Origin of the sequence: Micromonospora sp. DT233 (assembly GCF_049841815.1) — a bacterium.
GTDB lineage: Bacteria > Actinomycetota > Actinomycetes > Mycobacteriales > Micromonosporaceae > Micromonospora.
The window spans coordinates 723,051-834,914 of record NZ_JBNCLB010000002.1; the positions used below are offsets into that span (position 1 = coordinate 723,051).

Here is a 111,864-nt window from a genome sequence, read left to right on the forward strand (position 1 = left end):
CCCGCTGAGGCCCCCGGCCGGCCGGGACAGGGCCGGCCCGCCGCTCACGCCGGCCAGGTGCCGGTGGCGAGGAAGCGGTCGATCGTGGCCAGGTGCGGGGCGAGGTCGAGGCCCTGCCGGGCGACCCACTCGTCGGCGTAGTAGGTGTCCGCGTAGCGGTCCCCCGGGTCGCAGATCAGGGTGACCACCGAGCCCGTGCGGCCCTCGGCGAGCATCTCGGCGATCAGCGAGAACGCGCCCCACAGGTTGGTGCCGGTGGAGCCGCCCACCCGGCGGCCCAGCAGCGCCGAGCCGGCCCGCATGGCGGCCAGGGAGGCCGCGTCGGGCACCTGCACCATGCGGTCCACCACGGCGGGCAGGAACGACGCCTCCACGCTGGGCCGACCGATGCCCTCGATCCGGGAGCCCTGGCCGGTGCGCACCGACCAGTCACCGGCCTGCCAGGCCGGGTAGAAGGCCGAGTTCTCCGGGTCGACGACGCAGAGCTTGGTGGGCAGTCGGCGGTACCGGGTGTAGCGGCCGATGGTCGCGCTGGTGCCTCCGGTGCCGGCCCCGACGACGATCCAGGCCGGCACGGGGTGCCGTTCCAACGCGAGCTGCGCGTAGATCGACTCGGCGATGTTGTTGTTGCCCCGCCAGTCGGTGGCGCGCTCGGCGTAGGTGAACTGGTCCATGAAGTGCCCGCCGGAGCGCCCGGCGAGCCGGCGGGCCTCGACGACCACCTCGGCCGGGTCGGCGACCAGGTGGCAGCGCCCGCCCTGGAACTCGATCTGGGTGATCTTCTCGGGCGAGGTGGACGCCGGCATCACCGCGATGAACGGCAGCCCCAGCATCCGGGCGAAGTACGCCTCGGAGACCGCCGTCGACCCCGACGACGCCTCGACCACCGTGGTCCCGGGGCCGATCCAGCCGTTGCAGAGCCCGTACAGGAACAGCGAGCGGGCCAGTCGGTGCTTGAGCGAGCCGGTGGGGTGCACCGACTCGTCCTTGAGGTAGAGGCCGATCTGCCACTGCCGGGGCAGCGGGAACGGCAGCAGGTGGGTGTCGGCGGACCGGTTGGCGTCCGCCTCGACGGCGGCGATCGCCTCGGTCACCCACCTCCGGCTGGCCTCGTCGCGCCCGTCGAGATGAGTCATGCTCGCAAACGTAGCAAGCGAATCCGCCCAGCTCACCGCCGGTTCGCCGGGCGTCAGGCAGTGGGCGCGTGAGGCGGTGGGCGCGTCAGGCGGTGGGCGGGGTGATCGGCTGCGGGCGGTTCTCCCACTTGGTCGACAGCGCGATCCCGGTGCGGGTGGAGGCCACGCCCGGGGTCCGGTTCAGCCGGACGATGAGGTGTTCCAGCTCCGCGATGGTGCCCACCCTGGCCTTGAGCAGGAACGACTCGCGTCCGGCCATGAAGTAGCAGGACTCGATCTCGGGCATCGACCGGAACGTCTCCAGCACGTCGTCGGTGTCCCCGCCGGAGTCCTCGACGATCCCGATCAGCGCGGTCACCCCACGGCCGACGGCCTCGGCATCCACCTCCGCCCGATAGGCCCGGATCACCCCGCTGTTCTCCAGCTTGCCCACCCGCTCGTGCACGGCTGGAGCGGAGAGGCCGACCTGGCGGGCCAGCTCCGCGTACGACAGTCGGGCGTTGCCCTGCAACAGCTCGACGAGGCTTCGGTCGATGGCGTCCACGGACTGTGACCCTAGTGGTCCGGGCGTAACGTCCGACGCGCGGCACACGTTGCACATGACAGCAGGTGAGTGTCCACGGACCACGCGTCAGAGAGGCCCGTCGCCGGTAACATTTACTAACTTCCCACTCAGTGCTTTTTTCGCGTTTGGCGGACAGGCCAGGTCGCTGGTGCTGTAATTGCCATACGTCCCTCATGACGGCTCTGGGCTCGCACCGGCCGGGGGCAGTGTGTTCAGCCGGGGGCTTCGTCGACGCGAGGAGGGGGCTGTGGACACTGGAGATCGCCTGCTGACACCGGGTGAGGTCGCTGCGCTGTTTCGGGTGGACCCGAAGACTGTCACGCGGTGGGCAGCGGCCGGCCGGATCGGCAGCATCCGGACTCCAGGCGGGCATCGCCGGTTTCGGGAATCCGAGGTGCGGGCCCTGCTGGAAGGGGAGGGCATGCTGGACGAGGCGGACGACATCGGGAAGACCCGTAACGCCGGCCCCGCAGCGCCCACCGGCCCCGGCCCGACCAACGCCGGGATGTACTGACCAGGTGCACTGACGGGCACGCGGGCCGGTCCGCCCGGTCCGCGTCCCGACACACGCGCCGGTGCGCTCAGCGGCGGCCGGCGCCCAGCTCGCCGGCCCACCGGCGGAACAGGGTGTGCGGCACGCCGAGGGCGTCGAGCACCTTGCCCGCCACGAAGTCGACGAGCTGCTCGGCGGAGGCGGCCGCCCCGGCGCCGTAGAAGCCCGGGCTGGCCGGCAGCACCACCGCCCCCGCGTCGAGCAGGGCGATCAGGTGCTCCAGGTGGCTGCGGGTCACCGGCGTCTCGCGGGGCACCACCACCACCGGCCGGCGCTCCTTGAGGTTGACCTCCGCAGCCCGCTGCAACAGGTCCTTGGAGAGCCCGATCGCGATGCCGGCGCAGGCCGCGGTGCTGGCCGGGACGACCGCCATCCCGCGTACCCGGTAGGAGCCGCTGCTGGGGCCGGCGGCGAGGTCACCGGGGGGCCAGTGCCGCAGGTCGTCGTCGGCCAGGTCGCGGCCGAGCCAGGCCGCCAGGTCGTCGGCCCAGTGCGCGTCGCGGAAGGCCCGCCCGGTCTCGTCGAGGATGGTCAGTCGGGCGGCCCGGGAGACCACCAGGTCCACCGCCTCGCCGGCGTCGAGCAGCGCCCGCACGACGGCCGCCGCGTACGGCGTGCCGGACGCCCCGGAGACTCCCACCACCCATGGTTCACGCATGCCTCCAGCCTGCCTGGTCCGCGCCCGCGCCGCGCCGTGGCCCCACCTGCCGCCCGGTCCGGGGAACGTGCCGGAAACCGATCTCTGCCATGCTCGGAGTGGTGGATCACCGCTGAGCAGCGACCGGAGGAGGCGGTAGGACCGATGACGGCGGCGGCAGCCCGTGCACTACGCGCCGAATGTCCCCTTCCCTCCCGGCGGTCCCCGCACACCCAGGCGGCCCAGGAGTGGCTGGCCGGCTGGGTCCGCCGCTTCGACCTGCCGCTGGACGACGTCGCGCTGCGCCGGTTGGACGCCGGTCGCATCGCCTGGTACGCCGGCCGGCTCTATCCCGACGCGAGCGCCGTCGACCTGCGTACGGTCTCGGCCCTCTGGACCTGGTTCTTCCTGCTCGACGACGCCTGCGACGGGCCGCACCGGGCCAGCGGCCCGGAGGTCGCCGCGTTGCGGGCCGGGGTGCTCCGGGTGCTGCGCGACGGGCCCCGCTCCCGCCCGGCGGGGTTCCGGGGGCCGCTGCGCCGGATGCTCGTGGACGCCTGGCGGGTGCCGCGGACCCGGATGCCGCCGGCCTGGCAGCAGCGCTTCGTCGACGCCGTCGCGGAGCACCTGGCGGGCAACCGGGTGGAGGCGGAGAACAAGGCCCGGGGTCACGCCCCCGGCGTCGCCGAGTACGTCGCGCTGCGCCGGGCCACCTCGGCGGCGTACGTGTCGTACACGATGATCGAGTTCGTGACCGGTCACGCGCTGCCGGACGCGGTCTACCACCACCCGGCGCTGCGGGCGCTGGCGGCCACCGGCAACGACCTGCTCTCCTGGTTCAACGACCTGGTGTCGCTGGAGACCGACCGGGTCACCTCGGGCGGGCACAACCTGGTGCTGGCCATCGCCCGCGAGCAGGGGCTGCCGGAGGATCAGGCCGTGGCGGCGGCGGTGGAGCGCTGGCGCGCGACGATGGGGCGGTTCATGCAGCTCCGGGCCGCGATCCCGGCCTTCGGCCCGGAGCTGGACCCGGCGGTCGCCGCGCACGTTGTGGGGATCGCCGACTCGGTGCGCGCGACGATCGACTGGTCGCTGGAGAGCGACCGGTACTCGGCCTCCGGGACCTGACCGGGGAGACCGGCCGGTCGGGTCCCGGGGTCCGGCGACGCCGGTCGGGTCACGGCGTCCGGCGACGCCGGTCGGCGAGGCTGTTGAGCAGGGCGGCGGCGGTGCCGGCGCCAGCGACCGTGACGACGACCGAGCGTCCGCCGGTCCGCTCGACCAGCAGGCCCTCGCCCGCACGCAGGACGATGCCGAGCCGGCCGCCGCGCCCGACCCGCCAGCCCCAGCCACCGAACTCGCGCACCGGGCGGACCTGGACGACACTGGCGCGGAGCACCTCGTCGAGGGGGACGCGGGTGCGCGGCCAGCCGGTCGACGATCGGACCAGCAGGCCGGTCTCGTCGACCCGGACGGTGAAGGCGAACATCACCACGAAGAGCCCGACCAGCAGCGCCGCGACGATCAGCAGCCCCCACATGCCGCTGACGACGGCGAGGCCGACCAGCACGACGACGGACAGGGCACCCACGACCACGACAGCCGGACCCGCGTCGGTGTGCCCGATCCATACCGCCCGTTCGCTCGTCGCCAGGGGGACGCGGGCCGCCTCGGCCGCGACGGGTGCGCCGGTCGGCTGGGGCGGATCACCGGGCAGGAGCAGGCCGACGAGCACGGCCGGAGCGAGGGAGCCGACGAGCGCCAGGGTGAGCGTCCCGCCGATGCCGCCGGCGTCGCGCGCATCGGCCAGCCCGAGCTGCGCGTGCAGGGTGCCGAGTTGGAGCAGCGCCATGAAGAGCGCCGCCCAGATGGCGGTGGCCGCGCCGACGCGGCGGTTCACCGCCGACTGCCCCCACAGCGTCGTGACCGCTCCGAAGCCGAGCACCAGGAGTGCGCCGAGGCCGAAGCCGCCCCAGAGAGAAGCGTCGAGGGACGTGAAGCCGTCGGGCTCGCCCCGGACTCCCCAGTGCGTGGCGACCGGGTCGGGCAGCTCGGCACGCCAGGAGAGGGCCACGGCGGCGGCCACGGCCAGGATCGAGAGCCCGGCGGCGGTGACCGCCAGGCCGACGCGGCGCGTCCGCCGGTGCGGGACGCGGGATTGCTCGGTGCCGGTGGTCATGATGCGAACGCCTCCTTGAGGAGGGTGGCCGTGGCTTCCGGGGAGAAGCGCAGGGCCCGGGCCTCGCGCACCACCTCGTCGATGGCGGCCAGCAGCTTGGCGTGGTCGGCCGCGGGCCGGGCGGTGACGATGGCGCCGCGACCGCGCCGCAGCTCGATCAGCCCGTCCTCCCGGAGCAGTTGGTAGGCGCGGAGCACGGTGTGCACGTTGAGGTCGAGCGAGGCGGCGAGTTCCCGGGCGGCGGGCAACCGCTCGCCGGGTTGGAGCACGCCTTGGGCAACAGCGAGGCGCACCTGCGAAACAAGCTGGGCGAAGAGCGTCTCGTTCAGCGAGGGGTCGACGCGGAAGAGCATGTCCAAAGACTACTTGTTCTAGTGCTAACAGAACAAGCAGTCATGCTGATACGCGAACGGCGGCGGTGCCCGATCGCACCGCCGCCGCTGCCGCCACCCCTGCGGCGGTCAGGCCCGCAGGCCCAGCCGGATCACCAGGTCGAGCAGGGCGAAGACGAAGAGCGCGATGCCGACGAAGCCGTTCGCGGTGAAGAACGCCCGGTTGACCTTGCTCAGGTCGGTCGGGGTGACCACCACGTGCTGGTAGCCGAACGCGACCGCCGTCAGGGCCAGGCCGATCCACCAGAGCCACCCGAACCCGATCAGCGCCCCGAACCAGATGAACGCCGCGAAGGTCACCAGGTGCGCCACGGTGGAGGCGTGCAGGGCGAACCGCAGCCCGTACCGGGCGGGCACGCTGTGCACGCCGATCTCCCGGTCGACCTCGGCGTCCTGGCAGGCGTAGATCAGGTCGAAGCCGCCGATCCAGAGGCCGACGGCCAGCCCGAGCAGCCACGCCGGCCAGGAGCCGTCGAGGGTGCCGGTGACGGCGAGCCACGCCCCGACCGGCCCGACCGCCTGGGCGATCGCCAGGATCGCGTGCGGCCAGTTGGTGAACCGCTTGCCGTACGGGTAGACCACCAGCGGGATCACCGCGAGCGGCGCGAGCACCAGGCAGAGCGGGTTGAGCAGGGCGGCGGCGGCGAGGAAGACCACCAGCGCGACGGCCGCGCCGGTCCACGCCGTCCGCACGCTCACCGCCCCGGTGACCAGTTCCCGGGCGGCCGTACGCGGGTTCCGCGCGTCGATGCGGCGGTCGAGGATCCGGTTGGCGGCCATGGCGAACGTCCGCGCCCCGACCATCGCCACGGTGATCAGCAGCAGGTCCAGCCAGCGCACCCGCCCGCCGTGCACCTGCATGGCGGTCAGCGCCGACAGGTACGCGAAGGGCAGGGCGAAGACGGAGTGCTCGATCGCGACGAGCTTGAGGAAGGACTTGACCCGGCCGGGGCGTGCGGCGGGCTCGGCGACGGTGGCGCTCATCAGATCCCGTACTCCTTCCAGCGCTTGTCGACCAGGGAGACCACCTCGGGCGTCATGGTCATCGACTCCGGCCAGTCGCGGGTGTAGCCCTCCGTGGGGAGCTTGCGGGTCGCGTCGATGCCCGCCTTGCCGCCCCAGAACTGCTGGTAGGAGGCGTGGTCGAGGTGGTCGACGGGGCCCTCGGTGAGCAGCAGGTCGCGGGCGTAGTCGACGTTGCCGAAGGCGCGGAACGCGACCTCGTGGTAGTCGTGCACGTCGCAGTCCTCGTCGACGATCACGATCAGCTTGGTCAGCGACATCATGTGCGCGCCCCAGATCGCGTTCATCACCTTCTGCGCGTGCTTCGGGTAGCGCTTGCGGATCGACACGATCGCGCAGTTGTGGAAGACCCCGGCGGCCGGCAGGTCGTAGTCGACGATGTCGGGGATCAGGAAGCGCAGCAGCGGCGCGAAGATCCGCTCGGTGGCCTTGCCGAGGCCGTGGTCCTCCTGCGGCGGCTGGGAGGTGACGATCGAGTGGTAGACGGGCTCGCGCTGCATGGTCATGCACTCGACGTGCAGCACCGGGAACGGCTCCACCGGCGTGTAGAAGCCGGTGTGGTCGCCGAACGGCCCCTCGGGGAGCCGCTCGCCCGGCTCCAGGTACCCCTCCAGCACGATCTGCGCGTGCGCCGGCACCTGCAGCGGGACGGTCAGGCAGTCGACCATCTCGACCCGCTCGCCGCGCAGGTAGCCCGCGAACAGGTACTCGTCGATGTCGGCCGGGAGCGGCGCGCTGGCCGCGTACGCGACGGCGGGGTCGGTGCCGATGGCGATGGCGACCGGCAGCCGCTGGCCGAGCCGCTCGGCGACCGCGTGGTGGGCCGTCGAGTTCTTGTGGATCTGCCAGTGCATGCCGATGGTGTTGCGCGAGTGCTGCTGGAGCCGGTAGAGCCCCAGGTTGCGCTTGCCGGTCTCCGGGTGCTTCGTGTGGGTCAGCCCGAAGTTGTGGAAGATCCCGCCGTCGCCCGGCCAGATCTGCAACCCCGGCAGCCGGCCCAGGTCGACGTCGTCGCCCCGGTAGACCACCTGCTGGCAGGGGGCGGTCTTGACCTTCTTCGGCGGCATCGACTTGAGCTGCATGACCTTGCCGAGGCCGTCCATCATCCCGGAGAAACCCATCGGCAGCTCCGGCTTGAGCATGTTGCCGATCCGCTCGCCGACCTCGTCGAGGCGCTCCACCCCGAGCGCCATCGCCATCCGCTTCTCGGTGCCGAAGAGGTTGATCACCACCGGCATCTCGCCCCGCGTGGGCCGCTCGAAGAGCAGCGCCGGCCCGCCGGCCCGTACCGTCCGGGTGACGATCTCGCTGATCTCCAGCGTCGGGTCGACCGGGACGCTGACGCGCCGCAGCTCCCCCGCCCGCTCCAGGGCCGCGAGGAAGTCCTTCAGGTCGCTGTACGGGAAGCCACGTGCCGCCATGACAGCCAGTCTCCCGCACCACGGCAGGCACCGCCCACGCCGGGTGGGGCCCGGACGTGTGCGTCTCCCCACCCGACCGCCGCTCGTTGGTCCGGGTGGCGGCGGCCGGGTGGTCGGCCGGCGGCATCGAGACGGGGGCGGCGATGGGCGACGGACGGGTTCCGGCGGGGTTCACCGAGCAGCGGGCCCGAGTCGGCGACGTGGCGATCAACTACGTCCGGGGCGGTCGGGGGCCGACCCTCGTGCTGCTGCACGGCTATCCGCAGTGCTGGCGGATGTGGCGCGGGCTGCTGCCGGAGCTCGCCGAGTCGTACCAGGTGATCGCCCCCGACCTACGCGGCTTCGGCGACAGCGACGCCCCACCCGGCGGGTACGACAAGTTGACCCTCGCCGCCGACCTGCACGGGCTGCTGACCGGCCTGGGCCTGACCGGCGACCTGCGGCTGGTCGGCCACGACGTCGGGACCATGGTCGCGTACGCCTACGCCGCCGCCCACCCCGACGACGTGTCGCGGCTGGTGCTGACCGAGGCGCCGATCCCCGACGAGAGCATCTACGCCTTCCCGGCGCTCACCGCCGCCGGGCCGGGGGTGTGGAACTTCGGCTTCTTCAACCTCGCCAACGGCCTGCCGGAGGAGCTGGTGGCCGGCCGGGAGTCGCTCTGGGTGGACCGCTTCACCGACTCACTCATGATCCAAAAGGGCAGCATCGGCGCGGACGACATCGAGGAGTACGCCCGGCACCTGCGCGACCCGGCGCACCTGCGGGCCAGCTTCGCCTACTTCCGGGCCTTCGGGCAGGACGTCGCGGACAACGCGGCGTACCGGGAGCGACCGTTGCCGATGCCGGTGCTGGCCGTCGGCGCGGCGGCCAGCCTCGGCGGGCAGATCGCCGACCAGGTGCGCCGGTACGCCCGCACGGTCGACGGCCACGTGGTCGAGGAGTGCGGCCACTGGCTCTTCGAGGAGCGCCCGACCGAGCTGACCGCCCTGCTGCTGCCCTTCCTACGCGGCTAGGGCCGGGGTCAGCGGGTGCGGGCCATGGTCACGAAGGCTCGCCAGGCGGCCGGGGCGAAGGTCAGCACGGCACCGGCGCGGTCCTTGCTGTCGCGGACGGCGACCACGCCGGGAAGGTTGTCGGCCACCTCGACGCAGTCGCCGCCGTTGGTGCTGCTCCGGGTGCTGGTGCGCCACCGCGCGCCGGTCAACTCCATGACTTCGCCACCTCCGCCAAGAGATCGATGGACTGCCGGGGCGGGAGCGCCTCGCCCTGGATCGACTCCCAGGCCGACCGGACCGCCAGCACGTCTTCGACGTGGTCGATCACCTGGCCCTTGAGCTGATCATCCAGATAGCCGACGTCCTCCCCGCTGGGCAGCGTAGCCAGCACGAAGGCCCCCGCGACACCCGGATACGCGCCGACTTCGGCGGGGACGACGTGCAGCCGCACCCGGGGGTGCTCGGTGGCCACCTTCACCAGGCGCAGCAGTTGCTCCCGCATCACCAGCGGGCCGCCGACCGGGCGGCGCAGCACGTGCTCGTCGAGGACCGCGACGAGCTGCGGCGGGCGCTCCCCGGCGAGCACCGCCTGCCGCTCCAGCCGCCCCTCGACCCGTCGCTCCACCTCCGGCTCGTCGAAGAGGCCGACGCTGCGGAAGAGGGCGCGGGCGTAGGCCGCCGTCTGGAGCAGCCCCGGCACCACCGTGTTCTGGAACGAGCGGAGCACGGTGGCCTGCCGCTCGTTGGCCTCCCACTCCCGCATCCACTGCGGCGACCCGAACCGGGCCAGCATCCGGGCGAACGCGCCCCCGGTGTCGAGCGCCACGTCGACCAGGCCCCAGAAGTCCGGCGGCGGCTTACGCGCCCCGGTCTCGACCATCGCCACGGTCGACGGCGAATAGCTGATCGCCTTCGCCAGGTCCTCCTGGGTCATCTTCCGGGCGGCCCGCATCTCCCGCAGCTCCTCGATCAACACCCGTAGGCGCTCGTCCATCCGCACGTCTCCTCACCATCGCGTCCCGCGTTCCTCACGGCCCTCACCGGCGACCCCGCCCGGCACACAGGGCGACCGATCGCCTTCTCACCGTAGCGGCGTCCTGGCCAGACTGTGCACAACGGAACCGCCCGGATCCGACCCGAAAGGACGGGCGCAACCGTGGCGGGGCCGTCCGGCACGTCGGCGACGGACGGCCCTGCCATCCAGGTCAGTCAACTGCCGAGCAGAGGAGAGCGCGATGACCGGCTCCGCGCAGCCCACGCGACTCCACATCCCCCTTCGCCCGCTCTGGCTCTGCCGGGTCTGCGGTGGGCCGTGGCCCTGCGGCACGGCCCGGCTGACCCTCCTGGCCGACTACCGCAACAGCCGGATCGCCCTGGCGATCTACCTCGCGGGGATGCTGTACGACGCCGTCGAGGACCTGCACCGGATCGACGCGCACGACGCGCCTAAGCCCGGAGCGCTGCACGCACGCTTCCTCGGCTGGGCAACGCTCCGCACACCCCGCACCCCGACCGACTGACAGACCCGATCACCGGGACTACTCACCGACAATTGCCCTTCAACCGATTGGGCTGGGGTCCCTCCGAACTGGGCCGTCACCCTTCCTGGGCGGCGCGGGCCTGTCGCCAGTGCCGGCGCACGATCTCACCAGCCGCATCGGCCGAGGTGACCACGAGGCCGATCTCTGCGGCCATCGGCGCGTACCGCGCGGTCCACGCCGAAGGTGGAGGCGGAAGATCCTCTGGCACGGAATGCGTTTGTCGGACCGCGAAGACGTGGCGCACTCGCCGGACGAGCGCGGCATCCGCCGGCACACCGTCCTCCACCAGCAAGACCAGGTCGATCAGGTCTCTGACTCGACTCGATTCCCCGCTTTCGTACAGCCGGGTCAAGGCGTGGAGCTTCTCGGCGTACTGCTGGCGCAGGTCGGCAACCCAGACCGAGCGGGTCGGGATCTGCGCGAAGGCCAGGTCGTCCGGCAGGATATGCCGCTCCACCCCGCCGATCTCCTCCGGACGTGCCACCACGTCGAGCTTGAGCTTCGCGAAGAGTTGACCGGCGAGACGGCAGTCGACCGGGAACCGCCACGCCGGTCGTCCGTAGGCGTCGTCGCGGAGCCGGACCGGCTGCGCGACCGAGTACACGAAGGCATCGCCGTCCGGGTCGGCGAGCAGCGCGTCGACGAGAACCTCGTGCAGTTCCACGCCGTCGGCCGGATCACTCACGAGTCCGGGACGCAGCACCAAGTCGAGGTCGCGCGTCGACCTGGCAAGCCCCGGACGGCGCAGCTCGACCGCCATCCCTCCCTTGAGCACCCAGGCGTCGGCGTTCTCGTTGACGAGCCGGACGAGGAGCCGGGCGAAGGCCAACCGACGACGAAGCCAGTTCGGGTCGCGGCCCAGCGTCCGCGCGCGGGTCGAGGAGCCGGACGTCCAGGGCCGCGCGCAGGGCGGAGGCGCTTGAGTACTTGCCGCTCATCGGTCCGAGGCTGTCAGCGCAACATGGATGCCGAGCTCCGCTGTTGGGCCCAACTGAGCGGCGGCGTCGCGCAGTCGGCGCGGCGTGGTCAGGCCGCGTTCCAGCGCATCGCCGACGGCACTGTCCAGCCATTGCTGCTCGATCCTTGCCTCAGCGCACTCGGCAAGAGCCCTGCTTGGTGTCGTCACGCGGTATCCATCTCGATCTTCGATGTGCTCCTCGGGAGGAAGCGGCCGGTGCAGGACTGTCCCCGCCGTCGTGCGCCGAAATCGCGTCGGCACGGACAGGTGCACCCGCCCCGGATCGACCTCCCCCAGGTCATGTGCGGAGAGCGCGCTGGCATGGCTCACCACGCCAACCCCGCCGCTCCACAGCGTCAAACGGACGAGGTGGTCGAACTGTTGCGCCGGCCACTCTGAGATCCGGAACACTCCCCTGCCCACCCGCAGCCAGTTCCCCGAGTCGACGTGGTGCTTCTGCGCCTGGTGCGAGTATCCGACTTCGACGGCCTGAGCGGCGGTGAAGAACCCATGCTGACGACCGGCGAGGCCGAAGAGCCTACGGCGGAGCGCCAGACGGTCCGAGAGCACGAACCGACGGTAACAAACTAAAGGAAATCTTTAGTTTCAGGACGCCACGTTAACGGAAACTAAAGTTCCGCTCGCTATACACCCTTTTGCCGGCTTCGACCGCTGCGCAGCCTCTCCGGCCCAGCATCAGAGTCACCGGCTCGCGCCGCCTGCGGATCAGTCGGAGCACAGCTGGACGGCGTCAACCAGGACGACCTCCGGCCCGTACAGCTCGCCGGTGAAGCCCTCGGCACCGGCCAGCGGCAGGCGGGTGCCGTCCGCGATCACCGCATTTCTTATAACTACAGTTCTTAGAAGTGTAGTTATACATTCTGCGGCACCGGGTCGGGGCTGACCGGACGAACGACCGGGCGGCACGATGGGGGCATGAGCGACGCGTACGTCTCCGGCGACCCCGACGGCCTCTCCCCCTGCTGGTCCGGATCCGCGACGCGGTGTCCCGGGAACTGCACGCCCAACTGGCCCTGCGCGCCGAGCGGATCGAGCTCGCCGACGTGCCGGAGGTGGCCTACCAGATCACCCGGCAGGTGGACGCGGTCCTGACGGCACCGAGCCGCCCCCGGCCATGATCACCGAGTGGGAGAACGCGGCTGGAACTGTCACCCCCGACCCCTAGGATCAGGGCACCGACTCGGCCGGCGGGCACGACCGCCGATCTCCCGGGCCGGTTCCCTGACGAAGGAGATCGATGGGATCTGTGCGCGTTCCACGCGGCTGGGCCGCCCGCCTCGCCGTGGCGGGGCTGGTCGCGGCGACCGCCGTGGCCGGCGTCGCCGCCCCGGCTGCGGCCGAGGACGACCCGGGCTGGGTCAGCGCCTGGCTCGATGACATCACCGTCGGCACGCCGGGCGCGCCCGGCCGGACGGCCGAGCTGCGCCTGAGCAGCACCGGGGCCACCGATCCCCGGGTCAGCTTCGACCTGACCGGCCTGGCCGGCGTCGCCGCCGCCACCTTCCCGAGCTGGTGTGTCACCTCGGCCAGCACGGTGACCTGCCCGATGCCCCCGACGGCGACGCCCGACGAGTGGGGCACCGTCGAGGGCACGGTGCCGGTGGTGCTGCGGGCCCTGGCCGGTGCCACCGCCGGCACGACCGGCACGCTGGGCTACACGGTCGCCGCCGACCGGGTCGAGCCGCAGGCGCAGCAGGCCGCCGTCACCGTGGCCGCCGGTCCCGTGCCGATCAGCCTCGTCGACGCGTACGTGCCGGGGCCGGCGGTGGGCGACACCGTCAACGTGCCGGTGTCGGTGGTCAACGGTGGCGGGGAGGCCGCCGAGGACCTGCGGCTGACCCTGCGCTTCTCCGTCGGGCTCGTCCCGGCGGCCTACCGCAACTGCCGCTACGGCACCGACCCGATGCTGCTCACCACGGTGATGGTCTGCACCGTGCGCGGCAGCTTCGTCCCGGGCCAGCGCTACAAGCTGCGGGGCGGCGTTGCGACCACGGTCACCCCGGCCGCGCTGGGCGACAAGCGGGCACTGCAGTTCGTCGAGCCGTTGGCCACCGCCGGGCCGCTGCCCGCCGGGGTCACGCTCACCCGCCGGGAGTCGGACCGCCAGCTGCGGTTGCGGGCGTTCGGCGACCCGGTGAGCGTCCTGACGGCCGGGCAGAACGACCCCTGGGGGCAGTACTACCTGCGCGACATCCGGGGCACATTCGACGTGGTCGCCCTCGGGGCCGCCGCCACCGGGGCGGTCGGCGACACCGTCCGGGTCCAGGTCGGCATCCGCAACGACGGCCCCGGCGTGCCCGACGACAGCGTCTCCGGCGGCGGGGCGGCCAGCTTCCGGTTCACCCCGCCGGCGGGGACCACCGTGACGAGCCAGCCGGGCGGGGGATGCGCGCCGGGCGGCAGCGAGGAGGAAGAGGGGCCGCCCCTCTACTGGTACTGCGGGAAGCCGGGGCTGCTCTTCGCCGCCGGCGAGACCTTCACCGTGGCGTTCGACCTGCGGATCGACGGCCCGGTCGGCGCGGCGGGCGAGGTGCGGGCCAACCCGTACCCGCGTGTCGACGACGCCCCGGCCAACGACGTGGCCGCAGTGACGGTGAGCTGACCGACCGAGTGAGCTGACGGAAGGGCCCCGGCTCCCGGCCGGGGCCCTTCCGAGACTGCGTCAGGTCAGAAGTTGCCGGCCGTGTTGCACTTGGCCTTCTGGACGATGCAGTCCTTGACCCGGTGGCCGAGCGCCGCGTTGTCCCAGGCGAAGAACGTGTCGCCGTGCATCGACGAGGCCATGCCCGAGGCCAGCGTGAAGCCGGCGGCGCTGCCCTTGGTGTCGTAGCCGAAGACGAACGAGATGCTCGGGATCGCGACCGGGAACGCGCCGCTGCACCTGCCGTTGACGGCGTTCCCGACGTGGGACTTGTGGTCGGGGCTGTCCAGGTGGATGCCGTCCCAGCAGTCCGGGAAGACGAGCTGATAGGTCAGGTTGGCGGTCGGCGCGCAGATCGGCCAGTTGCCGTCGGTACTACGCCCGATCGAGCCGCCGTCGCCGGCGCACCAGAACTGGTTGGGCGCTCCATCGGGGGTGGCCACCTGCCGCTTCGCGTCACCGGCGATCATCCGGAATCCCTGCGGGAACGGCACGGTCTTGGTCGGGTCGTCCAGGCGCGAGCCGTAGTACACGACGAGTTCGTTGCTCGGCTCGACGGCGACGCCGCGCTCGTACAGGGTGGGAATCCAGTAGGCGGAGAGGTCCTTGGCGGGCCCGCAGCTCGTCGCGGTGTTGCCGAGCAGGCTCTCGGTGGTGCTGTTCGCGTCGGTGCCACGGTTGCCGAAGAAGCTGTGCATGTGCGACGCGCCGGGCAGGCCCGGGAAGACGATCGGGTCGTCCTTCTTCGAGTGGCTGTAGGTGCAGGTGGCGTTGAACTCGGGAACCCGCACGGCATTGGCGGGGGCCGGGTTGATGCGCATGGCGTTGAACTCGGCGAGCTGGGCGCTCCACTTCGCCTGGTCCATCTTGATCCAGCCCGCGCCGATCGGGCCGCCCCCGGTGCCGAAGACCTGGAACTCGAAGAGCGACACGCCGTACTGGGTGCTGCGCTTGGTGGTGTGCACCCGCACGTACCGCCCGGTGCCGTTGACGGCGAGGGTCTGCACGCCGCCGGTGCCGTTGGTGACGGTCTTGACCGTCGTCCACGTCGAGCCGTTGGCGGAGGTCTGGACGGTGAAGTCGATCGCGTACGCGCGCTCCCAGTTGAGGACCACCTGGTTGACGGTGGCCGAGCCGCCCAGGTCGACCTGGAGCCACTGCGGGTCCCCGGCCGCGCTCGACCAGCGGGTGGCCGGGTTGCCGTCGACGGCGGCGGAGGCGGGCGTGCCGCTGTTCTCGGTCGACGACGCCGTCGCCGGCCGCCCCTGCGACAGCGGGGTCTCGGCGGCGCTGGCGCCGGGCAACACCTGGTTGGCCAGGAACGTGCCCGTCAGCGCGGCGAGGGCGAGACTCACCACCACGGTACGGAGTCGCCGGCGTCGGCCGGGGCGGGAAATGGACCGCTGCATGGCGGCTCCTTCGCGTCGGTACGGATAAGGCCCCATAAAGAGCGCTCTCTCAGGGACCCACTCTGTGCCGACCGTCGAAGTATGTCAATGCTGCCCAGCGCCGCCGGGGTGCGGAAACTGCCTCTCGGATCAGTCGATGCCGGCGTACGAGTGCAGGCCGGTGAAGAAGAAGTTCACCCCGAAGAGGTTCATCAGCATGGTGGCGAAGCCGAGGATGGCGATCCAGGTCGCCACGTTCCGCTTCACGCTCGGGGTGGCGCGGGCGTGCAGGTAGCCCGCGTAGACCACCCAGGAGATGAACGCCCAGGTCTCCTTCGGGTCCCAGCCCCACGCCCGGCCCCAGGCCGCTTCCGCCCAGATCGCCCCGGCGATCACCGCGAAGGTGAAGACCGGGAACGCGAAGGCGTGCAGGGTGAAGGTCAGCCGCTCCAGGCCCTCGGCCGCCGGCAGCCGCCGGGCCAGCGTGTACGGGAAGCTGCGCTTGCCCCGCTCGTAGCCGTTGCGCATCAGGAACGCGAGCGCCGGCACCGCGCCGAGCAGGAAGATGCCCGACGAGAAGCTGATCGTCGACACGTGCACGATGAACCAGTACGACCGCAGCGCCGGCATCAGCGGCACCACCTCGACGTAGAGCTTCAGCTCGGCGAAGGCGAGCAGCAGCACCATCACCAGGGTGAGGAAGAGCCCGAGGCGGCGCAGCGAGGGGCGCTTGGCGAGCACGGCCAGCCACGCCGCCGTGCCGATGAACGAGATCGTCAGCACGAACTCGTACATGTTGCCCCAGGGCATCCGGTCGGCGGCGATGCCGCGGGTGACCGTGGCCGCGAGGTGCAGCGCGGCGGCGAGCACCGTGAACCCGACCGCGATGAGCCCGGCCAACCGGGCCCGGTCGGCGAACCGGCCGCCCCGGGGCGGGGCGGCGGCCGGGGCGGCGGGCTCCACCGTCGTACCGCCGGGGGCGCCGACCCCCGCGCCGACCAGCTCGCGGGCGGGTGCCGCCGGTGCGACGGCGCGGGCGTTGCCCACCGCGTACTCGACGGCGTGGCAGATCATCGCGACCAGGTATCCCAGGATCGCGAATGTGACCAGCTGGTCGGAGAGTGCGGACATCACTGCGCTCCTTCTCGCGTCCCGACCGGGTCGCCCTCGTCGCGGCCCTCGCCGCCCGGAGCGCCCGGCCTTCCGTCGCCGCCGATGGCGGCGACGAGCTGGGCGAACTCGTCGGCGAAACCTGGATAGTCGGTGCGTGGCAGGCCACCGGCCTCCACCAAGCTACTACCGCTCGTCGGAGATCCACTCGCCGGGGCGGCGGGTGCCGGCGTCACCCGGAACCAGACCCGGCGGCGCTTGCCGAAGAGCGAGCCCATCAGGCCGACCAGCAGCACCGCCGAGCTGACCAGCAGCAGCGTCGAGCCGGGGTCGTGGCGCACCGACAGGGTGACGTACGGCTTCGTGCCGACGAACTCCAGCACGCTGCCGTCGTCCAGGGTCCACTTCTCGCCCACCGCCAGCTTCTTGTCGCCCACCTGCTTGAGCTTGCCGTTGGTGACCTGGCGCTGGTCGAGCTGGTACACCGAACCGGGGATGCCGGCGTCCAGGCCCAGGTTGCCCCGGTAGGCCACCAGGACCACCGCCGGGTTGCGCTCCGCCGGGAACTCGGAGCGGTTGAACGGCCCCTGCTGCGGGGCGGTCGGCAGGTAGAGCCCCTCGAAGGCGACCTGCAGGTTCGGGTCCCGCCTGCCGGTGACCGGGTCGACGTTGACGTCCGGGAACGACGCCAGGCCCTCGCTGGTCAGGGTGGCGTCCCCGCTGGTCAGGAACGGGAAGCTGCTGGTCTGGGTCTTGCCGTACCGGTCGGTGTAGCGCAGGACCGGCGCGTACCCGTGGCCGAGCAGGTAGACGTTGGCCCCGTCGAGGCGCAGCGGCGAGTTGACCGCGAAGGACTCGGTGCGGGTGGACCCGCCGATCTCCTCCACCTCGACCGTGGCGCGGTAGAACTCCGGCTGCGTCGACTCGAGGAACCGCGCGTCGAAGCCGGTCAGGCTCAGGCAGAACGGCGGCAGGTCGGCGTAGTCCACCTGCGGGCCGAGATCGGCCTCGGCGTACTGCTGACGGGTGTTGCAGAACTGGTTCTCCGCGCCCGCCACCAGCAGCTTGTTGCCGTGCCAGCCGTACCAGGAGCCGAGGGCCACGCCGAGCAGCACGGCGATCAGCGAGGTGTGGAAGAGCAGGTTGCCGGTCTCCTTGAGGTACCCCTTCTCGGCGGAGACCTCCGTGCCGCGCACCACCACCCGCCAGCGGCGGCGGCGCAGCTCGGCGGCGACGGCCTCGGCGTCGGTGTCGACGCCCGTCAGCTCGGCGTGCTGGGGCAGCCGCTCCAGGCGCTTCGGCGCGGCCGGCGGCCTGGTCCGCAGCGCCCGCACGTGGTCGCGCAGCCGGGGGATGATGCAGCCGATCAGCGAGGCGAAGAGCAGCAGGTAGATCGCGGAGAACCAGACCGACCCGAAGACCTCGAACGCGCCCAGCCGGTCCAGCTTCGGGGCCAGCTCCGGGTGCTCGACGAAGAACTCGTTGACCTTTTCGATGTTGACCCCGCGCTGCGGCAGCACCGAGCCGGGGATGGCCGCGACGGCGAGCAGGAAGAGCAGGATCAGCGCCGTACGCATGCTGGTGAGCTGCCGCCACGAGTTGCGCAGCAGCGCCAGCAGCCGGTTGGGCCGCCGCCGCTGCGGCGTCCCGGCCGGCGGCGTGGGCCGATCTTCCACGATCGTCATCAGATGCTCACCTCGCCCACGCCGACCGTCGTCTGCAACCAGATCACGAAGTTCGTCCACCCGCCGGTGACCAGCGCCAGGCCGATCAGCACCAGCAGCACCCCGCCGACCCGGGTCACCCAGCGGCTGTTGCGCCGCACCGCGCGAAACACCCCGAGCAGGCGGTGGAAGCCCAGCCCGAAGACGACGAACGGCAACCCCAACCCCAGGCAGTACGCCACGGCGAGCACCACGGCCCGGTCGGTCTGCCCGCCGGGGGTGGCCATCCCGAGCACCGCCGCCAGGGTGGGGCCGGTGCAGGGCATCCAGCTCAGCGCGAAGACCGCCCCGAAGACCGGCGCGCCGAGCAGGCCGGCGGCGGGCAGCCGCTGGATGCGGAACTCCCGTTGCAGGCCGGGGAGCACCCCCACGAAGGCCAGGCCGAGCAGGATGACCAGCGCGCCCGCGCCGATCTCCAGCGCCCGCTCGTACCGGATGAAGACCCGGCCGACGCTGGCGAAGAGGATCGCGGTCGCGGTGAAGACGGCGGTGAAGCCGGCGATGAAGAGCAGCGTCCCGGCCAGCACCCGGCCCTTGACCGCCGCCGCCGTCCGGCCCCGCTCCCCGACCCGCTCCCGCACCGCCACGCCCCCGCCGGCGGTCTCGGTGGCGCCGCGCGCCTTGGCTCCGCTGCGCCCCCTGCCTTCCCCTCGGCCCTCCAGGTCGGCGCCGGCCAGGCCGGTGACGTACGACAGGTAGCCGGGAACCAGCGGCAGCACGCACGGGGAGAGGAAGCTGACCAGCCCGGCGAGCGCCGCCGCGCCGATGGCCAGCAGCAGCGGACCGCTGCGGGCCAGCTCGTGGAAGGTCTCGCCCATCAGCGGGGGCCGCCGGGGGCGGGTCGCTCGGCGGCGATCCGCTCGACGACGGGTCGCAGGCGGTCCTGGGTGACCGCCGAGCGGATCACCACCGCGAGCTTGCCGTCGCGGTCCAGCACGACGGTCGCCGGGATGGTGGTGGGCGAGATGTCGAAGCCGAGCGCGAGCCGGCTCGGCGGGTCGAAGAGGCTCGGGTACGTGACCCGGCCCTCCTCGAAGGCCAGGGCCTTGTCCCGGTTGTCCTGCACGTTGATGCCGAGGAAGGTCACCCCGGAGGACTTGGTGGCCTGGTACGTGGCCTCCAGGTCGTCGGCCTCCGCCCGGCACGGGGCGCACCAGGAGCCCCAGAAGTTGACCACGACCACCTGGCCGCGATCGGTCGTCACGTCGTAGTTACCGCCGGTGAGCAGCTCGCCGGCCAGCTTCGGGGCGGCGGAACGCTGGTCGGGGGCGCACTCGATGATGCCCTCGGTGTTCGCGCAGCGTTCCTCGGAGCTGTCGGCGGAGCAGCCGGCCAGCGCCGCCGTCGTCACGGCCACGAGGAGCCCCGCGATCCACCTGCCGGCTGACATCAGGCCCCCTTGGCCGTCCGGGCTGTCGGCGAGATGGCGATCAGGTGGGCGGCCGGCTCGCTGTAGCCGATCCCGGCCACCTTGGCCCCGTCGAAGTGGAACGAGGTGAGGCTGGCCAGGCCGCACTGCCGCTTACGCGGGTCGTGCCAGAGCCGCTTGCGCTCGACGTGCCGGCGCAGCGTCCAGATGGGGAGCTGGTGGGAGACCAGCACGGCCTCGTGCCCCTCGGCGGCGAGCCGGGCGGCGTGCAGGGCGGCGAACATCCGCTCCGCGATCGCCCGGTACGCCTCACCCCAGGACGGGGTCACCGGGTCGCGCAGCACCCACCAGTTGCGCGGGTCGCTGAACGACCCGTCGCCCGGGGAGACCTTCTTGCCCTCGAACCAGTTGGCGCTCTCGATCAGCCGCTCGTCGACCCCGACCGGCAGGTTGAACTGCGCGGCGATCGGCTCGGCGGTCTGCTGGGCGCGCTCGAGCGGGCTGGCCACCACGTGCACCACGTCCCGGTCGGCGAGCCCCTCGGCCGCCGCCTTGGCCATCTGCACGCCCAGCTCAGACAGGCGGAAGCCGGGCAGCCGGCCGTAGAGGATCTGGTCGGGGTTGTAGACCTCGCCGTGCCGCAGCACGTGCACCACCGTCTTGCTCACCGCTGCACTCACCGCTACCTCCCGTGGCCTGCCGCTGCCGCCGCGTTCGCCGCCGAGGGCAGGGCGGCGGCGAGGTGTTCCAGGGCGGCGTCGTCGATCGCCGCCGAGACGAACCACGCCTCGAACGCGCTGGGCGGCAGGTAGACCCCGTCGGCCAGCATCGAGTGGAAGAACGCCTTGAACGCCGGGACGTGCTGGGTCCGCGCGCTGTCGTAGTCGACCACGTCGGCGTCCGTGAAGAAGATCGAGAACATGCTGCCCGCGTACGACAGGCGGTGCGGGACCCCGGCGGCGGCCAGCGCGTCGGAGGCGAGCCGGCCCACGACGGCGGCCGTGTCGTCGAGCTTGCGGTAGACCGCCTCGTCGGCGAGCCGCAGCGTGGCCAGGCCGGCGGCGCAGGCCAGGGGGTTACCGGAGAGGGTGCCGGCCTGGTAGACCGGGCCGGCCGGGGCGAGCCGCGCCATGACCTCCGCGCGCCCGCCGAACGCCGCGGCCGGCAACCCGCCGCCCATGACCTTCCCGTACGTCCAGAGGTCGGCGTCGCACGGGTCGAGGCCGTGCCACCCGGCGCGGGAGACCCGGAACCCGGTCATCACCTCGTCGACGATCAGCAGCGCGCCGTGGGCGTGGGCGATCCGGGCGAGCTCGGCGTTGAACCCGTCGCGGGGCGCGACCACGCCCATGTTGCCGGCCGCCGCCTCGGTGATGACCGCCGCGATGTGCGGCCCCTCGGCGGCGAAGGCCGCCTCCACGGCGGCGACGTCGTTGTACGGCAGCACGATCGTGTCCCCGGCCGCCGCGCCGGTCACGCCGGGCGAGTCCGGCAAACCCAGGGTGGCCACGCCGGAGCCGGCGGCGGCCAGCAGCCCGTCGGAGTGCCCGTGGTAGCAGCCGGAGAACTTGACGATCTTCGACCGGCCGGTGAAGCCCCGGGCCAGCCGGATCGCCGACATGGTGGCCTCGGTGCCCGAGTTGACCAGCCGGACCTGCTCGACCGGGGTGCGGTCGACGATCTCGGCGGCCAGCTCCACCTCGCCGGGCGTCGGGGTGCCGAAGCTGGTGCCCAGGGCGGCGGCGGCCTGGACGGCGGCGACGACCTCCGGGTGGGCGTGCCCGAGCAGCAGCGGGCCCCAGGAGCAGACCAGGTCGACGTAGCGCCGGTCGTCGGCGTCGTAGAGCCAGGGCCCCTCCCCCCGCACCATGAAACGCGGGGTGCCACCGACGGCCTGGAACGCGCGCACGGGTGAATTCACCCCGCCGGGAACGAGGGCGCGGGCGCGGGCGAACAGGGCCTCGGAGGCCGGCGCGTCGGCCGGGTAACGGCCGGATCCGGCGGGAAAGGTGTCGGTCACGATGCGGCCATTCTGTCAGCGCCGGGCGACGAATCGGCAGCCACCCCTGGCCGGCGTTACCGGGCTCACGCGAAAAAGGCCTGCCTGACCGGGTCACGCGCCTCGGCCGGGACCGCCACGGCTCGCCCCGCCTCGCCTCGACGGGCCGAGGTGCCTGGTTCACGCTAGGCTGGCCGGGTGGATCGTGCCGAACTGTCCATCACGCTACACCGGACGGGCGATGAGGTGGTGCTTCGCCTTGCTGGTGAGATCGACATGCTCACGGCCACCCAACTCTCGACGGTCGTCAACGAGGCGCTGGTCGATCCGCCGGCCCGGATCATCCTCGACCTGGGCGGGGTCACCTTCTGCGACTCGCAGGGCCTGGGCACCCTGGTCGTGCTCAGCCGCAAGACCCGCCACGCGCAGAGCCTGCTCGTCCTGACCAACGTCGGCGACTTCCTCCTCCGCGTCCTGGACATCACCGGCCTGCGCTCAGCCCTGATGATCCGCAACGACACCCCCACCCCCTAACCCCCACCCCCACCTGGCCCCCCCCCGGCCCGCCCGCACCCCCGGTGTTGATCAAGAGGTTTGTGTCAAGTTTGATCTTTAAGATGACACAAACCTCTTGATCAACACCGGGGGTGCGGGTGGGGGTGGGGTGGGGGTTAGGGGGTTAGGTCGCGGTGGGGGAAGGTTAGGAGGCCCGTTGCGGTGAGGGTGGCGGCCGTGGTCGTCAGCACCAGCAGGGGGGTGGGTGGGATGGGGCCGGCGGCCAGCACCGGTGGGGTGTGGGTGAACGGGGACACGTCCAGCAGCCACTGGCTCAGCTCCAGCACCGCGCCGAGTTGGCCGAGCAGCAGGCAGGCGGCGAGCGCCGCCCACGCCATCGGCACGCTGAACCGGGGCAGCAGACCGAACAACAGCACCGCCAGGCCGACCAGCACCCAGACCGCCGGCACGTGGGCCAGCGCCGCCCCGGTCAGCCGGGGCACCCGGCCGGCGACGTCGCCGACGCTCAGGCCGTAGGAAAGCCCGGTCGCCAGGCCGGTCGCGGCCAGCATCACCACCGGGCCGAGCAGGGCGAAGAACAGGTGGGCGAGCACCCAGCGGGGCCGGCTCACCCCGGTGGCGAGCACCGGTTCGGCCCACTGGGCCGTCTCCTCGGCCCGCATCCGCAGCGCGGCCTGGATGCCGTAGCCGGCGGCGGCGAGCGCGACGACGCTCAGGGTCGCCCCGAGGTACGCCTCGGCGATCCCCGTCGTGCCGCCGAGGCGCTCCATCATCCGGGCGACGGTGGCGTTGCCGTCCACCGCGTCCCCGGCCGATTCGGCGGCGCCGCCGAGCACCGCGCCGAGGGCCGCCGCGCCGACCGTCCAGCCCAGCAGCGCCACCCGGTTCAGCCGCCAGGCCAGCCCCCACGGGCCGGCCAGGGTGCGGCCGGCGACGGCCGGGCCGAGCCGCTGCGGCAGCACGCCGGCCCCGAGGTCCCGACGCGCGGAGAGCCGCAACGCCACCGCCCCGACCAGCGCGCTTCCCGCCGCGAGCAGCGCCAGCGGCCACCAACGCTCACCCGAGTACGGGTGGGTGCGCTGCGCCCAGCCCAGCGGCGAGAGCAGGCTCAGCCACTCCGTCCCGCCCGCGTCACCGGCGAGCCGGACCAGGTAGGCCACCCCGAGCGCGCCGAGGCCCAGCCCCCGTGCCCCGGCCGCGCTCTCGGTGAGCTGGGCGGCGAGGGCACCCACGGTGGCGAAGGCCACCCCGGCGAGGGCGACCGAGAGCCCGTACGCCAGGGACCCGGCGGCCGGCAGGTCGACGGCGACCAGACCACCGGCGACGAGCAGCCCGAGCAGCAGGTCGGCGGCGTACGTCACGCCCAGCGCGGCGGCCAGCCCGGCCCGCCGGCCCAGCACGGTCGCGCCGAGCAACTCCCGCCGGCCCGACTCCTCCTCGGCGCGGGTGTGCCGGACCACCACGAGCAGGCTGATCAGCCCGACGATCAGGTGCAGCAGCCCGGCCCGTTGGGCGGCGAGCGCGCCGACGCTGTCGCCGTACACGGGGCCGAGCAGCGCCACGATCGACGGGTTCCCGGCGGTGCCGGCCGCGTACTCGGCGCGCTGGGCGGCGGTCGGGTACAGCGCGGCGTACGTCGCGGCGTAGCTGGCGGGCAGGACCGCGAGCAGTAGCAGCCAGATCGGCAGCAGCACCCGGTCCCGGCGCAGGATCAGCCGGACCAGGTGCCATGTGCCGGTCACCGGGTCACCTCGGCGGACGACGACGCGGTGCCGGGCGAGCCGGTGGCCGGGCCCGGACCGTAGTGCCGCAGGAACAGCTCCTCCAGGGTGGGCGGCCGGCTGACCAGGCTGCGTACGCCGATCTCGGTGAGCCGGCGCAGCGCGGCGTCGAGCGCCTGGGTGTCCGCGTCGAAACGGACCCGCTGGCCCTCCGTCCGCAGGTTGTGCACGCCGGAGAGCTCCGCCAACCCGCGCGGCGGCCCGGCCAGCTCGGCGTCCACGGAGGTGCGCTGGAGGTGACGCAGCTCGGCGAGGGTGCCGGACTCCACGGCGCGGCCGTCGCGGATGATCGTCACCCGGTCGCAGAGCGCCTCGACCTCGCCGAGAATGTGGCTGGAGAGCAGCACGGTGCGACCTTCGTCGCGGGCCCGGACCACCCAGTGCTGGAAGACCTCCTCCATCAGCGGGTCGAGGCCGGAGGTCGGCTCGTCGAGGATCAGCAGCTCGGCGTCGGAGGCCAGGGCGGCGACCAGGGCGACCTTCTGCCGGTTGCCCTTCGAGTACGCCCGGCCCTTCTTACGCGGGTCCAGCTCGAAGGCGGCCAGCAGCTCGTGACGGCGGGCGCGGTCGATGCCGCCACGCATCCGGCCCAGCAGGTCGATCACCTCACCGCCGGTGAGCTGGGGCCAGAGGGTCACGTCACCCGGCACGTACGCCAGGCGGCGGTGCAGGGCGACGGCGTCCCGCCAGGGGTCGCCGCCGAAGAGGCGGGCGGCCCCCGTGTCCGCCCGCAGCAAACCGAGCAGCACCCGGATCGCGGTGGACTTGCCCGCGCCGTTGGGCCCCAGGAAGCCGTGCACCTCGCCCGCCTGGACGGTCAGGTCCAGCCCGTCGAGCGCCCGGGTCCGGCCGAAGGTCTTCACCAGACCGGAGACCGCTATCGGAGTTTGCATGATTCATAAGCTACAGTCGTTTCAGAAAGTTGTGAAGACTGTGGAGGGCGGGGCACGATCTGATACCCGACCCACGCCGAGGGAGAGCCCGATGACCCCCGCCGAGCCGCCCCGCCGCAACGAGGAGGCGGTCCACTTCTTCGTGGAGCGGATGGCCATGGCCTTCGCGGACGTCGGCTTTCCCCGGATGGCGGGCCGGGTGCTGTTCACGGTGATCAGCGCCGACGAGCCGCTGACCGCCGCCGAGATCGGCGAGCGGCTCGGGGTCAGCGCGGCGGCGGTCTCCGGCGCGGTCCGCTACCTGACCCAGCTCAAGGTCCTGGCCCGCGAGCCGGTGAAGGGGTCCCGGCGCGACCGCTACCGGATGCCGGACAACGCCTGGTACGAGGCCGCGATCACCAAGACCGGCCTCTACAAGAGCTTCATCGACATCGCCGACGACGGGCTCGATGCCCTACCCGGCCGGGACACCCCGGCCGGTGAACGGATCTCCGAGATGCGCGACTTCTTCGCCTTCGTCCAGGAGGAACTCGACTCGCTCGGCGAGCGTTGGCGGGCCCGCCGCGCCGCCACCGGCCACGGCGACCCGCCACCCACCCGATAGCCGAAGGCCCGGACGGGTAGGCGTTGCGCGACTCAGCGCGGCGTTCAGCGGGTGTTGCCCCAGCGGGCCTGTTCCAGCAGGTCGACGGCGCGGTCGCAGGCGTCCGGGCCGTCGGCCCGTAACAGGGCGGTGGCCTCGTCGACGGCGTCGGTGAGCGTGCGCCACTGCGTCTCGCGCTCCCGCACCACGTCCGACTGGGCGGCGAGCTGCCGGGTCTTGACCCACAGCTCGACGAAGACCGACACCTTGGCCCGCAGCACCCAGGGATCGAAGGGCTTGGTCAGGTAGTCGACCGCGCCCACCGCGTACCCCCGCAGGGCGAGTTGGGCGTCCTTGTCGGCGGCGGTGAGGAAGATGATCGGCACGTGCCGGGTGCGTTCCCGCCGCTTGATGTGGCTGGCGGTCTCGAAGCCGTCCATGTCCGGCATCTGGGCGTCGAGCAGGATGACCGCGAAGTCGTCCACCAGCAGCTGCTTGAGTGCCGCCTCACCGCTCTCCACGGCGACCGACTGCACCGGCAGCCCCTGGAGGATGGCCTCCAGGGCCATCAGGTTCTCCCGCCGGTCGTCGACCAACAGCGCCTTGGCCGTCTGGGTCACGCTCTCTCCTCGCCTCGGGTGCCGCCGCTCACCCAGGACGCCATCAGTTCGATGAGCTGGTCCAGGTCAACCGGCTTGGTGATGTAGTCGCTACCCCCGGCCGCGAGCGCGGACTCGCGGTCCCCCGGCATCGCCTTCGCGGTCAGGAAGACGATCGGGAGATCGGCGAAGCGGTGGTTACGGCGGATCTGTCGGGTGGTCTCGTAGCCGTCCTGGTCGGGCATCATCGCGTCCATCAGCACGAGGTCCACCTCCGGATGTTCGGCCAACCGGCGGACGCCGTCCGCGCCGTTGTCCGAGTACAACACGGTCATACCGTGCAACTCCAATGCGCTGGTCAGCGCGAAGACGTTCCGCACGTCGTCGTCGATGATCAGCACGGTGACGCCCTCCAGCCGGCGGGTGGCCGGCGAGTCGGTCGCCACCTGCAGCGTCGGCGGGGGCAGCAGCAGCGACGAGGGCAGGCCGGCCCGCGACGGCGACGGCGGCGCGGGCGCGACCACCGCGTCGGGGGCCAGCACGTCCGGCACGTACAGGGTGAAGGTCGAGCCCTGGCCGGGCACCGACGTGACGACGATCGAGCCGCCCAGCAGGCGGGCCAGGTCCCGGCTGATCGACAGCCCGAGCCCGGTGCCGCCGTAACGGCGGCTGGTCGTCCCGTCGGCCTGCTGGAACGCCTCGAAGATCAGCGACAGCTTGTCGTCGGAGATGCCGATGCCCGTGTCGATCACCGTGAAGGCGATCACCTGCCGGGCGTTGGTCAACGCCGGCACGTCGAAGACGACGTTCTCGGCGGCCGGGGCGATCCGCAGCGTCACCGCCCCGCTGTCGGTGAACTTCACCGCGTTGGAGAGCAGGTTGCGCAGGATCTGCTGCAACCGCTGGGCGTCGGTGACCAGCGCCCGGGGCAGCTCCTCGGCCACCTCGACCTGGAAACCGAGGCCCTTCTCCTCGGCCTGCGGGACGAACGCCTGCTCCACGTAGACCCGCAGCTCGTCGAAGCCGACCTCGGTCGGCTCGACGTCCATCCGGCCGGCCTCGATCTTGGACAGGTCGAGGATCTCGTCGATCAGGCGCAACAGGTCCGAGCCGGAGTCGTGGATGGTGCGGGCGAACTCGATCTGCTTCGGGCTGAGGTTGCGCTCCGAGTTCTCCACCAACAGCCGGGCCAGCAGCAGCAGGGAGTTCAGCGGCGTACGCAGCTCGTGGCTCATGTTGGCCAGGAACTCCGACTTGTACGCCGAGGCCCGGGTGAGCTGCTGCGCCTTGTCCTCCAGGCCGAGCCGGGCCAGCTCGATCTCCCGGTTCTGGGTCTCGATGTTGGCCTTCTGCTCGGAGAGCAACTGGGCCTTGTCCTCCAACTCGGCGTTGGTGCGCTGCAACTCGGCCGACTGCTCCTGCAACTCGTGAGCGAGCCGCTGCGACTGGGCCAGCAACTCCTCCGTACGCCGGTTGGCCTGGATGGTGTTGACCGCGACGCCGATGGTGAGCACCAGCCGCTCCAGGAACGACAGGTGCAACCCGGAGAAGGCCGCCACGCTGGCGAACTCGATCACGCCGAGCAGCTCGCCCTCGAAGAGCACCGGCAGCACCACCAGGTCGGCCGGTGGGGTGTCGGCCAGCCCGGAGCGCAGGGTGATCCGGCCGTCCGGCGAGGCGCTCACCCGGATCGTCCGGCGGGAGAGCGCGGCCTGCCCGATCAGCCCCTCGCCGGGGCCGAAGGTGACGTCGTGGCCCCGCGCCACGTAGCCGTACGAGGCGGTCAGCCGCAGCCGCATGCTGCCCTCGGAGGTGTCGGCCAGGAAGAACGCGCCGAGCTGCGCGTCGACCAGCGGGGTCACCTCCATCATGATCATCCGGCAGACCTCGCCGAGGTCCCGCTGCCCCTGGAGCAGGCCGCCGATGCGGGCCAGGTTGGAGTCCAGCCAGCCCTGCTCGGCGTTCTTCTTCGTCGTCTCCCGGAGGGTGACGATCATCTGGTTGATGTTGTCCTTCAGCTCGGCGACCTCGCCCTGGGCCTCGACCGCGATCCGCTGGGTCAGGTCGCCCCGGGTCACCGACGTCGACACCTGGGCGATGGCCCGCAGCTGGGTGGTGAGCGTGGAGGCGAGCTGGTTGACGTTCTCCGTGAGGTCGCGCCAGGTGCCGGAGACGCCCTTGACCTGCGCCTGACCGCCGAGCTTGCCCTCGATGCCGACCTCGCGGGCCACCCGGGTCACCTCGTCGGCGAACGAGGAGAGCTGGTCGACCATCGTGTTGACCGTCGACTTCAGCTCCAGGATCTCACCCTGGGCGTCCACGGTGATCTTCTGGGACAGGTCGCCCTTCGCGACCGCCGTGGTCACCGACGCGATGTTGCGCACCTGCGACGTCAGGTTCGACGCCATCGAGTTCACGTTGTCCGTCAGGTCCCGCCACGTGCCGGAGACGCCCTTGACCTGCGCCTGACCGCCGAGCTTGCCCTCGGTGCCCACCTCGCGCGCCACCCGCGTCACCTCGTCGGCGAACGAGGAGAGCTGATCCACCATCGTGTTGACCGTCGACTTCAACTCCAGGATCTCGCCCCGCGCGTCCACCGTGATCTTCTGCGACAGGTCGCCCTTGGCGACGGCGGTGGAGACCTGGGCGATGTTGCGCACCTGCGCGGTCAGGTTCGACGCCATCGAGTTCACGTTGTCGGTCAGGTCCCGCCAGGTGCCGGCGACCCCGCGCACCTGCGCCTGACCGCCCAGCTTCCCCTCGGTGCCCACCTCGCGCGCCACCCGCGTCACCTCGTCGGCGAACGAGGAGAGCTGGTCCACCATCGTGTTGACCGTCGACTTCAGCTCCAGGATCTCACCCCGGGCATCCACGGTGATCTTCTGCGACAGGTCGCCCTTCGCCACCGCCGTCGTCACCGACGCGATGTTGCGCACCTGCGACGTCAGGTTCGACGCCATCGAGTTCACGTTGTCCGTCAGGTCCCGCCACGTGCCGCTGACGCCCTTGACCTGCGCCTGACCGCCCAACTTCCCCTCGGTGCCCACCTCCCGCGCCACCCGCGTCACCTCGTCGGCGAACGAGGAGAGCTGGTCCACCATCGTGTTGACCGTGTTCTTCAGCTCCAGGATCTCGCCCTGGGCGTCCACGGTGATCTTCTGGCTCAGGTCGCCCTTCGCGACGGCGGTGGAGACCTGGGAGATGTTGCGGACCTGGCTGGTCAGGTTGCCGGCGAGCTGGTTGACGTTCTCCGTGAGGTCCCGCCAGGTGCCGGAGACCCCGCGCACCTGCGCCTGACCGCCGAGCTTGCCCTCGATGCCCACCTCCCGGGCCACCCGCGTCACCTCGTCGGCGAACGAGGAGAGCTGATCCACCATCGTGTTGACGGTGTCCTTCAGCTCCAGGATCTCGCCCTGCGCGGCGACGGTGATCTTCTGCGACAGGTCGCCCCGCGCGACGGCCGTGGAGACCTGGGCGATGTTGCGCACCTGCGCGGTCAGGTTCGACGCCATCGAGTTGACGCTGTCGGTGAGGTCCTTCCAGGTGCCCGCGACGTTCGGCACCTCCGCCTGGCCGCCGAGCTTGCCCTCGGTGCCCACCTCGCGGGCCACCCGGGTCACCTGCTCGGCGAAGAGCCGCAGCGTGTCGGTGAGCGAGTTGAACGTGTCGGCCAGCTCGGCGACCTCGCCCTTCGCCGACACGGTGATCTTCTGCGACAGGTCGCCCCGGGAGACCGCCGTGGCCACCTCGGAGATCGACCGCACCTGGTGGGTCAGGTTCGACGCCATGGTGTTGACCGAGTCGGTGAGGTCCTTCCAGGTGCCGGCGACACCGTGCACGTCGGCCTGGCCGCCGAGCTTGCCCTCGGTGCCCACCTCCCGGGCGACCCGCGTCACCTCGTTGGAGAACGAGCTGAGCTGATCCACCATCGTGTTGACCGTGCGGCCGATGCGCAGGTACTCCCCGCGCAGCGGACGGCCGTCGATCTCCAACGCCATCTGCTGGGACAGGTCGCCGTCGGCGACGGCCACGATCACCCGGGCGATCTCGGTGGTCGGGCGGCCGAGGTCGTCGATCAGCGAGTTGACGGCCCGCTGCCCCTCCGCCCAGGAGCCCTCCAGCCCCTCCTCGTCGAGGCGTTCGGTGAGTCGACCGTCCCGGCCGACCACCCGGCTGATCCGGCGCAGGTCGAGGTGCTGGCGCTCCTGGACCGCCACCACGTCGTTGAACGCGTCCGCCACCTCACCGGCGGCGCCCGCGCGGCGGGGCAGCCGGACCTTCAGGTCACCGCCGCGCACCCGGCGTAGCGCCTCCACCAGCTCACCGAGCAGGGCGGCCTGGTCCGGCGCGGACGGGTCCGCGGCTAGCGATCGTTTCGCCGTGGTCATCATTCCTCGCTCAGTTCGGGGCCGCCGGGCCTGGCCGGCAGGGGGCCGTCCCATCATTGTGCCCGCCCAACCACCGACACCAAGCCGCCCACCACGCCCCACCCCCCTCCGCCGTCCCCGTCCCTCCCCTCCCCCGTCCCGTTGATCATGAAGTTATTGCCATCCACGCGGCGTGTCGCTGGCAATAACTTCATGATCAACGAGGCGGGACGGGGGCGGGGGAGAGGGAGTGCGGGGGTGAGGGGTGGGTGGGTGGCTTGGTTTACGGGCGGTGGCGTTGCAGGATACGGAGGTGTCAGCGGAGGCAGGGCCGGCGATCTTCGACGGTCCGGACGAGCGCGTCCGGCGCGTACGGCTGCCCGCCGACCGGCGGACACCGGCCGCCGCGCGTGCCCTGGTCCGGTCCGTGCTGGCCGCCGCGCACCTCGACGACCTCGTCAACGAGGCGCTGCTGCTGACCACCGAGCTGAGCACGAACGCCGTCGAGCACGCCCGCACCGAGCTGGACATCGAGGTCGTCGCCGACGACGTCGGGCTCACCGTCACCGTCTCCGACTTCGCCCCCGGCTCCGTCGACGACCTGACCGTCGGCGTCCGCAACGACAACCCCGAGATCAACGAGGTTTCCGTGCGAGGGCGGGGCCTGCTGCTGGTGGACCACTTCGCCAGCCGGTGGGGCACCACGTACCTGCCCACGGGCAAGGGGGTGTGGTTCCGGCTGGACCGGTCGGACGCGCCCGCACGACCGGACGGCAGCGCCGGCCCGCAGGCCGGGACCGCCTGGGGCACCGCCGTGGCGCACACCGCCGGCCCGGCCGCCGACCACCCGGGGCCGAGCGCCGGGGCGATGAGCGAACTGATCCAGACCGCCCCCGACCCGTACGCCGAGGACCCGCTGCCGGCCTTCGCCGGTGACCTCCTCACCCGGCTGGCCGAGATGGTGGGCGCGGCCGGCGGAGTGGTCCGGCTGGACCGGGGCGACGGGCAGGGCACCCGGGTCGTCGCCCGGTACGGCCGCAATCCGCGCCCCGGCAACGAACTGCTCCAGGTGCCGCTGGCGGTGCACCGGCCGTACGCGGGGGAACTGGAGCTGGACGCCGCCCCCTCGACGTACGCCCGGCCGCTGGCGGTGCTGACCGCCGAGCGGCTGTCGTTGCACCTGGAGAACGACCGGCTGCGCCGGGCCGACCGGCGGCGGCAGGCCTGGCTGACCTTCCTGGCGGAGGCGAGCGAGCTGCTGGCGCAGTCCCTCGACGTCCAGCTGACCATGGCGCTGATCCCGCAGTTGGTGGTCCCCCGCCTCGGGCAGTGGTGCGCGGTGCACACCGCCGACGAGTGGGGGCGGCTGCGGCTCGCGGCGGCCATCCACGCCGACGAGTCGGTGCTGCCGCAGCTGGACAAGGTGCTCCGGGAGACGGGCCCGGACTCGGTGCAGGCGCGGCTGCGCGAGGCGTCGCGGACCGGCTCGCAGGTGCCCCTCGGCGGGCCGATGGAGGGCTTCGCGGTCCCCCTGGTCGCGCGCGGGCAGCGGCTGGGCACCCTGGCGGTGGGCCGCCACCAGCGCCACCGCCACGACGCCGACGAGGTCGCGGTGCTGGAGGACGTGGCCCGGCGGGCCGCCCTGGCCATCGAGAACGCCCGCATCCACGCCGAGCGACGCCGGGTGGCGCAGACCCTGCAACGGTCGCTGCTGCCGCCGGCGCTGCCGGAGGTCGACGGCATCGGCTTCGCCGCCGAGTACGTGCCGACCGGCGACGACGCGGAGGTCGGCGGGGACTTCTACGACGTGCTGCCGCTGCCCGACGGCCGCTGGCTCGTGGTCGTCGGCGACGTCTCCGGCAAGGGGATCGAGGCGGCGGCGGTCACCGGGCTGGTCCGGGACGTCATCCGGGTGCTGGTCACCGACGGCAAGCCGCTGCCGGAGGCCCTGGGTCGGCTCAACGAGACGCTGGTCGAGCGGGGCGGCGGGCGCTACTGCACGCTGGCGCTGGCGGCGGTCGGGCCCGGCGACGACGGCGGACTCGACGTGGACCTGCACCTGGCCGGCCACGACCGGCCCGTGCTGCTGCGGGCGGGCGACGGGGCCTCCTTCGTCGGCGTCGGCGGCACCGCGCTCGGCCTGCTCGACTCGATCACCTCGCCGACGGCCCGGATCGTGCTCGCCCCCGGCGACTCGCTGATCTTCTATACCGACGGGGTGACCGAGCGCCGCCGGGGCCGGGAACTCTTCGGCGTCGAGCGGCTGCGGGAGTCCGCCGCGCCGCTGGCCGGGTATTCGGCCGACGTGGTGGCCGCCCGGCTGCGCACCACCGCGATCGGCTTCTCGGTCGAGGCGCCCCGCGACGACATCGCCATCCTGGTGCTCCGCAACGACCGGCTCTAGCGCCGCCACGACCGGCCCGAGCGCGCCGACGACGGATTCGGGGTGACGCGCGGGCAGCGGGGGCGGCTCCGCCGCCGGGGCCCGCACGCCGTCGGCGGGACGTCGGCTCACAGGCCCAGTGCGCTGCGCACCGCCGGCGGCGCGGCGACCACCACGCAGCGGCCGCAGCGGCAGAGCAGCGTCTGGCGCACCCCGGTGACGATCGACGCCACCTGGTCGGCGGGGAGCGCACCCGGCAGGACCGCGTGCAGGATGCCCTGCCCGGCGCAGCCACGCATGGCGACGGGGTTGCCGGCCACGTCGCACAGCGCCAGGGCGACCGTCCTGAGGTCACCGACGCGGACGCGCGGCCCGTGCCGGCCCGCCCGCAGGTCGACGGCCGGCACCTCGATGCGCAGCGCGGTGTCGTCGGGGCCGAACGGGTAGCTCCCCCACCACGGCGGGGCCGACTGCTGGACCGCCGCCTTCTCGCCGAGGATCTCCAGCAGGCAGTCCGCCTGCTCGGAGACGTCGGCGGGATCGCCCTCCAGCAGGATCGCCAGGGTGCCCACGGCGCTCGGCGGCAGGGTGCGCTGGAACATCGAGGGGTGCCGGGCCCGGGCGACCGCCGCCGGATCGTCGGCGGGCAGCGTGGGGCGGGCCCGGCTCGCGCGGGCCATCAGGTCCAGCTCGACGGCGGCCGGGGCGACCGGGGCTGCGCGCACCAACCCCGCCAGCGTGTCCGCCTCGGCGGGGCTCTCCACCGGGCGGGTCACCCAGGCCCGGCTCGCCGGCAGGGGTTGGACCGGCAGGGTGGCCGAGACCAGGACCCCGCCACGGCCGCGCCGGGAGCCGTGCAGCAGCCGGGCCAGCCCCGGGCCGGACGCGTCGCCGCCGGTGCTGATCAGCTCGCCGTCGGCGGTCAGGTAGCTCATCGCGACCAGTTGCTGGCTGGGGCTGCCGTGCCGGTGCCGCAGCGGCCCGGCCTCGTCGGCGGCCAGCACCCCGCCGACCGTGGCGTCGGGCGACGGCGCGTCGAGGGTGAGCCGGTGCCCGGTGCCCGCCAGGATCGCCTGCGCCGCCCGCAACGGGGTGCCCGCCCCGATGGTCGCCACCCGGGCACCCGGCCGATGGCCGACGCCGGCCAGCCGGCCGGTGTCGAGCATGATGTCGACGTGCTCCGGGGCGGCACCCCAGTCGATCTTGGTGCCCGCGCCACGGGGCACCACCGTCAGGTCGTGGGCCGCGGCCAGCCGGAGCACCTTGGCCGCCGCGCCCGGATCGCCGGGCAACGCCACCCAGTGGGCCGGCCGCCCGGCGACCACGTCGGCCGCGCCCGCGAGCCGGGCGAAGGCCGGCCCGCAGATATCGATGAGTCGACGGATGATGTCCGCTGCTGCTGCCGCCATGCTCCATATCGTACAGGTGTTCGAAAGCTCTGCCTGTCCCTCGACGTCGGGGTCGGGGCGGCGGCACCGGGGCGACCGGCCGGTCGGGATGCCACCCGGCCGGTAACCTGACCGGCGTGACCACCAAGACCCCGCCCGTCGCCAAGCAGGTCCCCACCGAGCGCACCCACCACGGCGACACGGTCGTCGACGAGTACGCCTGGTTGGCCACCAAGGACGACCCGGAGACCATCGCCCACCTGACGGCGGAGAACGCGTACACCGAGGCGCGCACCGCGCACCTGGAGGAGCTGCGCGGCGTCCTCTTCGAGGAGACCCGCCGCCGCACCCAGGAGACCGACCTGTCGGTGCCGAGCCGCAAGGGCGACTACTGGTACTACACCCGCACGGTCGAGGGTCAGCAGTACGGCGTGCAGTGCCGCCGGGCGCTGCGCGACGGCGAGACCGAGCCCCCCGTCAGCGCCGACGGTGCGCCGCTCGACGGCGAGGAGGTGCTGCTCGACGGCAACGTGCTCGCCGAGGGGCACGACTTCTTCTCCCTCGGCGCGTTCGACGTCAGCCCGGACGGCCGGTGGCTGGCGTACTCGACGGACTTCTCCGGTGACGAGCGGTTCACCCTGCGGGTGAAGGACCTCAGCACCGGCGAGGTGCTGGCCGACGAGGTGCCCGACACCTTCTACGGCACGGCCTGGGCGGCGGACGCCTCGGTGCTCTTCTACGTCACCGTGGACGACGCGTGGCGGCCCAACCGGGTCTGGCGGCACCGCCTCGGCACCCCGTCGAGCGAGGACGTCGTGGTCTACCAGGAGGACGACGAGCGGTTCTGGGTGGGCGTCGAGCTGACCCGCTCGGAGCGCTTCATCCTCATCGACATCCACAGCAAGATTACCAGTGAGGTGCTGGTCATCCCGGCCAGCAACCCCACCGGCGAGCCGGCGAGCATCGCGCCGCGCCGGCAGGGCGTGGAGTACGCCGTCGAGCACCACGGGCACCGCTTCCTGATCCTGCACAACGACGACGCCGAGGACTTCGCGCTGGCGTACACCTCGGCGGACGCGCCCGGCGACTGGGTGCCGCTGATCCCGCACACCCCCGGCACCCGGCTGGAGTCGGTGGACGCCTTCGCCGACTACCTGGTGGTCTCGCTGCGCAGCAACGGGCTGACCGGGCTGCGCGTGCTGCCGGTGGGCGGCGGCGACGGCCACGACATCGACTTCCCCGAGCCGATCTACAGCGTCGGGCTGCACAGCAACCCGGAGTACCACACCCGGCAGCTCCGGCTGCGCTACGCCTCGCTGGTCAGCCCCGAGTCGGTCTACGACTACGACCTGGCCACCCGCGAGCTGACGTTGCTGCGGCGCAAGCCGGTCCGCCCCGGCCCGGACGGCCGGGAGTTCGACCCGGCCGACTACGAGCAGCACCGCGACTGGGCGCTCGCCGACGACGGCACCCGAGTCCCGATCTCGCTGGTCTGCCGGGCCGGCACGCCCCGCGACGGCTCCGCCCCCTGCGTCATCTACGGGTACGGCTCGTACGAGGCCAGCATGGACCCGTGGTTCTCCATCCCCCGGCTCTCCCTGCTGGACCGGGGGGTCATCTTCGCGGTCGCCCACATTCGGGGCGGCGGCGAGCTGGGCCGACGCTGGTACGACGAGGGCAAGCTGCTGGCCAAGAAGAACACCTTCACCGACTTCGTCGCCTGCGCCCGGCACCTGGCCAGCTCCGGCTGGACCTCGGCCGACCGGCTGGTGGCCCGGGGCGCGTCGGCCGGCGGCCTGCTGATGGGCGCGGTGGCCAACCTCGCCCCGGAGGCGTTCACCGGCATCGTCGCGCAGGTGCCCTTCGTAGATGCCCTCACCACCATCCTCGACCCGTCGCTGCCGCTGACCGTCACCGAGTGGGAGGAGTGGGGCAACCCCCTCGAAGACCCCGAGGTGTACGCGTACATGAAGTCCTACACCCCGTACGAGAACGTCGCCCCGGTGGACTACCCGGCCATCCTCGCGGTGACCAGCCTCAACGACACCCGGGTGCTGTACCACGAGCCGGCGAAGTGGATCGCCCGGCTGCGCGCGGTCGCCCCCCGGGGGGACTACCTGCTCAAGACCGAGATGGGCGCCGGCCACGGCGGCCCCAGCGGCCGGTACGACTCCTGGCGCGAGGAGGCGTTCGTCAACGCCTGGATCCTCGACCGCCTCAAGGCGTAGGGCCGGCGGCTGAGGGCCTGGGCCGGCTGCTGACGGCGGGGCCCGGCGGCTCAGCGGGCGGTGGTGACCAGGTCGGCCAGCAGCGTCGGCTCGACGTTGCCGCCGGTCAGCACGGCGACGGTACGCCCGACCGGCAGTTGGCCGGAGCGGAACAGCCGGGCGGCCGTCGCCACCGCCCCGCTCGGCTCGACCACCAGCCGGGCCTCGTTGATGATCCGGCCGGCCGCCGCCCGGATCTCCTCCTCGGTGACGGTGACGATGCCGTCGAGGCGGTCCAGCAGGTGGGCCAGGGTCAGCTCGGACGGCCCGGTGCGCAGCCCGTCCGCGCAGGTCCGGTAGGTCAGCGACACGTCCCAGGGGACCAGCCGGCCGGCGGCCAGCGACTCCTGGGCGTCGGCGGCCAGCTCTGGCTCGACGCCGATCACGGCGGTCGACGGGCGCAGCGCCCGGACCGCCGTGGCGACCCCGGAGGCGAGGCCGCCGCCGCCGACCGGCACCAGCACCACGTCGACCTCGGGCAGGTCGTCGACGATCTCCAGGCCGATCGTGCCCTGCCCGGCGACGATCCGCCGGTCGTCGAAGGGCGGGATCAGCGTCCCCCCGGTCTCGGCGACGATCCGCAGCGCCTCGGGGAGTCGCTGCGCCGGTGCGACGAGCACCAGCCGCGCCCCGAACGCCCGCATCCGGGCGATCTTCACCTCCGGGGCGCCCTGCGGCACCACCACCGTGCACGGCACCCCGGCCGCCCGCGCCGCGTAGGCGAGGGCCTGGCCGTGGTTGCCCGACGAGTGGGTCACCACGCCCCGGGCCCGCGCCGCCGGGTCGAGCCGGGCGACCGCGTGGGTCGCGCCGCGCAGCTTGAACGAGCCGACCGGTTGCAGGCTCTCCGGCTTCAGCCACAGCGCGTCGTCCCAGGGGGCGGGGAGCAGCGGGGTACGCAGCACGGTCGGGGCGATGTCGGCGGCGGCGACCCGGATGTCGGCGAGAGTCACGAGGTCCATCGGGGCATTCTCCCGTCATCGGGACTCGCGGCGGGCACCGGTTGGCCGCATGATCCCGAGCCAGCCGCAGAAGCCGCGCCAATCCAACGGGGTACACCTTCAAGCAGGGCACGCTTCCGAACCCTGAAGGGTCAGGCCCGTCGCCGCGCGACCGTTTTGGACGACGCCCACTCCCGGCTGAGGGCGAGGAAGGCCAGCACCGAAAACAGCGCCATGAGGAGCCACCAGATGCGCGCGTCAGCAAACCGCGGGTCGCTCGGTGGGAGGACGACCGCCATGTCGCCCGGTAGCAATACCGCTCCGAAGGTCAGCACGATCACGGCCATCGCCACAATCAAGCCCACATGTTCCTCGGCGCCGAGACGCTGTGCGCCGGCGGCTGCCGCCAGCGCCACCCCGAGGATCGCCAACGCCTCGGCCGTCAGCCCCGTCAAGGGCAGTGCTTCCCGCTGATCCGCACCAGCCCCGAACCCCACCAGCAGGAGAATCACGATCCACCACGGAATCGCCGCCACGCCAATCCAGAACACCCTGGCCAGGTTCCGGGTAAGCCGGGAGGTAGGCACCACCGACGAGATGGTCGACGCGCCGTCGTGCAGGAGGAAGCCGATGCTCAACGCGCCAGTCGCCGCAACCATTCGAAGGATGGTTGCGAGGTCGTCGGGCTGAAGTTCTACCGAGAAGAGCACCGGCACCGCCGCGATGAAGGCGCCGGCAAGCGCCGTTATCAGGCCGCTCCGCCACCCTATGGCACGCGCGGTGGGCTGCAGCAATGCCAGGAATATCATTCGTTCTTCCCGCAGCGGCTGTCCTCGATCGCCGGGATACGGGACACGGGAAGCCCTAGGCTCACCGCAGCCTGACGGAGTGTGGTCGAGGGATCAACCAGTTGCGCCCACGACGTACGGATCTTGCTCTGGGTCAGGTCTACCGGAAGTTCGAGCAAAGCCTGTAGAAGGACAATCGCCGGGTAGGTGAAGGCGACGCCGGTCCCAAAGCCGGCAGTGGTCAGGAACAATCCGCCGCCTCCCTGCTTCCGCACCTGCTCCAGGGCAGCGGAGACCGATTCATCCGCTCTCACCGCGAGCCACAGGGTAATGAGTGCCTGCGACCCGCACGCGGCGGCGATGTTCACCGCTGGCGGCTTTCCGCTCACCACCGTATATGCCAACCGAGCGGCGAGTCCGAACTTGTGCTCCGGGCTGCCCCACGCCGTCTCGGCAATGACGGCGTCCGGGATGCCCGCCCGTTCGTCGTCACGGGACCAACTGGCCACCGGGGCCTTGGAAATCGAGCCCGCACCGAATCCGAGCGGGTGGGCGGCGTTGACCCGCTGTCGAACTGCGAGCGGCCGAGAAGCCACCTCGTCCGGCGCCTGAGCCAGAACGCCACGGACGACCCGCTCCCAGGATGCGATCCACGGTCTGAACTCGGGCCACACGCAGTAGGTCACGTTCGATCTGCGCTCACACACCTGCTGGACAGACGGCTCGTTCGTGGCGATGGCGCGAGCCGCGGTGAGGGAGGAGTCGATGGGAAGCACCTGGATCCAAGCGACCGAGCCCACCGAGACCGCAGCCACCACGGCCCCGGCCTTGACCCAGCGTGCCCGGTAGCCGCTTGCGAGAAGCGCGATAACACCAATGAGCAGCGTAGCGGCGACCAGGTAGAGAAGATGCCAGTCATCACGACGGTCGGCGAGCGCGCCTGGGATCGGAAGTACAAACACCTCGCCATAGGTGACCGGTAGGAGCGCTTGGAGCCGAAGACCGTTCCCCGGCGCGAAGTATGTCGAACCCAGCGTCGCTATAGTCAAGAGAACCACCACGAGCGGCCCGATCACGGTAAGCGTCGTCAGGCATCCCAGGAGAATCCCACCGGCGCCAAGCAGCACCACCGCGAGCGGGCCGACGGCCTGTTCGTAGGCGGCCACGCGCCCGACGGCGTTCGGATTCGCACCGATCATCGCGACCCGAACCACCGCAAGCAGTCCGGCGAGCAGTGCGAGAGGCACCAGCGCGAGCAGATGGGCGAGAAGCCGCTGCCAACGTTCAAGCACCAGGACGGACACCAACGCCTCGGAACGATGGTGAGCGTCTCGGATGACCGCCAGGTGACTGACGATGAGGGCGGCACCGCCCAGCAGGAAGGCCGTGAGGAGCTGGACGGACTGATTCACCTCGTGCATGATCGGGTACGCGTCTGCCGGGTCGTTGAGCAGCGCGGGAATGCTCCAGGCCGCCGCGAGCGATAGGAACGCGCCCAGCATGACAGGGTGCCGTAGCAGACGAATCGCCTCGACCCGGCCAAGCGCGAACACTGCTGAACGATCGGCCAAAGTCTTCGTTTGGATGGGGGAGCCACTCCGAAACGGGGTCTCGATCACACCGGCTCCTCGACTCGTGAGCTTGAGTCAAGGAGCAGAATGTATCCGTCGTCCAGACTAGGCTCAAGCGCTTCCACACCTGCCGGAGGAATCCCGACGTTACGGTAGTGGCCAGTTCCGGTCCGCCAGCTGGCCAGGGCTTCCCCAGCCTTCTTCTCGCTCTGCCAGACCTTGCCACGGGCAAATTCAACGAGCTCCGAGGACTGCCCGTCAAAGATGATGCGGCCACGATTCATCGCGAGCACACGCGAGCAGATGTGCGCGACATCTTCCGTCTGATGGGTGGACAGCAGGACGGTCCGCTCCTCCCCGAGGTCTGCGATCAGCTCGCGGAAACGAAGCCGTTGTTCAGGGTCGAGCGCAACCGTAGGCTCATCAAGTACCAGGAACTGAGGGTCCCCGAGAAGCGCCACCGCCAGCGCAACTCGTTGACGCATCCCCCTGGAGAGCGCCTTGATACGGCGATCACGGTCGGCTGACAGGCCGACAAATCCCAGAACCTTCGACACCTCACTCTTGCGTTGCGTCCGGCCGGCCAGCTTCTTGAGCAGCGCCATGTATTCCAGGAAGTCAGCCACCTTGAAGTTTCCGTAGAGTCCGGCGTCCTGGGGCAGATAACCAAGGAGCGCCCTTGCGGCCGCTCTCTCCCGGACCTCCCGGGGGTCGATCCCCATCAGGGCCAATCGACCACCATCGGGAACGATTGCGGTGGCCAAGACCTGGAGAAGGGTGGTCTTACCGGCCCCGTTAGGGCCCAGCAGAGCCGTAACGCCCCGCTTGAGCTCGAAGGACACCCCCGCCAACGCCACGGTCCGCCGGTAAGCAAAAGAAATATCGGAGGCAGAAACAGTAACGTCACTCACGCCGCCCCCTCTTGGCGATCAGGGCCACCGGATGGCGACGCTTCGCACGGTAACCGATTGGTCAGCAGACTGGGGCAGAGGCCCGCTGGCCTCCGGAGGAGGCGGGTCAGCGCGGCGACCAGGTGGGTTGCCGGCCCATCCGGGCCAGGACGAGATCGAACGGGGTGCCGCCCGGCGGGGCCTCGACCGGTGCCGCGAAGGCTCCCATCCGCTGCCCCGCGTCGCCCATCCGGTCCATGAAGGCGTGCGCTGCGGCGACCACGGCCGGTGCCGCGTCGAACGGCTGGCCGGTGGCCCGGGCCAGATCCCAGGCGTGCACGGTGAGGTCGATCAGGGCCATCTCCCCGACGACCTGCGCGGGCAGCCCCATGCCGGGCGCAACGCCCTCCAGCGCGGCCGGATCCGCCCACGCCTCGATCAGCCGCTGCGCCTCGGCGGCGAACCGGTCCCGCCAGCCCTCCGGCAGGTAGTCGACCTTGTCCCAGTTCGGCGGGCGCTTGGCGGCCATCTCCTGGAAGTTGACCAACACCTGGAACAGGTGGTTCAGCAGGTCCCGCACGGTGTAGTCCGCGCACGGGGTCGGCAGTTCGAGCTGGTCGTCACGGATGGCCCGGACCACCGCGATGGCGCGCGGCGCGGCCTCGGAGAGCAGTTCACTGGTCTTCGTCGCCATGCGGGCAGTCTAGGAGGGATGGTGCCGAACCGCCGTACCCTCGATGCCCGCGTCGCTCAGTCGGCCGGCGTCAGCGCGGTGAGGAAGGCCCGCCAGGCCGTCGGGGAGTACGCCAGCACCGGCCCGGTGCGGTCCTTCGAGTCGCGTACGACGACCACGCCGGGCAGGTTGTCGGCCACCTCGACGCAGTTGCCGCCGGTGCCGTTGCTGCGGCTGCTGGTGCGCCACCGGGCATTGTTCAGGTCCATGGTTCCGCCTCCGTCGTCTCCGCGATCAGCTCCACCGACCGCTGGTGGGGCAGGGCCTCGCCCCGGATCGACTCCCAGACGTCGACCATCCGGCGCACGTCGGCCGGTCGGTCGACGACGTGGCCGCCGAGCTGACCCTCCACATAGACCATATCGTCGCCGACCGGGGGCGTGGCGATGACGACTGTGAAACCAGCGGGACCGTTCGGCTGTCTCTCTTCCCCCGAGATCCCCGACCCGGACGGAACCGCGCGGGGGCGGGCCGAACCCGGCGGCCCGCCCCCGCATCCACCCCACCCGCAGCACCCACCCGCAGCAAGGAGGCCGGCCGATGCCGGAGCACCGACCGCCGGGCCCACCCCGGCCAACCCCACCGCCGGTGGTCCGCGAACACCTCCCGGTCCGCCCGATCTGGCTCTGCCGGGTCTGCGGGGGTCCGTGGCCCTGCTCGCCCGCCCGCGCCCACCTGCGCCAGGAGTACGCCGGCTGTCTCGTCACCCTCGCCGTGCACCTGGCCGGCCTGATGCTGGAGGCGGACGACGAGCTGAACCGACTCCACCCGTACACCGCACCCCCGCCCGGAATGCTGCACCACCGCTTCCTGGGCTGGCTCCGCCCCCGCGCCCCCCGGAGCGCGAGCGTCGGTGATCAAGAGGTTTGCGTCAAAGTGGAGATCAATCTTGACGCAAACCTCTTGATCAACCGGGTGGGGGGGGTGGGGGTGGGGTGGGGTTAGCGGCGGCGGCGGAGGGCTACTACGGCTACGTCGTCGTGGATCGCGATGGGGGCCAGCTCGACCAGGAGCCGCTGGCAGAAGGCGTCCAGGTCGTCGTCGACCACTTGGGCGCAGCGGGCCAGGGCCGCCAGGCCCGCGTCGATGTCGGTGTCCCGCCGCTCGATCAGCCCGTCGGTGTAGAGCACCAGCGTCGCGCCGGGCGGCAGCACGAACTCCAGGTCGTCGGGGCGGGGCGCGCGGACGCCCAGCAGCGGGGCGGAGTGCTGGACGTACTCCACCGTGCCGTCCAGGTTGAGCAGCGCCGGCAGGTGCCCGGCGCTGGCCAGCCGGACGTGGCCGGTGGTCGGCTCCAGCAGCAGCAGGCAGATCGTGGCCAGCTCGTTGGGGAGCAGCGTACGCATCAGCTCGTTGACCCGGTGCAGGATCGCCCCCGGCTGGTGGCCCTCGACGGCGTACGCGCGCACCGCGTGCCGCAGCTCCGCCATCACCGTGGCGGCGTGCAGGGAGTGCCCGGCCACGTCGCCGATCGCCATGAGCAGGTGGCCGTCGAGCATCACCAGCTCGTAGAAGTCGCCGCCCACCTCGGTCTGGGCGCTGGCCGGCTCGTACCGCACGGCGAGGTCGAGCCCGGCGATCTCCGGAATGCGGCGGGGCAGCAGGCTGCGCTGGAGGGTCACCGCGATGCGGTGCTCCTCGTCGAAGGAGCGCTGCGCCTCCACCGCCGCCGCGACCGCCTGGGCGACCTGCACCAGCACCGGCGTACCGGCGGTCTGGGTGCTCGTCGGCACCACCACGTAGAGCGGCGCGCGGTCCTCGCGCAGCTTCGCCGCGGCCACGGTCACCTGGTCGCCGGGCAGCCACTGCACCAGCGCCCAGTTGGCCGGGTCGTCCACCCGCACCGTGGAGCCGGTGGGCACGCCGGTGTCGTCGACCACCCACGGGACGATCCGGGGCTCGTCTCCCGGGCCCGCCGAGACGCCCGCGAGGCAGTCCCCGTCGAAGGTCTCGGCCACCACCAGCGCCGGGCCCTTGAAGATCCGGGCGGCCCCGGCCGCCGCCGACTCCAGCAGCCGGGCGAAGTTGGGCGCGGCGTGCACCGCCACGGTGGTCTGGGCCAGCACGGTGAGCCGCTCGGCCAGCAGCTCGGCGCGCTGCCGGGCCCGGTAGTAGCGCAGCACCGCGTGGACGGTGGCGCTCAGCTCCTCCGGCTCGATCGGCTCGGCCAGGTAGGCGTCCGCGCCCCGGGTCAGGCCTTGGGCCCGGTCGGTCACGTCGACGGCGTGCGCCGACACGTGCACCACCGGCATCGCCGGGTGCGCCTTCTTGATCCGTTCGCAGACCTCGAACCCGGTCATGTCGGGCAACCGGACGTCGAGGACCACCAGGTCGATCCGGTCCACACCGATGCGGGCCAACGCCTCGCCGCCGCTCTCCGCCTCCAGCGTCGTGAAGCCGGCCCGGCTGAGCCAGTTGACCAGCAGGTAACGCTTCGTGCGGCTGTCGTCGACCACCAGCACGGTCGCCGGCCCGCCCTCCACGATCACGCTCCGCCCACCGGCAGGTCGACGGTGAAGGTGCTGCCCCGGCCGGGCTCGCTGGTCAGCTCCAGGTTGCCGCCGAGCAGCCGCGCCACCCGCCGGGCGTACGGCAGGCCGAGGCCGGTGCCGCCGACCCGGGTGCTCCCCGGCACCTGGTAGAACTCCTCGAAGATCCGTTCGTGCAGCTCCGGGGCGATGCCGATGCCGGTGTCGGAAACCGACAGCAGCCACCGGTCGTCCCGGAACTCCGCCCGGAGCCGGACCTCGCCCCGCTCGGTGAACTTCAACCCGTTGTGCAGCAGGTTGCGCAGCACCTGGGCGAGGAGCACCTCGTCGGAGCGGACCGTCCCCGGCGGCGGCGGATCGTCCACCACCAGCTCCACCTCCGGCTTCGTGCCGAGCGCCCGCATGGTGCCCCGGAGCTGGCCGAAGACCGCCCGCAGGTCCACCTCGGCCCAGTTGGGCTCCAACCGCCCGGACTCCGCCTTGGCGAGGTCGAGCAGCTCGTTGACCAGGGTGAGCAGGTCGGTGGCCGACGCCCGGATCAACCCCACCTGCTGGGACTGCTCCTCGGTCAGCGGATCGGACGCCGAGTCGGCCAGCAGCCGGCTCAACCCGATGATCGCGGTCACCGGGGCGCGCAGCTCGTGGCTGACGTTGGCCAGGAACCGGCTCTTCGACTCGCTGGCCGAGCGGAGCTGGGCGGACTTCTCGTCCAGCTCGGCGTAGAGCGCCACGACGCCCCGGTTGGTCTCCTCCAGCTCCTCGGTGAGCTGGTTGTAGAGGGCCATCACGCCCCGGTTGGTCTCCTGCAACTCCTCGTTGAGCTCGGCCAACTCGTCGCGCTGGCTGCGCACCTCGTCCAGGGCCGCGATCAGCTGCTCGTTCTGCAGGGTGAGCTCGTCCAGGGCGCTGCCCGGGGCGCTGCTGCCCAGCTCGGCGCGGAGCTCGGCCAGTCGCTCCGGGGTCAGCGCCTGCGCGTTCGCCGGGACACGTCGGGACATCCTCACGACCGTATCTCCCTCGCGGTGCACCACGCCCAACATGTCCACCAGACGCGCCACCGCGCCGGACTGCGGCTCGTACCGGCCGCCGGGCAACGGACGCACCGGGGCCAGGTCCACCCGCATCCGGGGCGGCCCCTGCGCGTCGAGTTCGACGGCGAAGGTCACGTCCGCGCCGCCGACGGCGCGCAGCAGGTCCCGCGCCACCTCGCTGAGGGCGGTGGCGAGCCGTACCTGGTCCTGGTGGTCCAGGCCGACCGCCGCGGCCACCTCCCGACCGCGCTGCCGCACCACGAAGATGTCGTGCTCCACCCGCAGCGCCATCTGGAACAGCGGGAGGTTGCTCGCCGGACCGGTCACCACGGGGCCCGGGCCACCAGGACGCAGGCGTCGTCGCGGCGCAGGCCGGCGTCGCGCAGCAGGGTCGCGGCCATCACCAACGGCGTCCGCGAGGCCAACCCGGGATAGTCGTCGAGCTGCCAACGGTCCACCACCCCGTCACTGTGCATCACCAGGGACGCCCCGTCGGGGAAGGGGTAGTCGTACTCGCGGACCACGGGTCGGTGGTGGCCGGCGATCCCCGGCAGGGAGACCACCCCCCGCCGCCGGTCGCCCTCGGCCACCACGCAGGCGGAGATGTTGCCCAGCCCGGCGTAGCGCAGCAGCCCGGCGCCGGGGACCATCTCGGCGACGGCCAGCGCCGCCCCGCGGGTGTGCGACATCGCCCGGTGCAGGTGTTGCACCACCGCCGCCGGCGAGCCGACCGGGGCGGACCGGAACGCGGCCAGCGCCGCGTCGGTGGCCGCCGCCGCCAACGGCCCGTGCCCGAGGCCGTCGGAGACCAGCACCTGATGGCGACCCTCGACGACGCGGACCGCGTACCCGTCGCCGCTGACCGACTCGCCGGTCAGCGGCCGGGTCAGCGCCGCCGTCCAGGACTGCTCCGGCACGGGGCCTCGCGGCCAGACCTGCACGGCCAGGACGGTGCCCTTGCCCGGCCACGAGTAGCCGTCGAACCAGTCGGCCTGGCGCATGATCGCGCCGAGCCCGATGCCGAGGGTGCCCGTGGTGGAGTGCCCGTCCAGGGAGGAGACCGTCAGGTCGGCCATGCCGGGCCCGGAGTCGATGGCGATCAGCTCGACGCCCGCCAGCCCGTCCCGGCGCACCGGGCGCAGCAACAGCACCCCGTCGACGGCGTGCTTGATCAGGTTGCTGGTCAGCTCGGCGGCGACGATGGCCAGGTCGGCGATGCGGGCGTCGCCGAGGTCGAGCTGGTGACCCAGCCGCTCGGCCGCCCGCCGGACCGCGCTGCCGCCCTGCACCCCGAACCACAGGCCGTGGTCGGACATGGCGTCGGTGGTCATCGGGACCACTTGATGATGGTGATGCGGGTGCCCCGATCCGGCCCGGTGTCGATGTCGAAGTCGTCGACCAGCCGCCGGGCGCCGCTGAGGCCGAGACCGAGGCCGCCGCCGGTGGTGTAGCCGTCGGTGAGGGCCAGGTCCAGGTCGACGATGCCGGGGCCGTCGTCGGCGAAGACGATCCGTACGCCGCGCCGCAGGCCGTTGTCCACGGTGGCCACCTCGGCGCTGCCGCCCCCGCCGTAGACCAGGGTGTTGCGGGCCAGCTCGCTGGCGGCGGTGACCAGCTTGGTCTGGTCGACCAGCGAGAGCCGTACGGCCACCGCCACCGTCCGTACCAGCTGGCGGACGCGCACCACGTCCTCGTCGCTCCGGATCGCCTGCTCCTGCGGGTGGCCCAGGTCGACGCCCGCGGTCATCTCGTGGCCGTCGTCTCGTCGCGCGGTTCGTCGTCGGCCACGTCGTAGTCGTAGTCGTCGTCGGCGGAGCGGGCCGCCGCGATCAGCTCCATGCCCCGCTCGACGTTCAGCGCGGTGCGGATGCCGTTGAGCGACAGGCCCAGCTCGACCAGCGTGATGGCGACGGCGGGCCGCATCCCGACCACCACGGTCTCGGCGTCGAGCACCCGGGAGATCGAGGCGATGGTGGAGAGCATCCGGCCGACGAACGAGTCGACGATGTCCAGCGCCGTGATGTCGATGATCACACCGTGGCAGCCGGTGGCGACGATCCGCTCGGCCAGGTCGTCCTGGAGCGTGAGCGCCGTCTGGTCGGACATGTCGAGCTGGATCGAGACGAGCAGGATGTCGCCGATCTTCAGGACCGGCACCCGCTCCATCAGGACTCCCGGCGCGGGTGCCGGCGACCGGCGTCCACCCCGCTGAGGCGCAGCACGTGCCGCAGCGCGTCGGCGAGGCTGGCCTTCGTGGCGATGTCACCGAACTCGATGCCGAGCGCGACGATGGTCTGCGCGATCTGCGGGCGGATGCCGGAGATAATGCAGTCCGCGCCCATCAGCCGGGCCGCCACGACCGTCTTGAGGATGTGCTGGGCGACCTGGGTGTCCACGGCCGGCACGCCGGTGATGTCGATGATCGCGTACGGGGAGCCGGTGTCGACCAGGGTCTGCAGCAGCCGCTCCATCACCACCTGGGCGCGGGCGGAGTCGAGCGTGCCGACCAGCGGCACCGCCACCACGCCCTCCCAGATCTTCACCACCGGGGTGGAGAGTTCGAGCAGCTGCTCGGCCTGGTCGGCGATCAGGCTCTCCCGGGTGCGGACGAAGCTCTCGACGGTGAAGAGACCCATCTGGTCGACCAGGGCGGTGAACGCCACGTAGTCGCGCAGGGTGACGGTGCCCGCCTCGGCCTCCATCAGCCCCAGCAGCACCTCCTTGACGGCGTAGACGCTGACCGCCGTCTCACTGGCGGTGAAGCCCTGCCGGGCCCGCCCCCGGGAGATCTCGGCCAGCACGGCGCGCAGCTCGGCGGCCGGCTCGCTGTCCAGGTCGAACGCGCCGCCCTGGCCGGCGGACACCATGCCCCGGTGCAGGTCCTGCACCTGGCGACGCAGCTCCGCCTGGCTGAGTCGGCCGCGCAGCGACGCGGCGGCGATCTCCGTCCAGCGCTGCGTGATCCGCTCGGCGTGCTCGGTCAGTAGACCGGTCAGCCGACCGCTTTCTTCCGCGCTCAACGCCACGGTTTCCTCCCTCTGACCTGAACCGGCCGGACTCTACCATCGGGTACTGCGTAACTACTTGCCGCAGGACAAAGAACGGGCGGCCGGAACGGGCTTGCGGTCCCGTTCTGCGCCGGACCCCCGTCGTGGGATACCGTTCCCCCGATAACAGGAGGTCCGAATGTCCTTGACGGTGCACACGGAACAGCGCGGCGACGTCGTCGTCGTGTCGGTCGCGGGCGAGCTGGACATGGCGACGGCACCACAACTCCAGGACCAGATCACGGATCAGCTCGACAAGGGACGCAGCCGGCTCGTCTTCGACCTGGCCAACGTCTCGTTCTGCGACTCGACCGGGCTGTCCGTGTTCGTGCGCGCCAAGAACAGCTGCGACGAGGCCGGCGGCGTGGTCCGGTTGGCCGCCCCGCAGCGCGGCGTGCTGCGCATCCTGGAGGTCAGTGGGCTGGTCGAGGTGCTGCACACGTACCCGACGGTCGACGAGGCCGTGGCCGGCGAGCCCACCCCGGCTTCCTCCTGACCCGGCCCACCGCCCTTCCCCGCTCGTCCTGACGGCCCGCTCAGCGTCCGCGCTGACGGGCCGCTCGGCACTCGCCGTCGCTGACGGGCCGCTCAGCGCTCGTCCTCGATGTAGCGGGGGCGGGCGATCACCAGGCCGGCGCCCGTCTGCACGGTGAGGGCGAGCAGCAGGAACCCGATCGGCAGGGTCCACCCGCCGCTCGCCTCGTAGAGGATGCCGACCATCAGCGGGCCGAGCGCGGCGATCACGTACCCGGTGCTCTGCGCGAACGCGGAGAGCGCCACGGTGCCCTCCGCCGTGCGGGCGCGCAGCCCGATGGTGGTCAGGATCAGCGGGAACGCGCCCTGGCCGAGGGCGAGCAGCGCCACCCAGAGCAGCGCCCCGTCGTGCGGCGCGAACGCCAGGCCGAGGTAGGACGTGGCGGAGAAGGCGGTCAGCCCGAGCACCAGCGGGCGCAGCGTCCGCATCCGCCCGGCGAGCGTCGGCATCAGCAGCGCCACCGGCACCCCGAGCGCGGTCACCCCGGCCAGCAGCAGGCCGGCCGTCTCCGGGGCGAAGTCGGCGTCCCGGAAGAGCTGGGCCAGCCAGCCCATGATCGCGTACCCGCTCAGCGACTGCGCCCCGAAGTAGATCGCCATCGCCCAGCCGAGCCGGGTCCGTCCCGGGCGGATCCGGGCCGACCTGGGCGCGGCCACCGTCGGGGCCGCGCGCCGTCGGGCGGCGCGGGCCCGCAGCGCCAGCGGCACCCACGGGAGTACGGCCACCGCCGCCATCGCCGCCCACACCCCGAGCCCGGCCCGCCACGAGCCGAACGCGTGCGCCACCGGCACCGCCGACGCGGCGGCCACCGTCGTGCCCACCGTCAACGCCATCGTGTACGCCCCGGTGACCAGCCCGGTGCGGTGCGAGAAGTGCTGCTTGACCAGCATCGGCAGCAGGATGTTCGCCACCGCGATGCCGGCCAGCGCGAGCGCGCTGGTGGCCACGAAGACCACCGTCGAGTCGGTGAGCACCCGCAGCACCTGCCCGGCGGTCAGCGCCAGCATGGCGACCACCAGCACCCGCGCCGGGGCGTACCGGCGGACCAGCCACGGGGTGAGCGCCCCCAGCCCGGCGAACGCGATCGTCGGCAGGGTGGTGACGAGCCCGGCCATCGTCCCGGAGAGCCCCAGGCCGGTGCGGACCTCGTCGAGCAGCGCGCCGAGGCTGGTCACGGCGGCGCGCAGGTTCAGGGCGACCAGCAGCATCCCGGCCAGCACCAGCAGCCCGCCGGTCGCCGGCCGCCCCGCCGGGGCGGGTGCCGCCCCGCCGGTGGGCGGGCCGCCGGGGGCCTGCGCCGACGGGCCGCCGGGGGCCGGGGGCGGGGGCACGGCGGCGGTCGGGCGGGGCCGGTCGGTCCCGGCGACGGAGCCCGCGGTGGCGGTGGGTGGCGGCGTCATGACCTCGAACCTACAATCATGGGATGAATTTCGGACAGGTGATGTAACCAGTGCCACCGCCGGTGGATTCCGCGACCGTGCCGCCGCGCGGTCACCGGGTCCGACAGACGATCGAGCAGCTCCGGGCCCGCATCCTCGGCGGCGAGTGGCCCGTGGGCCGGCGCATCCCGACCGAGCCGCAGCTGGTCGCCGCGCTCGGGGTGGGGCGCAACACCGTCCGGGAGGCGGTCCGCGCCCTGGTGCACGCCGGGGTGCTGGAGTGCCGGCAGGGCTCCGGGACGTACGTGGTGTCGACCGACGAGCTGGCCCCCGTGGTGGCCCGTCGACTCACCGACGACCGGATGACCGAGGTGGTCGAGGTGCGCCGCGCCTTCGAGGTGGAGGCCGCCCGGCTCGCCGCGCTGCGGCGTACCCCCGAGGACCTGGCGGCGCTCGACGGCGCGCTCGCCGCCCGCGAGGCGGCCTGGCACGCCGGCCGGGTCGCCGACTTCGTCGAGGCCGACGCCGCCCTGCACACGGCGGTCGTCGCCGCCGCGCACAACGCCATGCTCGCCGAGCTCTACGCCTCGGTGGGCACCGCGCTGCGCAGCACGATCACCCAGGCGATGGGCGACGCGCTGGAGCCCGACCGGTACGTCGACCACGCCCGGCTGGTCGCCGCGATCCGCGCCGGGGACCCGGCCACGGCCGCCCGGGAGGCCGGCGCGTTCCTGGAGCCCGCCGCCGGGGCATAGGTTGCCCCGGACGACAACCGGACACCACGGGAGTACGAATGTTAAAGGGCTTCAAGGACTTCATCATGCGCGGCAACGTCGTCGACCTGGCGGTCGGCGTCGTGATCGGTGCCGCCTTCACGGGCGTGGTCACCCAGCTGACCAAGTCGTTCCTCGAACCACTGGTCCGGGTCCTGATCGTGCTGATCACGGGCAACAAGGACGGCCTGAGCGGCTCGACGCCCAAATTCCGGGGCATCGAGTTCGACTGGGTGGCGTTCGTCAACGCGGCGATCACCTTCGCGCTCACCGCGGCGGCGCTGTACTTCCTGGTCGTCTTCCCGATGAACCGGCTCGCCGAGCGGCGCAAGCGCGGCGAGGAGCCGCCGCCCGCCACCCCCAGCGAGGAGGTCCAGCTGCTCACCGAGATCCGGGACGCGCTGGTCGCCGCCGGGCACGCCACCCCGGGACAGCAGCGTGGCGCCCTGGACGACGTGCTGGGTCGCCGGCAGGAGCCGCCAGCCCCGCGCTGACCCGGCTCGGCTCGGGCCGGCCCTCGCGGGATTCCCGTGGGGGCCGGCCCTCGTCGTACAGGTGTTCGATAGAGTCCGGCCATGGAACAGCGTAAGCACTGGTGGAACGGCAGATGGGGGCGGCTGGCCCGGCGGGACGTCTTCCTCCGGGTCGACGGCGACCGCTGGCACGTCGAGCAGCGCGCCGGCGGGGCCGAGGGGGTCTCCCAGTTCTACGAGCACCCCAGCGTCGACGAGGCGGAGGAGACCGTCCGCGCGCTGCTCGCCGGGGCGGACGGCTGGCGCGAACTGACCCCCCGCCCGCCAAGCGGCTGGGATCCGACGCGGACGCCCGACGCGCGGAACTGAGCGGGACCGACCGGGGCTGGGCTGGGCCGCGTTTAGCTCGGCGGCCGGCAGGGAACCGCCCCGGGATGGAGCAGCAGGGCATCGATCAGCAGGCGACCGTCTCCCTCGTCACCACCGGGATGCGCGTGGTCGACGTGACCGGGGCGGAGATCGGCGTCGTGGATCTCGTCCAGCGGGGCGACCCGAACGCCGTCACCGTGCAGGCGCCGACCGCCGACCCCGGCGGCAGCCTGAACGAGTTGATCGAGTCGGCGGCGCTCGACGAGCCGGACGTGCCGGCCGACCTGGCCGCCCACCTACTGCGCACCGGCTACCTCAAGGTCGCCACCGACCTCGCCCCGACCGGCGCGGTCTACGTGGCGGCCGACCGGATCGCCGCCGTGGCCGACGGCCGGGTACGCCTCGACGTCCCCGCCGGGAGCCTGCCGGCGCAGGAGTGACCCAGGCCACGCCACCGGCACTATGGTGAGCCGATGTACATGCTGATCGGTGAGCAACAGGTCGAGTCGGTCGACGCGGACGAGCAGCGGGCGCGCTTCGCGCACATGGCGGACGTGGTGCGGCGCAGTCCCGGCTTCGTGCGGGGCTGGTGGGGCCTGGACGACACCGACCCCGAGAACGCGCACGTGCTGATCGCTCTCGACACCCTCGAGGACGCCCGCGCGCTGCGCCGCTTGGTGGAGGAGAACGTGTTGGGGGTCCGGCTACGGATCATGGCGGTCGGCGTCTCCGCCGAGGCCGACTGACGCGCCGGCGGGCAGACCCGGATCGGCGGACGGACCCGGGGCCGGGGTCTGGGCCGGGGTCTGGGCCTGGGCCGGGGTCTGGGTCTGGGCCTGGATCGGGCGGCGGCGGAAGATCAGCAGCATCAGCCAGCCGGCGAGCAGGCCCCAGAACGCGCCGCCGACGCCCAGCAGACTCACCCCGGAGGCGGTGACCACGAAGGTCACCACGGCCGCCTCGCGGGCCTCCGGATCGGTGACCGCCGCCGACACCGCACCGGCCAGCGCGGCCAGCAGCGCCAGCCCGGCCACCGCCTCGACCAGCACCGGCGGGGAGAGCAGCACCAGGGCGGTGGCCAGGCCCGCCCCGAGGCCGAGCAGCGCCATCCCCACCCCGGCGGTGACCGAGGCGACCCAGCGGCGCTCGGGATCCGGGTGGGCGTCCGGGCCGGCGGCCAGCGCCGCGGTGATCGCGGCCAGGTTGACCGCGTGCCCGCCGACCGGGGCACCGAGGGCGCTGGCCAGGCCGGTGACCCGCAGCGCCGAGCCGAGTGGCGGCCGGTAGCCGTAGCCGCGCAGCACCGCCATCCCGGGCACGTTCTGCGCGGCCATGGTGACCAGGAAGAGGGGGAGCGCCAACCCGATCACCGCCGGGATCGTGAACGCGGGCGCGGTCAGGGCGAACACCGGGCGGAAGCCGCGCGCGTCGATCCCGCCGGGCGTGGTGAACGCGATGGCGGCCACGGCCACCGCCAGCGCGGCGGGCACCGCCCACCGGCGGGCGAACCGGTGCAACAGCAGCCAGGTGAGCACCACCGGCACGGCCAGCCTCGGCACCTCGACCAGGGCGCGCACCGGCGCGGTGCAGAGCGGCAGGAGGACCCCGGCCAGCATGGCGCTGGCGATCGGGCCGGGAATCGCGGCCACCGCCCGGCCGAGCGCGGGGAAGAGCCCGGCGGCGACGATCAGCGCCCCGCACACGACGAACGCGCCGACGGCGGCCGACCAACCGCCGGAGACCGGGCCGGTGGCCACCAGCAGCGCCGCGCCCGGCGTGGACCAGGCGACCGCCATCGGCAGCCGGTGCCGCAGCCCCAGCCACACCGCGCAGAGCCCCGACAGGACGCTCACCGCGAGCAACCCCGAGGCGGCCTGACGTTCGTCCGCACCGACGGCCCGCAGCCCGGCCAGGACCACGGTGAACGAGCTGGCGAAGCCGACGAGCGCGGTCACCACCCCGGCGAGTACGGGTTGCAGCAGTCCCGCCACGCCCATCTCCTCCCCGTTCCGCTTGCGGAAACGGAAGCGGATAGCACGATAGCGCCGACGCCCAAACGGGGGCCCCGACCACGGACTCCAACATCATTCTTTTCGCCGACGCGGTAGTCCGTAGAGACGGCGGGGCCATCTTCTTGGCAAGCTTGTCGTATGACGCTGATCTTCCGCTCGGCCATCCTCAACGACGTCGGCCTCGTACGGACCAACAACGAGGATTCCGCCCTCGCCGGTGACCGCCTGGTCGCGGTCGCCGACGGGATGGGCGGCCTGCCGGCCGGTGAGGTGGCGAGTGAGATCGTCATTCGGATCCTCGACGAGCTGCAGCCGCCCACCGACGCCGAGGGGGCCGCCGACGCGCTACGCGCCGTGGTGAGCACCGCCAACCAGCGCATCCGGGCCGCCATCTCCGTCGACCCGGCCCGCGAGGGCATGGGCACCACGCTCACGGCCGGCCTGCTCGCCGGGGACGTCCTGGTCCTGGCCCAGGTCGGGGACTCCCGCTGCTACCTGCTGCGCAACAACGAGATGACCCAGCTCACCCGGGACGACACGTTCGTCCAGGCGCTGGTCGACCAGGGGACGCTCTCCCCGGAGCAGGCGCGGCACCACCCGCAGCGGTCGCTGGTGACCCGGGCCGTGCAGGGCGCGGACGCGCCCCCCGCGATCGGCACGCTCACCGTCTTCGCCGGTGACCGGCTGCTGCTGTGCAGCGACGGCCTCTCCGACTACGTGGACGACCGGGCGATCGCCGCCGCGCTGGGCATGTACGGCGACCGCCGGGTCTGCGGCGAACAGTTGGTCAAGCTCGCCCACCAGGCCGGGGCACCGGACAACGTCACCGTCGTCGTCTCGGACGTCACCGCGGCCTGACCTCACCTCACTCCCCCAGCGAGCCCGGCCCATCGGCCTGCCCGACTCCCCGGCACGCCCGGCTCCCCGGCACGCCCGGCCCGTCGGCTTGCCCAGCCGACGCCCGTCCCGGCAAGGGCGTCCCTCCCAGCGAGGGCGCCCTGCCGACGCGACGTCCTCCCGGCGGGGGCGTCTCTTCCGCATCCTTTGATGTCGTAGACGACTCATTCGGTTGATGTCGCAAACGACTCAGCTCCATAGCGTCCAGAACAGGAGGGTGCCACCCTCTCGGGTCCGGCCGGCGCCGTTGGCAGTGCCCGCCGCCGCCCGCCGTCCCTTGCCGTCGCCCCCGGCCACGGCCGCCGCCCCGTCGCCCCCGTCCCCGGCCACGGCTCGACCGGGTGGATCTCGTCTTCGACCTCACCCCGGCGGGCGGGACGATGCGCGACGGCGACGCCGGGTGGGGAGGACGGGCGTGAACCGACTGGTGACCGTCGCCGAGATGACCCTGCGGGAGCTGCTGCGCCGCCGGGGCGTACTGGCGCTCATGCTGCTGTTGCCACTCAGCTTCTATCTGCTGCGGCGGGACGCCTACGTGGGGCAGTCGGTGCGCTCGCTGATGCTCGGCATCGGCTGGTCGGTGAGCACCGCCGCCCTCTTCGCCACCAGCGCCGCCCGGGAGTTGGAGCCACGGCTGCGGCTGGCCGGCTACCGCCCGCACCACCTCTACCTGGGCCGGATGCTGGGCCTCTGGGCGGCCGGGCTGGCCATCGCCCTGCCCTTCTTCCTGATCGTCGCCTTCGACGCGCCGCAGCTGCGGCACGGCGGGGTGGCCGTCGCGATGCTCTGCTGCGTCGCCATCGCGCCGCCGCGGTGCTGGGCTTCCTGACGGCCTTCGCCCTGTCCCGCGCCGACCTGGCCGCCCGCCCGATGTGACGCCGCCCCGGTCAGTACGGGTTGCCGTGCCCGGCGGGGCGCGACTTGAGCAGGCCCGCCGGGCGGCCCGGCAGGTCGCGGTCGGCGGACATCGGCGGGCTGCCGGTGTGGCCGCCGTGGGCCATCCCCGCGAACAGGTCACGCAGGGCGGTGAGCGCGTCCACCCTCGGCCGCCAGCCCAGCTCGGCCTCGGCCCGCTCGCTGGACATCAGCGGGACCTCCAGGGCCAGCTCCACCCAGCCGGCGTCGATCGGTTGCAGCCGGGCCCGCCAGGTCAGCGCCGCCGCGCCGCGCAGCAGCGGGGCGGCCACCGGCACCGTCCAGCCGTGGAAGTGCCGGGCCACCAGTTCCGGGGTCAGCACCGGGTCGGCCGCCACGTTGAACGCGCCCCGCGCGTCGCCGAGCACCGCCCGCGCGTACGCGTCGGCCACGTCGTCGGTGTGCACCGCCTGCATCCGGAGGCGACGGTGGGTGGGCACCAGCGGGATGCGGCCGTGGCGCAGCAGCCGGACCGGGGCCAGCGGGCCGAGGAAGTAGCGGGTGATCTCGGTGCCGGCGTCGCGTTGGAAGTTCAGGCCGGGCCGCAGCCGCACCACCCGCAGCTCCGGGTGTTCCCGCTCCGCCCGGTCCAGCAGCGCCTCCACCTCCGCCTTGTCCCGGCTGTACGACGACCCGGGCACCCCGGTCGCCGGCCAGCGCTCGCTGACCGGGTGCTCCTTGGGGCCGGGGGCGTACGTGCCGACGGACGAGGCGTACACCAGGGCGGGGACCTTCGCGGCGAGCACCGCGTCGACCACGGCCCGGCTGCCGCCGACGTTGGTCCGGTGCAGCACCCGCTGGTCGTGGGTGGGTTGGATCTGCCAGGCCAGGTGCACCACCGCGTCGGCCCCGGCGAAGATCGCCGCCAGCCGCTGTGCCGCGCCCGGCGCCCCGACGTCGCAGGAGTGCCACCGCACCGCGTCGTACGGCTCGCCGGCCTCCGGGCCGGACAGCCGGCGGGCCACCCCCACCAGTTCGACGTCCCGCTCCTGGCGCAGCCGGCGCAGCAGCGCGGTCCCCGCGTTCCCACTCGCCCCCACCACCACGATCCGCATGCTGGGCCGGTACCCGCTGAGCGGGCACCGAATCCTCCCCGACCGAGCCGGTCAGGCACGGGGGCGATCAAAGACAGCGCGGTCAGGGGCGGGGCGGTCAGGGGCGGGGCGAGGTGCGGGCCCAGCTCTGCCGCTGGCGGCGGTCCCGGTTGCCCCCGGTGGCACCCAGGCAGCGCGGGCAGACGTGCCCCACGGCGTCGGCGGGGGTGAGCACGTCCGTGCCGGAGTACTCGAATCGGACGTGGGGGAAGCGGCGCAGTCGGGCCCGGCTCAGCGGCACCCCGCACCGCGTCTGGTTCTGGCCGGGCAGCCAGGCGTGCACCTCGCCGCCGGGTTGCCGGGTCCCGTCCGGGCCGATTTCCTCGCTCGACGCCGCCACGGCCGCAGTGCTGCTCCTCATGCCCTGAACATTCCCCGCCGGGCACGTCCTATCCACACCGATCAGCGGAACTCAGCAGCCGCACGCCTCGGCCGCGCGGGGCGCGGTCAGGTCGTCCGCCGGGCGGCGGAGCAGGCCCTCCGGGGTACGCACCGGCAGGCCCTCGCGGACCCAGTACTCGTACCCGCCGATCATCTCCTTGACCGGGAAGCCCAGCCGGGCGAACTCCAGGGCGGCCCGGGTGGCCCCGTTGCACCCCGGCCCCCAGCAGTAGGTGACGACCCGGCGGCCGGCTGCGACGAGCGCCGGGGCGCGGGCGGCGATGTCGGCGGTGGGCAGGTGCAGGGCGCCGGGCAGGTGCCCCTGTTGCCAGGCCCTCGCGTCGCGGCTGTCCACCACCACCAGGTCGGCCCCGGACTCCAGGTCGGCGTGTACGTCGCTGACGTCGGTCTCGAAGGTGAGACGGGCGGCGAAGTGCGCGGCGGCGCTCGCGGGCGAGGCGGCCGGCACGGAGAAGCTTCTCGACATGCCAGCAGCCTGCCGGTGGGTGGCGGCGGCGGACAGTGGCGCTGATGCCACCCATCGATAGGATCCCGCCATGGCCGCGACGCCGCAGAGTCGACGGACGGTCTCGGTGCTGGCGTACCCCGGTATGTCGGTCTTCGAGATCGGCATCGTCACCGAGGTCTTCGGGCTGCCCCGCCCCGAGCTCGACCGGCCCTGGTACGACCTCACCGTCTGCGCCGAGCGCCCCGGGCCGGTGCCGCTGGTCGGCGGGGCCACCCTGCACACCCCGTTCGGGCTGGACGCGTTCGCCGCCGCCGAGACGCTGATCGTGCCCGGGGTCGCCGACGTCACCGTGGGCCCGTCGCCGGGCCTCGTCGCCGCGCTGCGGCGGGCCCACGGGCGCGGGGCCCGGCTGATGTCCATCTGTTCGGGCGCGTTCGCCCTGGCCGGCGCGGGCCTGCTCGACGGCCGTCGGGCGACCACCCACTGGCAGTACGCCGACGAGCTGCGCCGCCGCCACCCGGCCGTGCGGGTCGACGCCGACGTGCTCTACGTCGACCTCGGCGACGTGCTCACCAGCGCGGGCAGCGCCGCGGGGCTCGACCTCTGCGTGCACGTCGTGCGGCAGGACCACGGCAGCGCCGTCGCGAACGCCGTCGCCCGCCGGCTGGTCACCGCGCCGCACCGCGACGGCGGGCAGGCCCAGTTCATCGAGGCGCCGGTGAGCCCGACGAGCCGGGACGACGACGGGGTGGCCCGGAGCATGGACTGGGCGTTGGGGCAGCTGGCGCGGCCGATCACCGTCGAGATGCTGGCCGCGCGGGCGCGGATGTCCCCCCGGTCGTACCTGCGTCATTTCGCCCGGGCGACCGGCAGCAGCCCGATCCGCTGGCTGACGGCCCAGCGGGTCCGGGCCAGCCTCGCCCCGCTGGAGACCTCGGACTGGCCGGTCGAGCGGATCGCGGGCCTGGTCGGCTTCGGCTCGCCGGTCACCTTCCGTTACCACTTCGGCCGGCTGATGCGTACCTCGCCAGCGGCGTACCGGCGGGCCTTCCGCGCCGGCCGCCCGGCACGCCGACCCACCGACCGCGCCGGCCGCGCTGACGGGCCGGCCGCGCCGACCGCATCGACTGCGCCGACTCGCTGGGATCTGGTGTAACGGCGCCGCGGGCGGGTAGGGGACGACGCATGCTGAGGCGAGCGGCGTGGCAGGGGTTGGTGGCGGGGCTGGCCGGCGCGGCGGTCATGACCGTCGGGGAGAAGGTCGAGCAGCGGCTCACCGGGCGGCCGGACTCGTACGTGCCGGCGCGGGTCCTGGCCCGCCTGGCCGGCCTGCCCGAGCGGGGCCGGCGGCAGCCGCGCGGGCGGAACCTGGCGATGCACTTCGGTCAGGGCGCGCTGGTGGGGGTGCTGCGCAGCGTCATGGCGCAGGCCGGGCTGCGGGGCCCGGTGGCGTCGGGGATGTTCACGGTGGTGCGGCTGACCAGCGACCAGGTCCTGGAGAACGCCACCGGGGTGGGTGCGCCGCCGCAGACCTGGCCGCGCCCGGAGCTGGCCGTCGACGTGCTGCACAAGAGCGTCTACGGCTTCGTCACGGGTGCCGTCGCCGACGCCCTCGCCGCCCGGCAGGGCCCGGGGCCGGGGCAGCGGCACGCCGCGCTGCGGCCGGGGCGACGCTCCGACGTGGGGCCGCTGCCGCGCCGGGCGAGCCGCCTCAGCCGGGCCTGAGCCCGCCGATGGCCGACCGGGACAGCGCCAACCGGGACAGCGCCAACCGGGACATGCTGCCGGGGGCCCCGCCCCGTGCCGTGGCTGTCCCGCCGCCCGCGCCAGCCTCGGGCTGCCGTACTGCTGGTCGGACCAGGCCGTGACCACCGACGGCGCGACGACCACCTACCGGGGCCGCCGGCGGGCGCCGGGGCCGGTGGGCGCGGGCTACGACCTAGGCGGGGGAGACGCCGCCATGGGCATCTCCCCCGCAGCGCCCGTGGGTCACACCTGGTGCATCACGTCGTACTTCGCCGCGTCGACGAACTGGGGCGCCCACTTGCGCTTCAGCATCAGGCAGTAGCGGTTGAGCAGCCCCGCGAAGAAGCCCATCGGCCGCCGGAAGTCGACGATCACGATGACCCTCGGCTCCGCCGTGTCGTTGAGGACCTCGTGCTCGAAGGAGACGTCGAGGACCACGCCCTCGCCCTCCTTCCAGGTGTACTGCTGGCCGTCCAGGGTGATGTGCGGCGGGTCGACCCGGGGGATGCGGATGCCCAGGTGGTAGCGGAGGAAACCGAAGTACGGGTCCTGGTGGGCGGGCAGCGCCACCCCCGGCTCCAGGACCGAGATCATGGCGTTCACCACGTTCGGGGTGGATTCGGCGAAGGCCAGCAGCGTCGGCAGGTCCCTGCGGGCCAGCTCGTTGCTCTTGCCGAACATGTACGCGTAGTACAACCGCCAGTCCTCGGACACCTGGGCGGCGCGGACCGGGTCGAAGTTGCCGTACTTGGGGATGCTGCGGCGCTCCATCAGGGCCTCCACCTCGGCCTTGAGGGCGTCGAACTGCGCCTCCAGGCGGCGGGACTCCGGGAAAATGCCGTGTGGCTCGTGGATGCGCGGCCGGTCCGGCCCGGCCGCCCGGACGAAGAACCAGTTGGCGAACTTACGGAAGGTGGCGTTGTTGACGCTGGGCGAGCCTTTCATCTGTGCCTCCCTTGTCGTGAACCTCGGTTGCGCCGACCATGGCCACCGGCCGCCCCGCTGCGCTGTCGACGGGCGGCACGATGAGGCCGGCGAGATACCGGCCGACGCCGATGACCGCGATCAGCACCGGCCAGCTCAGCACCGGCAGCGCGGTCACCAGCCCGCCGACGAGCAGCGGGCCGGCCGCGCTCTGGGTGGCCTCGCCCAGGACGCACGCGCTCTGGAAGTAGCCGTGCTCGCCGGCGGAGGCCAGGGTCGCGGAGAGCCCCCATTCGCCGGCCGCCTCGAGCATCTCCCCGGCGGTCAGCGTGACCGTGGCCGCGATCAGCAGGTAGAGCTGCCCGTCCGACGGCACCAGCGGCACGACGCCGAGCAGCGCGCAGCACGCCGCTGTCCACACCGCCGAGCCGCGCAGGCAGCGCAGCGCCCGTGCGGTGGTGGTGGCGAGCCGGCTGACCGGGATCTGCCCGCCAATGGTGATCACCGCGTTGAGCGCCACCAGCCAGCCGAGCACCGCGACCGGCACGTCGGTGTGCCCGCTGACCCACAGCGGCAGCACGACCGAGAGCAGCGTGGCGTGGATGGTCAGCGTGGCGGTCGCGGCGGCCAGCGCCGTACCGGCCCGGGGTGGGCGTCGCGCCGCACCCTCGGCGCGCAGCGGGCGCTCCGTCGCACCCTCGGCGTGCAGCGGGCGCTCCGAGGCGGCCGGGGCGTCCACCGGCCGGCGGGCGAACATCGCCGTCGCGGCGAAGCACGCCGCCATCACCACGTACCCGACGCCGATGGCCGCGTAGCCGGCCTGGAAGGCGCCCGCGGAGCGCTCCGTCAGCAGCCACACCGAACACAGACCGCCGAGGGCGAAGCCGACGTTCGACGCGGTGCGGGCCCAGGCGAGGGCCCCCAGGGAGTCGTCGGTCCCGCCGGCGAACAGGGCGCGGCGCACCACGTTGCCCGCGCTGTCCAGCCCGCCCGCCACGAAGAGCACCGCCAGCAGCGCCCCGGGGGTACGCAGGTGCGCCAGCACCGGGATCAGCACCGCGACCCCCACGGCGCTCACCGTGCCGACGACGCGCCCGCGTCCCCGGTCGATCAGCTTGCCGGTGGGGATCGTCACCGCCGCCGACGCCGCGCCCCAGAGCGTCATCCCCGCCGTGGCCGTCAGCGTGCCCAGCCCGGCCACCTGCAACAGGTAGATCAGGGCGGTGGCCAGGAACATGCCCTTGCCGACGGAGAGCAGCAGGGTCACCGAGAGCAGCGCCCCGGTGTGCTGCGGCGGGCGCAGCCCCGGGGTCAGTCGAGAGCGCACAGGCCGCTCCTGGTCGGCCGCCAGCGCCGGGTCACGCCGTCGGCGTGCGCGAAGGCGAAGCGCAGGTGGGCGTGGCAGCGGTCGATGAGCGCCAGCATGGCGCGGTGGTCGGGGGCGTGGCCGCGCAGCAGGTCCAGTTGAAACGTCATCACGGTCGGGGCCAGTTCCCGGCCGACCGCCACCCGGGGGGTGTAGTCGACGATCCCCGGTTCGGCGCGGACCGCGTCGACGCCCTCGATGCCGAGCAGCACGCCACCGTGCAGCGGAGGCTGGTTCCAGAAGTGGAACTGCACCTGCCGGTCGTACGACGGCGGGGGCGGCTGGACCGGGTCGCCGCAGGCCGACGCGATGCCGAGCTCGATCAGGTTCTGCCCGGTGCCGCGCTGGTACAGCTCGGCGTGGAACCCGCCGAGACGCCCGTTGACCTCGATGATCCGGGGGCCGTCCGGGGTCAGCTTGATCTCCGAGTGCACCAGGCCCCGGCGTACGCCGAGCGCGCGGGCCGCCTCGGTGGCCAGCCGCAGCACCTCGGCGTGCTCGGTCACCGGCCGGTGCGTCGGGAGGAACTGCCCCTGCTCGCGGAACGGGGCGATCAGCGGGTACTTGCCGGCGACGCCCAGCGGGTAGGTGTGCTCGCCGTCGACGAACGTCTCCGCCGAGACGTAGTCGCCGTACTCACCCTGGTCGCTGCCGAGCAGGTACTCCTCGACCACGAACGGGCGCTCCGGGGTCGGGGCCAGCTCCGCCGGCAGGTCCTCGGCGCTGCGCAGCAGGTGGGTGTCGATGCTGCTCTGGCTGCGAACCGGCTTGACCACCACCGGCGCGGAGCGCTCGGCGAGCGCGGCGAGGATCTCCGCGCGGCTGGTGGTGCGCCGCGACCAGAGCGTGTCGACGCCGGCGGCGGCCAGCCGGCGGCGCTGCTCCCACTTGTTGGTCAGCCCGACCACCGTCTCCCGGTCGTGGTAGGGCAGGCCGAGCCCGTGGGCCAGCACCGAGGTCAGCGGCACCATGCCCTCGCTGAACGTGGTGATCCCCGCCGGCCGGTGCCGGGCGATCCGGGCCACGGCCTCGTCCGGCTCGCCCGGATCGCACTCCAGCAGCGGGCCGTGCGCGCTGTGCAGCGCCTTCGCCTCGTCGTCGAGCGTGCCGGCCACCACCACGTAGAGCGGTTCGTGGCCCAGCGCCGCCGCGGCCTTCGCTATGTCCGCGGGCCCGGCTGCCGCGCCGGGTACGACGGTGGTCACCACGGTGCTCATCGCTTACTCTCCTCGATGTCACGGACCCGGTAGACCCGGTCCTTCAGCGTCTCGATCCGCCGATAGTCACGCATGATGTCCTCCATCGTGGCCGCCGCCAGGAAGATGCGCATCGTGCTGGAGTAGAGGTCGACAGTCGGCCGGATCAGCTCACCGGGGGCCAGCTTGAGATTCAGGCCGTACACCGCGTCGAGCCCACGGATCTCGTCGACCACCGCCTCGTCGATGCCCTCCACGACGCCGCACAGCTCGGTGGAGGTCGTGCAGCAGACCGCCTCGCCCCGCCTGCGGAACCGACCGCCGGCGTACCCGTCGTCGAACTCGTCGGGCCGCAGGTACGCCAGCGCGGTCAGCGTCGCCTGGTTGCCGCCGGCGCACCGGTCGTGGAACCCGGGATGCATGTTGCCGGCGATCCGGGCGCCCACCTCGACCAGCGCGGGACCCTGCGGCGTCAGCATCACCTCGGCGTGGCTGGGCCCGTAACGCACGCCGAGCACGTCCAGCGCCCGGTCGACGTACGCGATCAGGTCCGGCGCGGGGTGCTCGTCGGCGGCCAGCAGCCGCTCCCGGTCGTAGATGTTGCGCCCGGAGGGCAGCATCCGCCGCTGGTACTCCCACACCCCGCACACGTAGCGCCGGCCGTCGTGGGACACCATGTCCACGACGTACTCCGTGCCGGGCAGGAACGACTGGGCCAGGGCCTCGCCGTTCGTCTCGCAGTAGATGGTGTCCGAGCCGAGCACCGCCTTGGCGGCCTCGCGCACCTCCTGCGCCGACCCGCAGATGTAGACGTTGTCGCCCGCAGCAGACTTGCGGGGCTTCACCACCACCGGGAAGCCGGTGCCCACCGCCCACTCGACCAGCGCCTCGGGGTCGCTGCTCTGCAACTGGTCCGCGCAGTGCAGCCCGGCGGCGCGCAGCGCCTCCGCCATCGCGTACTTGTCGCGGCGGGCCTCGGAACGGGCCGTGCCGTTGCCCACCAGGCCGAGCCGCTCGGAGAGCACGTCGGCCAGTTCGACGCCCGGCTCCTGACCGGCCAACACGCAGACCGGGGCCAGCCGGCGCAGCTGCGCCACCGTCGCGTCCAGGTCGTGGTGCACGATTCTGTGCCGGTAGACGCCGAGGTCGGGCGCCGGCATGGACGACATCAGCTCGGGGGTGCTCTGCACGTGCGCGAGCTCCGCGCCGAGCGCCCGGAACTGCGGCGGCAGGTACTGCGCCGAGGTGTACGCGTCGACCAGCACCACGACCGGCCTGTTCTCTGCCAACGGTCTCTCCTTGCTGAGGTCGTCCGGGCCGGCGGGTCAGCTCACCGAGAAACCGCCGTCGACGAAGATCGTCTGCCCGGTCACGTAGGCGCCCGCCGCGCTGGCCAGGAACGCGGTGACGCCGGTGAAGTCGGCCAGCTCGCTGTTGCGGCCGATCATCGTGCGGTTCGCCATGGCCTGCGCGCGCTGCGGATCGCTGAAGACGGCCTCGGTCAGCGGCGTGTGCACGAACCCGGGGGCGATCGCGTTCACGCACACCCCCCGCGACGACCACGCCTCGGCCTGCGAGCGGGTCAGGGCGCTGACCGCCGCCTTGGAGACCCCGTACGCGCCGCTGTTGCCGAACGCCCGGATGCTCTGCTGCGAGGCGATGTTCAGGATGCGCCCCCAGCCGGCGGCGGCCATCTGCGGGCCGAAGCGCTGGCCGAGCACGAACGGGGCGTCGAGGTTCGCCGCCATGGTCCGGTCCCAGTCCTGCTCGGTGAGTTCGTCCAGCGGCGGCCGCAGGTTGATCCCGGCCGCGTTGACCAGGATGTCCGGCGCGCCGTGCCGGGCCGACAGCTCGTCGGCGACCTGCCGGATCCCGGGCCGGTCGCCGAGGTCGCCGCTGAGCCAGGCCGCGGTGGCGCCCTCGGCGGTCAGCTCGGCCGCGGCCTCGCGCAGCGGGTCGCTGCGGCGGGCCACCAGCACCACGGACGCGCCGGCGCGCGCCAGGGTCCGGGCCATCTGCCGGCCGATGCCGGAACTTCCCCCGGTGACCACGGCGGTGCGGCCCTTGAGGGAGAACAGATCGTCGAGCTCAGCGTGCACGGTGTCGTCCTTCGGCTCGGGTGCGCTCAGGCCTTCTGCCTGGTGGGGCGCAGACGGATGTCGTCCAGATGCACATGGGCCGGCCTGCCCACCACGAACTCCACGACCGAGGCGACGTCGTCCGGCTCCAGCAGTGGACCATTTTCCTCCGCGACCGCCGCGAACCAGGCCGGGTCGTAGCCGGCCGCTTCCTGGAATCCTGATCGGACGAAGCCGGGCTCGATCAGCGTCACCCGGATGCCGTGCCGGCACACCTCCTGGCGCAGCGCCTCCACCAGCGAGTGCACCGCGAACTTGGTCGACCCGTAGACCGGGTTGGCCGCGGAGACCTGCCGGCCGGCGGTGGAGCCGATCACCACGATGTCGCGCGCCCTCGGCGTCTGCTCGGCCTCGGCGTGCTTGCGGAACTGCGCGGCGCAGGCGCGCAGCTGGTGCAGGATCGACAGGTAGTTGGCTTCGACCACCTCGCGCCACTGGTCCGGGTCGGAGCCGAGCACCGTTCCGGGCAACCCGCGACCGGCTGCGGCCACGAAGAGGTCGGCCGGCCCCCAGCGGCTCTCCGCGAGCCCGAGCAGCTCCTCGGTGGCCTCCGGACGGGTCACGTCGGCCGGGGCCGGCAGCAGCGTCCCCGGCGGCACCTCGGCCGCCAGCGCGGTGAGCGGCGCCGGCCGGCGGGCGGCGGCCACCACCCGGGTGCCCCGCCGCGCCAGCCGGACGGCGATCGCCCGCCCGATGCCCGACGAGGCGCCGGTGACGATCGCGATGCGGTCCTCAGTCATGTCGTACCCCCGTCGTGGTCACGGAACCTCTGTCCTGCTCGATCAGCCCGGAGAAGTAGTCGCGCAGCCAGGCCCGGTCCGGGACGGGGAACCGCACGCCGAGCTCGTCGAGCAGGCGACGGGTCCGGCTGTGGTCGTAGCGCACGTTGCGCTCCGGGCGCACCGCCCAGAAGTACGCCGGCGCCAACCGTTCGTCGCCGTCGTCCGCGCCCAGGTAGCGGCCGAACAGGGTGGCGAAGTCGGGTGCGTCGTCGTCGGCCAGCACGCAGCCCAGCTCGCGCAGCGCCGCGAAGATCTCGTCGTAGCTGACCTCGCGGTGGGTGTCGACGTGGAACGTGCCGCCGCCGACCCGGGTGCTGCGCGAGATCGCGAAGATGCCCTCGGCCACCACGTCCACGGGGCTCAGCGCCAGCGTCCGGTGGCCGACGCGCGGCACCCGGCCCACTGCCACCGCCCCGCGCAGCAGCTGGATCAGGCGGTTGTCGCCGCCGTTGCGCTGGAACCGGCCGGTGCGCGAGTGGCCGGCGACGTTGCCGGACCGGTAGACGAACGCGGTGCCGCCTCGGGCGGCGAACTCGTGCACCAGCCGCTCCGCCGCGTACTTGCTCTGCTCGTACTCGTTGAGGAAGCTCTGCCCCACGTCGAGGCTGTCCTCGGCGAAGACCACCGGGTCGCCGTCCGGTCCGCGCCCGCACACCGCGAGGGTGGAGACGTGGTGCAGGTCCTTGGGGCGGCCGGTGGTGGCCAGCTCGATCAGGGCCCGCACCGGGGCGACGTTGTGGCGCTCGAACGTCTCCCGGTCGCCGAATAGCCGGGTCTCCCCCGCCAGGTGGTAGATCGCCTCCACCTCGCGGCCGAGGCGCTGCCGGTCGCGCTCGGCGAGGCCGAAGCCCGGTTCGCTCAGGTCGCCGGTGAGCACGGTGACCCGGTCGCCGTAGCCGCCCAGGTCGTACCAGCCGTACGCCGCGCGCAGCCGGTCGTCGGCCGGCCCGCCGCGCGGCCGGACCAGGCAGTAGATCCGCGCGGTGGTGCGGGTCACCAGCAGGTGCAGCAGGTGCGTGCCGATGAAACCGGAGGCGCCGGTGAGCAGCACCGTGCGGTAGTCGCGGGTGGCCCGCCCGGCCGGCGCCGCGAGTTCCAGTTCGCGGGGCACCTGCGCCAGCAGCCCCGTGCTGGACCCGTGCTCGGTCACGAAGTGGCCCTCGGCCGGCTCGCCGCCGCAGAGCTCCAGCAGCAGGTCGTGGGTCGCGCGGGCCAGGGCGAGCATCCGCTCGTGCGGGTGGCGGCGCGCGCTGTAGGACAGGTCGGCGACCAGCTGACCGGCGTGGATGCGGGCGGTGAGCTTCAGGCCGTACGTGCGGTCGTTGCGCGGGCCACGGACCGGCCCGACCTGGTGCCGCGACAGCGTGGGCCGCAGCAGGTCGTCGTACGGCAGGGCGAACGCGCCCAGGTAGTTGAAGCACACGTCGGCGCGTCGGGGCAGGTGGTGCAGGCCGTACGCGACGCCGAGGTGCGGGACGTTCTCCAACGCCGAGGTCACCGACTTGGTGGTGGCGTCGACGTCGTCGACCACGTCGACGCGGATCGGGAACGTGGAGGTGAACCAGCCCACCACCCGGGAGATCTCGACGGCGTCGTCGAAGACCGCCCGGCCGTAACTCTCGACGTCGACCATCACCTCGTCGGTGCCCCGCAGCCCGGCGAGGGCGTGGGCGAACGCCCCGAGCAGGGCCGCGTGCAGCGGCGTGCCGGTGGTCGTCGCGGCGGCGCGGGCCAGCGCGCCGGTCTCCTCACTCGACAGCCGCCACCAGATCGCCTGCGCGTCGGCCTCGAGGTTGTCGCCGTCGCCGGTGGGGACGGCCGGGTGCCGGTCGGTGCCCTCCCAGTAGGCGAGGTCCGCGCGCAGCGCCGGGGCGTGCTCCCGCAGATGCGTCGCCCAGGTGCCGAAGTCGACCGGGGCCGGCACGCTGACCGGCTCGCGTCCGCCCAGCCGCTCCCGGTAGCAGCGGGTGATGTCGCCGACCAGGATGCGCCAGGAGACCGCGTCCACGCTGAGGTGGTGGCCCAGCAGCAGCAGGTGCGCCTGCCCGGCGGCGCGGAATAGGTGCGCCTTGAACACCGTGCCGCCGGTGACGCTGAGCTCCGCCTGCCGCGCCGCGGCGACCTCGCGGAGGTGCCCGGGCACCGCGGCCGGGTCGGCGGGCAGGTCGGAGACGCTGAACACGTCGGCGACCCCGGTGACCACCCGGCGGCGACCGGACCCGCTTTTCCGGTACGCGGTGCGCAGCATCGGGTGCAGGGCCACGGTGTCCCGCACGGCCGCCGCCAGCTCGGCGGTGCGCACGTCGGCGTCCACGTCGAGCAGCAACGCCTGGTTCCACTGGTCGGGCTGGGCGAAGCCCTGCGCGAAGAACCACTCCTGCGCCGGGGAGAGGGCGGTGTCGTCGGAGCGCATCGGCGCGGCCGCCGGGGTGCCGGCGGGGTCGGCGTCCCGACCGGAGGCCAGCCGGCGGGCCAGCGCGGCCGGGGTCGGCTCGGCGAGGAAGGCGGCTGCGGAGATCCGGTGCCCGGCGGCCTGCAGGTCCGCGATGACCCCGATCGCGTCGAGGGAGCTGCCGCCGAGGGCGTGGAAGTCGTCGTGCGGGCCGAAGTCGCCGTGCCCGAGGTGCCGACGCCACACCGCGTGCACCTCGGCCAGCAGCGGGTCGTCGGCGGCGGCGGGCCGTGGGCCCGGCTGCGGGCTGCGGGTCGGCTGTTGCTCGATCAGCCGGCGCAGCGCGGCGACGTCGGTCTTGCCGTTGGCGGTCTGCGGGAACGCGTCGAGGACCGCGATCCGCTCCGGGACCATGTACGTCGGCAGCACGTCACGGGCCCGCTCCCGCAGGTTCGGGGCGGGGTCGGTGCCGTCCAGGGTCACCGCGGCCAGCAGCGCCGGTCGTTGCCGGCCGGCCAGCACGGCGACTGCGGCGCGGACGCCCGGCAACCGGCGCAGGCCGGCCTCGACGTGCCCCAGCTCCACCCGGTAACCACGGATCTTGACCTGCCGGTCGCCGCGACCGAGGAACTCCAGCACCCCGGCCGCGTCCACCGCGACCCGGTCGCCGGTGCGGTAGCACCGGTCGAGTCCCGGCTCGACCGCCGCCAGGTCGTCGGTGAACGCGGCGGCGGTGGCGGCCGGGTCGTCGCGGTAGCCGAGCGCCAGCGACGGGCCCGCGACGTAGAGCTCACCGACCGCGTCCCGCTCCCGGTAGACCCCCTGCGCGGTACGCACGAAGAGCCGCGTCGCGCCGAGCGGGGTGCCGATCGGCACGGACGCCGACGGGGCGGGGGCGTCGAGGTCCGTGACGTGCCGCAGCACGTGCGCGGCGACGCCGACCGTGGTCTCGGTGGGCCCGTAGTGGTTGACCAGCATGCCGGTGATCCCGGAGGCGAGGATGTCCCGGGCCAGCGACAGGCTCAGCAGCTCGCCGCCGAGCAGCAGCACCCGCAGCACCGGCGGCGCGGTGCCGCCGCCGAAGGCCCGGAAGACCGCGCCGAAGTGCGACGGCGTCGTCTTCAGCACGTCGACGGCCTCGGTACGCAGGTAGCGCAGCAGGCTGGCCGGGTCGCGGCGGGTGTCGTCGTCGACCAGGTGCAGCGTCCCGCCGCTGGCCAGGGCCGCGAAGAGCGACGTGTTGCCCAGGTCGGCGGCCAGGGTGGTGACGTGTGCGTAGCTCAGCGGTTCGCCGATGCCGAGGCGCTCCAGCAGCGCCTCGGTGTAGTGCCGGATGTTGCCGTGGGTGACCTGCACGCCCTTGGGCCTGCCGGTCGAGCCCGAGGTGTAGAGCACGTAGGCGACGTCGTCCGCGCCCACCGCCGGCCGGTCGGGTGGCCGTGGGCCCGCCTCGGCCGGCCCGGCCCCGTGCGGCTCCAGCACCCGCAGGCCGCGCCCGGTGAGCGCGTCGCGGTAGCGCTGCGAGGTCAGCACCAGGTCGGGACCGGCCGTGGCGAGCCGGTCGGCGCACTCGGCCAGCGAGCCCTGCGGTTCGATCACCGTGTACGCCGCGCCGGCGTCGAGGGCGGCCAGCAGCGCCACCACCACGTCGACGCCCCGATCGAGGTGGACGCCCACCAGCGAGCCGAGGCCGACGCCGTGCGCGCGCAGCCGCCGTGCCAGTCCGGCCATCCGGTCGTCGAGCGCCGCGTAGGTCAGGCGGTCCGGTCCTGCCACGAGGGCGGTCCGGTCCGGATGGTTTCGAGCATGTGCACGCACCAGCGCGGCGAGCATGTGGCTCCCTTCTACTGCCGGGGCCCCGGCCGGCGGACGGTCAGCTCCAGTAGAGGAGGGGCTCCTGCGGACCCTTGGACGCGATGAACGCGGCTGCGCCGACCCGGTGGACGCCCTCACCGGAGGTCACGGCGTGCAGCATCCGCGGGCTGAAGATGATCAGGTCGCCGGCGTCCGGGTGGATCTGCACGACCGGCGGCTCCACGGTCGCCGGGTCGAGGCCCTCGACCTCGAGGATGGTGCGGGTCTCCTCGGGGGTCGGCTCCCGCAGCCACAGTTGCAGGTCGCCGCCCCGCTCGGGGACCTGCAGATAGATGTTGGCGACCAGTTGGTTGAGCACGCCCTGGATCTCCGGCGCGTCGGTCTCCTGGTCGATGGCGTCGTTGTGCGGGTAGAACTCCGAGGTCTTCGGCTGGAAGACCCGGAACGCGCCGACGAACGCGGCCCGCCCGCGCAGCCGCAGCAGGTTCGCGCCGGCCGGCCACAGCTCCTGCAGTTCCAGGCGCACCCGGTCCATGGGCGACAGGTACGGGTGGAACATCGAGCGCACGTCGCGGATCGCCGGCAGCGCGGCGTCGTGGTACTTGGCGGTCAGCTCGGCGTCCCACTTGGTGTCGATGTGCGGCATGTAGACCCGGCCGACGCTGCTGGTGTACTGCTTGTGGTAGTGGCCGAGGGCCGGGTGGTCGATGGCCTTCTGGGCGACCTCCGCGGCGATGTCGACCGGGTAGTAGCCCCGGACGTGGATCGCGCCGATCTCCCGGTTCGCGAGCTGCAGCAGCGTCTCGGTGGTGAGCTCGGGAGCCACGTCGTTGGTCAGGGTGCGGACCACCTGGGCGGTGTCGGTCATGGATCGACTCCTTACTCGAAGTAGTGCCGGGCAGGGCGGTGCGCCGGCCCGCAGGCGGCGGGTCGGTTGCTGGCCTGGACGGGGCCGGGTCTGGGCGGGCCGGGTCTAGGGCGGGCCGGGCTCGGTGGGGCCGAGCTCGCGGGGAGGCTGGGCTTTCGGAGGGCCTGGCCCGAAACCGGCGGATGCCGGACGGAGACCGGGCCGGGCCGGCCTCGGACGGGACGTCGCCCGGCACGCCGGCGGGCACGCGTCCCCGGTGGGCGCGGACGGGACAGCCTGGTGCCGGCACGACGCCCCGGACCACCTCAGCTCGGTGGGATACAACGGCCAGGTGGAGACAGACGATGAATTCATGCGCCCCCGGAAATCCAGCAATTCGTCTGTGCGGGGATCACACCCCGATGAATGTCGTTCGCCCGCCGGTAGCGTCGATGATCCCAGCTGCGATATCGAGCGAAACAAGCTGCTTCGAAAAGCTATGCCAATCGCCCGAGTCGCGTCAACCCCTCACCACGAAGCAGCCACGCCGGCATCGACCGGATGTCGAATGAAGTCAAGATCCATTGTCGCACGCCGATGGCTGTGACGTTGGAAGACGTCGCTGGACCCCCGGTCGTAGGATTTCCACAGTGGATGGACGAGCCCGTCGGCCGAGGGGCACCGACGCTCGGGAGCCGGTTCCGCAGAACCTTTCCGACCCGCAGGCGACCACTCGCTCGACACGGCGGCGGTCGGCCGACCGGTCGGCGCCACGGCGACGACGCGCGGCGGGATTGCTCCGCCAGCGCCGCGCCGCACCGAGGAAGTCGTAGCCGCACTTGATCGAAACGGCCGCCCGCACGACTTCCGCGATAACGACCACAGTCGCGCTCCCGAGCAGATCCGCGAGGACACACCAACCCGCCCGGGCAAGCTGCCCGGAAAAGAAACGCGACCTACAGAAACAACGCGTCGACATCGGCGGCAGAGCGGTGACCGGCACCGAGCAGCAGCCCGCCGCCGGCCGGGTCCATTCCGATTTCCGGGATGCCGTTCGACGACGCGGACGACGGAGGAGCGGGTGCCGCGCGGCCAGGGACGGCGAGGATCGGGCCGGGTGCCGCAGCGGCCGGAGGCCGGGCCGCACCGGAACCCACGCTCGTCCGCCCCCGGCCGCCGGCGCCTAGGAACCGAGCGTCGGGCCGGTCGGGGTCAGCAACCGAGCCGCCCGGTGGAGAGGGCGATGTCGTCGATCCAGAGGTCGAACTCGCCCGGCGTGGTGCCGCCCTGGTAGAGCTGCCAGCCGATCTTCACCGTGTCGACCGCCGGCAGGATGAAGGGCACGGCGTTGCCGCCGTGTTCGGTGGTGGAGGCGGTCAGTTCCGGCCTTGCGACGCCGTCGATCCAGACCGCGACGCGGTTGTCGGCAGGGTCGAGCTTCCACTCGAAGCACTGCCAGGTGTCCGCCGCGACCGGGGCGGACTCCCGCCAGTTGGTCCAGTCGCCGGTCGGGCCACCGTCCGCGCCCACCCCCCAGAAGACGCCGGGGACCGTGGGCGCGTACTGGCCGCCGACCGGACGGACGATCTCGGAGCTGCCGGTGCCGCTCGCCTCCACCAGGGTGAAGTGCGCCCAGTCGGGGGCGGTCGGGAAGGCGTCGACGCGCAGCCGCATCCGGCCGTAGAACCGGTTCCCCGGCGCGGCGAAGTCGTCGACGCGCAGAAACGCCCGCCCGTTGTCGACGGTGTGGACGTGTAGCACCTGGTTGCCGTGCCGGGCACGCTCGACGGTGAGGGTGCCGTTACGGGTGTCGACGCCCCAGTTCAGCGTGCTGGGGCCGCCCCGAGGCAGCCGCTCGAAGTCTTCGCAGAAGAGCAGGCCGCGCGGGCACGAACGCGGGGCGGCGCCCGAGGCGCCGGCCGGGACGCTGCCGGCGGTGGTGCCGAGGATCAGGGCTGCGGCGAACACCGCAAGGAAACGACGCATGGTCATCCTTTACGAGGTGGGGAACCTGCCGCCCGGGCAGGAGGGCTGGACGGAACTCGCCGACACGGCAGATCGGGCAACCCGCCGGGGCAGCGGTCGAAGGTCGCGCTGGTCTCAGAAACGCGTGGCGGGAAGACGTACGGCGGACGCCTGGGCGTCGTGATGACGATGGCCCGGCGATGCGGCGCGCGCCCGCCGAAGCGGCGCGTCGCCGGCACTGCGATGCTCCCGTGCTGGCCGTTCCCAGCGCGGTTGCCCCCGCGCTGCGGCGATGTGAGCCATTCCAACACGCCCGTACCCGTTCCGGCAACATCGACGACCCTGAGCATGACGCCGGCCGTCGGGCCCAGCCCGGAGCCCCGATCCGCGAGCCCCGACAAGGGCGTGCGCCTTGCGGGTGGCGGCTTACCGGGGCGGGATCGGGACGACCGCCTGCGACTGGAAGATCCGGGCCAACACCCGGTGCTCGTCGACCGGGTCGACTGCGGGCAGCAGCGACCCGGCGGCGCGGATCGACGCCAGCAGCTCCGCCTGCGGCGCCAGCCCGTACTCGATCAGGTAGTAGGTCACCGACTCGGGCCAGAGCCAGCGGCCGTCGGTGCGGTAGCTCATCGGCACGACCGCGCCCCGTTGCGGCTCGACCACGTCGGTCGTCCTCGCCGTGGTGGCCAGGACGGGCGACCCCGCCTCCAGGTACGCCACCACCCGGGCCCGCTCCGTGCCGTCGAGGCGCTCGTGGTCCGGGTGGAACCACGGGCGGCCGCCGTCCACCGCGTCGAAGACCCGGGCGAGGCGGATCGGTGACGCCTCGGCCCGGGTCCAGAGCAGCGCCCCGGCGTCGCGGGCCCGGCGGGTCGTCGGCGGCGGGTCGTCGCCGGGCCGGTACGTCTCCACCAGCGGATCGGCCCAGGCCGGCCGCGGCCAGCGCCCGCATCACCGTCGCGGTGGCCTGCGGCAGCGGGCCGTCGACCTCCACCACGTAGAGGCGGGTGGGCGGCAGCTCCGCCTCGGCCCACTCCGGCGCGAGACGCCAGGCCCGCCAGAGCGCGACCGAGCCGGGCAGCTCCGCCACCGCGCCCTGCGCCGCGTCGTCGATGGCGTCACCCAGGCCCCGCCCGACGAGGTCGAGCAGGGGCGGCACGGCGCCGCCGAAGGGGCCCGTGCCCGGCAGGGCCGGGGCGTACGTGTGCCGGACATCCAGCTCCGGCTGCAGCGCGGCGAGCCCGTCGGTTCGCCCGTCGGCGAGCCGGAGCCGGGCCTAGGCGAGCACCTCGTCCGGGATCCGCCCGGTGAGCCGCAGCAACGTGTCGTGCAGTTCGGCCTGGTCTGTCATCTCCGCACCCTTCATGTCGAAACAGTGCCGCCACCGCCGCCCGTCCGGGGCGTCGAGGGCAGCGCCCGGTCCGGTGAGATCCAGCAGCAGTGGCGCGGCGGCGGTGTCGAAGGGCGACGGCAGGGCGGGGGCGAAGTCGTACCCCGGGTGGGCCCGGTCGTCGGTGGCCGGGACGGCCTCGGCGAGCCGTACCACCGCCGGCAGGCCCGGCAGGGTGGCGACCAGCAACTCTGTCACAGTGACGCTACCGACGGGACCGGACGGCAGCCGCTTGCCGTAGGCCACGGCGACCGGAGAGGGATCCGACGAACCATGATCAGGGTGATGCTCGTCGACGACCAGGCTGTCGTGCGGGCCGGCTTCCGCGTCATCCTCGAACAGGCCGAAGACATCGAGGTCGTGGCGGAAGCCTCGGACGGCACCTCCGCGATCGCGCTGGCGGCCCGGCTGCGCCCGGACGCCATCTGCATGGACGTCCGGATGCCCGGGGCGACGGCCTCACGGCGACCCGCCGGATCGTCGCCGACCCCTCCGGGCCAGCGCCGGCCGTGCTCGTGGTGACCACGTTCGACCTCGACGAGTACATCTTCGGCGCGCTCGAAGCCGGTGCCAGCGGATTCATCCTCAAGGACTGCGAGCCCACGGAGCTGATCGACGCGATCCGGCGGCTCGCCGGCGGCTACGCAATGGTCGACCACGCGGTCACCCACCGGGTCATCGCAGAGTTCGCCCGCCGGCGGCCGCCCGCCCCGTCGAACGCCGCGACAGCGCGCCAGCTCACCCCCCGGGAGACCGAGATCGTGGTACTGCTCGCCCGAGGGCTGTCGAACGTCGAGATCGCCAACGAGCTGTTCATCGAAATCAGCACGGTCAAGTCGCACCTCGGGCGCGCGATGGCCAAGATCGGCGTACGGGACCGGTTGCAGACCGTGGTGTGGGCCTACCGCAACGGTGTCGTCCCGCGCTGACCACCCCGCCGAAGACCGCCGCTGTGGTGGGCGCGACCGCGACGCCGGCTGTGATCTGGACACGTGTACGCGCGCCAGACGTGAAGGGTCTCATCGTTGGTCCCGCGCCGCTTCCTGCGGGTGCGCACGAGACGTTCGCATCAGGGCGACATAACCGTCCTCCAGGCTTGGTGCCACCGCCTCCGCCCCGGCCGGCGGAGTCTCGGTGACGAAGCGGTAGAGCATGCCACTCGACGCGGCTTGTGCATTGACCACCGTCAGGTCACCGGCCGGCGGGGCGCCGGTGGTGTGCAGGCTGAACGTCCTGCCGTCGGCGGCCTCGACCAGGCCGTTGGTGCTGCCGTGGTAAGCGAGGCGGCCGGCGTTGAGCACCGCTACCTCCGGACAGGTCTGTGCCACGTCATCGAGAATGTGGGTGGACAGGATGACCGTCCGGTCACCGCCGAGGCCGGCGAGCAGGGCGCGGAACCGCATTCGTTCCTCGGGATCCAGGCCGGCGGTGGGCTCGTCGACGATGATCAGCTGCGGGTCACCGAGCAGAGCCTGCGCGATGCCGAGGCGACGGCGCATGCCTCCGGAGAAGCCACGTACCCGGCGATTGGCATACTCGGTCAGCGCCACCCGTTCGAGCAGCGACCCGACCTGGCTGCGGCGCACCCGCTTGTTGTCGATGCCCTTGAGCAGGGCCACGTAATCGAGGAACTCACGGGCGTTCAGGTCGGGATACAGATCCAGATCCTGAGGCAGGTAACCGAGCACTCGGCGGACGGCCTGCCGGCCCGGACCGGCCATGTCGTGGCCACCCACGATCACCCGGCCGGACGTCGGGTTGATCAAACCCGTGATGATGCGCATCAGTGTGGTCTTGCCGGCCCCGTTGGCACCGAGCAGCCCGATCATGCCGGGTGCCAGCGATAGGGAGAGCTGGTCCAGGGCGCGCGCGTCGCCCTTGAAGGTCTTGGTCAGATCCGTGATCTCGATGTCCATCGGGTCTCCGGTCGGCGTCAGAGGCGGCGTCGGGCGAGCGCGCACGACGCGGTGAACAGCACGGCGCTCATCCCCACCACAAGGAGGAGGTTGACGGCGGCGGTGGAGGAGGAGGAGGAGGAGGGGGCGGGAGCAGCAAAGGCGCCCTCGCCGGCCCACAGTGTCGGTGTGTGCAGCCAACCGCCCGCGACGTAGTCGCCCAACGGGGACAGCAGCGTTCCGGTGACCGTGGGGATCGGCACGATGCTGGTGCTGAACAGGGTGGCCCAGAACCAGGTGCCCACTGCGATCACCCGGACCACCGCCATCGGCAGCACCAGTCCCAGCGTCGCCGCGAAGGTGGTCAGCAGCAGGGCGCTGGGCACGGTCACCGTGCAAAAGGCGATCACGGCCCAACCGAGGGTGGTCACGTCACCACTGGTGAAGGTGAGCACGACCCCCACCACGACCATGGTGACGGCCACGGGTGCCAGCGCCGCGGCGAGGCTGCCGGCCAGCGAGCCGAGCATCCTCGCCGCGAGGCTCGACGGCGTCGCGAGCAACAACTCGTGGAGGCCCCTGCGGGTGGTGCCGGCGAACCGGTCGGCCAGAGCGACGCCCAGCCCGACCACCACCAACAGGTTCATGGTCAATGACCAGGCACCGACGCGAGCGGCTGCGGTGTGGAGATCGGCCGATGCCGGCGACAGGATCTGGAAGAGCAGCCCGATCGCGAGCAACGGCAGCACCGCCAGCCAGACCACCTTCCGCCGCGCCGCCATCTGGAACTCGTACTTGATCGCGCCGGTCAGCGCGGGGCTCAGCAGGCGGCTCATTCCCGGCTCCCGTTGATGAGGCGCTCGGAGGCGCCGAGCTTGCGAAGGGCCAGGACCGCGAGCGCGACACCGGCGACGGAGAGCAGCGCCCGGTTGACCTGCCACACCCCGATGAAGCGGTCGAGGTAGAAGATCTGCAGGAACCAGAAGCCGATCACCACCACCGAGGCGCCACCGACCGAGCGAAGCCTGGCGGTCGCCCAGGCACCGGCGCCAATGAACAGCAGCGCGGGGCCGAGGGGCACCAGGATGGCCGCGACACCGTGGGCCGGGTGGTTCCACTGGCCTTGCGCGATCAGCACGACCACCAGCGCGGTGGCGGCCAGCAGAGTCACGGCGGCGACCACGACGAGGCGACGCAGCACCGTCCGTGGATAGGGGGTGGGCATGGTGGACTGCAGCTCAGGCATTCGCTCCCGGCCGACGGCGGCGACGGCCGCGATCCCCGCCGTGATCGGGAAGGCCATCGCCACCAGCCTCACCATTCCCAGACCGACCGCGTCGGCCGTACCGGCGTTCGCCGCGGCCGCGGCCAAGGAGGCGGCGATGATCCCGCCGGTGGCCAGCCAGGGCAGCGCGAGGCTGGCGATGCCGCAACGCCTGGCCTCGAATCCCCAGATCTCAACTCCTGTCACAACAGGTACGTAGCGACAGCGGGCGAGGTGGTTCACCGATCTTCGATGGAAATTCGACGTGGTCCCGGAACCAGCCGGACGGCCAGTGCCAGGAGGAGCACGGACACGACAGCCGGCACAGGTGAACCGGACCAGACCGCATCGAGCATCGCTCCGACACCCACATTGGGCACACGCCGCTGCGGCAGATCGGCTGCCACAGCGGAGAACCACACCAGAGCCCCGGCCAGGCTACCGAGCCAGTAGGCACGCCAGATCGTCAACAGTACCGCCACCGAGGCACTCAGCAGCGACGGCCCGAGCCAGCCGGAGAGCAGCACCAACGTGTCGACGGAGTGGTCGAGCAGGGCGGCCAGCCCGGTGGCGAGAAGCGCCGCGGTCAGGTCGACTGCCAACACCGACACCAGCCGGGCCAGGAACACGGCACGCGGAGTGACCGGCAGCACCATGAGCAGCTCCGCCCTCGGGTCGGTCCGCGGACCGCAGACCGCAAGACCGCCGGCGAGCATGAGCAGGCTGACCAGAGCGCCGAAGGCGGCGCCCCGCCAGCCGGGGTCGGGCACCACCACCGCGAGACAGACCGCCAGGGCGAGTCCGAGCGCGGTGAACGGGATCAGGGAGCCGGGAACCAGCTTGTACTGGGCCGCCACCAGCTGCCGGGCCACCCGCGACGAGCGCCGCAGGCCGGGTCGCGGAACAGCTTCCGGCGGCGCGGCCTCCGCGACCGCGCCGGCCTGGAGCGACCGACGTCCAGCGGCCAGCGCCGGTGCGATCAGCGTGTCGAACGACGGCACGTCGGCCGGGCCGGTGAGCATCTGGTCGGCGGTCCGGGCTGCGGCCGCCAGTCGTGCGGTGGCGGTGACCCGCTCCGCGCACGCCGCACACCCTGCCAGGTGGGAGCGCACCTGCGGCGTCAGTGCCGCAGTGGGATCGGCTGCCGGGAGGAGCGCTTCATCGTCGAGATGGACCATGGCTAGGCCCTCCCTGATCCGACGGCGGCGGCCAGCCGGACCCGCGCGTGGGCCATCCGGCTCTTCACCGTGCCGAGCGCGATGCCGAGAACAGCGGCCACGTCTCGGTACGGCAGTTCGTCGACGACCGCAAGGATCACCACCTCACGCAGATGGTCCGGCAACGCCGCCACGGCTTCCGCCAGAGCCATCAGATCGGCCTTGACCAGTGCCTGGGCCTCGATGTCAACGGTGGGGTCGGCCACCGCCTGCGCTTCAGAGAGCTCCGTCGTCGGCGGCGACGGCCGGCGCAGCCGGTTGTGGGCCTGACGTCGTGCGACGCCCAGCAACCAACCGCGCACCGACGAGTCGCCCCGGAACGAGCTGGCCGCCTGCCACACTGCCAACCAGGCCTCCTGCATGATCTCCTCCGCCACCGACCGGTCGGGTGCCAGCCGCTGCAGCATCCGCAGCATCGTGACGGCGTGCCGCCGGTAGAGCTCACGTAGCGCTTCCTCGCTGCCGTTAGCCAGCGCGTTCATCAGTTGCTCGTCCGAATCCACTGCCATGTACGTAGCCGCTCCCGTCCGCACGGTTCACGTCGCAGCCCGGCAACTTCAGCCGCACCTCTGGCACGGGCACGAATTCGCGCAGGATCCGGTCTTCCTCGGTGGTTGTTGGAAGGGCGGCTGGGCCGTCGTCAGCGGCGTCGCCGAGCTGGCGTAGGACGTCGTGGAGGCCGTTGGCCACGCGGGCCAGATGCCGACCATGTTCGTGCCCGAGACGGTGACGGTCTACTCATCGAGGCGGTCATGATCTGCTCAATGAGTCGATGCAAGGCGCGCGGGCAGCGGTAATCGAGGTCAGCTTCGGCCAGCCAGCGCACGACAGTCGACAAGCGGGTGCAGGCTGCAAGGGTTGGCCCGAGCTCGAAGTTACTGCCGGCCAGCATGACAGGAGACGAAGTAAGCATACCGGCACTGATCGTGACCGAGAGCACTCCAACTGCGTCGCCTGCTGCCGTTCTTGGACGGGGTGCCCGGTGGGTGCTCGCACATTCAAGCCCCAAATCCGACAATACCCCCGAAAGGGGCAGCGTCAAACAGTCACGTTTGGCTATCTTCCCAGTTCAACGGTAGGCCGCCTGGGACTCGAACCCAGAACCTAAGGATTAAAAGTAAATCGGTTTAAGTAAATCTTCGCTCTTCAAGTAAAGCGGCGGCTCGTCCAGATTCCGCCCCTCGGGTCCGGCGACATTCGTGCTGGTCCAGCGGCTGGCGCCCCCAGTGGCGTTCCCGTCGGTGAGGGCTTCCCGGTCCGGTATCCAGGGTGCGTGCCGGGAATCCGTCGAGCGCCGGTACATCCGAGCACCCAGCGAGCACCCAGGGCCGATGGCCAGGCGGCCTGGCTGGCGACGGTAACTCGCGGCACCAGACCTCGTTACTCTGTAGCCCGCCAGCAGGTGGCGGACTTGATCCTAGAGGTGGACGCCTCGACCGTCATCTACCACTCCGACGCCGCGAACACCCGCGTCCACCGATCCCACAACGCAACAGAGCCCTCGACCTCATCTGGCACATTCGGCAAGCTGGAGGCACTGGCGCTTGGCGGCGAGCGCCTGCTCTGCATCGCGAATGCGCTTCGCATCCCACGCCGCGCGGGCCAGGGTCAGCCGCTACTCGGCCTCGGCTACCTGCTCGCGCATTTGCTTTAGCAACGGATGAGCGGACGTCTCGGTACGCCGCCGAACGGAGTCCATTTTCTGCCGGACCTGCTCGTCGACCGCGCGCAGCCGGAGGTCCAGAACGGCGGCGACCTCCCGCGGTACCCGGCCTGCCTCGTGCCACTGCTCCTGAATCTCTCGCAACCGATCCTGTGCCCCGTGTGGATCGGCATTGACGTCCAACGCCTCCGCTTCAGCCAACAGCGCCTGCCTACGAGCCAGGTTACCGCGCTGCTCCGCGTTGCGGGCCAAGAAGGTCTCCCCGCGCCGCGTGAAAAACCGGTCTTGCGCCGCCCGGAATCGTTCCCAGAGCCTCTGCTCGGATTCCCGAGAAGCCCGAGGGGCGGCCTTCCAATGCGTCATTAACTCCCGCAAACGGATGGCAGCGCTCGCCCATTCGGTTGAGCTGGACAGCGACTCAGCCTCGGCGATTAGCTCCTCCTTGGCAATCTGTGCCTGCTTGCGCTGCGCATCCAGGGTGGCGAAGTGAGCATCCCGACGACGCGCAAAAGCGTCGCGGGCGGCGGCGAACCGGTTCCACAGCTCGCCATCGGTCTTTTTGTCCACTCCTCGGATGGACTTCCACTCCTCAAAGATGTCCTTGAGGCGGTCGCCGGAAGTCTTCCATTTGGTGGAGTTCGCCGCCAGCGTCTCGGCCTCCTCCACAAGAGCAGTCTTGCGGCCCACCGATTCGATCCGAGCAGCGTCACGGGTGGCGCGCTCCTGCGCCGCCTTTTCCGACGCGGCCGTGGCTAACCGTTCCAGCCGGGTGGTGAGCCCGTCGATGTCGCCTACCACGGGGGCCTCATCCAGCGAGTCGAGCAGCCGTCGTATGTTGAGCAATGAGTGGTTGGCGTCGACTGCACCGGATTTCATCCGCGCCTCCGTGAGATCCACCTCGGTAATAAAATCGGCGAACCGTCGGGAAAAGTGGGCTAGGCCCGCTTCCGGTGTACCGGCTTTCCAAGAGCCGACGGCGCGCTCGCCCTTGGTCGTCCTGAAATATACGTTGCCGTCCGCTTCCACCCGCCCGAAGGTGGTCCAATCGCAGTTGGAACCTTCCCACTTGGCTTTCCGAACTGGGTATGCGCGCCGAGAGGTGGCTACGTCTTGATACGATACCTGCGCGGCGTGTACTAGTTGCTCTAGGACATCGCCGCCGCCTTGCGCTTCAATGGCCAGTGCTACAAGTTGCATGGAAGCGATTGTGTGGGGGTGCTTGGAGCCAAGGATCCGGGTGCGGAATCCAAGGACCTCTTCGCTCAGCACCCGTGCTTGCGAGTAGTCGCCGAGGAGCGACAATACCGTTGCCAGGTTGCTCATGACGGCGACGGAATCTGGATGTTCTTCACCTAGTATGCGGCGGCAGACCATGAGCATTTCCTCGAACATGTCGCGCGCTTGTTCGGCTTTTCCTGTGGCGGCCACTGCCAGTGCGAGGTTGTTCATAACCGAAAGAACCGCCGGATGCTCCTCGCCGTAGAGTCGGCGGTGAGAAAGGACGGTTTCGGCGAGTAAATCTTCGGCCCAGGCCGCGTTACCTGAAGCGAGCGTGAAGGCTCCCAAGTTGGCTGTTGCGGCAAGGGTTTGGGGATGGTTCTCTCCCAGCACTGATCTAGCGGCAGAGACCAGTGACTCCTGCACTTGCAGGGCCTCGGCCGCGTTCCCGAGCCGAAACAGCGTGGTCGCGTGGTTATTGACGGCAGCGAGCGAGTCGGGATGCGCCTCGCCGAGATATCGCTTGCATGCCCGAGTGAGCTCGCTGTACAGCGCTGCAGCCCGTACCAGCTCACCCTGCTCGCATAGGGTGAATGCGAGGTCGTTCAGCGCCTGGAGCATGCGCGGATGGCCTGGCAGGAGCGTCCGTCGGCACGTCGCGAGAACGTCCTCCTGAATCTGGCGGGCTTCATTTAGCTGTCCGAGCTCAGACGACATTCGCGCAAGGTCGATTTTTACTCGAAGCAGTTCATCGTCGGTGCACTCGCCAGAATCTTGCATCATGTCGAGTGAACGAAAGCACCACTTTATCGCTTCGCTGACGTTTCCTCTGAGCTCGTGTAGCCGCGCAATTATAAGGGCGAGTGGGTAAACTCCAACAGGATGTTGACCAAACGCCATTGCCGCCTCAACTACCGAACTGGCGTGGTCGAGAAGGTGCGATATGCGCCATGCGTAGGAGCCATACCCAAGGTCTGCTGTTAATGCCTCTGATATTTGCCGTATCCACAGAGCGGTATACCGAAGACCTTCCTGACGTTCCGTCGGCGACACGACCAGCGAGAGCACTGAACGAATTTGGGGGTGTATCCGAAAAGATGACGAATCGACGACCGACGCCAGCCGATACTTAACCAGGAGGCGCAAGACCTCGTCGGGTGCCTCGTTGGTAACGCCTAGAATAATTGCAGGAATCGGAGCGTCGCCGAGACTTGCGAGAACCGGTAGTGCCGCTCGGATAGCAGGAAGCTCGGTGCAGACAGCAGTGGCGCAGGCTGTGACGAGGGCCGAGACGATGGAACCGCCTGGCGTGGACCCTTTCTGACCTCTTAGGGCAGAGGAGACAAGACCTTCAAGCCTATGAAGAGGCCACTCAGCCCGATGTAGCAGTGTCGTGGCGAGTTCGACGGCGAGAGGCGCGCTGCCAAGCCTAGCCGCGAGTTCCCTCGCGCGCTGAAAGTCGTCTACCTCTGCCGTCCGCATAATCAATTGAGCGCACGTGCTGGAGTCGAGGCTATCAACGTCCAAATAGCCTACGTGTCGGCCCCAGCTCCGTAGCCGTGATGTGATAATCGTATGACCGGCGCCTGACAAAGGCACCCACGGCATCACGAATTCAGGATCGCCTGCGTCGTCGAAGATAAGGAGCCAGGGGCGCTCCCGCGTCTCGCACCATTCACGCACCGCCCGCGCCGCGCTTAAGCCGTCGTCGACCGGTTCAGTCAGGCCGAGCGCCACTGCAAGCTCCCGAAAATCCGCAAGAAGTGTGTTTCGATCACGGGCGCGTAGCCACCAAACGACCTCGTAATCTGGCCGACTTCGGTAGGCGAATTCGAGTGCTACTGCCGACTTTCCCATTCCGGGCATGCCGTGGAGAACGAGCGCGCTCTGATGAGGAAGGGCCGACGCGAAGTATCGCTTTACCCCGTCCACTAGCGCTTCCTGCCCTGAGAACCGGAATGTCCTATTAGGGGCATTCCAAAGAAACGGTGTCGTCCTGCGATTTGCTGGCACGAGGGCTAGGGGTCTCCCCATGCGCGGAAAGGACACGCGCGGTGGCCGCGACCGCTGCTCCAGTGCTGGGTTCAGTCGCGCGGTCCATTCCTTCTCAGGTATGCCGCACAGATCAACGAAAAAAACTGGACCGATGATCCGGGCAGCATCGACGTCGTCTAGTCGGACGGGCACCACCCGCTTCCGAGCCGACAGATGAGTGAGTGGCCATTCCTCGGGTAAAAGACTACCGAGACAGGCCTCAGTCACCAGTAGTAGGACATGTCTGGATGATTCGATATGATCCGTTAATGATCGTAAGATGTCGGAAGCGGAATGCACGCTCCAGCCGGCTAGGTCACAGCTGTAACCTGCCGCTTCCAAGTGGTGCCTGATAAGAAAGGCCTTTGAAAGATCGTCACGTGCGTAGCTAACAGTGACCTGCGGATGGATGCTGGGCTTAGGCTCCGTCATCTCGCCTCCCGAGGTCTTGGGGACCTGCGCTCAACCAGGTCGTGTGCTGACCTACGCTCTTGCTGCGACCAGGGAACGGTTGATCAGCGGGCGGCCGCCCTGGTGGCCGCAGGGCTCCCAAGATCATAGCTTTGCAGGCTTCCTCCTCGTCGAGTAAGTTATAGAGTCGCAGAGGATGCCGTGTCTGTAAATAGGCTGGAATGCTGACGTCATCCAGTAATACGGGTATCCGTCGCGCGTACTCGTGCCGCTGAACGATGCGGCTCTCGGCAAGGTAGAGGTCGCTGTCGTCCCGCAGGGACGCAGTGGATATTATGACGAATACTTGATGCACCTTTGCGAAGCCCGCCTGAAGGGTCTCTAGGTAGAAGTCGCCGGGGCGAAGGTACCAGTCGCGAATAAATACGCGGCGCTCGTCATTGGCGAGGCTTTGGGCGATCCAGAGGCCCCAGTCGGTGTCGAAACTATTCGTGGCGTAGGAGACTGCACAGTCTGCGGAGGTTACAATGGCCGCGTCGAGCAGGCACGCGCCTAAGTCTGCCCAGATGTTAACGACGGAGCTTATCGAGGTGGCATAAACTGTCCCGCCGTCGGCTTGACCGGTGTCTAGATCGGACGTCGGGCAACATCTTATAAGACCTCCGGCAGCTTCTCCTTTACCTGTACTGACAAGCAGGGGGGAGCCGCTGTACCCGTCAAGTTGAGTGCCGACACCAGCCTGCTCGGAGTACAGCTGGATAGCCGAAACACCATCAAAAATCGTTGCCTCAATCTCGACTATTGAGCCGCTCATGCTGCTCGCGTCGTGGGGGAACGGGCGCGACACGGGCCATCCGACTGCAACGAATCGATCGTGGCGAGCCAAGGTAAGTGCAAGTGGAACCGGCCGCAGGTTTCCCGGCAACGGATCAAGCAAATCAAGTAGGGCCACATCGAGCGTTGCGTTGTACCGAACAACGCGCGCGGAGATCTCCTTACCCCCGAAGCTTATTGCGACTCTTTCGTGGATAATGTCGCCGGTTTTGCGGTCACCGACGCAGTGGAACGCCGTTAGGGCCTGGGTGGTCGAGACGGCGAATGCGGTTCCGGAGAACCGTTCTTGCTCCTGGAATACTCGCAACTCCCCAACCGCGAACCGACTGTCGTGCACGGTTAACCCCTCTGACGGCTCCAGGTAAGGGTCGCCTCGATACCGGCCTTGGTGGAGGCCTTGGCGATGACAACACCTGCGTCGGCTTGGAGCTCAATCGTGAACTTGATCTCCAGTCCGTCTAGTGCCATACCCTGCTCTGCGGGTGCCTCCAGTAGCGTGTCCAGTTTCGCCCGCAGCTGCACAGCCACCGTCTCGATAGCCGCAGCTACGTCATCAAGGCGATCTGTCAAGCGATCGGTGAAGGCACCTCCCTTAAGGTCTCGGACTCCAGGCTTGGGTTGCACGGCAACGAGGATCTCGCTCATAGAGGCGCACGGTACCCCATGCGGTCGACCGCCTCAAAGGACAGCGCCGTCGGATCGGCAGGGCAAGATCACATTAGCAACTTGCTTCTCCTGCCAAGCTCTAGCAGTGGTCGCGTCACCGGTGGTTTGGCTTTGTCCGCTCTGGGCGGTTTTGACTGGCATAACTCTTGAAGGCATGACTCGGAGGGATGAGACATCCAGACGGAGACGCAAAGCACTATTAAAGATCTTGGAAGGTCAGGCCTGAGTCGGTGAGTCTCTGGTGGTAACGGGCGAGGAGCGTGGCGGCGTCGTGGGGTTTGCCGAGGGTGTGTGGGCCGCTTGGTGGTGGATGTGTTCGTTGTAGGGGTCGAGGCGGGGCTCCGGCAAAGTCGTTAGGTGATGCCGAGTTGAGCGTCCCCGTTTTGATGGAGCCGTGGTGTCGGTGACCCGCGGCCGGTTCGGGAGGCGCGGTGAACTTCCGGTTGACCAAATCCGGCGCTGTTGTGTGCCGCAAGTCCTGCAGGGTGGAGCCGCCTCGACACAGAAACGCGCCCTGCCAACCCTGGCCGGTTATCAGCCCGCTCGACCCGCGCGCGGCGGCCCTACGCGGATGCCTTCGTGGCGTAGCTGCCGGTGCACCCGGTCTACGCCGTAGGCGCGCCCGGACGCCTCATGCCGGTAGGTGGGTGGGTGGTCATATAGGTCCAGGACCCGACGCCTCTTCCTGGTTAAGTCGAGGTGGTTCTGGTTTTCCACGTCTTGGTGGCCTTTCACGGCACACCATGCTCTGCACAGGACCCGCCGCAGGATTTCGGCGCTGATCATGGTGACGTAGCCGGTCTCTTCAACGTAGCGGAACGGCGTGTCGGCACCAGCGAGATGGCACGACTGCTTCATACCGGCCTGTCGAGATTCACTGTCGGCTCTGTTCGACACCGCGTCCGAGGACTGTACTTGCTGAAGGCAGCAGCCGATACAGCCTGGCAACGCCGGGTCAACCACTTGAGGCGGAGCCGACAGCAACCGCTCGGCGATCGGCGCTGGGACAGTCTCCACCGCGAACGGCAGGCGCGATGACGAACCACCGGCTGTCACCGGTTGCGTCGGTACCACCGGCGTTTAGGCAGACGCAATGGTTGCACACGCGGCCGAGTTGGCGACTAGACGCCGCCTCGACCCGGGCAAGGAGTCGGAGGACGGGAAGCAGGGGCCCCTCACACCCCCTCAGACGCCGGCCCATCAGCTCTATCGAAGGAGGCACAGCACCATGACCGACACAATCCCGAGCGCTGCGGCCTTCGAGGCTTACACCGGCCCGTTCGACGTGTCGCGCCCGTACTTTGTGGGAGTCGGTGGGGCCGCGATGTCCGGCCCAGCTCTGCTGCTAGCCGAGCTGGGTCAGCAGGTCAGCGGCAGTGATGTGCGCGACTCGGCGGTCCTCGCGGCGCTGCGAGCGGCCGGTGTGCGGGTGCGGGTGGGCCACGACGCGGCGCACGTCGAGGGCGCGAGCTGCGTCGTATCCGCCACGCTCACGCGGAATGCGCCGGAGGTTCGCGCGGCCCGTGCCGCCGGCATCCCGGTGGTGTACGGGGCGCAGGTCCTCGACAAGCTCAGCGCCACCCGCCAGCTGGTGGCGGTGTCGGGTTCGCATGGCAAGTCCACCACCACGGCGATGCTCGCCCACATTCTGCGTGCCCTCGGGCAGGACCCGAGCTACCTCATCGGCGCCGACCTGACCAGGCCTGGCTCCGGTGCCCACCTCGGCCGGTCGAAGCTGCTGGTCGCCGAGGCCGACGAGTCGGACCGCTCGTTCCATTTCCTCACCCCGTCGATCGCGGTCGTCACGAACGTGACCAACGCCCACCCGGAGACCTTCGCCAACCACGCTGACGTGCTGCGCGCCTACGTCGCGTTCGGCAGCCGGACCGCGCCGGGCGGGTTCCTGATCGTCAACGCCGACTGCGTGGGCGCGACGGTGACTGCCCAGGTCATCGCCGACGAGCGGCCTGACCTGACGGTGCTGCGCTACGGCCGGGACCGCACCGCTGACGTCCGGCTCCTGGACTTACGCGCCGAGGGCTGGTCGGCGTCCGCGACGCTGCGGATGCCCGACGGCACCGACGTGCGGCTGACCCTGCCGACCCCGGCGACGCACCACCTGGAGGACGCGGCGGCGGCGGCGGCCTGCGCGGTGGCCCTCGGGCTGGAGCCCGCTGATGTGGCCGCAGCGATGTGTTCCTTCGGAGGGGTGCGCCGCCGGTTCGAGCACATCGACACCCGGGCCGGGGTGACGGTGATCGACTCCTATGCCAGCCACCCAAACGAGATCACCGCCGATCTGGAAGCTGCGCGCACCCTGGCACGGGGGCGGGTGTTCGTGGTGTTCCAGCCGTCCGGAAACGCCGGTGTCCTCGCCTTCGGTCAGCGGATCGGCCAGGTCCTGGCGGACAACGCCGACCACGTTCTACTGCTCGACGTGCACGACACCGTCCCGGACGGCCGCCCGCCGACGGACGTCACCGCCATCATGGACCGACTTCGTGACGGCGCCTACTGTTTGTCCCTCGGGCCCGACCACGCGTCCCGTGTGATCGCGCGGATGGCCGGACGCGGCGACGTGGTGGTGACAATGGGGACCGGTGACGTGACCCGCTACGGTGCGGTGATCCTGGACAGGCTGGGCTGTCGATCCGAGATCACCCTGTCGGCCTGAGGCCTACCCGCTGCCAGCGCTAACTCCTGGGGTCGGCCAGGTACCGGCGCGCGCGCCGGCCGGGTCGGCGCCGGCTTCGCCTGCGGCCGCTGCGGCGCAGATGGCCAGGACGGCGAGGAGGCCAGGGCAGCGGTGATCATGTCCGTGGCCAGCTCGGACTTCGTGGCGAACTCGACCTCGTCCGGGACACCGGCGACCTGGCAGCGGCCCCGGTCCTCGCGGCGCACTCGTACGGGTACCCGTAGCCACGACGGAATGACGTGCGGTCTACGGCTGTCACTGACGGGCGGAACGCCCTTCTGGGGATCAGGTCACCGGCGGGTGGGTGCCTACGGGGACGTTGCTCGCCTGCGTTTGTGGGTCCAGTCCATGCCGATGTGGTCGAGAGCGGCGGTCTTGTCTGGGGTGAGTCGTCCGGCGCGTTGGGCGGTGCGTTGGTCGGCGAGCCATCTGCCCAGTGGTAGGCCGTTTTCGCGGTGGGTGTGGGAGGGCCTGAGGTGGCCTTCGCGTTCGGCGAATGCTCGGGCGGCGGTGAGGTGGCGGTTCCAGGTGTCGTCGGGCAGGGACCAGACGATGCCGAGACGGTCGAGGGCGCGGACCTGCTCGTCGGTGAGTTGACCTCGGTGGCGCTTCTTGCGTTGGCGCTTGATCCAGCTGTCGACGTCGATTCCGTTGACGGTGCGGTCGTGGTCGGTGGGGGTGGGGAGTCGCTGGTGGGTGTGGTGGAACGCCTGGGCTGCGGCCAGACCGTCGTCCGAGTGGGTGTGGGCGCCGATGGTCCAGTCGATGCCGAGGTGGTGGAGGGCTTGGACCTGGTGGGTGGGGAGGGTGCCGGCGCGGTGTTTGCGGCGTTGGGCGCGGAGCCAGTCGCCGAGGCGGATGCCGTCGTGGAGGTGGCCGAAGGGGATGTTGAGGTGTCCGTGTTCGGCGTGGTAGGCGCGGGCCGCGGCCATGGCGCGGTCGTAGTGGGTGGCGCGGGGTGCCCAGTCGACGCCGAGGTCGGTGAGGGCCTGTGCGCGGTCGGCGGGTAGTCGGCCGGTGCGGTGGAGGTAGCGCTGGGTGTTGAGCCATGTGGCCAGGTCGGCGTGGTCCGGGTCGCTGGGGGTGGGGTGTGGGTGGCCGTGGTGGGCGTGGAAGGCGGCCAGTTGGGCGTGGTGTTCCCACCAGGGGGAGGTGGTGCGTTCCAGGATCCGCACGGTGATGTGCCGGGTGAGGTCGTGGAGGGAGTAGGTGTCCGGCAGCCGCATCACCACCTGCGGCGGCAGCCGGGGTTGGTGCCGATCGTCGGGGGTGCGGTGGGTGTCGAGGGCGGTGGGGAGGGTGGTGTCGTGGGCGCGCATGGCGCGGAGGACCTGGCAGACGGTGTCCCATTCGTGGAGGGTGTCGGAAATGCCGGTGGGGTGGTCGGGTAGGACGACGGGTACGAGGATCGTGGCGGTGCCTGGTCCTGTCGGGTTGCGTCGTAGCGCCCGGCCGACGGCTTGGACGATGTCGGTGGTGGAGTGTTTGGGGTGGGTGAAGCAGACGGTGTCGACCGCCGGCACGTCCACCCCTTCGGTGAGGCAGCGCGCGTTGGACAGCACCGTCCAGCCTCCGCCGGGCGGGTCGGCCAGCGCCCGGATCGCGGCGTCGCGGTCAGCGCTCGGGTGGGTCGCGTCGACGTGCAGGGCGGTGAGGGGGCCTGGTGGTCGTTGGCCGGTTGGCAGGCTCGCGGTGGTCGCGGGCAGGGTGCGGGTGAACTCGGCGGACTCGGCGATGCGGGGGCAGAACGCGATCACCCGGCGTAGCCCGTACTCGGCTGCTGCCTTGACCAGCGCGATCTGCGCGAGGGCGGTGCGTAGCCGGGTTCCGGTCTGGTCCAGCACCGCCGGTGTGGTTGCGGTGTGGCGGAGTTGGCGAAGGAGGTCCGCGCGGGTGACCGCGAGGACCAGGATCCGGTAGTCGTCGAGCCAGCCCTCGTCGATCGCCCGGTAGAAGGGGTAGGTGTAGAGGCGGGGCCCGAACACGTGCGGGTCGTCCATCGACAGCGTGGTTGTACCGGCTGCTCCGCCGGCGGGTAGTCGGGGGGTGGCGGTGAGGTAGAGACGCCGCCGCGCGGGCAGGACCGTGTCGTTGTGCAGGAGGGTGCGCTGCCGGCCTGCGATGCCGGTGGTGCGGTGGGCCTCGTCGACCACCAGCAGGTCCGCTGCCGTGCGGGCGGCGGTGAGGCCGGCGCCCAGCACGGGTGCCGATTGGTGGGTCACGGCGATGAGCCTCATCCCAGCGGTGGCGTTTCGCCGGACCCAGGCGGCGACCTGGTGCGGGTCGGTGGTCACCGGGCAGGGCAGATTCCGGGCGCCTGGCGTGGAGGCGGCGACCGTGTCGTCGCCGCAGACTGCCAGGACTGTGGCGGCTGCGCTGGTGGTGGTCCATGCCCGCAGGGTCTGTGCCAGCAGGGCCAGCGACGGCACGGCCACCACGACCAGACCCGCCGGTGCGAGCCGGACCGCGGCATGCAGGGCGAGCAGGGTCTTACCGGTGCCGCATGCCGCGACCACCTGCCCCCGGCCCCCGCCGCCCAGACCTGCGGTGATGGCCTCGACCGCCTCCCACTGGTACCCCCGCAACGGAGGTAGCCCCGAGCCGACGACCGGGCGCGGGCCGGGTTCCGATGTCGGGTCCCGGTCGTCGGTCGCCGGCTGCGGCGTACGGTCGCCTGTTTCGGTGGTGAGGGGTGGGTGGCTGCGGGTTCGGGGTGGTTGCGGTGCGGGGTTGGTGGGATGCCACTGCCGTAGCCGGACCTCGACCGACCGGAGCCCTTCGAGCTTCCTGACAGCGCGTCGCTGCCGGGACTTGGCGGCGGCGGTGGTCGTGCCGAGCGCCTGGGCCATTTTCGTCTTGTCTCCGCCGGCCCAGAACCTGGCCAGCAGGGTTTCGCGTTGCGCGGGTCGCAGGAGCAGGAGTGGGGCCAGCGCGTGCTGCAGGTCGTACTTGCGCAGCACCGCCGCTTCGGCGCTGGACGTCTCGTCGGCACCGGCCAGGAGGGTGTAGTCGTAGGTGAGTCCCAGGGGTGTCTCGTAGCGGGTGCGGTGGGCTTTGGCGTGGTCGAGGATGAGCCGGGACGCGATGGTGCTCAGCCAGGCGACGAAGCGCTGACGCGGCTCGGTGTACCGATCCAACGCGCGGTAGGCCCGGCAGAACGTCTCCGACGTGAGGTCCTCGACAAGGCCCTGGTCACCGCCGCCGACCCGCCTCGCGATGTAGCGCATCACCAGGGGTTTGTTGTCCAGGTAGAGACGGGCGAACGCGTCCTGGTCACCGGCCTGCGCACGGCGTACCAGCGTCCACTCCTCCAACCGTTCGGAGTCTTCTCCACCGCTGCCGCGACGGACGTCAGCGGTGGCAGTCGCACAGGACACAGGGGCACACCTTCGGTCTGATCGGGGTGGGCAGACAGCAGCGGCGTGTCAACGCGACGTCGGGTCGGCGGCGGCGCGCCGTGGGTGAGGGCGTGGGGACGACGGCTGGCGGCGGACGACATCCGGGAACACCAACGTCGAGCTGCGCTCCTGGTGCCCGGCACCCCACCGCCGACCGCAGGGCCTTCCGGGATTAGGTTGCGTCGCCGAAGCCGCGTATCAAGGTCCGGTGAGGTCGAGGGCCGAGGGCAGCGCGGCCGGGTGGTGACAGCCGGCTGCTGGTGTGCGGGTGCTCGGGGTGCGGCGGTTGTCGATGTAGAGGCGGTAGCTGTCGGCGTCGGCGGTGATGATCTTTTGGACGTCGGGTCCCCGGTCCGGGTCCTGGGGTGGGATGGGACCGGTGATGGTGGTGTGGGCGGCGAGGAGGACGCCGCTGGTCGGGTCGATGGTGAGGATGTCGTGCTGTGGCACACCGGATTGGTCGGTGTGCGGCAGGATGACGTCGATGCCGGGGCGTTGGGCGCGGTCGACGACGCCGGTCTGCACGAGGAGGCCGGGTTGCTTCGCGAGGAGCCGCAGGATCGCGGTCCGGACCGGGCGGGTGGGCGCGTAGCGCTCGTAGAGCATCGCGACGCCGCCGATGATGTGCTCGGGACCGGTTCTGTCTCCGGCGACGGCGAGCAGGTAGGCGCGCAGCTCGGCTGGTGTCCTTGGTGTTGGTTCGTTGAACTGGTGGGCGGTGCTGTCGGCCCACCTGGTGTCTCCCTCGTCCGGGGCGCAGCCGTTGGCGGTGGTCTGGACGCTGAGATGCCGGCCGTTGGTGGCGTCGTCGGTGCGCCACAGTTGTTCGAAGCGGACGCGTAGGGGCCATCCGGTGGGGCCGGGTGGGCCGATGATGTCGCGGTACCAGGTACGGCGTTCGGTGTACTGGTACTTGCCGTTGGTGGTGTCGGCGGGGGCGTCGGTGAGGGTGTCGGCCAGGCGGGTCAGGACCGGGCCGGCCGGGACCGGCGGTTCGCTCGGGGGTGCCGTCGGGGGCGTCGTGGGGGACGGTGGGTCGGGGTTGACGCTGGTGGAGGGTCCGGCGCAGGCGGTGAGGAAGAGCGACGCGGTGAGCAGGAGGGCACCGGTGCGGGTTCGGGTTCGGGTCATCGCGTGGCCTGCGTCGTGTCGATCGTGGGTTCCTCGGAGCGGTCGACGACGAGGACGTACGAGCGCAGGTGTGGTGCGCGGGTGTTCATGCCGGGTGGCGGGTCGAGTTCGGTGGTTTCGTGGGCGATGACCCAGCCCGCGCGGTCGATGATCAGGGTGTCGCGGACCTGCTCGTGGGTGACGGCGACGGCGATACCGGCCCGGCCTGCCCGGTCTGCGGTGGGGCGCTGGCAGGTGACGGCTTCGGCGGTGGCGAGCACACGGAGCAAGGCGATCCGGGTGGCCGGTGACGGATGTTGAGTGAGGTGTACGTCCGCGACCGCGCGGATGATCCACTGCGGGCCCATCTCGGGCGGCTGGACTACGGCGAGGTGCGTGGCGACGGCGCCCGGGTCGGTGGGCGCAGGCTCGGGTAGCGGCGCGATGATTCCCCCGGCGGGATGGTCGGTGACGGTGCGGTCGGTGCCGCCTGTGGTGCTGACGGTGCGACCGGACCCGTCCGCGGCCCGCCACTGCCACATCTCGTCGGTGACGATGCTGCGGCTGCTGGTCCCCGAGGGGACCAAGGTGTCCTGCGCAGCCCAGGACCGTGTGTGGACGCGGGCGTATCGGGCAGGGCTCGTCGGGTTGGCGGTGGTCGAGCGGCCGGCGCCGGCCGCTGCGGAGAGCGAGTCGGCCAGCTTCGCGAGGCACGGCGCGGTGATGATGGCCGGGGCCGGTGTGCGGCCGGGGGTCTCGTGCCAGCTTGCGGGGGTCCCCGTCGACGCTGCGGGCAGGTGGCCCTTGACAGCGCGCACCGAGTAGGCGATGACTGCCGTCGCGGCGACGATAACGGCGGTAAGGGCAACCAGTAGCGGCAGACGCCGCATGTTGCCCGCTCGCCTTCCCGCGTTTCGGGTCTTGGTACGGGGTGTGGTCATCGGTGGCCGTCCTGGATTGGCACGGATGGGTGGGCGTGGGTGGGAGCTGCTCCGGTGAGGAACCGGATTTGTGACGGGTGGTCGAGCAGGATGTCTGCGCCGGCGTGGCGCAGGAGGGCGGCGGAGTGGTAGCCCCAGGTGGCGCCGGCGACGCGAATGCCGGCTGCCCGGGCGGCGGCGATGTCGGTGGTGGTGTCGCCGACGTACCAGGTCTGGAAGCCCGGCGCGGCCAGTGCGGTCAGTGCCCGCCAGATGGGCGCGGGCGCGGGTTTCGGGGGTGCGTCGTCGTAGCAGACGACGGTGTCGATCAGCGGTGCGATGGTGGACAGGTCGAGCAGGTGCAGGCGGTGGCGTCGCTGGAGCGTGACGATGCCCTGGCGGATGCCGGCTTCGTGGAACTGGCGCAGCACCGTGACCGCGTCGGGGTTGACGGTGGCGAGGTGGGCGTGACGGGCGTATGCCGTGTCGAAGTGGCGGTAAAGGGCGGTGTGCGGGTCGGTGACGCCCAGGGCGTGCAGCGCGGTCGCCGGGGGCATCGCCAGGACGTCAACGACCGCGGCATCGGTCGGTTTCCGGCCGAGGGCGGCTTCGGTCACCTCGCTGATGACGGCTGCCATCAGCCGGATGCTGTCGAGCAGGACACCGTCGAGGTCGTACAGCACCGCTCGTAGGCCGGGCGTGGGCCCGCACCCGGTGAGGGTGAAGTGCGGGTCTGTGGATGGCGGCGCGGGGGTGGCCAATGGCATCGGTGATCTCCTGCGGGCAGGGCAGTGGAAGAGGGGTGTTGCTGCCGGGTGGCGTGGCTGCGGTGACCCGGCCGGTGGCAGGGCGGGGTGGTGGTTACGGCGGGGTGGCGGGTTTGCGCCACATGGGCCAGAACGGTGTGCGGTCGGGCAGGTGGAACTCCGCTCCCGCCTGGTAGCCGTGACGGGCATACAGGTCACGGCTGGTGGGGCTGCTCGCTTCGAGGTAGGCGGGCAGAGCACGCTCGTCGAGGACTCGGTGGTGGGTGCGCAGAAGGGCGGTGCCGCGTCCGGTGCCCTGCCGGGCGGGACTCACCCCGAGCAACGCGAGGTGGTGGTGGCCGACCTGGCGGGGGTGGTGGTTGTCCAGGAGGGTGTCGAGGTCGACGAACCGCTGCACGTAACGGCCGCACGCGGCGTCGAGGCGCCGGTCGTAGTCCGGCGGCGCGGGAACCGGACGGGTGTGGTCGAACCACACCGCGGCCGCCGAGAAGTCGGTGAGCAGGTACACCTGCCCATGGTTGAGTGCGTGGGCGGCGAGGATGCGGAACTGCCCGGCCAGGACGGTGGCGCGTGCGGTGGGATGGGGGACCAGCCACCGCGTGGCCCGCAGCGCCCCGAACGCGACGGCAAGCAGGTCGGCGACCGTGTCGACGTCATCGGAGGTGGCGTGCCTGATGGAGGGCTTCTCGGCGCTCACCGGCGGGCCCCCGCCCGCAGACCGGCGTCGTGGGCGACGGTGCGTGGGACCGCCGGGGGTGGCACGGCGGCGTGCGCTCCCAGCCCGATCACGGCGTACACCTCGGGTCGGTGGGCGCGCAGCCACCATCCCCAACCGGTTCCCGCCGCCCCGATCGCGAGGAACCCGACCGGTACCGCCCAAGTCAGCCGATGCCCAGGTGCGATGCCGAGGAGGACGTCGATGTTGCCGACGGCGAGGGTCGTGATGATCAGTAGAGCGGCGAGCGCGATCAGTGGCGCGACCAGGCGCCGCCACAGGCTGTCGCGGGGCGCCCCTGGTGGTTGTCGGGCGAGGAACAGTGGGACGGCGATGGCGGTGGTGGTGATCAGCAGCAGGATGCCGATGCCGCCGCTGGTGCCGGCCCAGTAGAACAGGTGCACCAGTGGGTCGCTGCCGACGCTCGCGTAGCCGATGATCGCGGTCAGGCCGATGCCCGACTGCAGCAGCGAGGCGTGCAGCGGGGTGCCGCCGCGCAGGGTGGTCCGCGCCAGGGTGGCGGGCAGGACCCGTTCGCGGCCGAGGGCGAACATGTATCTCGCGGTCGTGTTGTGGAAGGCGATCATCGCCGCGAGGATCGAGGTCGCGAAGAGCACCCGCCCAGCGGTGGCCATCGTCGCGCCGAGGTGCGCACCGGCGGAGTCGAAGAGCAGGTCCGGGCCCTCGGAGGCGGACCGGTCCACGATGTGTTCGGGTCCGACGGCGACGGTCATCGCCCACGAGCTGAGCGTGTACAGGGCGGCGGTGACCCCGACGGCGATGAAGGTGGCGGTCGCCACCGTGCGTTTCGGGTCTCGGGTCTCCTCGGCGAACACGACTGCCGCCTCGAAGCCGATGAATCCCAGGACGGCCAGGACCAACAGCGCGCCGACCCCGGGACCGGCGAGGTTGCTCGGCGACAGCGCCGCGACATTCCATTTCCCGTCGGCGGGGTGGGCCAGGCTCGTCAGGCTGTAGACCACGATGATCGCGACCTCGGCCAGCAGCAGCACCGACAGCACGCGGCCGTTGACGTCCACGCGCGCCAGACCCATCGTCGCGGTCACCGCCCATGCGACCAGGGCGATCAGCCACCACACCACGTCCACACCGGTCCACTGGTCAAGCAGCGGGGCGACGGCCGCGCCGATCGCCCCGTACAGGCCGACCTGGAGCAGGTTGTATGAGGCCAGGGCGACCCACGCCGCCCCCACACCGGCGGGCCGGCCGACGCCCCGGGCGATGTAGGAGTAGAACGCGCCGGCGTTGGCCACCCGCCGCGCCATCGCCACGTAGCCGACGGAGAACAGCGCGAGCACCGCCGCGACGGCGAGGAACGCCACCGGGATCCCGATGAGTCCGGTGGTGGCATATCCGGTGGTAACCACCCCCGCCACCACGGTCAGGGGCGTCGCCGCCGACATCACGAAGAACACCACGGCAGGAACACCGAGGCGATCGGCGGCGAGGGCCGCCGCCACCGACGGCGCCGCTAGCGGTGTGGATGGTCTAGGCATGGCAGTACCTCCAGGAAGCGACAGGGGGGAGCAAGGGCGAGGGTCAGTGGCGGGCGGACAGGACGGCGTTGCCCACGACGGCCTCGGTGGCCCGGACCACCTCCCGGGCCGGCGCCCACATCCGGGCCACCTCGGTGTCGAGGTGGACGCGGACGTCGACGGGTCGACCGTCGAGAAGCCACCGGTCCAGGCCGGTGGCCCGGCACAGACCGCCGAGCAGAAGATCCCCGGCGCCCAGCGGCTCGGCGTGGGTCAGGCGGTACGACAGCAGCGCCCACGGCACCGCGGCGGTGCTCATGTCGACGGGCACGTACGCGGTGTGCCGCGTCCAGGGCAGGCCCACCTGCCGGCAACGGACAATTCCGGCTTCAGCGAGCCGCCATCCGACCCGCTGCGTCGCGGACACCGAGAGGGCCTTGATCCAGGTCCGCACGTCGCGCTCGCCCGGGTTGGCAGCGATCTGGTGCAGCACTGATGCCGCCAGGGGGTCCACTGGCCGCCGCCGACCCCGCAGCGACACCATCGCGTTGTCGGCCCACAGATGCCCGTCGACAACGAGCTCGGCCAGCAGCGCTGCGGCGAGGCCGACCCTGGCCGGTCGAGGGGCCATCCGCAGTCGCCCGTTCGCGTCGTGCCGGGCCGTGAGGAAGAACTGGTCGGCCAGTCTGGTCACGTGTCGCATCGAGGTGAAACCTTCTGTCCGGGATCGGCCACCGACCGGTGGCGCGGTTGGGGCGTTCACTGGCAGGGCCCGGCGGCAGGCGGTTTACCAGCGGGGGACGGGTGAGGTCAGTGCGTTGCCGCCAGGGTCATGTCGATGACGTCAGCGGACGGCTTGCTGGCCTGACGGGCCGCCCCCGCTCTGCATCAGCCGATGCTCCGCATCACCCGGGCGTCCTCCAGCACTCTCCGCTGCCCAGCGGAGCGGACGTGGGCTCCACCAGCTCCTTGCCGCAGGCCGCCACCCCGGGGCACCACACACCGTCGCTCTCATCGATCCCTCCCAAACTGATGGCCTGCCGCCTCGGCTGCTGCGATTGCGGCCGGGCGCGGGAGTGGCGTGCCACCTGCCGTACCGGTTCGTTTCTGGCTTCGCAGCGATGAATGGCGTCGGATGTCAGTTATGGCGGAAGCGTGGGGTGTCGAGAACTGTCGACACGAATGTTCGACACGAATTCTTGTGTCCGCCGGCTACGGGGGCGCCCGATCTGCCTCTCGGCCGATTACTCCGTGTTCTCAGGATTAACATCCGATCCTGTACCGGCGCGGGTCGTAATCATGGCTGGCAGAGGCGCAGCCCAACGTGGTGATACAACAGCTGATTAGATCTCCACCGAACGGGGTGCGCGACAGAAACTGGCGGCTGAATGAGGGCCGGCATCTCCGGCGCTGCGTTATGTGCTGGAGCGCCTCATGTCAAGGGACCTGCCATCCTTACGTTGCACTCGCCGTGCAGAGCCCAAGGACCTTCTCCTCAGGCAGGTGGGGGCAGGCGCGGCGGTGTGGCCAGCCGCCAGTGCGGCGACAATCGGCCCGCCGATGTCTGGTGTCGAAGGTCCGTGTCGAGACTGGTCGACACCGGTGCGTCGGCGTTCAGTGGTGAGCACACGACCAGCACGAAGCTCGCCACCGAGGATGGGCTCGCGCAGTCGAGCGCACCGGTGATCCTGCTGGCATGTGGCGGGACCACTCCGAAATTCCCGCTCCACACTGTGGCGCGGCCATTACCTCGCTGCGCATTGGCCAATTGCACTGCAACCACGCGCCTGACCCTCGGTGCCCCGTCCTGACAGGAAACGCTTGATGACGCGACTGAAGATCGGCTATAGCTGCTGGGGGTTCCTCGGTGCTGGGATCGTTGACACCCCCGACGGCTCCCGCTCGTACCGCCGGCCGCTGCTCGACGCGTTGCAGGCCGCCGGTCATTTCGTCACGCTCCTGCAGCCCAACCGGGACAGCCTCGAAGCTGGCCTCGACCTGACCGACACGTACAGCTTCCACAAGGGCCTGCCCGCGCTGGACGTCGTGATGTTCGAGTGGCGGTGGCCATTGCCGGGCCGCAACACCACCGCGTGCGGTAGTCCCGGCCACCACTGCGATCTGCACCGACAAACGGAGCTGATTGAGCACTACAGCCTTGCCGGGGTGCCGACAATCGTCTGGGACCTCGACCGGCGGCTACGCGCCGACGATCCGCTGCGCGGGCTGCCGAACGTGCGGGTGTGCGAGTTCGCCACCCGCCCGACACCAGGTGCGACCACTGTCCTCTGCCCGGTCCCAGATGAGCAGCTCGATGCCGCTGACGCCTACGAGCTGGCACAGATCGGCCGGCCCACGTCGCTGGTGTACGTGGGGAACCAATATGACCGCGACGAGCATTTCGACCGGTATTTCGCTGACGCGGCCGGGCATGTCGGGCACCGGGTCGCGGGGAAGTGGACCCGCACCCGGCAGTGGCCGCACGTCAACTTCACCGGCCGATGCGCGTTCACCGACGTCGACCCCATCCACCGCGGCGCCCTGGCCACGGTGATGCTGCTCCCCGACCGGTACCGCACTGTCGGGCACATCACCCAACGCCTGTTCGAGGCAGTCCTCGCCGGCTGCGTGCCCCTCATGCCCGCCGACGTGGTCGACGGACATCGCTTCGTCCCCGAGGAGCTCCTCGTCGCGGACGGCAACGACGTGGTCGAGAAGGTCGAGCACCTCCAGCGCATTGCCGGATCCAGCACTCACGTCGGGTTGATCGACGAGTGCCTTCGCTACCTCCACCAGATGCGGCTGTCCCGCCAGGCAGCCGTCCTCCATCAGGTCATGACCGACCTGATGTCCGCCCCCGAGTGAGGGAGACGCTTATGGTCTTCGGGCCCGAGTTCCCCAGCTTCCAACAGGCGTATCTATCCGTCCTACGGGAGATCGCCACCAACCACCGCTACCACACCGCCGGCCGAGGAAAGAACGCCCTGGAGGTCATCAACACCAGCTTCACCATTACCGACCCGGTCGACCGGATCGCGTACCTCGCTGCCCGCAAGGCGAACGTCGTGTTCAACCACGCCGAGGCCCTGTGGTACCTGACTGGCCGCGACGACGTCGACATGATTTCCTACTACGCCCCCCAGCTGCGCAAGCTGTCCCTCGACGGGGCCCGGCTCACCGGCACCGCATACGGGCCCCGGCTGTTCCGGCCCGGCCCGCCCGACGCGCAGAGCCAGTTCGCGCGCGTGGAGCGGCTGCTGCGCGACGACCCGGACACCAAGCGGGCCGCGATGATCATCATGCGGCCAGCCGAGCTGGCCGATCAGGCCAACCCGGATGTCGCCTGCACTCTCGGCCTTCAGTTCCTCCTGCGTGGCGGGCGACTGCATATGGCCGCCTACATGCGCGGCAACGACGCGGTGATCGGCCTGCTCGGCGACACGTTCGCCTTCACCTTCATCCAGGAGTTCACCGCCCGCCGACTCGGCGTCGAGGTCGGCACGTACGCCCACCACGTCGGCTCGATGCATATCAACGAACTCGACGTGGCGAAGGTCGACGACATGCTCATCGAGGGCTCCAGCGCGACGCCACTTCGCCGGTTCCCTGTCGACCAGATGCCCCACACGAGCTGGGATGACATCCGAGAGATCACGGGGTGGGAGGAGCTGCTGCGCACCGACCGTGACCAGCTCACCCCGACTCGGCTCGCCGCCGTACGCGTCGATCCGTACTGGCGTCGGGTTCTGGCACTGTTCGAGGTCTACCGGCAGGTCGTACACAACCCCTGCAAGCCCGTCGCCCGGGACATCCTCGCGGAACTGCACCCGGGGCACGGGTGGCTGGTGGCCAATCGGTGGCCGGAACGGATGCCCGCGTTCCTCGGGAGCAGGCCATGACCGAAGCCGCCGAAGGCAGCGAGCCTGTCGACTGGTCCCGGTGGACCGTCATCCTGCTCAAGCCCGACTGCGTCCGCCGCGGCCTCGTCGGCGAGGTTCTGCAATGGGTACAGGGCCTCGTCACCATCGTCGACTCCCGCGTCGTGGTAGCTACCGAGGACCAGGTGTTCGCCCACTACGACGACATGCTGCCCCTGTCCGAGACGCTCGGCCGCGACGTGCCCGCCGAACTGCGGCGCATCTTCATCGGTAACCGGGTTGTCGTCGCCCTCGGCTACGGCGAGAACGCCGCCGCACGGATCCGCGCCATCGTCGGGCCGACTGACCCGGCCAGCGCCCCGACCACCACCGTCCGGGGCCGCTACGCCAAGGACACCCTCGACAAGGCGGTGGCCGAAGGCCGCCTGGTCGACAACCTCATCCACACCTCCGATCACAGCGCAGTGGTCGAACGGGACTTCGGCATCTGGTACGGCTCCCAGCACACGCACCTGCTGCGCGCACCCGCCCGAGGAGGCACCCGATGACCCACGTTCCCGTCAGGATCGACCCCGGTCCTCGGCAGCTACGCCTGATGCCGGCAGCGGAGCAGGCGGCTCTCGACCCCTACATGCAGCTCATCGTCGGCTACCGCAAGTCCGGGCTGTCGCTCAATCACATCATCGGCTGCCCGCTGGACTGCGGGTACTGCGTGCGTCACTTCTGGGGCAACTTCGAGGACAAGATCCCGACGCTGCTGGTACCCACGGAGCAAGCGATCGAGCTGCTCGTCGGCCACGAGGCGTTCCGGCCACACGTCACCCCGGTCCAACTCTTCAACAAGGCCACCGACCCGTTCCTGCCAGGCGTGAAGCCGCACCTGTTCCAGGTGCTGCGGGCCCTCGACGAACGGGAATACACCAACCAGATCCTCATCATCACCCGGTTCAAGGTCACCGCCCAGGACATGGAGACTCTGGAGGCGCTGCGCCACCTGAAGGTGACGCTGCTGTTCACCTACTCAGGCATCCAGGACGACCGAGTCGAACCGATCACGAAGAGCGCCATCACGATCAACTCGATCTACACCGCGGTCGCCCACAAGAAGCGCACCGGCGTGGTGCTCTACTGGCGGCCCATCGTCCCCGGTTGGAACACCGCCCCCGAGACGATCGCCCACGTCCTTGAGGTCGCAGGGGACGTCGACGCGACTGTGTTCACCGGCTACTACCACAAACCGGAGAACGCCGAGTACCTGCGCCAGCTCGGCGTCGAGGTGCCGTACGGCGACGACTACGCCCGCCGCAAGACACTTCCGCGCGAGATCGATGAGCTCATCGTGGGCGCGTGGAAGGACTCCGCCATCAGCACCCCGCTGTTCCGTAAGACGAGCTGCGGTGTCTCCTACGCCCACGGCATGCCCGACTACAACGGCCACTGGGGCGTCAACGAGCTGTGCGACATCTGCCCCACTCGGCAGAAGCAACTCTGCATCGAGGACTACCGGGATCCCACCGAGCAGGAAGCCCAGGCCGTACTGGGCATGCTGGGGTACGAAAGCCCCACCCTGGTCGAGCCCGGCCACGTGTGGACCCACGGCCTGGGCGAGCAGAAGCGGTACGCCGTGCAGCACCACCTGCGCCACCAGATCTGGGAGGCCGTTCAGCCCCACTTCCTCGGCGCACACGGCCGCCAGCTTCTCGGTCACGAGGTCGATCCCCACCAGGCGGAAAGATCCGCGGCGGTACGGGCGGAACTGGTCGACGCGGTGAAGTATGGAGACGACGACTAACCAGCGCTGGAGGCAAGCATGAGCGGCAGCCCAAGCGCCCCCTGGACAGCCGCCAGCCTGGTCGTCATCGACCTGGAGGGCAGCGGCGCCCAGGACCGTGAGAACGAGGCGATCCTGGAGATCGCGCTCGTCCCGCTGCGCGCTGGGCTGCCGCACATGCCTACGCACTACACCACCCTGGTCAACCCCGGCCGGCCCATTGGACGCCGATCGTGGCTCTCACCCGGGCTCACCGACGCCGCCCTGCGTCACGCCCCCACCCTCGGCGACGTCGCAGGAGACCTGGCCGACCGAATCAACGGCCGCTACCTCGTTGGCCACAACGTCAACGTTGACTGGCGGCTGCTGCACCGCCGTCTGCCTGACATCCACCCGGCCGGCCTCATCGACACCCTGCGCCTTGCCCGCGCGCTGCCGGGCAACCGCCCCCACGGCTTGGCCGCGCTCATCGACGGGCTTCACCTCACCGAACGCGTCAACACCGCGGCTCCCGGCTCGCAACCACACCGCGCGATCTGGGACACCGTCGCCGCAGCGGTGCTGCTGCCCGAGCTGATCAGCCGACGTTGGGCGGCGGCGCCGCCGACGATCTCGGAGCTGGCCGCCGTAGCCGGCGTACCGATGCCCTCCGCGAAACAGACATTGCCCCCCGCCCCTCACCCCGCTCTGTTCTGAGCAGTCGCGCCGGGCCGCCTCGGTAAGCCGGAGCCACTGCGGCGTCGGGGAGACGTCCGGTGGCAATCTGGGCTCCGGCCGTCGCTGCGCTGGCGCGGCCGGGCAAGCCGCCCGCTGGGTCCTCTCGCTGACTCGGCTGGGGCCGGCTCCGCCAACCAGATCGGCGTCAGCGTCCACGCGGTGATCGCGGGGTGAGCAGCCCGTGAAGTGCGTCGATGATGACTTCCCACCGGAAGGGTTCGTCGTCCTGGGCCGGGCGTAAAGCTTGGGTGGGAGTGAGCCATACGCCGTTATCGGCGAGTAGCCGCAGGTGAGTGTTGAATGCAGGGTGGCTGGCGAGGGTGGGTTTGACGTAGGGCGAGGCGACGATGGGCAGACCTGTGCCGAGGGATTCGTTGAGGATGCCGAGGGCCAGGCTGTCGTTGATGCCGGTGGCCCACTTGTTGATCGTGTTGAAGGTTGCCGGGACGACGGCGACGGCATCGGCGCGTGGCAGGACGCTGGGTGCGTCGGGGTTGCGCTGTCGGTGGCTGACGGGGTGTCCCGTCGCAGCGGCCAGCCGTTCGGTGGGGAGCCAGGTCTGAGCTGTTTCGGTCGCGATGATGTACACGTCCCAGCCATCACGTTGTGCCATCTCTACCAGTTCGGCGATGTGTCGGGCTGGTGGAGCGGCGCAGACCACTAGGTAGAGCAGACGGATGTTTCTAGGTTCTGGCATCAGGCGGTGATCTCGGCTCGATCGGCGAGCGCCCGCAGGCCGGGGGTGACGGCGCGTCGTTCACGCGCGAGTAGGTCGCCAATCAGATGGCGTGTTCTGGCGTGCACCCGCATCGTCTGGGGTGCGATTCGTTCGGCTTCGAGGAGATGCAGCACGGCTGCGGGGTCGTTCTCAGGTGCACAGGCGTAGGCCGCTGCGAGGTCGAGGTGGACCTGTGCCCGGCGGCTCATTAGCGCTTTCGGTAGCGACGAGGTGTCAAGTTGTTCTCCCAGATGGATGGCGAGCTGCGGGTGGTCGGTTCGGGCCGCGATGTTGATGCGGTGGATCGTCACGTTCGTTGGCCCGAAGCCGGTCCAAAGGTCATTGCGGTCAGTGCCGAGCCGGTTTGCCAGGGCATGCGCGCCGTTGAGGTGCCGCTCGGCGGCCGCAGGCTGATCCTTGCGGGCGGCGACCAGGGCTGCGAGTAAGGTCAACGCCCCCTGGGCCGACAGTGCCCTCGACCCGAGTTGATGTGGCGTTTGTGCGAGTCGGTCAAGAGCCGATAACACCACGTCTTCGGCGTTGTCGTTGCGGTCCGGCATGGCCAGCAGCGCGGTTCCCACCGAGAACGCCGCTGCGGCGACGAGGGCAGCGTCCTCGGCCTGGTCGGCGGCGGCACGAGCGGCTCGGTCGGCGGCTATCCAGGCGAGGCTGGGATCGCCAAGCTTGACGGCGACCTTGGAAGCGGCGAGGTTCGCTGCCGCTAGAAGGGCAGCTGCTCGGTTGCGGTGGGCCTCGGGGCACGTGGAGATCAGAAGGTTCGCCTGTTGGATCGTGTCAGGTAGCGCCCGGACCGTGTCGGCATAGTTGCCACGCTGGTAGAGGCTGTGCATTTGAGCGACCCGTTGACGGACCTCTGGGAGACTGGTGGGGTCGATCGTCTGCTTCAGTGGGATAGGCGCAAGCAGTTGGCGGCGAAAGTGAGCCAGCAAGCGGGCTGCGCTTGAAGGGATTGTCTCTGGTTGCTCATCGTGAGATCGATTCTGCGGTTTTCTGTTGATGCCGTCGCCGCTCTCTCGAGCCGTAACGTCGCTGGTTGTCATGACCACCTCCGATACCGCTCCCCACCGTGCTCGCTGTGCGGCCTCGGCTCTTTGCGCGTTGAACTCGGATTGGAGATGTCGGTAGGCGTCGTAGGCGGCCAGCAGTTCACCGTCGGCCACCAGCAGCGCATCGCACCGGAGCCAGAAGATCCGATCAACGACCTGCCGGCCGCGTTCGACCATGGCCAGGGTGCTGCGCGTCGTCTGCACTTGACGTGCGAGGGCTTGTTGGATGAGTCCACGCGACGTGCGTAGGGCGGCAAGTTTGCGACCGAGAGCAAGCCTTGCCTGTTGTAGGTCTTGGCGATCGATCATGGCTTGGCCTTCCGCCTGCATCGGCCCGCGTCGAGCCGGCTGGTGCGGTGTTTGACACACAGCGCTCTGACGATAGCGGATCGCAGTTCCTGGGCTTGGGCCTGATTCGAGTGGCGTCCGGCTTGGCAGGAAGGAACGCGACTCCTACCCAGGCAACGCGGGAACACGACCGAAGATGGCCTCCGTAGCCGCCTGGGCGAGCGCGGCTTGAGCGTTGGCGGGGACTCCGAGGCGGTTCCAGTGGAAGATCACGTGTTCTGCGATGACGGCGCGCAGGCCGCGGGTGAGGGTGCCTGTCTCGCGGAGGCACCGAAGGGATGTGCCGGCGTTCTCGAACCCGGCCTGCCAGTCGCTGGTATCGCGGGCCGCGCCGAGTAGGAGGTAACGGATCTTGCCGGTGAAGGCCCCCCAGGTGTGAGAAGCCGGTGGCAGGGTGAGGTGTCCGGCGCGGTGCTGGGCGACTCGCGCCCACACGTCGCCTTGTTCGTTGAGGTCCAGGCCTGCCATGCGCATTAGCGCGGTGCACAGGATCAGTGAGCGTTCCCGCCGGTCGGCCGGATGGTCGTCGAGGTAGGTGATGAGGTGGTGGCTGTCGTGGTGAAACAGCGTGTGGGCGACGTCCATCGCGTTGGCGCCGCCGAAGGCGTGTGTCTCGGGTTCGTAGATGTCGGTGGTCCAGGTGGTCGCGTCGGTGAGTAGGCGGTGTACCGGGTCGGGGCCGTTGTGCAGTGAGGCGGGTAGATAGCGGATGCGCCAGGGGCCTTTGCGCATGAACCACCAAGCGGTGATGAGACCGGAGGTTTCGGCTACGGGTAGGACGTGCCGTAGGTGCGGCACTGCGTGCCGTTCGCGCTCCTGGCGGTCCTGTCCCGGGTAGGTGATGTTGACCTGTTTCCAAATGCCTTCTTCCACAATTGGCCTTTCTTCAGATGAGTAGGAGGCAGGCTTCCCAGGATGTTGAGGTGGTGTCGGCTGCGGCGAGGTCGGATCCGGTGGTGCCATCAAGGAGGCCGGTGCTCTCGTCCTCGGTGTGGGTGGCGTGCTGGTGCAGGCGTGTGAGTGGGGTGAGAGTGGTCGGCATGAGGGCGTCTGCGGTAATGCGGCGGCCGGTGACGAGCAGCCCGGCGGTGCCGTGGCAGAGGCTGCGGTCGGTGATACGGCGGATCTGGGCGGGGTCGTTGACGCAGGCGGTGAACGCGGCTTCGGCGTGGCATTGGCGGATGGTGTCGCCGAGGGCGAGGGCGGCCAGTTGCTGGGCGCGGGCTATGCCGGGGGTGCCGTAGCACCAAGAGGGGCGCAGAGGCTCCTGCTGCGCTGGTGTGCCGTGGTGCAGGTCGGCGAGGGTAAGGGTTTGCGGCCACCAAGTGGAGCTCGTGCGGCCTTGCTGCCAGCTGTCCAACCATCGGCAGATGCGGTTGATGGCCTCGATGTGTCCGGCGACGGTGATGCCGTCACCAAGGGTGAGAGCGAGCAGCGCGAGAGGGCCGGTGATGCCGTGGGCGAGGCCGAGGTTAGCGTGACCTCCGGGCGGCGGCGGTTCGTTGCGGTCGGGGCCGTTGGCGCACCACCAGCCGGGGAGGTCGCCGAGGGGTTCGGTGAGTCGGACCAGGTAGTCGAGTACTTGGCGGAGCAGGTCGTGGTCGCCGACGCGGCGCAGGGCGACGCCGAGACCGGTCAGGCCGCGGATGAGGTCGTATTCGGCGTAGTGCGGCCGTTGGCGGGAGTCGATGCGGCGGTAAGCCAGGTCCAGCCGCCGACGTGTCACTGTGGCGGTCCCGGAAGCTGCGATCGATCTCGCGCGGGCGCAACCTGGATGGTTGGTCTTGGCGAGGAGGAAGGCGAGGGCGGGGGCGCCGTAGAAGAGGCTGGCGCCTGCGGCGATGCTGACGCCGTTGGCGGTGGCGTCCCGCAGGGCCTCGTACGCGGCTGGCCAATTGCCGGTTTCCAGGTGTAGCAGGGCGACGCCGGCTGCCCCGTCGGCGAGGGACTGGCCAGCTGTCATGACGTTGCCTGGTGGGTGCGGGCGACGGCGCGGGCCAGGCGGAGGCAGTGCCGCTCGGAGGCGGTGTCGACGCCGATCATGCGGGCGTGGTGCAGGTGCAGCAGGTCGGCCAAGACGAGGTCGAGGTCGAGGCCATCGGCGTGGGTCAGTGCCCTGTAGCTGTGCAATGCCGCAACGAGGTCGTCATCTCGGTGGGGAATGCGGGCGAGGTCGAGTTGGGCGGGGCTGAGACGGGGGCCGCTGCGGTGGGTAATGTTCTCGGTGAGCCAGCGGGGCCCGTCGCCGGTAAAGCCGTCGGCGATGGTGATCATCGTGGCGGCGGTGGCGGCTTGGCGGTCACCGGTCAGCCGCCGCAGGGCGCCGCGGGAGTCAGCGGCGAACACCGCTTCGGCGGCGGCGAGGGTCGGTCCGGTGCCGTGGCGAGTCTCCGGCCGGTAGGTGTGCAGGGTGTAGTCGTACAGGGTGCCATCGTGGTCCAAGCGCTGTGCCCACCGAGCGAGGTTTCTGGCGGTGTCGGCGAACTGCCCATCGCCTTGCAGGCAGATGCGTAGCCGCAAGTGGGGCTCGGGGTCGGGGTATCGCAGGAACCACCAGCCCTTCGGAAGAACCTCGGAGGGCTGGCGGGCGAGGTCGGTGAGGATGTCGTCTTGCCGGCCGTACAGCCTGGCCTCCAACCACGGTGACTGTCCGGGCCGATGCTGCAGGGTGGTTACGGCCTGGACCGGTCGGGTCGACGGGGTGGTCGGTGAGGTGGCGGTGAGAGTGAGCAGGAGTTCGGCAGGCCTGCCGCCGATCCAGCCGGCCGGGCCGGGGCTTTCGGTGACGATGGTGCGGGCATGCCGAGCGAGGTGCGTACGCAGTACTGCCAGGTGAGTGTCGTTGTCCAGGTCCAGACACAACCGCACGTCGTCGTCCCCGACCAAGATCTGGCCGGGGAGGCGGTGCTGGTCACGGTATCGGTGCCAGGCGTCGCGCCACCGGGCCCATGGCTGCGCGCGTGAAAGGGCCGACCGTTCGATGATCCAACGAGCGGGGTGCAGGACGCTGCGTCCGCGCCGCACACGAGGCAGGAACGGCAGCGCTTGGGCGTGGCCCCAGTCGAACCTGCTGCACGGAGCCGACCACGCTGCCCAGATTTCGGTCAGGAACCGCATCAGTGGCTGCTGGAGGCCGGACATCAAAACACTGTTGAGCAGCAGCGGCTCGATAGGTTGTCCGGTGGTCCGTGAGACCAACCACAGGCGCTGGCCGTCGCCGGTCACCGCGAGGTCCGTGACGCTGTAGGGCGGGTCGGGGTGGAAGTCCCCGACCGGCAGGACGGGCAGCAGCTCGGGTGTCCGGGCGACCGGGGCCAGGCGAGCGTCCAGCGGTGGACCGGACAGTTGCACCGTGTGGGCCCCAGGCAGCGTAGTCGGCAAACCTTGGTAGACCCGCTGCCACGATGCGAGCTCGTTCCCGGTGAGCAGGTGAACGAACCGACCGGAGGCAGCACCGGCGTGGCGGGATCCGCTGACCACGGTCAAGGTGAACGCGCCTTGGTCCAGGTCCTGCAGGGCAGCGGCGGCGAGGGCGAAACGTAGCTCGGTGTGCGGGATCGGCGGCCGGTCGTCGTTTCCGCGAAGGCGGCCGATCAGCTCGTCGTCGAGGATCACTTCCGCGCAGCCGTCCAGCGCCGCCTGCTGGGCAAGCTGCGCGAGTAGCCGGTCGCGAGCGGTGAACACGGCGGGTATGCGCCGGGTCGAACCCCGGTATCCGGCGGGAAAACTTAGGACGTTCAGCACGTCGCGTACAGGCACGGCCGCACCCGGCCCCCACCGCTGGATGAACGCGGCGTGGTACTCCGCCCACCCGGGCAGAGGTGGCGCCACCGCCGTCAGCGTCGACGCGGCCCGGCCCGCCTCACGCAGCACCGCCGGGGGCAGCGTCACCGAGGCGTCAACCCTCACATCGACCGCGACCCGATTACCAGGATCGGACAGCGCGAGGTGGCGGCCCAGGTACGCGGCCGGGTCGACGACGGTCATCGCCGGCCGCAGCGCGGACAGCAGCACGCCCGCCTGCACCAGCAAGGCCAACGTCCGCTCAGTTACGTCGGTCTCGGTGAGCGTCGCCCGAGCGACCTGGGTGACGAGTTCGGTGAATCTGATAGGGGACGTGGCCGCACGTATCGCCGCCTGAACCAGCTTGGTCAGGCGAACCTCGACATCCCACCGGCGGTCCTCGTCCGCGCGGGCGCAAGGCAGCACCCACGCCTCACCACGTCGGTACCCCAACGAGTTCGTCATCACCGCGACACCGCGAAGTAAGGCCAGGTCCTGCTCGGCCCGCGCGGTGTGCTCGGCGACGGACTGCCCGTCAGGCCGGACTACCTCGCGGTGCGCGTCGCCCCAACGGACCGCCGCGCGGGCACCGAACTCGACCGGAGCCACCCCGGCGAAGGCCCCGAACGGGGTCGCGCGGGTGGTCCATCTCAGCAGGTACCGGACCGCCGACTCGACCACGCGTCGGAGCCGGCCCGGCGGAACTGAATCGCCGGCCACGGCTCTGGTGATCTGCTCGGCTAACCCCGGGGTGGCACCAGCGACGGCAGCTGCGAACCCCGGCAGCGACCATGCCCTCCTCAGCCACTCTCGCCACTGCTCGGGCCGGTCGGACGTCAGGTCGGGCCATGGGGGGAGAGCCAGACCGCTCGGGTAGGCGGCAACCCTGATCAGCGCGGCACCAGGCGTGGAGAACATGACGCACCTTCCAAAACGGGGGCCCGGCGTTGGCGACGCCGGGCCCGAAAGGCGTGAAAGCCGTTATCCGCCGGTGCAGGCGTTCGAGCCCGTGTTGCCCGAGCCGCAGTTGTCGTCGGTGTTGGTGGCGTACCCACTGGCTGCGGGGCCGGCGTCCACCAGGGTGACGTCCAGGTCGAACTCCTCGAGTTCCTTGATTTCCACTCGCTTGCCTTCCTATGAGGTGAAGGTGAGGACGACGCGGCTGTGCCGCTTGTCCAGCACCGTCCCGTCCGGCAGATCGCCGTCGGGAGTGCCTACGGGCAGGACGTGTAGCACCGGAGAGGGCTGGTCAGCGTCCACCCATGCGCGCATGTGCTCGATGAGGCGTTCCACCGCTGTGGCGGCTTTGGGCCCGTGCGCGCACGCGCCCAGGTCGAACATGTCCTCGGTCCAACGCAGCGCCGACCGGTAGGAGAACGTGCCTTGGTGCAGGACAGCGGGGGTACCGAAACGCCAGGCCGGGGCAACGACGCCGGCGTCGACGGCCTCCTGCTGCGCCGAGAGCACCAAGAACTGACCCGCCTCGTCGACAAGGCGGGCCGCCAGCCACAGGTCTAGGTCGGCCAAGACGGCGCGAGGCGGCAGGCTCACCCCGGCCCATGCCTGCTCCTGCGGCTGCGTCAGCAGGTCGCCGACAGATTCCGGATCGACCTGCTGCCCCTCGTCCAGCCGCAGGTGCACGCCGTCCGCGATATCGAGATACCGCATCTCGTGGGCACCGGCACCCTGCATCGCCACGAACCCACACAGCCGCTGGCTTTGGCTGACCAGCCGGTGGCCGACCCGGCGCAGCGCCCACGACCGCGTCATCCCAAACGTCCGCAGCGGTGCGACGAGCACACCGCCCTCAATCAGCTGCGCCCGCCATGCCGGGGGGATGTCCCACGCACCGGCCGTCACGATGATCAGGTCGTAGCGGCAAAGCGGCTCAATCGGCTGCTCGGCGTCCGCGCACACCACCGTGACATCGCCGTAACCCGCCGCGGCGAGGCACGCCACAGCCCGCTCGGTCACGTCCGGGTCGATGTCTACGGTCCGCACCGAACCCGACGGACCCACCAGCTTCCGCAGCAGCGACGCGTTGTAACCACCCGAACCGATCTCCAGCACATGCCGACCGTGCAGGCCGCCGAGGGCATCAGCCGCCTGACCGAGCATCTCGGCGATCAGCCAAGGCGCCGACACCGAACTGATGGTTTCATCGCCACGCCGCTTGGTGATCACGGCAGTGTCGGAGTAGGCCTCCTGCAGCCCGGTCCCCGGCGTGAACAGCTCGCGTGGAATTGCCCTCAGCGCCGCCTCCACCTCGGGCCGCATCGTCAGCCCTTTCGCCGCATGATCAGCGGCCAACTGATCAACCATCGCAGCACGAAGGCGCTCACTGCTCATCGTGTCGACACTCATGTACGCGCCACTCTTCCTATCCCTCACGACCGCCCATCCGGACAGGTCCGCGTCTTCCGTCATCCACCCGAGAACGAGCACGGCCTCGGGTGACACAACTAAACCAGCGCAGGAAGAGCTCCCGCCTCCGCGGAACCGGACCTCCCGAGCCGTCGCGCCGGAACCTCGCCCCTGGCGGCGCAGTCATGCTGAAGGTCGAAGGCTGGCTCGGCACTAGCCGTGTCCATCACTCAACGCCGACCTGCCGATGTCGACCACCTTCGACACGAAACTTCGACACCGGCCAGCGGAGACGTCATGGTGATCCACTACCGAACCGCAGATCTGTCGACGTCCAGCCTGTAGCAACGCGGAGCTGGGCTGGACATGCTTCGAGCTGGTCGGATTCTTGACTAATCCCCCGCGTGGCGCGCACGCCCTCCCTGCAGCACGGGGCATAATCTGCCAGTGGCAAAACGCCACAGGCGGAGTAGAACTTGCAAAATGCAACGTGTTGAGGTCTTCATGATGTGGAGGACAGCCGATGGTGAGTGCAGGAGCTGACATCCTGACGGACCACGTGTCCGTCTTGCGTCGGTCAACCATCACAAGGGTCCCGGCGGCCGGCCTGTGGCAGCCGGCGTGGATCGGGGTGTGTGCTGGCGGGACGACGGGCTATGGGGAGGTCCTGGGCCGAGCGGTGTTCGTGGCGGCCGCACTGATCGTCGGCGCGGCCTTGGATGACATGCGCACAGCTGGCCTGACTGCGGTGCTACTGGTCGTGTCGGTGCTCATAACTGGTTCCGGAACGTTCGTGCTGATATTGCCGCAACCCGCCGTGACGCATGCGGGCGACCGTCTTCCAGGCAAACGGGACACCTCTGGGTCCTTGGCTGGTCAGCGATCGAATGGCGTGCGACTGTCGAGCCCTCGGCATGCTCAGGGTGGTGACGAGGGTGGCTAGTGAGGTGCGTCGAAATCGAGTATCTTCTGGCCATCTTCGGAATCGGCCGGGACTGCCTGGACGTAAAGATCCTCGAATGAGGCCTTGTACGCATCCACCATTTCGGCGTCCTCAACGAGGGCCACGTCGTCGGGCTGATTGTCGAGGTACACCACGTCCGGATCGCGCTCCGAAGCGAACTCGTGCAGG

Annotated in this window: 100 protein-coding genes and 4 pseudogenes (1 of these 104 cut by a window edge); 29 read left to right on the plus strand and 75 right to left on the minus strand. The window is 71.2% G+C overall.

The features are described 5' to 3' along the window. Nucleotides 1-44 precede the first annotated feature (44 nt). Together ACLQ2V_RS07465 and ACLQ2V_RS07470 are read right to left on the minus strand one after the other, a co-directional pair. Nucleotides 45-1,136, minus strand: a complete 1,092-nt coding sequence (locus ACLQ2V_RS07465) for a PLP-dependent cysteine synthase family protein (protein ID WP_425717611.1) — start codon at nt 1,134-1,136, stop codon at nt 45-47. Between the two features lie 85 nt (nt 1,137-1,221). Continuing rightward, nucleotides 1,222-1,680 (minus strand): Lrp/AsnC family transcriptional regulator, encoded by a 459-nt coding sequence (locus ACLQ2V_RS07470; RefSeq protein ID WP_425717612.1) that lies wholly within the window; start codon nt 1,678-1,680, stop codon nt 1,222-1,224. Between the two features lie 268 nt (nt 1,681-1,948). On the opposite strand from ACLQ2V_RS07470, the gene ACLQ2V_RS07475 reads away from it, so the two are divergent. After that, a complete protein-coding gene (locus ACLQ2V_RS07475; RefSeq protein ID WP_425717613.1) occupies nt 1,949-2,215 on the plus strand; it encodes a BldC family transcriptional regulator in 267 nt (88 codons plus the stop codon). A gap of 67 nt (nt 2,216-2,282) precedes the next feature. On the opposite strand, the gene ACLQ2V_RS07480 is transcribed toward ACLQ2V_RS07475, so the two are convergent. Further along, nucleotides 2,283-2,912 carry a UbiX family flavin prenyltransferase gene (locus tag ACLQ2V_RS07480; RefSeq protein ID WP_425717614.1) on the minus strand — a complete coding sequence of 210 codons (630 nt, stop codon included), beginning with the start codon at nt 2,910-2,912 and terminating at the stop codon, nt 2,283-2,285. A gap of 144 nt (nt 2,913-3,056) precedes the next feature. Between ACLQ2V_RS07480 and ACLQ2V_RS07485 the strand changes: the two genes are divergently transcribed. Next, nucleotides 3,057-4,019, plus strand: coding sequence for a terpene synthase family protein (locus ACLQ2V_RS07485; protein ID WP_425717615.1), 963 nt, complete (start codon nt 3,057-3,059; stop codon nt 4,017-4,019). A 49-nt stretch (nt 4,020-4,068) separates the two neighbouring features. Here the strand turns inward: ACLQ2V_RS07485 and ACLQ2V_RS07490 are convergent, their stop codons facing one another. From ACLQ2V_RS07490 to ACLQ2V_RS07505, 4 genes are all read right to left on the minus strand, one after another. Next, complete coding sequence (locus ACLQ2V_RS07490; RefSeq protein WP_425717616.1) at nt 4,069-5,070, minus strand: DUF1648 domain-containing protein; 1,002 nt, start codon at nt 5,068-5,070, stop codon at nt 4,069-4,071. Then, nucleotides 5,067-5,423 (minus strand): GntR family transcriptional regulator, encoded by a 357-nt coding sequence (locus tag ACLQ2V_RS07495; protein ID WP_425717617.1) that lies wholly within the window; start codon nt 5,421-5,423, stop codon nt 5,067-5,069. The genes ACLQ2V_RS07490 and ACLQ2V_RS07495 overlap by 4 nt, the downstream gene beginning before the upstream one ends. 108 nt (nt 5,424-5,531) lie before the next feature. Next, on the minus strand, nt 5,532-6,446 hold the full coding sequence (gene mqnP, locus ACLQ2V_RS07500; RefSeq protein WP_425717618.1) for a menaquinone biosynthesis prenyltransferase MqnP: 915 nt from the start codon (nt 6,444-6,446) through the stop codon (nt 5,532-5,534). Continuing rightward, nucleotides 6,446-7,906 (minus strand): menaquinone biosynthesis decarboxylase, encoded by a 1,461-nt coding sequence (locus ACLQ2V_RS07505; protein ID WP_425717619.1) that lies wholly within the window; start codon nt 7,904-7,906, stop codon nt 6,446-6,448. The genes mqnP and ACLQ2V_RS07505 overlap by 1 nt, the downstream gene beginning before the upstream one ends. A gap of 56 nt (nt 7,907-7,962) precedes the next feature. Between ACLQ2V_RS07505 and ACLQ2V_RS07510 the strand changes: the two genes are divergently transcribed. Then, complete coding sequence (locus ACLQ2V_RS07510; protein WP_425717620.1) at nt 7,963-8,922, plus strand: alpha/beta fold hydrolase; 960 nt, start codon at nt 7,963-7,965, stop codon at nt 8,920-8,922. Nucleotides 8,923-8,930: 8 nt separating this feature from the next. Here the strand turns inward: ACLQ2V_RS07510 and ACLQ2V_RS07515 are convergent, their stop codons facing one another. Together ACLQ2V_RS07515 and ACLQ2V_RS07520 are read right to left on the minus strand one after the other, a co-directional pair. Further along, nucleotides 8,931-9,119: a DUF397 domain-containing protein gene (locus ACLQ2V_RS07515; RefSeq protein ID WP_425717621.1), complete on the minus strand. Its 189-nt coding sequence runs from the start codon at nt 9,117-9,119 to the stop codon at nt 8,931-8,933. Further along, nucleotides 9,110-9,898 (minus strand): helix-turn-helix domain-containing protein, encoded by a 789-nt coding sequence (locus ACLQ2V_RS07520; RefSeq protein ID WP_425717622.1) that lies wholly within the window; start codon nt 9,896-9,898, stop codon nt 9,110-9,112. The genes ACLQ2V_RS07515 and ACLQ2V_RS07520 overlap by 10 nt, the downstream gene beginning before the upstream one ends. A 241-nt stretch (nt 9,899-10,139) precedes the next feature. On the opposite strand from ACLQ2V_RS07520, the gene ACLQ2V_RS07525 reads away from it, so the two are divergent. Then, nucleotides 10,140-10,424, plus strand: a complete 285-nt coding sequence (locus ACLQ2V_RS07525) for a hypothetical protein (RefSeq protein WP_425717623.1) — start codon at nt 10,140-10,142, stop codon at nt 10,422-10,424. 76 nt (nt 10,425-10,500) lie between these two features. Here the strand turns inward: ACLQ2V_RS07525 and ACLQ2V_RS07530 are convergent, their stop codons facing one another. Then, nucleotides 10,501-11,274, minus strand: a complete 774-nt coding sequence (locus tag ACLQ2V_RS07530) for a nucleotidyl transferase AbiEii/AbiGii toxin family protein (RefSeq protein WP_425717624.1) — start codon at nt 11,272-11,274, stop codon at nt 10,501-10,503. A 105-nt stretch (nt 11,275-11,379) separates the two neighbouring features. Continuing rightward, the gene (locus ACLQ2V_RS07535) at nt 11,380-11,973 is read right to left on the minus strand and encodes a type IV toxin-antitoxin system AbiEi family antitoxin domain-containing protein (RefSeq protein ID WP_425717625.1); all 594 of its coding nucleotides are present in this window, start codon (nt 11,971-11,973) and stop codon (nt 11,380-11,382) included. A gap of 434 nt (nt 11,974-12,407) precedes the next feature. On the opposite strand from ACLQ2V_RS07535, the gene ACLQ2V_RS07540 reads away from it, so the two are divergent. Then, nucleotides 12,408-12,542: a hypothetical protein gene (locus tag ACLQ2V_RS07540; protein ID WP_425717626.1), complete on the plus strand. Its 135-nt coding sequence runs from the start codon at nt 12,408-12,410 to the stop codon at nt 12,540-12,542. Between the two features lie 119 nt (nt 12,543-12,661). Beyond that, nucleotides 12,662-14,026 carry a hypothetical protein gene (locus ACLQ2V_RS07545; protein WP_425717627.1) on the plus strand — a complete coding sequence of 455 codons (1,365 nt, stop codon included), beginning with the start codon at nt 12,662-12,664 and terminating at the stop codon, nt 14,024-14,026. Between the two features lie 65 nt (nt 14,027-14,091). Here the strand turns inward: ACLQ2V_RS07545 and ACLQ2V_RS07550 are convergent, their stop codons facing one another. From ACLQ2V_RS07550 to hemL, 7 genes are all read right to left on the minus strand, one after another. Further along, a complete protein-coding gene (locus tag ACLQ2V_RS07550; protein WP_425717628.1) occupies nt 14,092-15,474 on the minus strand; it encodes a DUF1996 domain-containing protein in 1,383 nt (460 codons plus the stop codon). Between the two features lie 129 nt (nt 15,475-15,603). Further along, on the minus strand, nt 15,604-16,584 hold the full coding sequence (gene ccsB / locus ACLQ2V_RS07555; protein WP_425717629.1) for a c-type cytochrome biogenesis protein CcsB: 981 nt from the start codon (nt 16,582-16,584) through the stop codon (nt 15,604-15,606). Beyond that, a complete protein-coding gene (resB, locus tag ACLQ2V_RS07560; protein WP_425717630.1) occupies nt 16,584-18,248 on the minus strand; it encodes a cytochrome c biogenesis protein ResB in 1,665 nt (554 codons plus the stop codon). The genes ccsB and resB overlap by 1 nt, the downstream gene beginning before the upstream one ends. Beyond that, nucleotides 18,248-19,105 (minus strand): cytochrome c biogenesis CcdA family protein, encoded by an 858-nt coding sequence (locus ACLQ2V_RS07565; RefSeq protein ID WP_425717631.1) that lies wholly within the window; start codon nt 19,103-19,105, stop codon nt 18,248-18,250. Before ACLQ2V_RS07565 ends, resB begins: the two co-directional genes overlap by 1 nt. Beyond that, nucleotides 19,105-19,677, minus strand: coding sequence for a TlpA family protein disulfide reductase (locus ACLQ2V_RS07570; RefSeq protein WP_425717632.1), 573 nt, complete (start codon nt 19,675-19,677; stop codon nt 19,105-19,107). The genes ACLQ2V_RS07565 and ACLQ2V_RS07570 overlap by 1 nt, the downstream gene beginning before the upstream one ends. After that, nucleotides 19,677-20,324, minus strand: coding sequence for a histidine phosphatase family protein (locus tag ACLQ2V_RS07575; protein ID WP_425717760.1), 648 nt, complete (start codon nt 20,322-20,324; stop codon nt 19,677-19,679). Before ACLQ2V_RS07575 ends, ACLQ2V_RS07570 begins: the two co-directional genes overlap by 1 nt. A 14-nt stretch (nt 20,325-20,338) precedes the next feature. Continuing rightward, nucleotides 20,339-21,676, minus strand: a complete 1,338-nt coding sequence (gene hemL / locus ACLQ2V_RS07580; RefSeq protein ID WP_425717633.1) for a glutamate-1-semialdehyde 2,1-aminomutase — start codon at nt 21,674-21,676, stop codon at nt 20,339-20,341. A gap of 177 nt (nt 21,677-21,853) precedes the next feature. On the opposite strand from hemL, the gene ACLQ2V_RS07585 reads away from it, so the two are divergent. Next, the gene (locus ACLQ2V_RS07585) at nt 21,854-22,189 is read left to right on the plus strand and encodes an STAS domain-containing protein (protein WP_425717634.1); all 336 of its coding nucleotides are present in this window, start codon (nt 21,854-21,856) and stop codon (nt 22,187-22,189) included. A gap of 137 nt (nt 22,190-22,326) precedes the next feature. Here the strand turns inward: ACLQ2V_RS07585 and ACLQ2V_RS07590 are convergent, their stop codons facing one another. Continuing rightward, on the minus strand, nt 22,327-23,913 hold the full coding sequence (locus ACLQ2V_RS07590) for an ABC transporter permease (protein WP_425717635.1): 1,587 nt from the start codon (nt 23,911-23,913) through the stop codon (nt 22,327-22,329). After that, nucleotides 23,910-24,845 carry an ATP-binding cassette domain-containing protein gene (locus ACLQ2V_RS07595; protein ID WP_425717636.1) on the minus strand — a complete coding sequence of 312 codons (936 nt, stop codon included), beginning with the start codon at nt 24,843-24,845 and terminating at the stop codon, nt 23,910-23,912. Before ACLQ2V_RS07595 ends, ACLQ2V_RS07590 begins: the two co-directional genes overlap by 4 nt. A gap of 91 nt (nt 24,846-24,936) precedes the next feature. Here ACLQ2V_RS07595 and ACLQ2V_RS07600 point away from each other — a divergent pair, with 91 nt between their 5' ends. Next, the gene (locus ACLQ2V_RS07600; RefSeq protein ID WP_425717637.1) at nt 24,937-25,449 is read left to right on the plus strand and encodes a GbsR/MarR family transcriptional regulator; all 513 of its coding nucleotides are present in this window, start codon (nt 24,937-24,939) and stop codon (nt 25,447-25,449) included. 44 nt (nt 25,450-25,493) lie between these two features. On the opposite strand, the gene ACLQ2V_RS07605 is transcribed toward ACLQ2V_RS07600, so the two are convergent. Both ACLQ2V_RS07605 and ACLQ2V_RS07610 read right to left on the minus strand, forming a co-directional pair. After that, the gene (locus ACLQ2V_RS07605; RefSeq protein WP_425717638.1) at nt 25,494-26,048 is read right to left on the minus strand and encodes a response regulator; all 555 of its coding nucleotides are present in this window, start codon (nt 26,046-26,048) and stop codon (nt 25,494-25,496) included. Next, nucleotides 26,045-30,415, minus strand: coding sequence for a HAMP domain-containing protein (locus ACLQ2V_RS07610; protein ID WP_425717639.1), 4,371 nt, complete (start codon nt 30,413-30,415; stop codon nt 26,045-26,047). Before ACLQ2V_RS07610 ends, ACLQ2V_RS07605 begins: the two co-directional genes overlap by 4 nt. 292 nt (nt 30,416-30,707) lie before the next feature. Between ACLQ2V_RS07610 and ACLQ2V_RS07615 the strand changes: the two genes are divergently transcribed. Continuing rightward, complete coding sequence (locus ACLQ2V_RS07615) at nt 30,708-32,798, plus strand: SpoIIE family protein phosphatase (protein ID WP_425717640.1); 2,091 nt, start codon at nt 30,708-30,710, stop codon at nt 32,796-32,798. A gap of 107 nt (nt 32,799-32,905) precedes the next feature. On the opposite strand, the gene ACLQ2V_RS07620 is transcribed toward ACLQ2V_RS07615, so the two are convergent. Further along, the gene (locus tag ACLQ2V_RS07620) at nt 32,906-34,186 is read right to left on the minus strand and encodes an FAD-binding oxidoreductase (RefSeq protein ID WP_425717641.1); all 1,281 of its coding nucleotides are present in this window, start codon (nt 34,184-34,186) and stop codon (nt 32,906-32,908) included. A 116-nt stretch (nt 34,187-34,302) separates the two neighbouring features. Between ACLQ2V_RS07620 and ACLQ2V_RS07625 the strand changes: the two genes are divergently transcribed. Beyond that, nucleotides 34,303-36,393, plus strand: coding sequence for a S9 family peptidase (locus tag ACLQ2V_RS07625; protein WP_425717642.1), 2,091 nt, complete (start codon nt 34,303-34,305; stop codon nt 36,391-36,393). 50 nt (nt 36,394-36,443) lie between these two features. Here ACLQ2V_RS07625 and ACLQ2V_RS07630 read toward each other — a convergent pair whose 3' ends face one another. From ACLQ2V_RS07630 to ACLQ2V_RS07660, 7 genes are all read right to left on the minus strand, one after another. After that, nucleotides 36,444-37,394, minus strand: coding sequence for a threonine ammonia-lyase (locus tag ACLQ2V_RS07630; RefSeq protein WP_425717643.1), 951 nt, complete (start codon nt 37,392-37,394; stop codon nt 36,444-36,446). Between the two features lie 131 nt (nt 37,395-37,525). Next, nucleotides 37,526-38,182, minus strand: a complete 657-nt coding sequence (locus tag ACLQ2V_RS07635) for a hypothetical protein (RefSeq protein ID WP_425717644.1) — start codon at nt 38,180-38,182, stop codon at nt 37,526-37,528. After that, nucleotides 38,179-39,780, minus strand: coding sequence for a hypothetical protein (locus ACLQ2V_RS07640; protein WP_425717645.1), 1,602 nt, complete (start codon nt 39,778-39,780; stop codon nt 38,179-38,181). The genes ACLQ2V_RS07635 and ACLQ2V_RS07640 overlap by 4 nt, the downstream gene beginning before the upstream one ends. Continuing rightward, nucleotides 39,777-40,643, minus strand: coding sequence for an ATP-binding cassette domain-containing protein (locus ACLQ2V_RS07645; protein ID WP_425717646.1), 867 nt, complete (start codon nt 40,641-40,643; stop codon nt 39,777-39,779). Before ACLQ2V_RS07645 ends, ACLQ2V_RS07640 begins: the two co-directional genes overlap by 4 nt. A gap of 106 nt (nt 40,644-40,749) precedes the next feature. Beyond that, the gene (locus ACLQ2V_RS07650) at nt 40,750-41,316 is read right to left on the minus strand and encodes a TIGR03086 family metal-binding protein (protein WP_425717647.1); all 567 of its coding nucleotides are present in this window, start codon (nt 41,314-41,316) and stop codon (nt 40,750-40,752) included. Between the two features lie 56 nt (nt 41,317-41,372). Then, nucleotides 41,373-41,564: a DUF397 domain-containing protein gene (locus tag ACLQ2V_RS07655; protein WP_425717648.1), complete on the minus strand. Its 192-nt coding sequence runs from the start codon at nt 41,562-41,564 to the stop codon at nt 41,373-41,375. Beyond that, entirely contained in the window at nt 41,555-41,938 is a 384-nt protein-coding gene (locus tag ACLQ2V_RS07660) for a Scr1 family TA system antitoxin-like transcriptional regulator (RefSeq protein WP_425717649.1), read from the minus strand. The genes ACLQ2V_RS07655 and ACLQ2V_RS07660 overlap by 10 nt, the downstream gene beginning before the upstream one ends. Here ACLQ2V_RS07660 and ACLQ2V_RS07665 point away from each other — a divergent pair. Further along, on the plus strand, nt 41,896-42,300 hold the full coding sequence (locus tag ACLQ2V_RS07665; protein ID WP_425717765.1) for a hypothetical protein: 405 nt from the start codon (nt 41,896-41,898) through the stop codon (nt 42,298-42,300). The two genes, ACLQ2V_RS07660 and ACLQ2V_RS07665, sit on opposite strands and share 43 nt — an antisense overlap. On the opposite strand, the gene ACLQ2V_RS07670 is transcribed toward ACLQ2V_RS07665, so the two are convergent. Genes ACLQ2V_RS07670 through ACLQ2V_RS07695 form a run of 6 tightly spaced genes read right to left on the minus strand, consistent with a single transcriptional unit; the run spans nt 42,297 to nt 47,901 of the window. Continuing rightward, nucleotides 42,297-43,838, minus strand: a complete 1,542-nt coding sequence (locus ACLQ2V_RS07670) for a SpoIIE family protein phosphatase (RefSeq protein ID WP_425717650.1) — start codon at nt 43,836-43,838, stop codon at nt 42,297-42,299. The two genes, ACLQ2V_RS07665 and ACLQ2V_RS07670, sit on opposite strands and share 4 nt — an antisense overlap. A 2-nt stretch (nt 43,839-43,840) precedes the next feature. Then, nucleotides 43,841-45,166, minus strand: coding sequence for a sensor histidine kinase (locus tag ACLQ2V_RS07675; RefSeq protein ID WP_425717761.1), 1,326 nt, complete (start codon nt 45,164-45,166; stop codon nt 43,841-43,843). 32 nt (nt 45,167-45,198) lie between these two features. Continuing rightward, nucleotides 45,199-46,206, minus strand: coding sequence for a SpoIIE family protein phosphatase (locus ACLQ2V_RS07680; protein ID WP_425717651.1), 1,008 nt, complete (start codon nt 46,204-46,206; stop codon nt 45,199-45,201). After that, on the minus strand, nt 46,203-46,622 hold the full coding sequence (locus tag ACLQ2V_RS07685) for an ATP-binding protein (protein ID WP_425717652.1): 420 nt from the start codon (nt 46,620-46,622) through the stop codon (nt 46,203-46,205). Before ACLQ2V_RS07685 ends, ACLQ2V_RS07680 begins: the two co-directional genes overlap by 4 nt. Then, nucleotides 46,619-47,041 (minus strand): STAS domain-containing protein, encoded by a 423-nt coding sequence (locus ACLQ2V_RS07690; RefSeq protein WP_425717653.1) that lies wholly within the window; start codon nt 47,039-47,041, stop codon nt 46,619-46,621. The genes ACLQ2V_RS07685 and ACLQ2V_RS07690 overlap by 4 nt, the downstream gene beginning before the upstream one ends. Then, nucleotides 47,041-47,901, minus strand: a complete 861-nt coding sequence (locus ACLQ2V_RS07695) for an STAS domain-containing protein (protein WP_425717654.1) — start codon at nt 47,899-47,901, stop codon at nt 47,041-47,043. Before ACLQ2V_RS07695 ends, ACLQ2V_RS07690 begins: the two co-directional genes overlap by 1 nt. Before the next feature lie 160 nt (nt 47,902-48,061). Between ACLQ2V_RS07695 and ACLQ2V_RS07700 the strand changes: the two genes are divergently transcribed. Beyond that, nucleotides 48,062-48,418 carry an STAS domain-containing protein gene (locus ACLQ2V_RS07700; protein WP_425717655.1) on the plus strand — a complete coding sequence of 119 codons (357 nt, stop codon included), beginning with the start codon at nt 48,062-48,064 and terminating at the stop codon, nt 48,416-48,418. A gap of 92 nt (nt 48,419-48,510) precedes the next feature. Here the strand turns inward: ACLQ2V_RS07700 and ACLQ2V_RS07705 are convergent, their stop codons facing one another. Beyond that, nucleotides 48,511-49,857: an MFS transporter gene (locus ACLQ2V_RS07705; RefSeq protein WP_425717656.1), complete on the minus strand. Its 1,347-nt coding sequence runs from the start codon at nt 49,855-49,857 to the stop codon at nt 48,511-48,513. 50 nt (nt 49,858-49,907) lie between these two features. Here ACLQ2V_RS07705 and ACLQ2V_RS07710 point away from each other — a divergent pair, with 50 nt between their 5' ends. From ACLQ2V_RS07710 to ACLQ2V_RS07730, 5 genes are all read left to right on the plus strand, one after another. After that, entirely contained in the window at nt 49,908-50,591 is a 684-nt protein-coding gene (locus ACLQ2V_RS07710; RefSeq protein WP_425717657.1) for a FadR/GntR family transcriptional regulator, read from the plus strand. A 38-nt stretch (nt 50,592-50,629) separates the two neighbouring features. Continuing rightward, nucleotides 50,630-51,103 (plus strand): large conductance mechanosensitive channel protein MscL, encoded by a 474-nt coding sequence (gene mscL, locus ACLQ2V_RS07715; RefSeq protein ID WP_425717658.1) that lies wholly within the window; start codon nt 50,630-50,632, stop codon nt 51,101-51,103. Nucleotides 51,104-51,184: 81 nt separating this feature from the next. Further along, nucleotides 51,185-51,451 (plus strand): hypothetical protein, encoded by a 267-nt coding sequence (locus ACLQ2V_RS07720; RefSeq protein WP_425717659.1) that lies wholly within the window; start codon nt 51,185-51,187, stop codon nt 51,449-51,451. A 65-nt stretch (nt 51,452-51,516) separates the two neighbouring features. Then, a complete protein-coding gene (locus tag ACLQ2V_RS07725; RefSeq protein WP_425717660.1) occupies nt 51,517-51,891 on the plus strand; it encodes a hypothetical protein in 375 nt (124 codons plus the stop codon). 33 nt (nt 51,892-51,924) lie between these two features. Beyond that, the gene (locus tag ACLQ2V_RS07730; RefSeq protein ID WP_425717661.1) at nt 51,925-52,197 is read left to right on the plus strand and encodes a hypothetical protein; all 273 of its coding nucleotides are present in this window, start codon (nt 51,925-51,927) and stop codon (nt 52,195-52,197) included. On the opposite strand, the gene ACLQ2V_RS07735 is transcribed toward ACLQ2V_RS07730, so the two are convergent. Beyond that, nucleotides 52,156-53,442 carry a benzoate/H(+) symporter BenE family transporter gene (locus ACLQ2V_RS07735; protein ID WP_425717662.1) on the minus strand — a complete coding sequence of 429 codons (1,287 nt, stop codon included), beginning with the start codon at nt 53,440-53,442 and terminating at the stop codon, nt 52,156-52,158. The genes ACLQ2V_RS07730 and ACLQ2V_RS07735 overlap by 42 nt on opposite strands. Nucleotides 53,443-53,601: 159 nt before the next feature. Here ACLQ2V_RS07735 and ACLQ2V_RS07740 point away from each other — a divergent pair, with 159 nt between their 5' ends. Then, on the plus strand, nt 53,602-54,321 hold the full coding sequence (locus ACLQ2V_RS07740) for a PP2C family protein-serine/threonine phosphatase (RefSeq protein ID WP_425717663.1): 720 nt from the start codon (nt 53,602-53,604) through the stop codon (nt 54,319-54,321). Nucleotides 54,322-54,775: 454 nt separating this feature from the next. After that, nucleotides 54,776-55,189 carry a hypothetical protein gene (locus ACLQ2V_RS07745; protein WP_425717664.1) on the plus strand — a complete coding sequence of 138 codons (414 nt, stop codon included), beginning with the start codon at nt 54,776-54,778 and terminating at the stop codon, nt 55,187-55,189. 58 nt (nt 55,190-55,247) lie between these two features. Here the strand turns inward: ACLQ2V_RS07745 and ACLQ2V_RS07750 are convergent, their stop codons facing one another. From ACLQ2V_RS07750 to ACLQ2V_RS07760, 3 genes are all read right to left on the minus strand, one after another. Beyond that, a complete protein-coding gene (locus ACLQ2V_RS07750) occupies nt 55,248-56,330 on the minus strand; it encodes an NAD-dependent epimerase/dehydratase family protein (RefSeq protein ID WP_425717665.1) in 1,083 nt (360 codons plus the stop codon). Between the two features lie 97 nt (nt 56,331-56,427). Further along, a complete protein-coding gene (locus tag ACLQ2V_RS07755; RefSeq protein ID WP_425717666.1) occupies nt 56,428-56,730 on the minus strand; it encodes a hypothetical protein in 303 nt (100 codons plus the stop codon). Between the two features lie 51 nt (nt 56,731-56,781). After that, entirely contained in the window at nt 56,782-57,237 is a 456-nt protein-coding gene (locus ACLQ2V_RS07760) for a rhodanese-like domain-containing protein (protein WP_425717667.1), read from the minus strand. Nucleotides 57,238-57,307: 70 nt separating this feature from the next. On the opposite strand from ACLQ2V_RS07760, the gene ACLQ2V_RS07765 reads away from it, so the two are divergent. Continuing rightward, a complete protein-coding gene (locus ACLQ2V_RS07765) occupies nt 57,308-58,375 on the plus strand; it encodes a helix-turn-helix domain-containing protein (protein ID WP_425717668.1) in 1,068 nt (355 codons plus the stop codon). Nucleotides 58,376-58,404: 29 nt separating this feature from the next. After that, on the plus strand, nt 58,405-58,944 hold the full coding sequence (locus ACLQ2V_RS07770) for a hypothetical protein (protein ID WP_425717669.1): 540 nt from the start codon (nt 58,405-58,407) through the stop codon (nt 58,942-58,944). Nucleotides 58,945-59,208: 264 nt separating this feature from the next. On the opposite strand, the gene ACLQ2V_RS07775 is transcribed toward ACLQ2V_RS07770, so the two are convergent. The 10 genes and pseudogenes from ACLQ2V_RS07775 to ACLQ2V_RS07820 form a co-directional block, all read right to left on the minus strand. Further along, the gene (locus ACLQ2V_RS07775; protein WP_425717670.1) at nt 59,209-59,910 is read right to left on the minus strand and encodes an aspartyl/asparaginyl beta-hydroxylase domain-containing protein; all 702 of its coding nucleotides are present in this window, start codon (nt 59,908-59,910) and stop codon (nt 59,209-59,211) included. After that, complete coding sequence (locus ACLQ2V_RS07780) at nt 59,870-61,216, minus strand: hypothetical protein (RefSeq protein ID WP_425717671.1); 1,347 nt, start codon at nt 61,214-61,216, stop codon at nt 59,870-59,872. The genes ACLQ2V_RS07775 and ACLQ2V_RS07780 overlap by 41 nt, the downstream gene beginning before the upstream one ends. Then, a complete protein-coding gene (locus ACLQ2V_RS07785) occupies nt 61,201-62,472 on the minus strand; it encodes an ATP-grasp domain-containing protein (RefSeq protein WP_425717672.1) in 1,272 nt (423 codons plus the stop codon). Before ACLQ2V_RS07785 ends, ACLQ2V_RS07780 begins: the two co-directional genes overlap by 16 nt. Then, on the minus strand, nt 62,469-63,740 hold the full coding sequence (locus ACLQ2V_RS07790) for an ATP-grasp domain-containing protein (protein WP_425717673.1): 1,272 nt from the start codon (nt 63,738-63,740) through the stop codon (nt 62,469-62,471). Before ACLQ2V_RS07790 ends, ACLQ2V_RS07785 begins: the two co-directional genes overlap by 4 nt. A 36-nt stretch (nt 63,741-63,776) precedes the next feature. Further along, nucleotides 63,777-64,550 (minus strand): SDR family NAD(P)-dependent oxidoreductase, encoded by a 774-nt coding sequence (locus tag ACLQ2V_RS07795; protein ID WP_425717674.1) that lies wholly within the window; start codon nt 64,548-64,550, stop codon nt 63,777-63,779. A 26-nt stretch (nt 64,551-64,576) separates the two neighbouring features. After that, nucleotides 64,577-65,329 carry an SDR family oxidoreductase gene (locus tag ACLQ2V_RS07800; protein ID WP_425717675.1) on the minus strand — a complete coding sequence of 251 codons (753 nt, stop codon included), beginning with the start codon at nt 65,327-65,329 and terminating at the stop codon, nt 64,577-64,579. Then, a complete protein-coding gene (locus tag ACLQ2V_RS07805; RefSeq protein ID WP_425717676.1) occupies nt 65,322-69,596 on the minus strand; it encodes an amino acid adenylation domain-containing protein in 4,275 nt (1,424 codons plus the stop codon). The genes ACLQ2V_RS07800 and ACLQ2V_RS07805 overlap by 8 nt, the downstream gene beginning before the upstream one ends. A gap of 40 nt (nt 69,597-69,636) precedes the next feature. Continuing rightward, nucleotides 69,637-70,446 (minus strand): hypothetical protein, encoded by an 810-nt coding sequence (locus ACLQ2V_RS07810; RefSeq protein WP_425717677.1) that lies wholly within the window; start codon nt 70,444-70,446, stop codon nt 69,637-69,639. A gap of 1,191 nt (nt 70,447-71,637) precedes the next feature. After that, the gene (locus ACLQ2V_RS07815; protein WP_425717678.1) at nt 71,638-72,411 is read right to left on the minus strand and encodes a hypothetical protein; all 774 of its coding nucleotides are present in this window, start codon (nt 72,409-72,411) and stop codon (nt 71,638-71,640) included. Between the two features lie 405 nt (nt 72,412-72,816). Then, nucleotides 72,817-73,744 (minus strand): annotated as a pseudogene (locus ACLQ2V_RS07820) (hypothetical protein). A gap of 312 nt (nt 73,745-74,056) precedes the next feature. Between ACLQ2V_RS07820 and ACLQ2V_RS07825 the strand changes: the two are divergent. Continuing rightward, nucleotides 74,057-74,712 (plus strand): annotated as a pseudogene (locus tag ACLQ2V_RS07825) (response regulator). Nucleotides 74,713-74,802: 90 nt separating this feature from the next. Here ACLQ2V_RS07825 and ACLQ2V_RS07830 read toward each other — a convergent pair. The 5 genes from ACLQ2V_RS07830 to ACLQ2V_RS07850 are packed head-to-tail and all read right to left on the minus strand — an operon-like array spanning nt 74,803 to nt 78,662. Next, on the minus strand, nt 74,803-75,699 hold the full coding sequence (locus ACLQ2V_RS07830; protein WP_425717679.1) for an ABC transporter ATP-binding protein: 897 nt from the start codon (nt 75,697-75,699) through the stop codon (nt 74,803-74,805). 17 nt (nt 75,700-75,716) lie between these two features. Then, on the minus strand, nt 75,717-76,514 hold the full coding sequence (locus tag ACLQ2V_RS07835; protein WP_425717680.1) for a hypothetical protein: 798 nt from the start codon (nt 76,512-76,514) through the stop codon (nt 75,717-75,719). Further along, nucleotides 76,511-77,185, minus strand: coding sequence for a hypothetical protein (locus tag ACLQ2V_RS07840; protein ID WP_425717681.1), 675 nt, complete (start codon nt 77,183-77,185; stop codon nt 76,511-76,513). Before ACLQ2V_RS07840 ends, ACLQ2V_RS07835 begins: the two co-directional genes overlap by 4 nt. Beyond that, nucleotides 77,182-78,120, minus strand: a complete 939-nt coding sequence (locus ACLQ2V_RS07845) for a hypothetical protein (RefSeq protein ID WP_425717682.1) — start codon at nt 78,118-78,120, stop codon at nt 77,182-77,184. Before ACLQ2V_RS07845 ends, ACLQ2V_RS07840 begins: the two co-directional genes overlap by 4 nt. Nucleotides 78,121-78,122: 2 nt before the next feature. Further along, entirely contained in the window at nt 78,123-78,662 is a 540-nt protein-coding gene (locus tag ACLQ2V_RS07850) for an RNA polymerase sigma factor (RefSeq protein ID WP_425717683.1), read from the minus strand. 4 nt (nt 78,663-78,666) lie between these two features. On the opposite strand from ACLQ2V_RS07850, the gene ACLQ2V_RS07855 reads away from it, so the two are divergent. Beyond that, nucleotides 78,667-78,825: a hypothetical protein gene (locus tag ACLQ2V_RS07855; protein ID WP_425717684.1), complete on the plus strand. Its 159-nt coding sequence runs from the start codon at nt 78,667-78,669 to the stop codon at nt 78,823-78,825. 841 nt (nt 78,826-79,666) lie between these two features. Here ACLQ2V_RS07855 and ACLQ2V_RS07860 read toward each other — a convergent pair. The 4 genes and pseudogenes from ACLQ2V_RS07860 to ACLQ2V_RS07875 form a co-directional block, all read right to left on the minus strand. After that, nucleotides 79,667-80,848: pseudogene (locus ACLQ2V_RS07860) on the minus strand (DUF349 domain-containing protein). Between the two features lie 129 nt (nt 80,849-80,977). Next, nucleotides 80,978-83,506 (minus strand): annotated as a pseudogene (gene fxsT / locus ACLQ2V_RS07865) (FxSxx-COOH system tetratricopeptide repeat protein); the annotation flags it as partial. Then, a complete protein-coding gene (locus ACLQ2V_RS07870) occupies nt 83,493-84,656 on the minus strand; it encodes a trypsin-like peptidase domain-containing protein (RefSeq protein ID WP_425717685.1) in 1,164 nt (387 codons plus the stop codon). The gene ACLQ2V_RS07870 and the pseudogene fxsT, both read right to left, overlap by 14 nt. 2 nt (nt 84,657-84,658) lie before the next feature. After that, nucleotides 84,659-84,964 carry a CU044_2847 family protein gene (locus tag ACLQ2V_RS07875; RefSeq protein WP_425717686.1) on the minus strand — a complete coding sequence of 102 codons (306 nt, stop codon included), beginning with the start codon at nt 84,962-84,964 and terminating at the stop codon, nt 84,659-84,661. A 1,249-nt stretch (nt 84,965-86,213) separates the two neighbouring features. Between ACLQ2V_RS07875 and ACLQ2V_RS07880 the strand changes: the two genes are divergently transcribed. Further along, the gene (locus ACLQ2V_RS07880; RefSeq protein WP_425717687.1) at nt 86,214-87,659 is read left to right on the plus strand and encodes a UDP-N-acetylmuramate--L-alanine ligase; all 1,446 of its coding nucleotides are present in this window, start codon (nt 86,214-86,216) and stop codon (nt 87,657-87,659) included. A gap of 329 nt (nt 87,660-87,988) precedes the next feature. Here ACLQ2V_RS07880 and ACLQ2V_RS07885 read toward each other — a convergent pair whose 3' ends face one another. The 7 genes from ACLQ2V_RS07885 to ACLQ2V_RS07915 form a co-directional block, all read right to left on the minus strand. Beyond that, a complete protein-coding gene (locus ACLQ2V_RS07885) occupies nt 87,989-90,994 on the minus strand; it encodes a sigma-70 family RNA polymerase sigma factor (protein ID WP_425717688.1) in 3,006 nt (1,001 codons plus the stop codon). 282 nt (nt 90,995-91,276) lie between these two features. Beyond that, nucleotides 91,277-92,209, minus strand: a complete 933-nt coding sequence (locus tag ACLQ2V_RS07890) for a hypothetical protein (RefSeq protein WP_425717689.1) — start codon at nt 92,207-92,209, stop codon at nt 91,277-91,279. Continuing rightward, entirely contained in the window at nt 92,206-93,129 is a 924-nt protein-coding gene (locus tag ACLQ2V_RS07895; RefSeq protein ID WP_425717690.1) for a hypothetical protein, read from the minus strand. Before ACLQ2V_RS07895 ends, ACLQ2V_RS07890 begins: the two co-directional genes overlap by 4 nt. After that, nucleotides 93,126-93,875 (minus strand): HAD family hydrolase, encoded by a 750-nt coding sequence (locus ACLQ2V_RS07900; protein ID WP_425717691.1) that lies wholly within the window; start codon nt 93,873-93,875, stop codon nt 93,126-93,128. Before ACLQ2V_RS07900 ends, ACLQ2V_RS07895 begins: the two co-directional genes overlap by 4 nt. A gap of 94 nt (nt 93,876-93,969) precedes the next feature. Continuing rightward, the gene (locus ACLQ2V_RS07905; RefSeq protein ID WP_425717692.1) at nt 93,970-94,572 is read right to left on the minus strand and encodes a GNAT family N-acetyltransferase; all 603 of its coding nucleotides are present in this window, start codon (nt 94,570-94,572) and stop codon (nt 93,970-93,972) included. Beyond that, complete coding sequence (locus ACLQ2V_RS07910) at nt 94,569-96,107, minus strand: APC family permease (protein WP_425717693.1); 1,539 nt, start codon at nt 96,105-96,107, stop codon at nt 94,569-94,571. The genes ACLQ2V_RS07905 and ACLQ2V_RS07910 overlap by 4 nt, the downstream gene beginning before the upstream one ends. Nucleotides 96,108-96,150: 43 nt before the next feature. Continuing rightward, entirely contained in the window at nt 96,151-96,789 is a 639-nt protein-coding gene (locus ACLQ2V_RS07915) for a GPP34 family phosphoprotein (RefSeq protein ID WP_425717694.1), read from the minus strand. 1,121 nt (nt 96,790-97,910) lie between these two features. On the opposite strand from ACLQ2V_RS07915, the gene ACLQ2V_RS07920 reads away from it, so the two are divergent. The 5 genes from ACLQ2V_RS07920 to ACLQ2V_RS07940 are packed head-to-tail and all read left to right on the plus strand — an operon-like array spanning nt 97,911 to nt 102,431. Next, nucleotides 97,911-98,951 (plus strand): hypothetical protein, encoded by a 1,041-nt coding sequence (locus ACLQ2V_RS07920; protein ID WP_425717695.1) that lies wholly within the window; start codon nt 97,911-97,913, stop codon nt 98,949-98,951. An 11-nt stretch (nt 98,952-98,962) separates the two neighbouring features. Next, complete coding sequence (locus ACLQ2V_RS07925) at nt 98,963-99,985, plus strand: thymidylate synthase (protein ID WP_425717696.1); 1,023 nt, start codon at nt 98,963-98,965, stop codon at nt 99,983-99,985. Continuing rightward, on the plus strand, nt 99,982-100,512 hold the full coding sequence (locus ACLQ2V_RS07930; protein ID WP_425717697.1) for a nucleoside-diphosphate kinase: 531 nt from the start codon (nt 99,982-99,984) through the stop codon (nt 100,510-100,512). Before ACLQ2V_RS07925 ends, ACLQ2V_RS07930 begins: the two co-directional genes overlap by 4 nt. Further along, nucleotides 100,509-101,756, plus strand: a complete 1,248-nt coding sequence (locus ACLQ2V_RS07935; protein ID WP_425717698.1) for a hypothetical protein — start codon at nt 100,509-100,511, stop codon at nt 101,754-101,756. Before ACLQ2V_RS07930 ends, ACLQ2V_RS07935 begins: the two co-directional genes overlap by 4 nt. Before the next feature lie 18 nt (nt 101,757-101,774). Then, nucleotides 101,775-102,431 (plus strand): exonuclease domain-containing protein, encoded by a 657-nt coding sequence (locus tag ACLQ2V_RS07940; RefSeq protein WP_425717699.1) that lies wholly within the window; start codon nt 101,775-101,777, stop codon nt 102,429-102,431. Between the two features lie 166 nt (nt 102,432-102,597). Here ACLQ2V_RS07940 and ACLQ2V_RS07945 read toward each other — a convergent pair whose 3' ends face one another. From ACLQ2V_RS07945 to ACLQ2V_RS07980, 8 genes are all read right to left on the minus strand, one after another. Continuing rightward, nucleotides 102,598-103,149: a flavoprotein gene (locus ACLQ2V_RS07945; protein WP_425717700.1), complete on the minus strand. Its 552-nt coding sequence runs from the start codon at nt 103,147-103,149 to the stop codon at nt 102,598-102,600. Next, the gene (locus ACLQ2V_RS07950; RefSeq protein WP_425717701.1) at nt 103,149-104,567 is read right to left on the minus strand and encodes a helix-turn-helix domain-containing protein; all 1,419 of its coding nucleotides are present in this window, start codon (nt 104,565-104,567) and stop codon (nt 103,149-103,151) included. The genes ACLQ2V_RS07945 and ACLQ2V_RS07950 overlap by 1 nt, the downstream gene beginning before the upstream one ends. Before the next feature lie 123 nt (nt 104,568-104,690). Then, nucleotides 104,691-105,458, minus strand: a complete 768-nt coding sequence (locus ACLQ2V_RS07955) for a thiopeptide-type bacteriocin biosynthesis protein (protein WP_425717702.1) — start codon at nt 105,456-105,458, stop codon at nt 104,691-104,693. A gap of 13 nt (nt 105,459-105,471) precedes the next feature. Continuing rightward, nucleotides 105,472-106,548, minus strand: a complete 1,077-nt coding sequence (locus tag ACLQ2V_RS07960; RefSeq protein ID WP_425717703.1) for a lanthionine synthetase C family protein — start codon at nt 106,546-106,548, stop codon at nt 105,472-105,474. Then, on the minus strand, nt 106,545-109,286 hold the full coding sequence (locus ACLQ2V_RS07965) for a lantibiotic dehydratase (RefSeq protein WP_425717704.1): 2,742 nt from the start codon (nt 109,284-109,286) through the stop codon (nt 106,545-106,547). The genes ACLQ2V_RS07960 and ACLQ2V_RS07965 overlap by 4 nt, the downstream gene beginning before the upstream one ends. 63 nt (nt 109,287-109,349) lie before the next feature. Then, the gene (locus ACLQ2V_RS07970; protein WP_425717762.1) at nt 109,350-109,484 is read right to left on the minus strand and encodes an FxLD family lanthipeptide; all 135 of its coding nucleotides are present in this window, start codon (nt 109,482-109,484) and stop codon (nt 109,350-109,352) included. A gap of 18 nt (nt 109,485-109,502) precedes the next feature. Further along, complete coding sequence (fxlM, locus tag ACLQ2V_RS07975; RefSeq protein WP_425717705.1) at nt 109,503-110,732, minus strand: methyltransferase, FxLD system; 1,230 nt, start codon at nt 110,730-110,732, stop codon at nt 109,503-109,505. 939 nt (nt 110,733-111,671) lie between these two features. Continuing rightward, nucleotides 111,672-111,864, minus strand: partial view of a helix-turn-helix domain-containing protein gene (locus ACLQ2V_RS07980; protein WP_425717763.1) — the end only. The gene runs 668 nt beyond the window's last position; only the last 193 of its 861 coding nucleotides appear in the window; its start codon lies off the right edge, out of view; its stop codon occupies nt 111,672-111,674.

Excerpts from the sequence above, each read along its gene's own strand:
- ACLQ2V_RS07610 (WP_425717639.1), bottom strand. The coding sequence starts at position 30,415 with ATGACCACGGCGAAACGATCGCTAGCCGCGGACCCGTCCGCGCCGGAC.
- ACLQ2V_RS07545 (WP_425717627.1), top strand. The coding sequence starts at position 12,662 with ATGGGATCTGTGCGCGTTCCACGCGGCTGGGCCGCCCGCCTCGCCGTG.
- ACLQ2V_RS07685 (WP_425717652.1), bottom strand. The coding sequence starts at position 46,622 with ATGACCGCGGGCGTCGACCTGGGCCACCCGCAGGAGCAGGCGATCCGG.
- ACLQ2V_RS07775 (WP_425717670.1), bottom strand. The coding sequence starts at position 59,910 with ATGAAAGGCTCGCCCAGCGTCAACAACGCCACCTTCCGTAAGTTCGCC.
- ACLQ2V_RS07495 (WP_425717617.1), bottom strand. The coding sequence starts at position 5,423 with ATGCTCTTCCGCGTCGACCCCTCGCTGAACGAGACGCTCTTCGCCCAG.
- ACLQ2V_RS07805 (WP_425717676.1), bottom strand. The coding sequence starts at position 69,596 with ATGCTCGCCGCGCTGGTGCGTGCACATGCTCGAAACCATCCGGACCGG.
- ACLQ2V_RS07925 (WP_425717696.1), top strand. The coding sequence starts at position 98,963 with ATGGTCTTCGGGCCCGAGTTCCCCAGCTTCCAACAGGCGTATCTATCC.
- ACLQ2V_RS07785 (WP_425717672.1), bottom strand. The coding sequence starts at position 62,472 with ATGAGCACCGTGGTGACCACCGTCGTACCCGGCGCGGCAGCCGGGCCC.
- ACLQ2V_RS07680 (WP_425717651.1), bottom strand. The coding sequence starts at position 46,206 with ATGACCACCGACGCCATGTCCGACCACGGCCTGTGGTTCGGGGTGCAG.
- ACLQ2V_RS07935 (WP_425717698.1), top strand. The coding sequence starts at position 100,509 with ATGACCCACGTTCCCGTCAGGATCGACCCCGGTCCTCGGCAGCTACGC.
- ACLQ2V_RS07525 (WP_425717623.1), top strand. The coding sequence starts at position 10,140 with ATGACCGGCTCCGCGCAGCCCACGCGACTCCACATCCCCCTTCGCCCG.
- ACLQ2V_RS07755 (WP_425717666.1), bottom strand. The coding sequence starts at position 56,730 with ATGAGGAGCAGCACTGCGGCCGTGGCGGCGTCGAGCGAGGAAATCGGC.
- ACLQ2V_RS07570 (WP_425717632.1), bottom strand. The coding sequence starts at position 19,677 with ATGTCAGCCGGCAGGTGGATCGCGGGGCTCCTCGTGGCCGTGACGACG.
- ACLQ2V_RS07830 (WP_425717679.1), bottom strand. The coding sequence starts at position 75,699 with ATGGACATCGAGATCACGGATCTGACCAAGACCTTCAAGGGCGACGCG.
- ACLQ2V_RS07665 (WP_425717765.1), top strand. The coding sequence starts at position 41,896 with ATGCCGGAGCACCGACCGCCGGGCCCACCCCGGCCAACCCCACCGCCG.
- ACLQ2V_RS07705 (WP_425717656.1), bottom strand. The coding sequence starts at position 49,857 with ATGACGCCGCCACCCACCGCCACCGCGGGCTCCGTCGCCGGGACCGAC.
- ACLQ2V_RS07720 (WP_425717659.1), top strand. The coding sequence starts at position 51,185 with ATGGAACAGCGTAAGCACTGGTGGAACGGCAGATGGGGGCGGCTGGCC.
- ACLQ2V_RS07855 (WP_425717684.1), top strand. The coding sequence starts at position 78,667 with ATGTACGTAGCCGCTCCCGTCCGCACGGTTCACGTCGCAGCCCGGCAA.
- ACLQ2V_RS07600 (WP_425717637.1), top strand. The coding sequence starts at position 24,937 with ATGACCCCCGCCGAGCCGCCCCGCCGCAACGAGGAGGCGGTCCACTTC.
- ACLQ2V_RS07480 (WP_425717614.1), bottom strand. The coding sequence starts at position 2,912 with ATGCGTGAACCATGGGTGGTGGGAGTCTCCGGGGCGTCCGGCACGCCG.
- ACLQ2V_RS07550 (WP_425717628.1), bottom strand. The coding sequence starts at position 15,474 with ATGCAGCGGTCCATTTCCCGCCCCGGCCGACGCCGGCGACTCCGTACC.
- ACLQ2V_RS07895 (WP_425717690.1), bottom strand. The coding sequence starts at position 93,129 with ATGACCACACCCCGTACCAAGACCCGAAACGCGGGAAGGCGAGCGGGC.
- fxlM (WP_425717705.1), bottom strand. The coding sequence starts at position 110,732 with ATGAGTGTCGACACGATGAGCAGTGAGCGCCTTCGTGCTGCGATGGTT.
- ccsB (WP_425717629.1), bottom strand. The coding sequence starts at position 16,584 with ATGTCCGCACTCTCCGACCAGCTGGTCACATTCGCGATCCTGGGATAC.
- ACLQ2V_RS07810 (WP_425717677.1), bottom strand. The coding sequence starts at position 70,446 with ATGACCGACACCGCCCAGGTGGTCCGCACCCTGACCAACGACGTGGCT.
- ACLQ2V_RS07675 (WP_425717761.1), bottom strand. The coding sequence starts at position 45,166 with ATGGCGCTGCGGGTGGAGCACGACATCTTCGTGGTGCGGCAGCGCGGT.
- ACLQ2V_RS07630 (WP_425717643.1), bottom strand. The coding sequence starts at position 37,394 with ATGGACCTCGTGACTCTCGCCGACATCCGGGTCGCCGCCGCCGACATC.
- ACLQ2V_RS07765 (WP_425717668.1), top strand. The coding sequence starts at position 57,308 with ATGGCCGCGACGCCGCAGAGTCGACGGACGGTCTCGGTGCTGGCGTAC.
- mqnP (WP_425717618.1), bottom strand. The coding sequence starts at position 6,446 with ATGAGCGCCACCGTCGCCGAGCCCGCCGCACGCCCCGGCCGGGTCAAG.
- resB (WP_425717630.1), bottom strand. The coding sequence starts at position 18,248 with ATGACGATCGTGGAAGATCGGCCCACGCCGCCGGCCGGGACGCCGCAG.
- ACLQ2V_RS07910 (WP_425717693.1), bottom strand. The coding sequence starts at position 96,107 with ATGCCTAGACCATCCACACCGCTAGCGGCGCCGTCGGTGGCGGCGGCC.
- ACLQ2V_RS07945 (WP_425717700.1), bottom strand. The coding sequence starts at position 103,149 with ATGCCAGAACCTAGAAACATCCGTCTGCTCTACCTAGTGGTCTGCGCC.
- ACLQ2V_RS07950 (WP_425717701.1), bottom strand. The coding sequence starts at position 104,567 with ATGCAGGCGGAAGGCCAAGCCATGATCGATCGCCAAGACCTACAACAG.
- ACLQ2V_RS07960 (WP_425717703.1), bottom strand. The coding sequence starts at position 106,548 with ATGACAGCTGGCCAGTCCCTCGCCGACGGGGCAGCCGGCGTCGCCCTG.
- ACLQ2V_RS07880 (WP_425717687.1), top strand. The coding sequence starts at position 86,214 with ATGACCGACACAATCCCGAGCGCTGCGGCCTTCGAGGCTTACACCGGC.
- ACLQ2V_RS07565 (WP_425717631.1), bottom strand. The coding sequence starts at position 19,105 with ATGGGCGAGACCTTCCACGAGCTGGCCCGCAGCGGTCCGCTGCTGCTG.
- ACLQ2V_RS07730 (WP_425717661.1), top strand. The coding sequence starts at position 51,925 with ATGTACATGCTGATCGGTGAGCAACAGGTCGAGTCGGTCGACGCGGAC.
- ACLQ2V_RS07465 (WP_425717611.1), bottom strand. The coding sequence starts at position 1,136 with ATGACTCATCTCGACGGGCGCGACGAGGCCAGCCGGAGGTGGGTGACC.
- ACLQ2V_RS07750 (WP_425717665.1), bottom strand. The coding sequence starts at position 56,330 with ATGCGGATCGTGGTGGTGGGGGCGAGTGGGAACGCGGGGACCGCGCTG.
- ACLQ2V_RS07965 (WP_425717704.1), bottom strand. The coding sequence starts at position 109,286 with ATGTTCTCCACGCCTGGTGCCGCGCTGATCAGGGTTGCCGCCTACCCG.
- ACLQ2V_RS07595 (WP_425717636.1), bottom strand. The coding sequence starts at position 24,845 with ATGCAAACTCCGATAGCGGTCTCCGGTCTGGTGAAGACCTTCGGCCGG.
- ACLQ2V_RS07930 (WP_425717697.1), top strand. The coding sequence starts at position 99,982 with ATGACCGAAGCCGCCGAAGGCAGCGAGCCTGTCGACTGGTCCCGGTGG.
- ACLQ2V_RS07485 (WP_425717615.1), top strand. The coding sequence starts at position 3,057 with ATGACGGCGGCGGCAGCCCGTGCACTACGCGCCGAATGTCCCCTTCCC.
- ACLQ2V_RS07920 (WP_425717695.1), top strand. The coding sequence starts at position 97,911 with ATGACGCGACTGAAGATCGGCTATAGCTGCTGGGGGTTCCTCGGTGCT.
- ACLQ2V_RS07845 (WP_425717682.1), bottom strand. The coding sequence starts at position 78,120 with ATGGTCCATCTCGACGATGAAGCGCTCCTCCCGGCAGCCGATCCCACT.
- ACLQ2V_RS07725 (WP_425717660.1), top strand. The coding sequence starts at position 51,517 with ATGGAGCAGCAGGGCATCGATCAGCAGGCGACCGTCTCCCTCGTCACC.
- ACLQ2V_RS07915 (WP_425717694.1), bottom strand. The coding sequence starts at position 96,789 with ATGCGACACGTGACCAGACTGGCCGACCAGTTCTTCCTCACGGCCCGG.
- ACLQ2V_RS07505 (WP_425717619.1), bottom strand. The coding sequence starts at position 7,906 with ATGGCGGCACGTGGCTTCCCGTACAGCGACCTGAAGGACTTCCTCGCG.
- ACLQ2V_RS07655 (WP_425717648.1), bottom strand. The coding sequence starts at position 41,564 with ATGGACCTGAACAATGCCCGGTGGCGCACCAGCAGCCGCAGCAACGGC.
- ACLQ2V_RS07515 (WP_425717621.1), bottom strand. The coding sequence starts at position 9,119 with ATGGAGTTGACCGGCGCGCGGTGGCGCACCAGCACCCGGAGCAGCACC.
- ACLQ2V_RS07635 (WP_425717644.1), bottom strand. The coding sequence starts at position 38,182 with ATGATATTCCTGGCATTGCTGCAGCCCACCGCGCGTGCCATAGGGTGG.
- ACLQ2V_RS07900 (WP_425717691.1), bottom strand. The coding sequence starts at position 93,875 with ATGCCATTGGCCACCCCCGCGCCGCCATCCACAGACCCGCACTTCACC.
- ACLQ2V_RS07815 (WP_425717678.1), bottom strand. The coding sequence starts at position 72,411 with ATGCGTCGTTTCCTTGCGGTGTTCGCCGCAGCCCTGATCCTCGGCACC.
- ACLQ2V_RS07800 (WP_425717675.1), bottom strand. The coding sequence starts at position 65,329 with ATGACTGAGGACCGCATCGCGATCGTCACCGGCGCCTCGTCGGGCATC.
- ACLQ2V_RS07740 (WP_425717663.1), top strand. The coding sequence starts at position 53,602 with ATGACGCTGATCTTCCGCTCGGCCATCCTCAACGACGTCGGCCTCGTA.
- ACLQ2V_RS07875 (WP_425717686.1), bottom strand. The coding sequence starts at position 84,964 with ATGAGCGAGATCCTCGTTGCCGTGCAACCCAAGCCTGGAGTCCGAGAC.
- ACLQ2V_RS07940 (WP_425717699.1), top strand. The coding sequence starts at position 101,775 with ATGAGCGGCAGCCCAAGCGCCCCCTGGACAGCCGCCAGCCTGGTCGTC.
- ACLQ2V_RS07760 (WP_425717667.1), bottom strand. The coding sequence starts at position 57,237 with ATGTCGAGAAGCTTCTCCGTGCCGGCCGCCTCGCCCGCGAGCGCCGCC.
- ACLQ2V_RS07835 (WP_425717680.1), bottom strand. The coding sequence starts at position 76,514 with ATGAGCCGCCTGCTGAGCCCCGCGCTGACCGGCGCGATCAAGTACGAG.
- ACLQ2V_RS07700 (WP_425717655.1), top strand. The coding sequence starts at position 48,062 with ATGTCCTTGACGGTGCACACGGAACAGCGCGGCGACGTCGTCGTCGTG.
- ACLQ2V_RS07520 (WP_425717622.1), bottom strand. The coding sequence starts at position 9,898 with ATGGACGAGCGCCTACGGGTGTTGATCGAGGAGCTGCGGGAGATGCGG.
- ACLQ2V_RS07890 (WP_425717689.1), bottom strand. The coding sequence starts at position 92,209 with ATGACCCGAACCCGAACCCGCACCGGTGCCCTCCTGCTCACCGCGTCG.
- ACLQ2V_RS07650 (WP_425717647.1), bottom strand. The coding sequence starts at position 41,316 with ATGGCGACGAAGACCAGTGAACTGCTCTCCGAGGCCGCGCCGCGCGCC.
- ACLQ2V_RS07620 (WP_425717641.1), bottom strand. The coding sequence starts at position 34,186 with ATGGCGGCAGCAGCAGCGGACATCATCCGTCGACTCATCGATATCTGC.
- ACLQ2V_RS07690 (WP_425717653.1), bottom strand. The coding sequence starts at position 47,041 with ATGGAGCGGGTGCCGGTCCTGAAGATCGGCGACATCCTGCTCGTCTCG.
- ACLQ2V_RS07490 (WP_425717616.1), bottom strand. The coding sequence starts at position 5,070 with ATGACCACCGGCACCGAGCAATCCCGCGTCCCGCACCGGCGGACGCGC.
- mscL (WP_425717658.1), top strand. The coding sequence starts at position 50,630 with ATGTTAAAGGGCTTCAAGGACTTCATCATGCGCGGCAACGTCGTCGAC.
- ACLQ2V_RS07770 (WP_425717669.1), top strand. The coding sequence starts at position 58,405 with ATGCTGAGGCGAGCGGCGTGGCAGGGGTTGGTGGCGGGGCTGGCCGGC.